The sequence below is a fragment of the Bradyrhizobium sp. Arg816 genome (genome assembly GCF_029989365.1).
Taxonomy (GTDB): Bacteria; Pseudomonadota; Alphaproteobacteria; order Rhizobiales; family Xanthobacteraceae; genus Bradyrhizobium.
In genome coordinates this window covers 1-115343 of the sequence record NZ_JAPRAQ010000004.1, presented here as the reverse complement: position 1 = coordinate 115343, position 115343 = coordinate 1, and the positions used below count along the sequence as shown (strand labels likewise).

General features: G+C 62.6%; 96 protein-coding genes, 1 tRNA gene and 1 pseudogene (1 of these 98 running past the window's edge). 47 read left to right on the top strand and 51 right to left on the bottom strand.

All coding sequences use genetic code 11. The features are described 5' to 3' along the window. Nucleotides 1–32 carry the 5' end (the start) of a TM0106 family RecB-like putative nuclease gene (locus OWC48_RS12005; RefSeq protein ID WP_282520178.1) on the bottom strand. The gene continues 3370 nt to the left of window position 1, outside the view, so the window shows 32 of its 3402 coding nt (coding positions 1–32); it begins with the start codon at nucleotides 30–32; its stop codon lies off the left edge, out of view. Between the two features lie 385 nt (nucleotides 33–417). Here OWC48_RS12005 and OWC48_RS12000 point away from each other — a divergent pair, with 385 nt between their 5' ends. Further along, nucleotides 418–609: a hypothetical protein gene (locus tag OWC48_RS12000; protein WP_282520177.1), complete on the top strand. Its 192-nt coding sequence runs from the start codon at nucleotides 418–420 to the stop codon at nucleotides 607–609. Nucleotides 610–1334: 725 nt separating this feature from the next. Further along, nucleotides 1335–1631 (top strand): hypothetical protein, encoded by a 297-nt coding sequence (locus OWC48_RS11995; protein ID WP_282520176.1) that lies wholly within the window; start codon nucleotides 1335–1337, stop codon nucleotides 1629–1631. Nucleotides 1632–1811: 180 nt separating this feature from the next. On the opposite strand, the gene OWC48_RS11990 is transcribed toward OWC48_RS11995, so the two are convergent. Together OWC48_RS11990 and OWC48_RS11985 are read right to left on the bottom strand one after the other, a co-directional pair. Next, a complete protein-coding gene (locus OWC48_RS11990; protein ID WP_282520175.1) occupies nucleotides 1812–3308 on the bottom strand; it encodes a hypothetical protein in 1497 nt (498 codons plus the stop codon). Then, the gene (locus OWC48_RS11985; RefSeq protein WP_282520174.1) at nucleotides 3305–8248 is read right to left on the bottom strand and encodes an AAA domain-containing protein; all 4944 of its coding nucleotides are present in this window, start codon (nucleotides 8246–8248) and stop codon (nucleotides 3305–3307) included. Before OWC48_RS11985 ends, OWC48_RS11990 begins: the two co-directional genes overlap by 4 nt. A gap of 942 nt (nucleotides 8249–9190) precedes the next feature. Between OWC48_RS11985 and OWC48_RS11980 the strand changes: the two genes are divergently transcribed. Beyond that, complete coding sequence (locus OWC48_RS11980; RefSeq protein WP_282520173.1) at nucleotides 9191–9778, top strand: hypothetical protein; 588 nt, start codon at nucleotides 9191–9193, stop codon at nucleotides 9776–9778. Nucleotides 9779–10030: 252 nt separating this feature from the next. On the opposite strand, the gene OWC48_RS11975 is transcribed toward OWC48_RS11980, so the two are convergent. Together OWC48_RS11975 and OWC48_RS11970 are read right to left on the bottom strand one after the other, a co-directional pair. Then, nucleotides 10031–10402 carry a hypothetical protein gene (locus tag OWC48_RS11975; RefSeq protein ID WP_282520172.1) on the bottom strand — a complete coding sequence of 124 codons (372 nt, stop codon included), beginning with the start codon at nucleotides 10400–10402 and terminating at the stop codon, nucleotides 10031–10033. A gap of 521 nt (nucleotides 10403–10923) precedes the next feature. Beyond that, nucleotides 10924–12261, bottom strand: coding sequence for a sensor histidine kinase (locus OWC48_RS11970; protein ID WP_282520171.1), 1338 nt, complete (start codon nucleotides 12259–12261; stop codon nucleotides 10924–10926). Between the two features lie 330 nt (nucleotides 12262–12591). Between OWC48_RS11970 and OWC48_RS11965 the strand changes: the two genes are divergently transcribed. Then, nucleotides 12592–13596 (top strand): helix-turn-helix domain-containing protein, encoded by a 1005-nt coding sequence (locus OWC48_RS11965; protein WP_282520170.1) that lies wholly within the window; start codon nucleotides 12592–12594, stop codon nucleotides 13594–13596. 346 nt (nucleotides 13597–13942) lie between these two features. Beyond that, complete coding sequence (locus OWC48_RS11960; protein ID WP_282520169.1) at nucleotides 13943–14350, top strand: globin domain-containing protein; 408 nt, start codon at nucleotides 13943–13945, stop codon at nucleotides 14348–14350. Between the two features lie 129 nt (nucleotides 14351–14479). Here OWC48_RS11960 and OWC48_RS11955 read toward each other — a convergent pair whose 3' ends face one another. Further along, nucleotides 14480–14689 carry a hypothetical protein gene (locus OWC48_RS11955; protein WP_282520168.1) on the bottom strand — a complete coding sequence of 70 codons (210 nt, stop codon included), beginning with the start codon at nucleotides 14687–14689 and terminating at the stop codon, nucleotides 14480–14482. Between the two features lie 345 nt (nucleotides 14690–15034). Between OWC48_RS11955 and OWC48_RS11950 the strand changes: the two genes are divergently transcribed. Both OWC48_RS11950 and OWC48_RS11945 read left to right on the top strand, forming a co-directional pair. Then, on the top strand, nucleotides 15035–16012 hold the full coding sequence (locus tag OWC48_RS11950) for a VOC family protein (RefSeq protein WP_282520167.1): 978 nt from the start codon (nucleotides 15035–15037) through the stop codon (nucleotides 16010–16012). Next, a complete protein-coding gene (locus OWC48_RS11945) occupies nucleotides 15982–16305 on the top strand; it encodes a transposase (protein WP_282520166.1) in 324 nt (107 codons plus the stop codon). Before OWC48_RS11950 ends, OWC48_RS11945 begins: the two co-directional genes overlap by 31 nt. Nucleotides 16306–16412: 107 nt before the next feature. Here the strand turns inward: OWC48_RS11945 and OWC48_RS11940 are convergent, their stop codons facing one another. Together OWC48_RS11940 and OWC48_RS11935 are read right to left on the bottom strand one after the other, a co-directional pair. Further along, nucleotides 16413–16679: a hypothetical protein gene (locus tag OWC48_RS11940; RefSeq protein WP_282520165.1), complete on the bottom strand. Its 267-nt coding sequence runs from the start codon at nucleotides 16677–16679 to the stop codon at nucleotides 16413–16415. 850 nt (nucleotides 16680–17529) lie between these two features. Next, a complete protein-coding gene (locus OWC48_RS11935; RefSeq protein ID WP_282520164.1) occupies nucleotides 17530–18483 on the bottom strand; it encodes a hypothetical protein in 954 nt (317 codons plus the stop codon). 292 nt (nucleotides 18484–18775) lie between these two features. Here OWC48_RS11935 and OWC48_RS11930 point away from each other — a divergent pair, with 292 nt between their 5' ends. From OWC48_RS11930 to OWC48_RS11920, 3 genes are read left to right on the top strand one after another with little or no spacing between them, the layout of a single operon-like run. Further along, complete coding sequence (locus OWC48_RS11930) at nucleotides 18776–19219, top strand: DUF2924 domain-containing protein (RefSeq protein WP_282520163.1); 444 nt, start codon at nucleotides 18776–18778, stop codon at nucleotides 19217–19219. Further along, nucleotides 19171–20595 (top strand): recombinase family protein, encoded by a 1425-nt coding sequence (locus OWC48_RS11925; protein WP_282520162.1) that lies wholly within the window; start codon nucleotides 19171–19173, stop codon nucleotides 20593–20595. Before OWC48_RS11930 ends, OWC48_RS11925 begins: the two co-directional genes overlap by 49 nt. Beyond that, nucleotides 20592–21044, top strand: coding sequence for a hypothetical protein (locus OWC48_RS11920; RefSeq protein ID WP_282520161.1), 453 nt, complete (start codon nucleotides 20592–20594; stop codon nucleotides 21042–21044). Before OWC48_RS11925 ends, OWC48_RS11920 begins: the two co-directional genes overlap by 4 nt. A 154-nt stretch (nucleotides 21045–21198) precedes the next feature. Here the strand turns inward: OWC48_RS11920 and OWC48_RS11915 are convergent, their stop codons facing one another. From OWC48_RS11915 to OWC48_RS11890, 6 genes are all read right to left on the bottom strand, one after another. After that, nucleotides 21199–22062, bottom strand: coding sequence for a phospholipase D-like domain-containing protein (locus OWC48_RS11915; protein ID WP_282520160.1), 864 nt, complete (start codon nucleotides 22060–22062; stop codon nucleotides 21199–21201). Next, nucleotides 22043–24226 carry a hypothetical protein gene (locus tag OWC48_RS11910; protein ID WP_282520159.1) on the bottom strand — a complete coding sequence of 728 codons (2184 nt, stop codon included), beginning with the start codon at nucleotides 24224–24226 and terminating at the stop codon, nucleotides 22043–22045. The genes OWC48_RS11915 and OWC48_RS11910 overlap by 20 nt, the downstream gene beginning before the upstream one ends. A gap of 63 nt (nucleotides 24227–24289) precedes the next feature. Then, the gene (locus OWC48_RS11905; RefSeq protein WP_282520158.1) at nucleotides 24290–28726 is read right to left on the bottom strand and encodes a DEAD/DEAH box helicase family protein; all 4437 of its coding nucleotides are present in this window, start codon (nucleotides 28724–28726) and stop codon (nucleotides 24290–24292) included. Further along, on the bottom strand, nucleotides 28723–31194 hold the full coding sequence (locus tag OWC48_RS11900) for a hypothetical protein (protein ID WP_282520157.1): 2472 nt from the start codon (nucleotides 31192–31194) through the stop codon (nucleotides 28723–28725). Before OWC48_RS11900 ends, OWC48_RS11905 begins: the two co-directional genes overlap by 4 nt. Nucleotides 31195–31375: 181 nt before the next feature. Beyond that, nucleotides 31376–33019: an Eco57I restriction-modification methylase domain-containing protein gene (locus tag OWC48_RS11895; protein WP_282520156.1), complete on the bottom strand. Its 1644-nt coding sequence runs from the start codon at nucleotides 33017–33019 to the stop codon at nucleotides 31376–31378. A 661-nt stretch (nucleotides 33020–33680) separates the two neighbouring features. Beyond that, nucleotides 33681–33770, bottom strand: a tRNA-Ser gene (locus tag OWC48_RS11890). Nucleotides 33771–33966: 196 nt separating this feature from the next. On the opposite strand from OWC48_RS11890, the gene OWC48_RS11885 reads away from it, so the two are divergent. Further along, entirely contained in the window at nucleotides 33967–34308 is a 342-nt protein-coding gene (locus OWC48_RS11885; protein WP_282520155.1) for a hypothetical protein, read from the top strand. Nucleotides 34309–34487: 179 nt separating this feature from the next. Here OWC48_RS11885 and OWC48_RS11880 read toward each other — a convergent pair whose 3' ends face one another. The 3 genes from OWC48_RS11880 to OWC48_RS11870 all read right to left on the bottom strand — a co-directional run bounded on the left by OWC48_RS11880 (nucleotide 34488) and on the right by OWC48_RS11870 (nucleotide 38501). Continuing rightward, a complete protein-coding gene (locus OWC48_RS11880) occupies nucleotides 34488–35951 on the bottom strand; it encodes a trehalose-6-phosphate synthase (protein WP_282520154.1) in 1464 nt (487 codons plus the stop codon). Between the two features lie 237 nt (nucleotides 35952–36188). Next, a complete protein-coding gene (gene otsB, locus OWC48_RS11875) occupies nucleotides 36189–37010 on the bottom strand; it encodes a trehalose-phosphatase (RefSeq protein ID WP_282520153.1) in 822 nt (273 codons plus the stop codon). A gap of 3 nt (nucleotides 37011–37013) precedes the next feature. Next, the gene (locus OWC48_RS11870) at nucleotides 37014–38501 is read right to left on the bottom strand and encodes an MFS transporter (RefSeq protein WP_282520152.1); all 1488 of its coding nucleotides are present in this window, start codon (nucleotides 38499–38501) and stop codon (nucleotides 37014–37016) included. Between the two features lie 182 nt (nucleotides 38502–38683). Here OWC48_RS11870 and OWC48_RS11865 point away from each other — a divergent pair, with 182 nt between their 5' ends. Further along, nucleotides 38684–39055 carry a DUF3175 domain-containing protein gene (locus OWC48_RS11865; protein ID WP_282520151.1) on the top strand — a complete coding sequence of 124 codons (372 nt, stop codon included), beginning with the start codon at nucleotides 38684–38686 and terminating at the stop codon, nucleotides 39053–39055. Between the two features lie 18 nt (nucleotides 39056–39073). On the opposite strand, the gene OWC48_RS11860 is transcribed toward OWC48_RS11865, so the two are convergent. Together OWC48_RS11860 and OWC48_RS11855 are read right to left on the bottom strand one after the other, a co-directional pair. After that, nucleotides 39074–41107, bottom strand: coding sequence for a methyl-accepting chemotaxis protein (locus OWC48_RS11860; protein ID WP_282520150.1), 2034 nt, complete (start codon nucleotides 41105–41107; stop codon nucleotides 39074–39076). 298 nt (nucleotides 41108–41405) lie between these two features. Then, nucleotides 41406–43445 carry a methyl-accepting chemotaxis protein gene (locus tag OWC48_RS11855; protein ID WP_282520149.1) on the bottom strand — a complete coding sequence of 680 codons (2040 nt, stop codon included), beginning with the start codon at nucleotides 43443–43445 and terminating at the stop codon, nucleotides 41406–41408. Between the two features lie 351 nt (nucleotides 43446–43796). Between OWC48_RS11855 and OWC48_RS11850 the strand changes: the two genes are divergently transcribed. From OWC48_RS11850 to OWC48_RS11835, 4 genes are all read left to right on the top strand, one after another. Next, nucleotides 43797–44282: a (2Fe-2S)-binding protein gene (locus OWC48_RS11850; protein WP_247314747.1), complete on the top strand. Its 486-nt coding sequence runs from the start codon at nucleotides 43797–43799 to the stop codon at nucleotides 44280–44282. Nucleotides 44283–44366: 84 nt separating this feature from the next. Then, nucleotides 44367–46709, top strand: coding sequence for a xanthine dehydrogenase family protein molybdopterin-binding subunit (locus tag OWC48_RS11845; protein ID WP_282520148.1), 2343 nt, complete (start codon nucleotides 44367–44369; stop codon nucleotides 46707–46709). 13 nt (nucleotides 46710–46722) lie between these two features. Further along, nucleotides 46723–47523 (top strand): xanthine dehydrogenase family protein subunit M, encoded by an 801-nt coding sequence (locus OWC48_RS11840; RefSeq protein WP_282520147.1) that lies wholly within the window; start codon nucleotides 46723–46725, stop codon nucleotides 47521–47523. 231 nt (nucleotides 47524–47754) lie between these two features. Next, nucleotides 47755–48873, top strand: coding sequence for a CaiB/BaiF CoA-transferase family protein (locus tag OWC48_RS11835; RefSeq protein WP_282520146.1), 1119 nt, complete (start codon nucleotides 47755–47757; stop codon nucleotides 48871–48873). A gap of 171 nt (nucleotides 48874–49044) precedes the next feature. Here OWC48_RS11835 and hppD read toward each other — a convergent pair whose 3' ends face one another. After that, nucleotides 49045–50163: a 4-hydroxyphenylpyruvate dioxygenase gene (gene hppD / locus OWC48_RS11830; protein WP_282520145.1), complete on the bottom strand. Its 1119-nt coding sequence runs from the start codon at nucleotides 50161–50163 to the stop codon at nucleotides 49045–49047. A gap of 119 nt (nucleotides 50164–50282) precedes the next feature. Here hppD and OWC48_RS11825 point away from each other — a divergent pair, with 119 nt between their 5' ends. Together OWC48_RS11825 and OWC48_RS11820 are read left to right on the top strand one after the other, a co-directional pair. Beyond that, nucleotides 50283–50762 carry an Lrp/AsnC family transcriptional regulator gene (locus OWC48_RS11825; RefSeq protein ID WP_282520144.1) on the top strand — a complete coding sequence of 160 codons (480 nt, stop codon included), beginning with the start codon at nucleotides 50283–50285 and terminating at the stop codon, nucleotides 50760–50762. 73 nt (nucleotides 50763–50835) lie between these two features. Continuing rightward, nucleotides 50836–51147 (top strand): DUF1272 domain-containing protein, encoded by a 312-nt coding sequence (locus OWC48_RS11820; RefSeq protein ID WP_282520143.1) that lies wholly within the window; start codon nucleotides 50836–50838, stop codon nucleotides 51145–51147. A 114-nt stretch (nucleotides 51148–51261) separates the two neighbouring features. Here the strand turns inward: OWC48_RS11820 and fahA are convergent, their stop codons facing one another. The 5 genes from fahA to OWC48_RS11795 all read right to left on the bottom strand — a co-directional run bounded on the left by fahA (nucleotide 51262) and on the right by OWC48_RS11795 (nucleotide 56938). Continuing rightward, nucleotides 51262–52530 carry a fumarylacetoacetase gene (gene fahA / locus OWC48_RS11815; RefSeq protein WP_282520142.1) on the bottom strand — a complete coding sequence of 423 codons (1269 nt, stop codon included), beginning with the start codon at nucleotides 52528–52530 and terminating at the stop codon, nucleotides 51262–51264. Nucleotides 52531–52747: 217 nt separating this feature from the next. Next, nucleotides 52748–54094, bottom strand: a complete 1347-nt coding sequence (hmgA, locus tag OWC48_RS11810) for a homogentisate 1,2-dioxygenase (RefSeq protein WP_282520141.1) — start codon at nucleotides 54092–54094, stop codon at nucleotides 52748–52750. A 2-nt stretch (nucleotides 54095–54096) separates the two neighbouring features. After that, nucleotides 54097–55053 carry an MBL fold metallo-hydrolase gene (locus OWC48_RS11805; RefSeq protein WP_282520140.1) on the bottom strand — a complete coding sequence of 319 codons (957 nt, stop codon included), beginning with the start codon at nucleotides 55051–55053 and terminating at the stop codon, nucleotides 54097–54099. Between the two features lie 23 nt (nucleotides 55054–55076). After that, nucleotides 55077–55313, bottom strand: a complete 237-nt coding sequence (locus OWC48_RS11800; RefSeq protein WP_282520139.1) for a DUF2783 domain-containing protein — start codon at nucleotides 55311–55313, stop codon at nucleotides 55077–55079. A gap of 8 nt (nucleotides 55314–55321) precedes the next feature. After that, a complete protein-coding gene (locus tag OWC48_RS11795) occupies nucleotides 55322–56938 on the bottom strand; it encodes an FAD-dependent oxidoreductase (RefSeq protein WP_282520138.1) in 1617 nt (538 codons plus the stop codon). A 110-nt stretch (nucleotides 56939–57048) separates the two neighbouring features. Here OWC48_RS11795 and OWC48_RS11790 point away from each other — a divergent pair, with 110 nt between their 5' ends. Beyond that, nucleotides 57049–57591 carry a MarR family winged helix-turn-helix transcriptional regulator gene (locus OWC48_RS11790; RefSeq protein ID WP_282520137.1) on the top strand — a complete coding sequence of 181 codons (543 nt, stop codon included), beginning with the start codon at nucleotides 57049–57051 and terminating at the stop codon, nucleotides 57589–57591. Between the two features lie 144 nt (nucleotides 57592–57735). On the opposite strand, the gene OWC48_RS11785 is transcribed toward OWC48_RS11790, so the two are convergent. Further along, nucleotides 57736–58542: an N-acyl homoserine lactonase family protein gene (locus OWC48_RS11785; protein ID WP_282520136.1), complete on the bottom strand. Its 807-nt coding sequence runs from the start codon at nucleotides 58540–58542 to the stop codon at nucleotides 57736–57738. A 367-nt stretch (nucleotides 58543–58909) separates the two neighbouring features. Between OWC48_RS11785 and OWC48_RS11780 the strand changes: the two genes are divergently transcribed. The 5 genes from OWC48_RS11780 (at nucleotide 58910) to OWC48_RS11760 (ending at nucleotide 65798) form a co-directional block, all read left to right on the top strand. Further along, on the top strand, nucleotides 58910–60442 hold the full coding sequence (locus OWC48_RS11780; protein WP_282520135.1) for a caspase family protein: 1533 nt from the start codon (nucleotides 58910–58912) through the stop codon (nucleotides 60440–60442). A gap of 146 nt (nucleotides 60443–60588) precedes the next feature. After that, complete coding sequence (locus tag OWC48_RS11775) at nucleotides 60589–61260, top strand: OmpA family protein (protein ID WP_208084008.1); 672 nt, start codon at nucleotides 60589–60591, stop codon at nucleotides 61258–61260. Nucleotides 61261–61437: 177 nt separating this feature from the next. Further along, nucleotides 61438–62367, top strand: coding sequence for an efflux RND transporter periplasmic adaptor subunit (locus tag OWC48_RS11770; RefSeq protein WP_282520134.1), 930 nt, complete (start codon nucleotides 61438–61440; stop codon nucleotides 62365–62367). Continuing rightward, nucleotides 62367–65501: an efflux RND transporter permease subunit gene (locus OWC48_RS11765; protein WP_282520133.1), complete on the top strand. Its 3135-nt coding sequence runs from the start codon at nucleotides 62367–62369 to the stop codon at nucleotides 65499–65501. Before OWC48_RS11770 ends, OWC48_RS11765 begins: the two co-directional genes overlap by 1 nt. Nucleotides 65502–65564: 63 nt before the next feature. After that, nucleotides 65565–65798, top strand: a complete 234-nt coding sequence (locus OWC48_RS11760) for a DUF4926 domain-containing protein (protein WP_282520132.1) — start codon at nucleotides 65565–65567, stop codon at nucleotides 65796–65798. 8 nt (nucleotides 65799–65806) lie between these two features. Here OWC48_RS11760 and OWC48_RS11755 read toward each other — a convergent pair whose 3' ends face one another. Beyond that, a complete protein-coding gene (locus OWC48_RS11755; RefSeq protein ID WP_282520131.1) occupies nucleotides 65807–66481 on the bottom strand; it encodes a Crp/Fnr family transcriptional regulator in 675 nt (224 codons plus the stop codon). Between the two features lie 247 nt (nucleotides 66482–66728). Here OWC48_RS11755 and OWC48_RS11750 point away from each other — a divergent pair, with 247 nt between their 5' ends. The 3 genes from OWC48_RS11750 (at nucleotide 66729) to OWC48_RS11740 (ending at nucleotide 72558) form a co-directional block, all read left to right on the top strand. Further along, nucleotides 66729–68783: an AsmA family protein gene (locus OWC48_RS11750; protein WP_282520130.1), complete on the top strand. Its 2055-nt coding sequence runs from the start codon at nucleotides 66729–66731 to the stop codon at nucleotides 68781–68783. Between the two features lie 247 nt (nucleotides 68784–69030). Then, nucleotides 69031–71478, top strand: coding sequence for an adenylate/guanylate cyclase domain-containing protein (locus tag OWC48_RS11745; protein WP_282520129.1), 2448 nt, complete (start codon nucleotides 69031–69033; stop codon nucleotides 71476–71478). Nucleotides 71479–71691: 213 nt separating this feature from the next. After that, nucleotides 71692–72558, top strand: coding sequence for a hypothetical protein (locus OWC48_RS11740; RefSeq protein WP_308776715.1), 867 nt, complete (start codon nucleotides 71692–71694; stop codon nucleotides 72556–72558). Here OWC48_RS11740 and OWC48_RS11735 read toward each other — a convergent pair whose 3' ends face one another. Together OWC48_RS11735 and OWC48_RS11730 are read right to left on the bottom strand one after the other, a co-directional pair. After that, on the bottom strand, nucleotides 72559–73830 hold the full coding sequence (locus OWC48_RS11735; protein ID WP_282520516.1) for a Spy/CpxP family protein refolding chaperone: 1272 nt from the start codon (nucleotides 73828–73830) through the stop codon (nucleotides 72559–72561). Between the two features lie 141 nt (nucleotides 73831–73971). After that, nucleotides 73972–74997, bottom strand: a complete 1026-nt coding sequence (locus OWC48_RS11730) for a LysM peptidoglycan-binding domain-containing protein (RefSeq protein ID WP_282520127.1) — start codon at nucleotides 74995–74997, stop codon at nucleotides 73972–73974. A 186-nt stretch (nucleotides 74998–75183) separates the two neighbouring features. Here OWC48_RS11730 and OWC48_RS11725 point away from each other — a divergent pair, with 186 nt between their 5' ends. From OWC48_RS11725 to OWC48_RS11715, 3 genes are all read left to right on the top strand, one after another. Then, complete coding sequence (locus OWC48_RS11725) at nucleotides 75184–75879, top strand: hypothetical protein (protein ID WP_282520126.1); 696 nt, start codon at nucleotides 75184–75186, stop codon at nucleotides 75877–75879. A 158-nt stretch (nucleotides 75880–76037) separates the two neighbouring features. Next, entirely contained in the window at nucleotides 76038–78701 is a 2664-nt protein-coding gene (locus tag OWC48_RS11720) for an EAL domain-containing protein (protein WP_282520125.1), read from the top strand. A gap of 284 nt (nucleotides 78702–78985) precedes the next feature. Next, entirely contained in the window at nucleotides 78986–79384 is a 399-nt protein-coding gene (locus tag OWC48_RS11715; protein ID WP_282520124.1) for a hypothetical protein, read from the top strand. 991 nt (nucleotides 79385–80375) lie between these two features. On the opposite strand, the gene OWC48_RS11710 is transcribed toward OWC48_RS11715, so the two are convergent. Together OWC48_RS11710 and OWC48_RS11705 are read right to left on the bottom strand one after the other, a co-directional pair. Beyond that, nucleotides 80376–80504 carry a hypothetical protein gene (locus OWC48_RS11710; protein WP_282520123.1) on the bottom strand — a complete coding sequence of 43 codons (129 nt, stop codon included), beginning with the start codon at nucleotides 80502–80504 and terminating at the stop codon, nucleotides 80376–80378. 746 nt (nucleotides 80505–81250) lie between these two features. After that, a complete protein-coding gene (locus OWC48_RS11705) occupies nucleotides 81251–81682 on the bottom strand; it encodes a hypothetical protein (protein WP_282520122.1) in 432 nt (143 codons plus the stop codon). Nucleotides 81683–81732: 50 nt separating this feature from the next. Between OWC48_RS11705 and OWC48_RS11700 the strand changes: the two genes are divergently transcribed. After that, entirely contained in the window at nucleotides 81733–82002 is a 270-nt protein-coding gene (locus OWC48_RS11700; protein WP_282520121.1) for a hypothetical protein, read from the top strand. 139 nt (nucleotides 82003–82141) lie between these two features. Then, entirely contained in the window at nucleotides 82142–83176 is a 1035-nt protein-coding gene (locus OWC48_RS11695) for a transglutaminase family protein (protein WP_282520120.1), read from the top strand. A 141-nt stretch (nucleotides 83177–83317) separates the two neighbouring features. Here OWC48_RS11695 and OWC48_RS11690 read toward each other — a convergent pair whose 3' ends face one another. Continuing rightward, the gene (locus tag OWC48_RS11690; protein WP_282520119.1) at nucleotides 83318–83833 is read right to left on the bottom strand and encodes a Spy/CpxP family protein refolding chaperone; all 516 of its coding nucleotides are present in this window, start codon (nucleotides 83831–83833) and stop codon (nucleotides 83318–83320) included. Between the two features lie 104 nt (nucleotides 83834–83937). On the opposite strand from OWC48_RS11690, the gene OWC48_RS11685 reads away from it, so the two are divergent. After that, nucleotides 83938–84081 carry a hypothetical protein gene (locus tag OWC48_RS11685; protein WP_282520118.1) on the top strand — a complete coding sequence of 48 codons (144 nt, stop codon included), beginning with the start codon at nucleotides 83938–83940 and terminating at the stop codon, nucleotides 84079–84081. Nucleotides 84082–84121: 40 nt separating this feature from the next. On the opposite strand, the gene OWC48_RS11680 is transcribed toward OWC48_RS11685, so the two are convergent. Then, nucleotides 84122–84466, bottom strand: a complete 345-nt coding sequence (locus OWC48_RS11680; protein ID WP_282520117.1) for a hypothetical protein — start codon at nucleotides 84464–84466, stop codon at nucleotides 84122–84124. Between the two features lie 348 nt (nucleotides 84467–84814). On the opposite strand from OWC48_RS11680, the gene OWC48_RS11675 reads away from it, so the two are divergent. From OWC48_RS11675 to OWC48_RS11665, 3 genes are all read left to right on the top strand, one after another. After that, a complete protein-coding gene (locus tag OWC48_RS11675) occupies nucleotides 84815–85081 on the top strand; it encodes a hypothetical protein (RefSeq protein ID WP_282520116.1) in 267 nt (88 codons plus the stop codon). Then, nucleotides 85074–85370, top strand: coding sequence for a hypothetical protein (locus tag OWC48_RS11670; protein WP_282520115.1), 297 nt, complete (start codon nucleotides 85074–85076; stop codon nucleotides 85368–85370). The genes OWC48_RS11675 and OWC48_RS11670 overlap by 8 nt, the downstream gene beginning before the upstream one ends. 118 nt (nucleotides 85371–85488) lie before the next feature. Continuing rightward, nucleotides 85489–85767, top strand: a complete 279-nt coding sequence (locus OWC48_RS11665; RefSeq protein WP_282520114.1) for a DUF1488 domain-containing protein — start codon at nucleotides 85489–85491, stop codon at nucleotides 85765–85767. Here OWC48_RS11665 and rpsU read toward each other — a convergent pair. The 3 genes from rpsU to OWC48_RS11650 all read right to left on the bottom strand — a co-directional run bounded on the left by rpsU (nucleotide 85757) and on the right by OWC48_RS11650 (nucleotide 86787). Then, nucleotides 85757–86038, bottom strand: coding sequence for a 30S ribosomal protein S21 (rpsU, locus tag OWC48_RS11660; RefSeq protein ID WP_282520113.1), 282 nt, complete (start codon nucleotides 86036–86038; stop codon nucleotides 85757–85759). The genes OWC48_RS11665 and rpsU overlap by 11 nt on opposite strands. 352 nt (nucleotides 86039–86390) lie before the next feature. After that, entirely contained in the window at nucleotides 86391–86513 is a 123-nt protein-coding gene (locus OWC48_RS11655; RefSeq protein ID WP_282520112.1) for a hypothetical protein, read from the bottom strand. An 88-nt stretch (nucleotides 86514–86601) separates the two neighbouring features. Then, nucleotides 86602–86787, bottom strand: coding sequence for a hypothetical protein (locus OWC48_RS11650; RefSeq protein ID WP_282520529.1), 186 nt, complete (start codon nucleotides 86785–86787; stop codon nucleotides 86602–86604). Between the two features lie 130 nt (nucleotides 86788–86917). Between OWC48_RS11650 and OWC48_RS11645 the strand changes: the two genes are divergently transcribed. The 3 genes from OWC48_RS11645 (at nucleotide 86918) to OWC48_RS11635 (ending at nucleotide 89378) form a co-directional block, all read left to right on the top strand. Further along, nucleotides 86918–87055: a hypothetical protein gene (locus OWC48_RS11645; protein ID WP_175627410.1), complete on the top strand. Its 138-nt coding sequence runs from the start codon at nucleotides 86918–86920 to the stop codon at nucleotides 87053–87055. 124 nt (nucleotides 87056–87179) lie between these two features. Continuing rightward, on the top strand, nucleotides 87180–88310 hold the full coding sequence (locus OWC48_RS11640) for a beta-propeller fold lactonase family protein (protein WP_282520111.1): 1131 nt from the start codon (nucleotides 87180–87182) through the stop codon (nucleotides 88308–88310). A 180-nt stretch (nucleotides 88311–88490) separates the two neighbouring features. Next, nucleotides 88491–89378 carry an efflux RND transporter periplasmic adaptor subunit gene (locus OWC48_RS11635; RefSeq protein WP_282520110.1) on the top strand — a complete coding sequence of 296 codons (888 nt, stop codon included), beginning with the start codon at nucleotides 88491–88493 and terminating at the stop codon, nucleotides 89376–89378. Nucleotides 89379–89612: 234 nt separating this feature from the next. Here OWC48_RS11635 and OWC48_RS11630 read toward each other — a convergent pair whose 3' ends face one another. After that, nucleotides 89613–90464, bottom strand: a complete 852-nt coding sequence (locus OWC48_RS11630) for a caspase family protein (protein WP_282520109.1) — start codon at nucleotides 90462–90464, stop codon at nucleotides 89613–89615. A 421-nt stretch (nucleotides 90465–90885) separates the two neighbouring features. On the opposite strand from OWC48_RS11630, the gene OWC48_RS11625 reads away from it, so the two are divergent. From OWC48_RS11625 to OWC48_RS11615, 3 genes are all read left to right on the top strand, one after another. Then, nucleotides 90886–92613, top strand: a complete 1728-nt coding sequence (locus tag OWC48_RS11625) for a hypothetical protein (RefSeq protein ID WP_282520108.1) — start codon at nucleotides 90886–90888, stop codon at nucleotides 92611–92613. Nucleotides 92614–92909: 296 nt separating this feature from the next. Next, nucleotides 92910–93635, top strand: coding sequence for a thermonuclease family protein (locus OWC48_RS11620; RefSeq protein WP_282520107.1), 726 nt, complete (start codon nucleotides 92910–92912; stop codon nucleotides 93633–93635). A gap of 164 nt (nucleotides 93636–93799) precedes the next feature. Beyond that, complete coding sequence (locus tag OWC48_RS11615; RefSeq protein ID WP_282520106.1) at nucleotides 93800–94987, top strand: alanine--glyoxylate aminotransferase family protein; 1188 nt, start codon at nucleotides 93800–93802, stop codon at nucleotides 94985–94987. Nucleotides 94988–95229: 242 nt separating this feature from the next. Here OWC48_RS11615 and OWC48_RS11610 read toward each other — a convergent pair whose 3' ends face one another. Both OWC48_RS11610 and OWC48_RS11605 read right to left on the bottom strand, forming a co-directional pair. After that, complete coding sequence (locus OWC48_RS11610) at nucleotides 95230–96330, bottom strand: hypothetical protein (protein ID WP_282520105.1); 1101 nt, start codon at nucleotides 96328–96330, stop codon at nucleotides 95230–95232. After that, nucleotides 96330–97766 (bottom strand): MBOAT family protein, encoded by a 1437-nt coding sequence (locus tag OWC48_RS11605; RefSeq protein WP_282520104.1) that lies wholly within the window; start codon nucleotides 97764–97766, stop codon nucleotides 96330–96332. The genes OWC48_RS11610 and OWC48_RS11605 overlap by 1 nt, the downstream gene beginning before the upstream one ends. A gap of 152 nt (nucleotides 97767–97918) precedes the next feature. Between OWC48_RS11605 and OWC48_RS11600 the strand changes: the two genes are divergently transcribed. Beyond that, nucleotides 97919–100018 carry a S9 family peptidase gene (locus OWC48_RS11600; RefSeq protein WP_282520103.1) on the top strand — a complete coding sequence of 700 codons (2100 nt, stop codon included), beginning with the start codon at nucleotides 97919–97921 and terminating at the stop codon, nucleotides 100016–100018. A gap of 284 nt (nucleotides 100019–100302) precedes the next feature. Here OWC48_RS11600 and OWC48_RS11595 read toward each other — a convergent pair whose 3' ends face one another. The 6 genes from OWC48_RS11595 to OWC48_RS11570 form a co-directional block, all read right to left on the bottom strand. Further along, nucleotides 100303–101394 carry an SMP-30/gluconolactonase/LRE family protein gene (locus OWC48_RS11595; RefSeq protein ID WP_282520102.1) on the bottom strand — a complete coding sequence of 364 codons (1092 nt, stop codon included), beginning with the start codon at nucleotides 101392–101394 and terminating at the stop codon, nucleotides 100303–100305. Nucleotides 101395–101469: 75 nt separating this feature from the next. Next, nucleotides 101470–102189, bottom strand: a complete 720-nt coding sequence (locus OWC48_RS11590) for a ribonuclease activity regulator RraA (RefSeq protein WP_282520101.1) — start codon at nucleotides 102187–102189, stop codon at nucleotides 101470–101472. A 10-nt stretch (nucleotides 102190–102199) separates the two neighbouring features. Further along, nucleotides 102200–103939, bottom strand: a complete 1740-nt coding sequence (gene araD, locus OWC48_RS11585) for an L-arabinonate dehydratase (protein ID WP_282520100.1) — start codon at nucleotides 103937–103939, stop codon at nucleotides 102200–102202. Beyond that, the gene (locus OWC48_RS11580; protein WP_282520099.1) at nucleotides 103936–104799 is read right to left on the bottom strand and encodes an ABC transporter permease; all 864 of its coding nucleotides are present in this window, start codon (nucleotides 104797–104799) and stop codon (nucleotides 103936–103938) included. Before OWC48_RS11580 ends, araD begins: the two co-directional genes overlap by 4 nt. 11 nt (nucleotides 104800–104810) lie before the next feature. Then, a complete protein-coding gene (locus OWC48_RS11575) occupies nucleotides 104811–105572 on the bottom strand; it encodes an ABC transporter ATP-binding protein (protein WP_282520098.1) in 762 nt (253 codons plus the stop codon). Next, complete coding sequence (locus OWC48_RS11570) at nucleotides 105572–106591, bottom strand: ABC transporter substrate-binding protein (RefSeq protein WP_282520097.1); 1020 nt, start codon at nucleotides 106589–106591, stop codon at nucleotides 105572–105574. The genes OWC48_RS11575 and OWC48_RS11570 overlap by 1 nt, the downstream gene beginning before the upstream one ends. Before the next feature lie 95 nt (nucleotides 106592–106686). On the opposite strand from OWC48_RS11570, the gene OWC48_RS11565 reads away from it, so the two are divergent. The 3 genes from OWC48_RS11565 (at nucleotide 106687) to OWC48_RS11555 (ending at nucleotide 111602) form a co-directional block, all read left to right on the top strand. Beyond that, complete coding sequence (locus OWC48_RS11565; protein WP_282520096.1) at nucleotides 106687–107412, top strand: GntR family transcriptional regulator; 726 nt, start codon at nucleotides 106687–106689, stop codon at nucleotides 107410–107412. A 205-nt stretch (nucleotides 107413–107617) separates the two neighbouring features. Continuing rightward, on the top strand, nucleotides 107618–108034 hold the full coding sequence (locus tag OWC48_RS11560; RefSeq protein ID WP_282520095.1) for a response regulator: 417 nt from the start codon (nucleotides 107618–107620) through the stop codon (nucleotides 108032–108034). 67 nt (nucleotides 108035–108101) lie between these two features. Continuing rightward, the gene (locus OWC48_RS11555) at nucleotides 108102–111602 is read left to right on the top strand and encodes a PAS domain S-box protein (protein WP_282520094.1); all 3501 of its coding nucleotides are present in this window, start codon (nucleotides 108102–108104) and stop codon (nucleotides 111600–111602) included. Nucleotides 111603–111718: 116 nt separating this feature from the next. Here OWC48_RS11555 and OWC48_RS11550 read toward each other — a convergent pair whose 3' ends face one another. Beyond that, nucleotides 111719–112354, bottom strand: a complete 636-nt coding sequence (locus tag OWC48_RS11550; RefSeq protein ID WP_028160526.1) for a response regulator transcription factor — start codon at nucleotides 112352–112354, stop codon at nucleotides 111719–111721. Nucleotides 112355–112503: 149 nt separating this feature from the next. On the opposite strand from OWC48_RS11550, the gene OWC48_RS11545 reads away from it, so the two are divergent. Then, the gene (locus OWC48_RS11545; RefSeq protein ID WP_282520093.1) at nucleotides 112504–112794 is read left to right on the top strand and encodes a hypothetical protein; all 291 of its coding nucleotides are present in this window, start codon (nucleotides 112504–112506) and stop codon (nucleotides 112792–112794) included. A gap of 54 nt (nucleotides 112795–112848) precedes the next feature. Here OWC48_RS11545 and OWC48_RS11540 read toward each other — a convergent pair whose 3' ends face one another. The 5 genes and pseudogenes from OWC48_RS11540 to OWC48_RS11520 all read right to left on the bottom strand — a co-directional run. Continuing rightward, nucleotides 112849–113352: a response regulator gene (locus OWC48_RS11540; RefSeq protein ID WP_282520092.1), complete on the bottom strand. Its 504-nt coding sequence runs from the start codon at nucleotides 113350–113352 to the stop codon at nucleotides 112849–112851. A 156-nt stretch (nucleotides 113353–113508) separates the two neighbouring features. Continuing rightward, nucleotides 113509–113826 carry a hypothetical protein gene (locus tag OWC48_RS11535; RefSeq protein ID WP_014490546.1) on the bottom strand — a complete coding sequence of 106 codons (318 nt, stop codon included), beginning with the start codon at nucleotides 113824–113826 and terminating at the stop codon, nucleotides 113509–113511. Between the two features lie 2 nt (nucleotides 113827–113828). Then, entirely contained in the window at nucleotides 113829–114710 is an 882-nt protein-coding gene (locus OWC48_RS11530; RefSeq protein ID WP_282520091.1) for a protein-glutamate O-methyltransferase CheR, read from the bottom strand. A gap of 59 nt (nucleotides 114711–114769) precedes the next feature. Then, complete coding sequence (locus OWC48_RS11525) at nucleotides 114770–115156, bottom strand: response regulator (RefSeq protein WP_018321619.1); 387 nt, start codon at nucleotides 115154–115156, stop codon at nucleotides 114770–114772. Nucleotides 115157–115188: 32 nt separating this feature from the next. Further along, nucleotides 115189–115343, bottom strand: a pseudogene (locus tag OWC48_RS11520) (chemotaxis protein CheW); the annotation flags it as partial.

Below are 115343 nucleotides of genomic sequence, written 5' to 3'. Positions count from 1 at the left end.
CTGAAGACGATCGCCGCATCGTTCTTGTGCATTCATCCCCCCGAGACTGCTGCCGGGCCCTAGGGACACGGCTTCGGCAACAACGATACCGGCCTTCAGACGCGCGCGAAAGGGCGGGGCTGGACACGCAAAGCGCGAATCGACAACGTCCAGACCCCGTCAAAGGCAGCAGCGCCGGCGAGGGTGTCGGCAGGGACAGCCGTGCGTTCGCGTATCGAGGGACCGACGTTGCCCAACGTTAGCAATGAGCTTCGTTGCAGGCCGCGGTGTAGCCAAACGGGCACATGATCGTAGCTCGTTACCGCCTCGCGCCTTTCACCGATCTTGACCGGACTGTTTGGGCTGCCATTATTTGAGGTGGGGTTAACCCCTTCATTTTTGAAGGTAATTGCGACCACGCCCGTCGGGAGATGGACGATGACCGAAGAAAGAATTGCGCGTCTACGGACCCATAGCAACAACATCGACCGGTATCGGCGCCTGCTCAAAACGAAGTTGAGTGAGATTGAACGGCAATACCTTAATAAGCGGCTTTCCGAACAACAAGCTGCAATGGAAATACATTTGAGCGCGGTTGAACTGCCATCGATTATGGTCGGCCCGAAATGACCACCTTACCTCGAATGCGATCTTACGCTAGCCACACCACGATCTGCGCCGCGGGCAACTCGTCCCGCTACACACATACGGCTCGGCAAGCCCCTCTCTAATCATGATCTGAGCCACGTCGCGCCCGGTAACCGTTAGCACTCCGCAAAGGCGCCCGTAATTGCAGAGCTTCGTGCCCTCCTGACCCGGTTTGCATGCGCAAGCGACGCGGCTTAGGCGCGCGTCGCCCGTTGCGATGAGAGCTTGCAGCCGATTGGTAGCGGCATCCGCTCGTTTCCGCTCGTCGTCGCAACGTGCCAGATCGCCCTTTTCTGGGGTGTTAAAGCCGACAAGACGATAGGTCCTACCTTCAATCCTAACGGTGTCGCCGTCGACCACCTTGATTGCTTGAGATGCTCCGCCGTAGGGCGGTGTCGCGTGAGGTGTACCTTCCAAGGCCAAGAAAGCTGAGACGGCAACAAACGCGAAAACGCTCGCGGCTAGTGCGCCTAACATTATGGGCCAGCCTGGGAATGCGCGGCGGCTTCGAAATGGGATCACGGTCATTGTTGCTATGCTGCCGCATCGGGCGGGGCGTCTGCGAAGAACTCTAGCCGACGCTTCTCCGATAGCTAGATGCGAAAAGCGCCTCTGCTTGAGTACCTCTAAATGGCACGCGCCCGACCTACCGTTTTTGCACGACGAGCGGCATGATGGCGGCACTATACGTCGTGGGGTAACGACAATTGACTGTTGACCGCCTCGTCGGGCTATCCCCGATCATCCGCAAAATCGGCATCGTCGGGACCGCGTTCCTCCTGCTCGGGCCAATCGCCGCCTCCACGGTTCTTGGAGCAGGAGCACGTGTCTCTGAAGGCTTCGAACAGTTCGAGAAATCAGCGAACGAACGCGTCGCGCAAGCCTTCGAAGACACTAAGGACCTCGCATCCACCCCTGATGAGCTGAAGACTGCGCTGGCCTCGTTGAGCAAGAGCGTTCAGAGCCGGCAGAAGCCGCCGGTTCAGGCCGAAGGCAATGAATGACTGAGTTCAGAAGGCTGCTACCGTTCGCACACCATATGTTATGGGAGAATTCGGCCGCTGGCCGACCATAACATCTGTGGCAACCATGCGACAATGGCGTCAAAGCCCGTGACGACCCAAGTATCCGATATAGAACTAACACAGTGCCGGGAGATCGCCCAGATCTAGCATTCGATGCACTCAGCTTTCCGAGGCCTCCTCCGCTTGCTCCGGCGGCGAAGGCGCGATCAAGTTTCGCACCAACTTGTCTCCCAACTTGAAAGAAGCGGCGTTCGCGTCAAGTAATGCTCCCGCTCTAACCAGGACGCGGGGATCGAAGCTGGCGAAACCGAGCGGCACAGGGAAGCCTGATGGCGCGCCGATCGGCGCGTGGACCGTCACGGCAACAAAGGCACCCGGGGCTAGTAACATCTCGAAGCTCCCGGGAAATACCTTAGCATCTGCCCCATGCTCTCGCGTGAATGCTTCACGAACCCACCGTTCCGAGCGGGTGGCGGTCAACGCGATGGTTTCGACATTTTGGCGAACAGCGAGGTCCGCGTTCGTGCGGATAACCCTCTCCCGAAATTGCTCTAACGCTTCGGCCATAACTGAGGTACTGCCCCAAAGCGGCACCTGAGGAACCACCCAGTAAACTGCCGATGCAGCATGGCGCGTGTTGCGTAGGCCGTAGCTTGCAACGTCGAATAAGCGGCGCGCGTTTTCCAAAGTGAAAAGACTGCCGACGAGCGGGACGGTTTGGCGGTCGGTTCGGACATCGCCATGGCTTGTGAATGCATGCCGGTAAAAGCGCTGCACGTTCAATCCGTCACGACGAGTCCATTCCTTGAGATATTCTGGCGCAAGTTGAAGCAGAAGCTGATAGCTCTCGCTATCGTCCTCCCGTCTCCCGACGGACAAGCGCTCAATCATCTCTGCAACTGCACGCCCCACAGCTTCTCGATCGGAGAGCTCGTAGTCGGACTTCCACTCGGAGAGGTCGATATCAGGCAGAGTCGGCTTCAAGCCGGTAGAAACGAGACGGACACGGACGAGCGTCGAGAAACGCTCTTCGGCGGCGACGCTGTCGATCGAATACAGCGTACGCCGTGCAGTCGAAGTCGGGTCAATTTTCTGCGCGAGTTCGCGGTAAAAGCGGCGGAAAGAGGATGGCACCCGCTCGGTCGCCGCACTCACTTGCACGATATCAGCAACAGGGATCTCTGGAAGGTTGCGTTCGAAATAACTCAGAAATCTACCGTCGGCAGGAGCAAGAGATATCAGATCGAAACCGACACGCGCCGTCTTACGCTCGACCTCATAAATGAGCGGCTCCTCAATGCCGGTATGAAACAGCGAAAGCCCTGTTGATGTGAGACTAATGCGACCGTCATTGCGGAGCACATAGTTGGCATCTTCGACCTCGTGCAGCACATACGCCATTTCGCGACGGCTGTAGCCGAAAAAGGACTGAGCCGCTTCCTCGGTGCAAGTTCCCATAGCTCGCAAAAAGCGAAGAAGGAACTCAGCGGTCACCGAGACCTTTCCGACATCAGCGACCTTGTGCTCCACGATGAAACGACGACAAGGGAGCGAAAGGTCGATTGTGGCCAGATGCAACGGGCCATCTTCGGCATCGTCAACCAGCCCCTCGCGGACTGGCGGGATTGCTAACTTACGACGCGGTTTGTCCGTCATTGGACTGCCTCTAAGGATTTGTCGCCAGCAACATCTAGAGAAGCCGCCTCAAGCCCGCCTTCCATCAAAGCCAAGGCATCGACGTTACTTGCGTGACCCGTCTCGATGTTGTGCGAAAATGCCCTCGCAATCCGGTCCATCGGGCCATCGTCTTGCCACCTAGTTCGACTGCCCACGAGGACCAGGCGATCCATCGCACGACTGATTGCAACGTTGATCCGATTAGGCTTTGCGAGGAACCCCGGGCGAATTGTCTTCACGCCGCTTCGCGACGGCCCGTCCCAATTATTGCGGGTGAGTGATACCACAACGATCGGATTTTCCTTGCCCTGATAGCTGTCGATCGTGTCCACCTTGAGGGAGGCACGCAGTGAAGGAGGGATGGGAGCAAGCGCAACTTTGCGTCGAACAAGATCCCTCTGCGCCGAATACGCACAGATGATGCCGATGGCATGTGCATGGGATTTCTGAAGCTCAAGCCATTCGAGGAATGGCTGACACTCGCCCCACCGCTTCAAAAGAGCCACGATTATGTCGGCCTCTACCGTGTTTGTGAGGCTTCTGCGATGATTGGGATCGGCCTGCTTGGCCCGCTCGCCGAAAGACGATGTGTCGAACCAGGTGACGGCGGCGTTCAGGTCTGGAGGGAGAGAGTTTGGATCAATAATTGGTGTCGGCCGCGCATGCTCGAGCCGGCCATCATAAAATGACCTAGATACGATCTCTCCAATTGGAGGAAGCATACGATACTGGCGGCGGAGAGTGTGTCCAGCGCCGGCGCCGTAGGGTGTCTCGAACACACGTTCGAAATCACTGCGAGCGACCTCTGCCACGCCCACCCCTAGTCGCTTGGCGACGTCCTCTACCACCGACTCTGGATGTTGCGGCTCAAGTTGCTTATGGTCGCCCACCAATACGACCCACGCGCCAGCTTGGATCGGCACCGCGAGCTCGCTGGCGGTACACCGAGCGGCTTCGTCAACAATGACTAAATCAAAGGGCGTTGAAATCAAGCCCAACGCCGAACGACCAAGGCCGACGCACGTCCCGGCGACGATCTGGCGCGTACCTGCAAGGAAAGTTTCGAAGCTACGCTGCTCGGTCGAGACCGCACCCACAAAATCAAGCGCCAGTGCAGCAGCAGCCTGGAATCTGGAGACGCGATCAGCGCTTGGACGTATTTCCTGCGGTACAGAATTGAGGCACGCACCAACGATCTCTGTGATGATTTCCTCGTTAGGAGTCTGCGCGGTTAGAACGTCACCAATGCCCAATGGTACGATCTGCTGACCGATAGTTTCGCGCAGCGCTACGACGCGCGCCGCAGCCTCTTCCTCGTCCCGAAGAGCCGCGATACGGGTTACCACTGGCCGCACTGCGAGTTCTATGTGCGTCAGCGCCTCGGCCAAGTCCTCCGTGATACCCAGCCCGCGAGCTGCGATGGCGAGGCGCTCACGCATTTCGGCCCGGAACCTATCTTTCTGAAACTGCTCGACGCGTTCAACGTGGAACGGAAGCAATCGATCGGAAACTACGCCTTCGCTGCCTACCCGCAGGATGCTGGGCACTTCGCCGGCGCGCGCGAAAAGCTTAAGTACAGCCTCAGCGGCATTGTTAACGGCTTCGTGCGCTTGACTCGCGAGGAGTACGTTACGGACCATTCCTGAGGTAAGGGCCGCATGGACAAGCGCGGCGATAAAAACAGTCTTGCCAGTTCCCGGCGGCCCCTGGACAAGAGCCAACGGCCGCGTTGCGAGAACTGCGGATAGCGTCTCCGCCTGCTGGTCATTGAGCCCATATTGCTCCTTTAACTTTTCGACGTCCCGACGATCAGGCAGCATCTGTGGCCTCGACGCGCTGCGGGGATCGAAAATTCCAATAAGATTTTTAGTGCGTGACGTTCGGCCTACAATCCGCTTGACCGCCGCTTGGCGTCTATCGAGGCTTGTTTCCTCCATGCGACTGCGGAAACGGAGCTCGTCGCCTTCATTTACAAGCGGTGCAGCCCCCTTCTGATCAATCCGCATGCTCTCTAAATACAGAGTGCTCGGTTTAGACCGCTGCAGATCAAGTTGACCCACGGGTCGCCAGTTTCCCTTTTTATCCTGACGCTCAACCAAGACTCGGTCACGCCGATTGTAGTCAAAAGAACCACTCAGCAAATCGAACTGGACCTTGTGACGATTACTGGACCTGTCGAAAACACTGTCCTCAGCGACTTGCCCAAAGGTCACGAGTTCTCGCTCGGCGTCTACCAGAAACTCCCAAAGCCTCGCCACGTCGACCTGCCCGGTTGGTCGCTGCTCTGCTGCGACTGCTTCGATTAGATCGTCATCCGGGGGCTCGCCGGGAACGGCATCGCGCTGCTCCGCGAGCGGTTGGCTCGCCTCGGTAGCTTCCGCGTCGGCTGTCTTAGCCTGTGCAGGCGCCAAAGCCGATACGACATCTTCGCGCTCGAGCAAGAATTCTAAGTCAGTCAATACGGTGGTTGGGCCATCTTCGACAACGATGGCAGCCTCGAGTGCGCCGAATTCAAACCGTTGGTTGAACTTAATCCTTGACTGCTCGAGCCCCCGCCGACCAAGCCGAAAGGGCTTTCCCTTCGCATCGATTTTGATCTCGAGCTCTTCGCACGCCCCACGGATAACGAGATCACGTCCCCATTGCGAAGGGCGCAGAAAATACCGGCCTTCGTCTGGAAGCAATGGCCCAGAATCTACATGCGGGCTGACCAGCCGGATCTCATTTATGGCAGGGTGGCCAGCTTCTTCGACAGCTATCGCGTCGATCAGCGGAAGCAAGGTGGCATTCCGCGGCTCATCAGTCCGCACCTTGCTAATCGCCTCGCGGACACGAGTTGAAGTCCTAGAGCCGCTTCCCTCCAATAGCTCTTCTGCAATAACTGTGACGGCAAAACAATCCCTCTCATAACGACCGCCGCCTTCAGGTGCATAGCGCGCGGTTACGATGTCGCCGTCGTTCGCAGATGTAAAATCGAGAAGGTCAACGATTATGGGAGCGTTAGGCGCTGTTAGATCGAAGAGGATGTTGGACGGTTTTAGGTCGCCATGCGCTACGCGGAGCGTATGCAACTGCTCCAACCGGCGGGCAAGCGCCTCGATCAGCTCCAAACGTGCATGCTCACTAAATTCGTCCGACTTTTCTGCTAGAACATGCGCGAGATCGGGCAGATCGATCCACTCCTGAACCATGACGATCGCATCGCCGAGCCACATCGCGCCAACGACCTTTGCGCAACCTTCAAATTCGGCAGCGGCGAGCTCAGCGAGCTGATCCAGGAAGTCGAGGATGCGCGGCCCTTCCTTACTTTGGTCCCCCCAAGACGCGCGCTTCCAGACTTTCACCAATAGATCGCGGCCATCTTTACTTGTCCGCCACAAGGCACGTGTCTCGTCGTCGCGTAGGATACTGGCCGGGGGATAAGCTTGGAACAACGCCATCTGGCTCTTAATGACACCTCGGTGCCGTTCGAGGCCCTGGAGCACCTCGCCAGGGGTGGGCCGGACGGAGACAGCCGTATTAAATGCGGTTAGCGCTTCGCCTGCATCCTTAAATCGGTGCGTCGGATCAAGCGCTAGTGCAGACTCAAACCAACTGTGCAATTCGAGATATTCGCATTTTTTATCGGCCGAGGCGTCCCATTCGGGAAATCCACTCGGTGACGTCGGACTGGTGTCTAGAAGAATGCGATGCACGACAGAAGCAGCGAGAAATACATCCCGTCTCTTTGGCGTCGTTTCGACACCGAAAAGGTCCTCGGGCAGCTTGCCAGTTGACAGGAATTGAAAACGTGACTCTCCAAGAGAACGAACATCTCGGTAGCTCGCTGCCATAAGGTGAGAAAGCCGCACCGTCGAAGGTCGTTGCGCCCACACGCTGTGTTGCCCCACATCAAGGTGTGCGGCTTCAGCAAGGTGAAGCGTATCCAGAGCCGCAAGCAATTGTCGGGCCAATTCGATGCGATCAATTCGGCCAAGGTCTGGTAGCTCGGTATTTGCGAAATCCGTAAAGCGGTGAAGGCGACGTCGGCGGTCGTAAACCTCCCAATATCTCACGCCAAAGTTCGGATCTCGGGTCTTTCCGTCGATGACGACGCTATCGCATCGCTCGCAACGATCTTGCAGATAGGCAATGACCTCTTGCTCGCGGCCAGCAATCTCGCTGCGCCCTTTTTCAGTTTGAAAACGTGTCTCGGCCTTTGAAAAATCCCAGAGTCTCAGAATGCCAAGTGTGGGTGATTGCCGCTCGTCGCTGGCTTCGAATTCTGCAAAGATTCCGCCGGGATGCTCGAACACCGCTGCTGCCGAAGTAGCGTAGAAGCCTCCGTAGGTACGACGCCCGGGTACAAAAACGCCTTTGCTAACATTGAAGAACTTGGAAAGCTGATCCTTCCATTCCACTGAGGTTAGTGCGCCGGCCGGAGGGGCCTTGCCAAAAATCTCTATCCGCTTGGGAACTGACTTGAGCGCCGAGGTAAATGCCGCAACGGGCATTACAGCTTGACGCTCTGTTTCCGAAATTCCGCTAAGGTCCGTGACCTTCGTCAACACCACTAGACCTTGCACTTTAGGCACGATTACCTTGGCGCCTTTTGCATGTCGCTTAAGATGAGCATCGAGCTGGATAAAAATGCTGCGCGCGTTCGCTGAGATTTTCGCCACCGGAGACGGACCATAGTCCTTCCCGACGTTGAACCAATGCCCCTCGCGGCTTTCGATAGGGCCGAACCAATCTTTGAGATCGATTACAAGGATACGATCGTCTGCAACAATTATAGCGTCTATCTCGCGGCTGGACCCTGGCGCAGTTGCCAAATCAAGGTTCGTGTAGGCAAACCAATGGGTGGGAAGCGAGGCAAGGGTTTCGATACCCTTGACTTCGCGCTCGTGTAGACCATTCCCGCAGTTTATGATTTTCAAGCCGTCCCCCTGATAAAAAGTGCCCGCGACAATATGAATCGGTTACCAGGGGCAACAAGTACTAGCAGCCGCCAAGTATCGCGTGCAGACGAAGGTTTGAACGTGACCAAGCAAAAGCAGACACTACCGCTCAACGTTCGTGCGCCCGCGACCGCAAGAGCCTAGGCCTCGTATAACCGCCGTCCGATAACCGAGACATCTCGCCGTCTTTTTCCACACGGTCCCAGTCAGAAAGAAGCCCGCTTTTGGCCTTTCATCTAATGGTTACAGCCTTCTAGCAATTATACTTTAGAGGGTATATTTGAATTGAGCGACCCACTCCATTGAAGGCGCGTTGCTCCTGCGCACAGCCCATCCTTATCCCGGCACATAAAGCGTCAGGTGCTTTTAGGCCGATGCTCGAATCGCGCTTTTGACAAATCGGCGCGATGGAGTTGAGGAGCGCATGCCGCTGAGCAAGCCGCGCGGCAGATCGGCTTAGGTGCGAGTTCGCCGGCGGGCCAAATAGCACTCCGGCCGATGGGCCCGCTCCCCCGAGCGCCGGACCATCATTCGGGTATGAGTTGTTATGGAAGAAGTCAGCCGGCGGCCGATGTCCGCTTTGGCATGTTCAACTGACCTACAAACATCTAAGTCGGACGTCAGCGTTGGGCCAAGAGGCGACATTAAAGATTCTGCTTGGACACCGCAGGGACGCATTCGGGCATGCCAATCCATCCAGGCAGCCGGACCAGAGGCGGATGTGAAGGCGCTCCATGCCGCCGATCAGATCTGGCTAGAAGGCTTCACGGCCGCCGACGGCGATGCGATGGCGAAGTTGTACGAGCGATAGATTGGTGAGTCACATAGAGAAAGGAAAGATCCCTGCCATACCTGGGAGGATACGCCCACTTTGTTTCGGTGTACAGTTCGTGCGGTTGCCCACTTTGCAGGAGGTAAACCATGAACAGGTTCTATGCTCTCGCGTCGGTTGGGTTCTGCGTAGTTTCGGCAGCGCTCATCACGTCGGCATCGGCTCTTCCAACGGAGGAAGTCCCGAAGACCGAACCAGAGTACATCGCCAAGGTGAAGACCGCCGCCCCGCAGTCGGTCGCGAATAACGCGACGATCACCATGACGCAGCCGGATGGGTCTTCGAAGACCGTCCAAACCGGATCGAACGGTTTTACGTGCTTTATCGGAAATGACGGAACGCCCGAATGCGATGATCAGAACGCCATGGAATGGCGCAAAGCTCTACAGGCCAAACAGGAGCCGCCGAATAAGATCGGCCTGATTTTCATGCTGGCCGGGGACACCGGCACGAGCAATCATGATCATGCCGAACGGCACACGCACAAGCATTGGGTCCAGACCGGGCCGCACGTGATGATTGTCGGGGGCGCAGCACGTGAGATGCTCAGTCCCTATCCGCGCGATCTGGACGTCAAGGACGCGAGCCAGCCTTACGTCATGTTCCCCGGCAAACCCAATGAGCACCTGATGATCCCGGTGCACTCGCAAGAGCTAACCACGGGCAGCGCGCGGTGACGAGCGTGGACGCCGCCGTGCCTTCGAGACCAGCAGCGGCGCGGCGGCGAACGTCAGCTTGAAGCTCCAATGGCGTAAAGTCGAGTTGATCGGCTGCACGGCGACGCACGTTGCCATGTCGGAGTCGGGTCAATATCGGCTGTGCTGCCAGTCTTAGGGTGCGTCCGGTCTAGCCCAAAGAGCAGACGCAGTGGCGATGACGCCGGAGAGCGGCTTGGGGCCACGGGCGGAAGTGACATTGCTGATTTTGAATCACATCATCGGACCCGGAATGAAGCAGCGAATATCGGTCACGCGTGCTGGCATGCCATCGATATATTCATACACGGGCCACGCAATGGTCCGTCCGATGAGGTTGGGTCCGACAATCACCGCTTCCGGTGGCACGTCCCACCATTCTCCGTACAAGCGGACGCGGTATCCGCCGCCCTTGCTCTCCCAGTCAGGGCCAGCGACTGGTATTCCGTCCGCGTTTGAGCAGCATGCCCCCTTGTCACTTTTGAGGCTGTCGAACCATTGATTGAGTTGGGGGCGGTTAGGATCGTGCGCGTGCGCTGCCAAGTGCGAGACCAGTACCAGGATCAATGTCGCCGAGTTAACGGTCATCAACGGTATTTTCGTCATGGCAATTTCTCTAAGAAAACAAGAAATTAGCGCCGCGAATCCTCAAAATGCGTTAGTTCAAACTGCGCGGCCTTTCTGATACGAACCGCATGGTGTCGGACCAACTCCAGACAATTGGACGACTTCTAAAAATCCTGCTCGTTGCTACGTCTGCGATGCGAACCCTAAGGTTCAAAGGCTGCCGATGTCACGTGGGGGTGACGAGCGGCGGTCATCGCAACCATCGTACAACGTCCGGTCTCTCGTGAGTCAGCCGACATCGCGGAGGCTGCTGTGTTGTTCGGCTTAGGGTCAAACGCTGCCCTCGGCAGGCAGCATGACTATGGTCGGGTCAACTCTTGGGAGCGGACATCGCAGCACAGTGGGCGGAGGTCAGCCACGGGCCACAAGCCGAAGTCGCCCCCGAACCGGTCACGGGGCGATGGGCGCGTGCTTGAAATCGCAAACTCCAAGCGACATATCAAGATTCGTAACGTCGGAAGCCATCTGCTCCGCTGTTGGCCCGCTGCAAGATGTTCAATTCACGCTGCCTGATTTGACTGTGCAGGCAACGTGAATTGAAAAGTCGCCCCCTGAGGTTGGGCGGCAGTGGCCCACAGTCGGCCCCCATGCGCTTCAATGATGGTGCGGCAGATCGATAGACCCATCCCCAAGCCGCCGGGCTTTGTCGTGTAGAAGGCGTCGAAGATGCGATCGAGATCCGGTGAACTTAAACCAGGACCCGAATCCCGCACTACGACGAGCACGCCACCCGGCTCTCCCTTACCAGTGGTGATCACCAATTCTCGCGCCCCGTCGCTGACCGAGCTCAACGCTTCGACGGCGTTGATGATCAGATTCATAATCACTTGTTGCAACTGGACCCGATCTCCTTGAATGAGCGGCAAGTCGTCCACGAGATGCGACTGCACCGAAATGCCATTCTTCACGACTTCGCCACGGGTCAGGGCGATGACCTCGAGGATTGCTCGGTTGATGTCCACGTCTTCTTTCCGGAGAGGTGCTTTTTTCAAAAGCGCGCGCATCCGGCCGATGACCTCGCTGGCGCGATTGCCGTTTGCAAAGATCCGGTTGAGAGCCTGCCGAGCTTTCTCTAGATCTGCCGGTTCTTTGCTCAGCCAGTGCAACGCCGCAGAGGCATTGTTGAGCGTCGCCCCGATCGGCTGGTTGACTTCATGGGCAATCGAAGCCGAGAGCTGCCCGATTGATGCGACTCGATTCGCATGCACGAGCTCCATCTGCACCTCATTGTAACGCCGCTCGCTTTCGCGAATTTCCACCTCCGCCCGCTTGCGCTCGGTTAAGTCCACCACGAAGGCCATGCCCTGGTCGTGTCGCCCGCCGAACGTCGCTGCCCCGACCAGCACCGGCACGCGCCCGCCGCTTTTCAGAAAGTACTCCTTCTCATAAGGTTGCGCGAATCCGGTCGCCTCTAGCGCCGCCACACGTCGGTCGTCGGCATCGCGCCATTCAGTGGGCGTCAGATCCCGCCAGCGCAGTCGACCGGAGACAAAATCGTCGCGATCGTATCCGACGATGCGTAGAAAAGCTTCGTTGGCATCGATGATCCGGCTGTCAAGATCCCAGACGAAGATGCCGATGATGTTGGCATCCACCAGCCGCCGTATCCTCGCCTCCCGTTCTTGGAGATCGCCGTCTGCGACTTCGTGGAGAAGAACGCTATCTTTCGTCCGCATCACGTAGTGTAGGATAGACTCCGGCAGACCTGCAGCGGTTACACTTGGTTGTCGCTGACCGACGGTCACCGTATCATCGCTGGTCGTGACTTCCGCCTCAACCCGATACTCATCATTCCGCGGATTGATCAGTGACGGTCTCCTGATGCGGGCATCGGTCATCACGATCTCTCTGCAAGAAAATTTGCAACCTCTGCCTTACTTCGATCTCAATGACTGTAGGGCCGCACATCACCGCCGTCGTCCCAGTGAGCGCCGCACGATGTCTCATTCTCCGCCGATCGGACTTCGGTTGCTGTTTAGTGGGCCATCTGGGTCTTCCTCGAACAGGAGAGTGCGGCGGCCATCTCGGCCGCCGAAACCGAGAAGCGATGGGACCACACCGCGTCGGATGACCCCTCCGACAGTGGGAGTCTCGCACCCTCGCTTTACCCATGCGATCTGTTTAAGATTGGGAACCTTGGACGTTCGGTCGGTTCCATAGGGCTCGTCATGCAAGTCTCTTTTTCCACGGAACATATAGAGCCGCGCGACCGCGTGAGGTGCTGGTGCGACTATTTCGCGAAGCAGGCCCATAGCATCACGCCGGGCGAGGTCCCGAATCCCGCCGCCTTTCGCGCGGAAGCGAGCGGATCGACTGCCGGCGAATTTGCGCTGCTAGATATCAAATCGGAACTCGAGAGGGTCCAACGCACAGCGGCCGATGTTGCCAAGGACAAGTCCGAAGCGTTCTTCGTCCGCAGATTTCGCGTGCCGGTGATCTGGAGGGCCGCCCCACGCAGCACGCCGGTCGACCTTATTCATGAAGCCGGCGATTTCTGCATAAGCTCAACCGAATGGCAATTCGACGCGGAATCGAAAGGCCCTGCCTCGTACGACATGCTGATCATCCCGCGGGCCGCGCTCTCGCCGATTATAACCGGGGGCCGACTGGAGTGTCCCTTTCGGCTGCCCGGCGCGTCGCCGCTCGGCTTGCTGCTAGGCGCAGCTATCGATGCGGCGAAGGTGCAAGCGCCGCTGCTTCCCGAGGCACTTAGTGAAGCCGTGCTGCGCAATCTCTGCGGCCTCGTGGCACTGACCTGTAATGCCTCCGACGAGGGCACCTATCGCGGGCGGGATTCGCCGCACTCGGCGCGGCTCGCGGCAGCCAAGCGCTATATCGATCTGCATCTCGCCGATCCCACCCTGACGCCCGCCAGCGCCGCCGTCGCACTCGGCATGTCGGCGCGCCAGTTGTACCGACTGTTCGAGGCGAACAATGTTAGTTTCGCCCGATACGTTTCGCGCCAGCGACTGCTCCGGTGCCGCGAGGCGATCGCCGGGGCGACGGGAACTGGCCGGTCGGTGGTCGACATCGCTTTTGGCTGGGGGTTCAACAGTATGGCAACATTTTATCGCGCGTTCGCAAGCGAGTTTGGTAGCCCGCCCACTATGCTACGCGCGGTCTCGCAAGAACGAGCGAGCGGCCTGCGCACGACAGGGCAAGAAACATCGTGAACGCTGCGCAGCAGGAACATCACGCCCCCTATCCACAAGGCGCGGACGGTCTACTACGATGAACTCGCCGGTGAAATGAGGGCGGCGGCCGGCGTTCTGACTACGATCTCCCGCTTGGCGCTTGGTGAGACGTTTCATGGCGCTAGATGAGACGACATCGCAGCCGCTTCTATGTGAATGATGCTCCGGCCCATGGAATTGGTGGGCCGAGGAGATAAGGCGTTCTGTCAGGTCACGTGACGCTTGTACGCTGTGGGATGGTCCGCCATGCCTAGTGTAGCGTTGCGTTTAGACGAGTGAGGGGCGCCGCAGGGGAGAAAAAACGCCGCAGGGGAGAAAAAACATCGTGAATACAGCGCAACGGGAACTTGTCCAGAGCACCTTCGCCGGGCTGGCAGTGATGCCGGAGGTCGCCGGGGCGTTGTTCTACGAGCGGCTACTCGCCAAGAATCCGAGTTTCCGGCCGCTGTTCAACAAAAACATGCGCATTCAGGCCCTCAAGCTGATGAGCATGCTCGCTATGGTCGTGTACAATTTGCCCGAGCCGGATCAGGTTTCGACTGCGTTGCGTGATCTCGCCGTCCGTCATGTCGAGTATGGCGTCAAGCTCGCCGACTACGACGCGGTGCGGGAAGCGCTGCTCTGGACCCTCGAACAGGCGCTTGGAGAAGATTTCACGCCCGCCGCCCGTGAGGCATGGACGGTCTGCTACAATGAACTCGCCGGTGAAATGAAGGCGGCGGCCTACGTCTGATTACGGCCTCCCTGTCCCTATTGTAAACGCAATCCGATGGCGGTTGGTCGGGCGATGCTGCTGCTCGATGTTGGATTTGTGCAAACTGATCTTGGGACGATGATCACATTGTGGTGCTGCGGCAGCGGATCAACGCGCTGCGGCGGGCGAATCCCAAGAGACTTCCATTTGGGTCGTGCTTGATCCGGTCTTGACCTGATCGCCATCCTGAAATTCGACCATCAGGCGATAGCGGACATGGATATCGTAAAAGTTCAGCCGAAAGAAGCCGACTCCAAGGATCGGTGCAGGAATATTCCAAGCGCAACCCAGACAACCCTTCATTTGGATGCCGCTCAAGCGTGACTGTTGAACCGGATTAAGGTTGCACGCCGCAATCGAACCATTAACGTCGAACGCGAATAACGGGCGTGACTTCCGGTATGGGTCAAGATGGGAAGAACTTAGGGTGAGCAAATCTAGTCCGCTATGCCCGAATAAGCGGACCTCCATCAGACGGGGCGTCACTCGCTGATGGGCCATCAGCCGACTTGGCAGCGTGAATTTATGATGTCCGCCATTCCGGCTGTCGCTATCACAGCGGAATGTCGCTGTCGGTTGACGAGTAAACGCCTCAATACTCCCGTTGCAATGGCGCTCGCTGCCTCTTACCCTTGTCGAGAAAACAACCAGGGAGGATAGACCATGGAAATCCAGGCCTTTGGTTATCTCGGCGTCGGCGCGTCGAACCTCGATGATTGGGCCGCGTTCGCCACATCAAAAGTTGGCATGCAGACCGTGGACCGCGCCAGCTCGGTGCGTGCCTTCCGTATGGACGACCGCAAACAGCGCCTGTTCATCGACCGGGCCATTGAGCCGGGCGCTCAGGTCTTCGGCTGGGAAGTCACCAATGCCGCGGCTCTCGACTCGCTCGCTGCTCGCCTCGAAGCCGCTGGCGTCGCCGTGAAGCGCGAGCCCACAGCGCTGGCGGACCAGCGCTGTGTGATGGAGCTGATCTCCTTTGCCGATCCCGCCGGCAACCGTTTGGAGGCCTTCCACGGCGCCCAGGTAGCTGACACGGTCTTTCTGCCTGGCCGCGACGTCTCCGGCTTCCGCACCGGCCCACACGGCATGGGCCACACCCTTCTGACATTCCCCGACATCGATGCCGCCCTGGCCTTCTACAAGGACCTGCTGGGGTTTCGCATCAGCGACTTCATGGTTGCCCCGCTGAGGGCCTACTTCATGCATGTCAACGCACGCCACCACAGTGTGGCTCTCGTGGCCGCGCCAGTGCGCAGCATGCATCACCTGCTCGTCGAATACTATCAGCTCGACGATGTCGGCCAGGGTTACGATTTGCTGCAGAGCACGCCGGAGCAAATCGTCGCCACACTCGGCCGCCACCCAAACGATCTCATGACGTCGTATTACATGCGCACCCCGTCGGATATCTACGTGGAATGCGGCTGGGGCGGCAGGGAGGTCGACGATGTAATGCCGCCCGTGGAAATGACCAATCTCGGCAGCTTCTGGGGCCACAAGGGCCTGTTCGAGGACATCGGCGCGCCCACCCCACCCGCCGAGACTCGCCGCGCCCCTGTCCAGGTGATGGAAGGCAACTACGAACGCATGGCCGGCACCTGTCCCTGGTGGGACGCGATACGCGGCAAAACGCGCTAACGCCGTGTCTGGCGCTGAGAGCATTCGAGGCGCTGATCGCCGACAAGGCGTTCGACAGCAACGCCATCATCGCCGAACTCGACACGCTCGGCGCCAGGATCGTCATCTCCCAGCATCCGCGCCGCGCAAGACCTCTCGCCATCGACCAAGAAATGTACAAATGGCGTCATTTGATCGAAAATTTCTTCGGCAAGCTCAAGGAGTTCAAACGCATCGCGCTACGCGCTGACAAAACCGACCAGAGCTTCGCCGCAATGATCCATCTCGCCGCAGCCGTGATAAACTCACGATGAATCCAACAGTCTCTAGACCGAGAATCCTCGTTGGGCAGAAAAAGTCCCTATCCTGAAAGTCGATTCCGGGCATCGAAGTCCGTCAGAGGAATTCCACTGCCCTACTCTCACGGCTGATCGCCCTCAGCTTTTGTCAGCTCAATCAGAAACCTTGTACGCGCAGACGGCCGTGCTCCCACCCAAGCCAGCCGCAGCATTTGAAGCTCGGCTGCCTCACCGGAAGAAGCTTGCATCCCATCCCGGATACGCTGCCTAACCTCTGGATCTGCCATCCGCTCCTTGGTGCGTTTGCTTATCTCGAAGCGGCGCGATCGCATCAGCTCCGCCATACGAGCTTTGCTTTCAGGCGAACGCTTCCAGCCACGCTTCGTCATGTTTAGACCTTTCCCAAACGTCCAGATTCTCGACTGTTGATCACAAAGAGGCTGGCTTTTGGTTATGCATTTCCGTGAGTTTGCGTATGGACCACCCACACCGGTCCCGGAGAGAATCCACCCAAACTTTTGATACCGGCCCCCTGTCAACCTCACCGTCAACCAGCGTCAACCGTGTCACCTAACTTTTCAGTGCCTTTGGCTGCCGGTGCAACACTTCGCGCACAGATGGCTTTCTGTATTTATTTCCGAGATTCGCCGCCTTAATTAAGGCCTTAACTTAAGGCTCCTTAAACACAGCGTGACTAGAGAACCCGGGCGCGAAGCTCGCCCGCATTTGCGCCGATTGAGGGGAGGACCCGCCAATCTGAAATGATCCGACCTGGCAACGTCGCGATCGCGTTGGCGACAGCAGTTCGTATTCATGCTTGCTCACAGATTTGCGCTCCTTTGGCTAATCGGACCCCGCTCATTTCCCCGCGTAGAACATCACGATCTGATTCTCATTTGTTGCTTGGTGGTGGAGGTTGGAGCGGAGGACATAGGCGAGAAATCCCGAGGCTTGCGCATCGAGACACTTCCTATGCCCTCGGCGATCTTGCTCGGCGGAGCCAGGCCGTCGCGTTCGGACCCCGCGCATGCGATGGCGCCACGCAGGTCGCGTCTACTTACGGCGATATCCATCTCGCCGGCAGCCGCCCTCACGCTTAAGGCCGGGCTTACCTAGGCTGCATCCCACGGTAGGCAGATCATGAGCGCCGCCGCCGTTAACCGACCAGCGAACATGAATGCTCAGGAGCACTTTGCTGCCATACCGATCGAATGCGCCGACGTCAGGCTTTGTACCGCGTCAAGACGGTGGGGGTATCTTGCCCGGACTGATGATTTGTTGGTTCAACGCGATAGCGGCGTCCAACAATGCCTGCTTGGCGATCTCTAGTTCCCGTTCCAGCTCAACAATCGGCGCTCCAACCTCTTGCGTGAATGCCTTCGCCCGTAAATCCTCCAATTCAGTCTCGATCTGCCCGTATCGGCGAAGGCAACGATCGTGGTGCCGAAGCGGCTTCGCTAGCTTTTTCGTCCAATGCAGAAGGGTCGAATTCTCCTCAATCTGGTCGGTCGCGTATGAGTACACTGCGTTGACGAAGGCCACGAAGGGTCCGTTCTCACTGCCAGTAGCTGTGTCTGGCCGGCAGTTTTCGAAGGCGATCCAGCACCAGCTCACCAAGTAGGCCGCAGCTGGACCAAACCACTGCTTGACTACATTCGTGTTGCCGCCTCTGTCGACAACGGGTTCGCTTACGTTCCAACTTGCAAGGCTTCTTGATCTAAGAGAAACATAGCTATCCAACTTCAGGAGCGTTTCGACAAACGGTCCATTGGTTGCTGGCGCGTCCTCCGTTTCAGGGGTGGGAAGCTTGCTTGCCGCAGCTGCCTGGTACAGCCTTTCGAGGTAAGGTCGATCAATTTCGTCGGGTTCAATGAGGTGGATTCGTGAGTAGTCGTCCAGCTCAATCAGCGCGATCGCCAAATTCCGAGCGGCGTCCGAAACCCGCTGGAAACTTTGCTGCATAGCCTTTTGACGCGGCGCGCTTTCAATGAGGAGCTTGCGCGCGTTGAACTTGGCCGCGATATCGATGATGAATTTTTCGACGCATTCTTCGCATGGGCACAAATAGAGCAGATCATCTCGATGCTCCGCTCGAAATGGACCAAGCTCCTTTTTTGCACTTTCCAAAGCATCACGGTCGCCCTTGGGAGCGCTAGATCCGGAGAGTTTGATCGTTGACCATCGTTCCCGCACCTGGATGTCCTAAGTTGGCCAAGGGAAAAGAACCCCCTCGGAAAGGTTAGGGTTTGGTGCGTGACAGCCCTGTCGCGGTTGCTCACGCTCCGCCCATGTCTGCCATCTTACCCTCCGATTCGCCCCGCCCCCCCGCAGATCTTGGGGATATCGCCGCCCTCTTGGCAGTTGGCCTCCAGCGTCTTTTGGAGCGGAAGTCCAGTCGATTTTCCCGCTGCAAGGAAGAAAATCCGCTCGACTGTGGAGCGGTCGTCGGGGGTCATGTCCGGCAGGACCGCAAGGATGTGACCCCGTGAAAACAAGCGTTTTAGCCCAGTTAGCGGCCCTGAAAGGTGCCCCTGCCCCAGCCCTGAAAGCACGCTGGCGCGAGCTCTTTGACACTGAGCCGCCCGCCTACAACCGCCGCTTTCTTGAGAGCCGGCTGGCCTACCGCATCCAGGAATTGGCCTATGGCGGCTTGAGCCGTGAAACCACGGAACGGCTCAAAGCCATCGCCAAGCAATATGCCGACCAGAAGCCGGCGGACCGCAAGGCTCGACCGCTTCTGCGGCCTGTCGCCGGGACGAAGCTGATCCGCGAGTGGGAGGGCGTGGAGCACTGCGTCACCGTTCGCTACGACGATTTCGAGTATTTCGGCCGCCCCTACAAGTCCCTGTCCTCGGTCGCCCGCCAGATCACGGGCACCAAATGGAATGGCTGGGTCTTCTTTGGCTTAAAGAACTCGCTGAGCAAATGACCTCCCGCAAATCGGCAAAGCGTCCGACCAGCCCATTCGTCAACTCCTTTGAGCGAACAGGTTTGGACCGCTCCTCAGTCCGCAAAGTCCGTTGTGCGGTCTATACCCGCAAGTCGAGCGAGGAAGGCCTCGACATGGACTTCAACTCGCTCGACGCCCAGAGAGAATCTTGTGAGGCTTACATCGTGAGCCAGCGAGCGGAGGGTTGGACTCCAGTTTCCGATCGCTACGACGATGGCGGGTTTTCGGGAGGCACACTCGAACGACCGGCACTGAAGCGGCTTTTGGCAGCTGTCAAAGCAGGCAGGATCGACGTCATCGTGGTCTACAAGATTGACCGGCTTTCGCGGTCGATGCTCGACTTCCTCAATCTTGTCGAATTGTTCGAAGGCCAGGGGGTGACCTTCGTTTCCGTCACCCAATCCTTCAACACCAAGGATGCCATGGGCCGCATGGCGCTGAACATCCTGGTGACGTTCGCCCAGTTCGAGCGCGAGCTGATCGGCGAGCGGATCCGCGACAAGGTCGCGGCCTCTCGCAAGCGCGGCAAATGGATGGGCGGCTGGACGCCGCTCGGCTATGAAGTCCGCGACCGAAAATTGCTGATTCACGAAGCCGATGCCGAAAGGGTCAGAGCTATTTTTCGGCGGTTCGTGCAGCTCAAATCCGCAACTCGGCTGGCTCGCGAACTCGTCGCAGCCAACGAACGCAACCGGTACGGACACCTCCTGGACAAGGGAGTACTGTATAGGATCCTTCATAACCGGGTCTATCTTGGCGAGGCGGTTCACAAAGGCACCTCATACCCCGGCGAGCACGAAGCGATTATCGATCGCAAACTCTGGGATCAAGTCCACACTATTTTGAAGGTGAGCCCGCGCAAGCGCGCCGGCAATGCCCGTGCGCAGACCCCCGCACTGCTAAAAGGCCTCCTCTTCGGGCCCGACGGCGCCGCGATGTCGCCAACCCACACCCGAAAGTCTGGCCGCCTTTATCGCTACTACATCAGCCAGACCGCGATGAAGCAAGGCAGATCGGACTGTCCCGTCAAGTTAGTGCCCGCCGCCGAATTAGAGCGGATCATCATCGATCAGGTTCGTTTGCTCCTGCAAACCCCAGAAGTGATCGTTCAGACCTGGCGCGCTTTACGAAAACATTCCGCTGAGATCAGCGAGGCCGAGGTTCGGAGCGCACTGCTCGGCTTTGACGAGCTCTGGGACGAGCTGTTTCCGGCAGAACAGGCGCGCATCGTCGAGCTGCTGGTCGAACGCGTCGATATCCAGGCCGAGAGGTTGGACATCACCTTGAAGATCCACGGACTGACCTCGCTCTCCTCAGAATTGCAGCCGCAACCTTTCCAGCAGGCAGCCGAATGAACCGACCGACCACCCTCACCCTCGGCCCGATTGGCCGGCCGAAGCTCAGTCGGGACGCCCGAACAATGACCGTGAGTATTCCGATCTCATTCCGCCGGCAGGGTGGTCGCAAACGCGTGGTTACCCCCGCCAATGCGGAGGCCTGGTCACCTCCTAAGCCCCAGGTCGACAACACACTGATCAAGGCCATCGTGCGGGCTCACCGCTGGCGCAACATGCTTGAATCAAACCTGTTTAGCTCGGTGCGGGAGCTCGCCAAGGCCGAGAAGATCAACGAGTCCTATTTGTGCCGGGTGCTTCGGCTCACCCTGCTCTCGCCGGCCATCACCGAAGCCATCCTGAACGGAATGCAGCCAGACGGACTTGAGCTGGCGCAGCTGTTGAAATCCATCCCAGCCGAGTGGGCCCAGCAGCAAGCTCTGTTCAGCTCATCCGCTCGGAAAGCTTGAACAGCGCTAAAAACCCCTTCCGCAACGGAAGGGGTTTATGCGCGCGGGTTCGCAAATCGAGTGTTATGGAACATCGAGTGCCGACCGAAAGGCATTTGTGCCAAAGCTCAGGAGCGCTTAAAGGGCTCCGACACTGAGATCTCCACCGGTTGCGCTAGTAGTTGACAACCGGAACTCCTACCGCTCGAACTGCAAGCAGCACGGACCGCATCCGTTTGGCTGTTTCGCCTCGGACGAACACGCCACACTCAAATGACCGTTCAAGCGCCGAACCCATAAAATTGCTAGAACCGACGTAGAACTCAGAATCATCGGCCAACACGACTTTCGCGTGAAACGTTTCGCGACCGGACGGCAGAGAAGAAGGCAACGCATACTCGACCACTGATACATTTAGGCGCCGGAAGTCGGCCGCCCGTGGCCTAAAGGCGTCCCCACAGTGCGCTTCTGCTAAGGGCCTTGAGATAAGCACACGGCGCACTTCCGGCCGGCAGAGCGAGAATAGCTCCACCAACAAGTCGGCCCCTTGTGCGTCCAAAAACGGAGAAAGGATCACCAGTTCCTGCTTGGCGCCGCGCGCCAAGTTGAAAAAGGCATCGGTCGTCTGAAAAACGATTGGCGGAAGAGCCTGCGCGCCGTCGATGGCCCGGCGAAGCGCACTTTTTAGTCCAGGCTCTGTCAGTACCAACCGGACCACATCTTGATCTCTATGGACTCGAAGATAGGCGGCGACGCCCTTAAAGCGCTCAGCTAGTGCGAAAAGCACCGAAGAATCAGAGACGAGCCTGGTGGCAAAGCTCGAACGCGCCGCAAGGCCATTCTCGATCAGCGATCGACGAACAATGGCGACATGCTCAGCAGAGACGCCTCCCAGCCGAGACGCTAGATCGCGATCCGAGCGGCCGATCGCCTCCGCGCTGTCGGCAAAATGCCCGATGATCCGCGCGGCCTGCGTCGCGAGCGGATACAGCTCGCCGACAAGCGTATCGAAACGACGATCACTGAGCAGCTCTGGCATTTTCAAGCGCGACCTGGAGGTAACCCTTGATGCGTTCCTCACCCACGATGAAGTCGGGTCGGCCGCGACCAATAAGGGTTGAGCGGCTGAGATATTTATTCGCCGTCAGGCAGATGACTTCCGGGATCATGATGCAGTCCGGACAGGCTCCGCCCTTCGTCATACAGAGATTTCCGAGATTACAGCCCAAAGAGGTCGGGAAATTTCGGAGATAGGAAAGAAACGCCTCGTGATGGTTGCGCCACAGCGCAGAAAGGTCACCCAGATCGAGGGTCATCCCGTTACGATAGACAACAAATCCCAAATCGGCCGGGAACAAATACTCTCCGATCGATCCCAAATCGAGCCCCGAAAACTGCTGAATACCCTGCATGATGTAGTGCGCGTAGGAGTGTAGGAGCGCGTAAGTCATTTTATAAATCGTGGGGTCCGACTTGCGGTCATGCTCTTCAAGATATCCGGACATAATCTGCGCCGAACTCAGCAGCGCGGCGGCAAAGTTGTCAGGATAATCGGTAAGCAAGCTGGCATCGGTGCATCCAAGTTCAGGCTGCGAGAGCCACGAGCGTACAAGGACTTCATCGAGCTGGAAGTAAAACGCTTCGTTCGATTGCTCGAGGACATACACTGGGTGGCGCGATTCTTGAGCGGTCTGCACCTTGGGAAATAGGTTCAGACGAACCGGCATCATCCGACCGTGCTTCAGTATCTTAGGTGTATTCTCTACCCGAGAGTATCCAAAACTGAACTTGCACAAATCGAACTTGCTGATCAGGCCCGCGCGCCGAACGCCCAAAAAGCGCATGGCTTCGTCGGCGTTCTCAACCATCGTGGCGCGTTGGGGTGAATTCGGCGGCACGAGCCACTCATCTGGGTTCGTGAAATCGACGTAACTCGCCCTGCCCGCAACGATCTCACCGCGAAGCTTCGTTTTGGCTAGAGCCGAATGCTCAACGAGAAGCCTGAATGGATCGTATTTTCCTGTCCATTCGTGCCGCGCTCGGAGTTTCAGGATAATATCAAGCGGCAACGCGGCATTGCGCTGGAGCCACCCCGCTTGTTGCCAGTTCGCAAGCCGCTCAGCCCTCATTTTGAGCATAAGGTCCGCCACCACTTGGTTCTTGCTGTCGGTGGCGAGCTTTAAGCCTTGCAATATCTCGTCAAACTCTTTTTCTTCCGCCTTACGTTCTTTCGATAACAGCTGAGCCGCGACCTCGGCATCGCTCAGCGGCGGCCCTTCCAATCCCACAAGCCGTTCGATCACGCCGGCAAGAAGTCGAGCCTGTCCGGGCTCCAAAGCTTCAATGCCTGACCCTTCAGGAAACGTAATGAACGTATCAGACTTCACAAAATACGCGGACGACGCGGCGTAGTTGATCTTCTCCATCGAGGCTTCGCCGACGATGTTCCCACCGGGCCCGATGTTTGATGCGATGCGACCGAGCGTCTCATCGCACTTCTCGACCCAGGGGTCCGGGTTCTTCGTCCCGCAATTCGCGCATGAGAAGGACCAATTCGAAAGCGCCACCTGGTCCTTGTTGAGAACAAACTGGCGGCTGCCGCACTTCCCACAAATCGCATAGCGCTTGATTGGGCGCCGGGTGGCTTGGTCGTAAACCGTCATATTGGGACTGGCCGGCTTCCAAGAGCCGGACCAGTGGGCGAATATGACGTCAAGCTGACCCCAAGAACAGTTCGATGGATCGTTGGGACGCTTTGGATGTGCGCAGGCCTCGCTGAGTTCGGAAAGGCGCTGTCCCATCTGCTTTGGATTTGCGGTCGCTTCGATCAGGCCACACTCGCTGCAGATGAGCGTTGTAGGTCGCGGTAGATAGCCCATCCGATCCGGCTTCAAATACACAAAAGCCGTAGGCCTGAAGCTATATTGGGTTCGCGACGTGTCCAAAAGCGAAACGTCGACACAAAATTCCGGCAGAGGCGCTGGCACGTTGGCTTCGTTCTGCCGACATGCCATCGCTTTGTCGAACCAAGCGCGCGCCGCTTCGTCGATCCGCATTTCGATCTGGACCTTTGTGGTCTGTTCCGGTCGAGCTGGCGTCGCATTCGGCGAAGGCATGGCCTGACAAGCGCCAGCAGCTCCTTCAAAGGTGAAATGTTGCCCCGGCGCGTAGCTCATCGCGATCTGCGCTTGGGATCGGCTCATGGAAGGGCCCTTAGCATCCGCTTCCCCGCGGGCGCTATCGGCGGGTTGTCTAGCCATGCTTCCTCATTCCCCGGTCTCCCCGGCCGTCCAGCTGTTATTTCCACGCATAAGCGCCGACATGACACGACCGAGGTCGGCCCTCCGAATGCTGTCCGATCCGGTTCCAAGGCCTCCTTCGATCGATCCCGCTTCATTAACGTCGCGCAAGCTCGTCATCGGACGATTTAGCGGCGCTCCCGGCTGCTTGAAGAAGCTATCGAGGTTTTCTGTTCTCCAATTGGATTGCTCCATTGCAGTCGTCGCGTCGTGAAACAGCTGATTAATACGCTTCCTGTAAAAATCCTTGTTGAGCGGCGAAGTGTCGTGTTCGAGCCCAATTCCATCCACGACAAACTGGCAGAGTTCATCGAGTAGATTGATATGATCCGTCCGCGATCTTTCGCCGATTTCGCCAACGTTGTCCGGCTCCGCCAGCGCAGCTCTTTGCGCATTAGTGCGAGTGCGACTCATTTCTCTGACGTAATCGACGCCGCAAATTTTCAGCTGCAGGAATGAGGCAAGCGTTCGCGTAATCGCGTTCTCTGCCCAACGCTCAACGGGCGCTGCGTCAATCATCCGTTCCAAGAAACGATGAAAGATATCGTGGATTTCAACGATGTACCGGTCGCGACGCTGCTGCGGTGTTGGGATGAGGATGCTCGTACCAACATGCGTTCGCCCTACGCGTGACGACGCCTGAATATATTCAGCGATGTCGGACGGCTGTCCTGCGAAAAACATCATGTTGAATTCGTCCACGTCCACACCGTGGGAAATTGCGGACGTTGCGATCACGCCTCGGAGCGAATCCCGCAAGGCTTCTGGCCTGAAAGGCGAACCAACCTTCGGCTTCTGGCCTGCCTCCGCGACAATCGCGTTGATCAAGCCAGCATCGATCGCTCCAGTGATGAGGGCCGTGCGGACACCCGGAATGTCGTCAATGCCAGCAAGCTTATGGTCACGCCGAATAACATCCTGCAACGCGGCCTTCACATTGTCGCCGCCTTTTTTGTTCGTGACGTAAAGAAGGGCAATGCGGTCTAAATCGACCGCGTACGCAATCTCGGAATGGTCCACATTTCGGTCGAGCAGCGTCGCGCGGTGACCATCCCTAAAGATGTCGGATGGTAGCCCGTCGGCGAACGCCTCGCGGAGGGCCCAGCGCCGAAAATCATCGCCTTCAACCAATCCTTTGAGAACTTGCGTAATCGTAAGATGAAATGCCGAGAGGATCGCGACGGTTGCAGCGGTATGCGTCCGCCCGTTAGTCATGAGCGACACATATCGACGGCGCGTCGGCGTTCGATGCTCCGCGTTGTCGCTGGCATCCCGCACGGGATCGCCGCTGTCCGGATCGCGGAGCCGAGCATAAAAGCTTTCGTACAGATCTGGGCCCGGTTGAGGAAATAGAACGACCTGACGTTGATAAATCTGATCGATCTGCCGCGCAGGGTCCGAAACCGTGGCCGATGCCGCGATAATCCTTGGTGGGCGCGCTACGCCGCCCTCCTTAACAACCTGGTCTCCCAGCAGTGGCGACAGGGTTCGAAGGGCGTGGAGGAACGTCGTTTCAAACAATCCTGAAAACGTCCCAAGCGATTCATCGAGCAAATGGGCTTCGTCTTGAATTTCGAGTATGGGATAGGGATCAAAGAAGAGCTTCTTCCCGTCGTTGTAAAACGGAAACACGCCTTGGCATCCGGCCGCGTCGGGCCCACGCTGAAATTGGTCTCGGAGCCAAGGGGAGACCAATCTCCCGGAATCGCGATGTTGCCACGCAGCAAAACCAAACATGCCAAGCACGCGAATAAGCGTCCGAGCGCTCTGCCCTATAAGCGCGAGCTTATCGACCGTCCCAAGGAGAACGGCGGGCGCGTAGGCATAAATGTCGGAATCCATGATATGGATCGGAAGCGGATGCGGTGCATCGACGGCACGATGGCGCAAGTTCCAAGCGCACTCCCGATTGAAGCAACAATGGGCAAGCCGTTCTTCCGGAGCCGGCCCCTCGCGAAATCGCCGTAAGCCGATCGTTGATGTTTTCTTGCCATCTGGCCCGGCGAGCTTACCCGAACAATAGGGGCAGCTCGCCAAGCGCACCCACTTCTTCAAGTAAATGCTGTAATCGCCGCGCCGCCGGGACAATTCGTCCCAGTCGTTGGCAAGCGTCGGGATTTCTGAGAAGCCGCGGACGCTTCGGTTATTCGGCGTATTTCCGCCACCGACCCAAAAGCCAATATCGAAGTCGGCGCCTCTGAGCTCCAAGCCTTGACGCTGCCATGACCATCTCACCTTGTGAGCAGCCGCCAACACCTGGGAAAGGCGTTGGGCCTGCTGGCTGGTTAGTAAGCGCAGCGGATACCGCACGAGCGCTGTGACGCCATGGTGCTTGCCGCGAAGCCGGTCAAAAGCCAGACAGAACACGAGCAGACCAAAAAAGCTCTCCGACTTCCCGCCGCCAGTTGAGAAGTAGAGGAGCGAGGCCTCCCGATCATCCTTCGCTGTGAGAGTCGGGCTGTCCTTCCAACATTCGATCCGAGAAACGATTGCCGGGATTTGCGCCAGAATGAACGCGATTTGGAACAACCGCCATCCTTCGACGCTCTTGTTCTTTTCCTTCCAGAACTCACCAAACGCCTGATTCATAAACCGCCACGCGGTTAGTGGAATCACCTCGGGATCAGTTGCGGCTTTTCCGGCCGCTTGCGCCGCGACCGCTTTCTCAAGTATTCTGACGCCACGCGCGATGGCCGCGCGCTCTCCAGCCCAACCGCGCAGATCGATCGATTCAAATTGCGATTTCTCACGCGCGTAGTCTCTCGCGTCGGCCACAGGGTCGAGCGAGCGGCCATATGGCTCGGCTTCTTCGACTTCCTTCAGCCAGTCGTCGAAAGCCGCCAGCAGACCCTTTACGATAGCGAGCCCACCGTCCCTCGATCCCAGTGCGTCAAAATTCGGCGGTGTTGGCAGATCGAATTGCCTGATTAGGGGCTGGTAGTAAACCGGCAGTGATGTGGTTTCCAGAACCGTCGGGTCCGTCAGTCCCCTGCGTCGAACGCCGCAATTAATTCCGAGGGCGTCATGAGCGAGATAGCGATTGTATCGGTACGACGGCGCGATGCGGTCGAGTCTTATAGGCCGATGTACACCTGGATCGAATCCGACCGACATCTCGACTTGGTAAAGCGTGGAATCGGTCTCACGCGCCAACGCCAGTTTTGCATCCAAAAGATCCGATTCATTTGCGAGGATGATCCGAACCGTTCGCTCATCGGGACGGAGTGGATCTTCTAGATTCTCGTATTCGAGTACGGGAATAATCGCAGGCCGCGCCAAGCGCCGGTTTGTCCGCAATCCTTCAAGAGCTTGATCCCACCCAACCACATCCGCCGGTGTTATGGTTCGCGACTGGGTTCCTCGTCCCCCTGGAAAGCCCCAGAGCAGTCCACCCGTGTTCGGGTCTGCGTCTGCTTGCCACGCGTCGATGACGGTCTCCACACGCCGCAGCATCTCAGCGTTGAAATCTGCGAGATCGCGGTCGATATCTGAGGCGCTTCGCGAAAGGTCGATCCGGAAGCTTCCCAGATCAACCGGCACGCGAAGCCATTTTTGAGGTATTTGCTCGCGCTCGATTAGAGCATCAGGCGGCGCATTCACGTCGCCGGGCGCAACGGCGAATTCGAACGCCTTCAAGGTGTCCCCGTCGCCGCCCCCCGTCGTCTGGACGGTCTTATCATCCGCATCAAGAGCTGTATCCGATAGGCCGTCGGCGGGCTGTTCGCCCGCATCCGCTGTTGTGCCCGGCTCGTCATCAACCGCCGGATCATCGGACGTCGGCTCTTCGTCACCTTCCGCAAGCATGGAGACGAGTACGTCTCGTCGCGTTGGCGACTGCAGAATTGCCCCGGTGATCCCAAGCTCTAACAGCGCGCTCGCTTCGGCTTCCTCGGTCACACGATTTTTGATCTCAAGCCACTTGGGACTCTTTCGACCTTCCTCGCCCAGGACGGCACGATCTTCGTCTTCCGCCCGCTTCAGCGCTTCACGGCGATGTCGAAGGATCACAGAGCGCGCGTTCTTGGACAGCCTAAACACAACTTTCGCGGCCGATAAATCCGCCGCCGATGGCAGCATGCGAAGGTAGATGCAGGCTTTTAACCCAACTGTGATCGCCGCATGCGTCCGATCTGCAATTTGGAATGTAAGACCTACCGTTCCAACGTGGACTGGCGAGGTGACATCGTCTTTTTCTGCATAAGTTAGAGCAACCGACGATGGTTGCCTTCGCGGGAGAAGATGTTGTGTGTGAATAACGCGCGAAGGCTTTTCCCGGTAAATGATCCGCCCGGTAGGGCCTGCACCTCTAAGCCGATCATAGGTCTGATAGAGGATGGCTGAAGCTACCGCCTCTTTCGTCGTATGGCCGACATTGTTGCTATCCGGAAAGAGAAGCTGGGTCATTGCGACGTCACCTGTAAGGAATGTTCGTTCGTATTCGCCGCATCAACTTTGTCGAAATTCTTCTCGAGAACCGGAAACACACTTCCCATGGCGGCGCGCCGAACATCCTGCAACTTAGAAAAAGACGACAACGGTCCTTGAATTACGCTGTCGGCATCAAGCAGGAGGCGATCGAACAGACTGCGGCTCGCATGGCCGTCGCGGCGAAGGTCCGTACGCACAATTCGGACGGCGTCGGTTAGCGGACGCGCAAGAACGCCGGCCCCCATCAGACGCAAGAACGCTTCAATGTGAAGTGGATTGATCGCGGCATGCGGTGTATCGACCTCTGAGCGCTCGGCCGCGCGTAGCCAATATTCCACCGCTGGCTTACTGATCGGAGGAAGGCCGGGATTCTGGTCGAAGAGCATGTCCCGAACACGGGCGGTTAAGCCTTTGGCTCCGAATTGAGCCGTCAGCGTCTCTATCCCTTTCTTCACCGTGGCCTTGTATTGATCGACCAAGGCCTGCTCGAGGGTACGACCCTTGTCGTCTTTCTCCCGCAGCGCAGCCTCTAACTCTTCACGTATCAAATCCGGCATCACGAACACCGCATCGCCGATATCAAGCGAGCGTGCTTCTTTTGGCGCCAATCGATGCGAAGCGGGATCGAGCACATAGAACTGCGATCCTGGACCGGCCGCAATCTTCCCGTAACCATCCAAAACGAGATAACCGTGCCCAACGAACGGGAGCGAGATCCGTGGGCGGTCCGAATCGAGGCCATGAGCAACCGACAAACCGCCATACTCTTTTGCGACCCAGGGAAGAGCCGCGCGCAGCAAGCTCGCTCGCTCCGCATATTTTTCGTATTCGTCGGCCGACGCAGCATCAAGAACGCGACTTAACGTCATGGCATCGTGCCCCGCAACGACAAGCCTGAACTGCGCCGGGCAAAAATCGTCTCCTATGTAACTCCGCGCGCCAATATCGGTTGAGGCTGCCCAGACGACCACTGTCGGCTTTCTACGCTGTACCTCGGCGGAATAGTGATTTGGCGTCGTGACCCGCAACTCCGGAACGCCGGCGATAAAGGAGCCAGGCGCCGTAAGAAATTCCAGAAGCTGGTCGTTGGCTTGTTGGGCATCTTCCGGATGGCGCAGTACAGCAACTACATCGTTGTCTGGATCAATCTCGGTCAGGATGCGCTTCATGTAGCGCATCAAAGGCGTTTCAGCGCGAAGGGCTTCAGCCAGACCTAAGCCTTCAGCCAAATCCGATTGGATGGCATCGCGCCACGGGCCGGCATGCCCATCGGCCACGCCCGCCATCGCTTTATTAAAATGAGGCTCAAACGAGTGCCGCTCACGCTTCACGCGGTGATAGACGTCATGAACATCGGTGTAAGGAGCAAGGATCGCATCCGCGCCCGACGCCGTAAGCGCCATCCCCTTCAACGCGATAGCGCCCTGCTCGAGCATCGATGCAAGAGGATTCCCCTCGTCGAGTTGCTTTGCATGATGCCAAAGCCGTGTCGCGATAATACATTCACTCGATCCGATCGTCTCCACGATGGGCCGCGTCGCACGTTCGCGCACACCTGGCGCTTCAAAACCACGACCACGCGTCGCCCAAATAAGCCGGTGGCCCTCACTTCGCGGCCCGAGCTCCCCACCGCCACGATAGGTTCGTAAAGACCGACGGATAAAAGAGTAGCGCAAAGGGCAATCCGCTAGGATCAGCATCTTCCTTGGTGGCTGCCTCAGCGTTTCAGACAGTTCAGAAACGAACAACCGTATCAATGCACTAGCGTCGCGTCCTCGAAGCGCGTGCTTGGTCATATCGATCACAGCGAGATCGATAGATCCCGGCAACGCACGCAAAACACGCCTGCGATCTACGTCCGGAAAATGCGATGGCAACAGAAATGCGAAGGCCGGGCTGCGCACTGCCGAACCCAAGAGACTGAGGTGCGTCCGGACGGAATCGAGACGCCCGGCGGGATACAAGCGCTTGAACCCCTTAAGCGTCTTCTCATCGAAGTCTCTCCAGTACGTGCCATCGTTAAGCGCGACAGTGTGCGCCACGATCGAGACCAGAGGAACCGACTCAATTTTGGACTGTCGATCACCGAGAAACATATAAAAGTGCGCGTCAGGACTGATCGCACCCAACACTCGTTCGCCGACCACGCCACTGCGGAAAAGACCTCTTTCGCGCAGTTTCGCTGTCCGAGCGCCGATGTCGGCAACGGCCTGCAACGCAGGCCGCCCCATATTCAAAAACACAGTCCGAATGGGCTTGTCACTGCGTCCCCGGCCGACTTCGCGCAGCATCCACGGAAGGACTGCACGAGGCGGGATATGCGGCCAAAGCAATGCAGCATGGACGCGCTGCTCGCTTGTCGTCACGTCATCAAGCAAATCCACAAAGCGGGTCAGGTCTTCGTTTGGTTCGACGGTCGCCACGGTCAGGTCGCGATCTTTCACCTCCCCATCCACCGAAGGTGGCTGAACCGGGCCTTCGGGCTCGGCGAGAGCCGGCTGATCCGCAGGTCCTTTCGTGGTCCGCGTTCTGAGGCGCTCAACGAGCCGCCTTGTACGTTCGCGCTTTGATACTACCGCCTCCGCTAACCGCTCATTCCAAGTAGGCAGCGCCATTCGAAGCTCCCTACCGTCGAGGCCGATTTGAGCAAAAAGCGTTCCAATCGCGAGCTACGTGGTTTTCAAGCAGGCTCGCTTCGCATTCGTACAGTCCGGCGATCAAATTCAGGAGCGCGCGTCCGTCCTTTTCCTTGCGCGCAAGCTTGAATTGTTTCTTCCAGTCAGAGGTCAGCTCGGTCCACCTCGGTATATGGACGGCCGCGATCTGATTTTTTTGAAATCGGTGAAATCCAGCCTTCGCCCCGGTAGACAAGCTGGCGACGAACAGGCCGAGGACTCCCGCGGAAAGAAACGTCAACAGATCAGCCAATGGCCACTGGTCGCTCTTGATCTGATAGACGCCGCTACCCGCGCAATAGCCAGCGGTATCAATACCGATCACGGGTTCCGCCGATACGTCGACAACCAGTAATTTTGGGAAGGCGTACCAATCTGGGTGAAGAACGTCGATCGTGCGCCACCAAATTTTCGATTGGCTGGCTTTCGCCCGCGACTGGAGGCTTTTCTTGTTTTTCCGCAGGTACGCCGCCATCCGTGGAAACTTCGAAAGCTTCACGACTTTCGCGTCTTTGTCGAACACGTTCACAACCTGTGTACCTGCCCAACGCACTTTGCCGTTATGGATCGAACTTGCATTCACGAATGGCAGCAAACGAGACCGCTCGATACCGAGGTCTTCCGCATCACCCAGGAACACACTGTTGCAACCGGTCGCGGAGCCCACGCGGATGGTGCAGCCTGCATCTTCCAACTTCGGGAAACGTCGGCGGGCCGCCTCGACCGCTCTCTGCGCCGCGGAATCGCGCGTGAGAAGAAGAGGCAAAGCGGAGGGCGAGAAAGTCCTGATGATCACATTGCCCGATCTTTCGATCTTATCGGAGCCGATTACAGACGAGATCTTCGTCGGACCCGCAGCATCTTTTTGAAACACGAAGAAATGCGGATACGCATCGGCCGAGGTCTCGAAACTATCGACATCGCTGAAGTCGATGATCGTCTTTAACTGCCCCTGCGACGTAAACGATTCTCGGACGGCATTGCCGTAGACGTTTCGGGTCCAAGTTCCGGGGCACAGAAAAGCGAGTTGACCGTGCGGAGCGAGCAGCCCGAGCGCATGCTCGATGAATGCAACGTAGAGATCGGCCCTTTGCTTAAACGATTTGAACCGCGTCTTGTAAACGTCGCGGAGCGCGACCGGGATCGCGTCCCAGCGAATGTAGGGGGGGTTGGAAACAACGTGCGTAAATCGCTTTCGCGGCCGCGTCTCGAGAAAGTCCTCGTTCTTGACCCATGCTTGCGCAATCGCCTTCGCGCTCGCGCGGGGGACGCCCAGCTCCTCAAGGTTTGCAACGCACCGAGTGCGAAGGATCGTGGCAACCTCGCGATCCACCTCGTAAGCGCAGATAACAGTCTTCAGGAGATCGAACGTTTTCCTCTGCGCGCGGCACGCTTCAACCAACCGCGGCAGCAAAGGCAAGAAAAACGCACCTTGGCCGGCTGCTGGATCAAGCAATCGCAGCGTGAGGATATTCTCGGGAAAAGCCACGTGGCTCAGACATACTTCCGCAACTTTGTCGCGCGTAAAGAACTGGCATAGGTCAGCTTGCCACGGCCTTTCAGCCTCAAGCTGAGCCTCAAGCTTCCCCTCCATCCACACGCCCCCCGAGCCTTCCTGCCGAAGCAGTTGGCTAAGATTTATTTCTCGCGGAAGTTGCCTCCGCAAGCAACTGAAATCTGGCCCAGCAAGCCATCTTCGGTATTCACTGCGTTCATCACGCGGCAATCCCGGGCACAGCTTCCATTCTTTGTGCCGTCAGGCGGCAGAACGGGCCCGGACAGAGTGCCATGGTTGGGCGGCAGTCACGATCGCACAGGTCTCCGCCCAATTTTCGGAATCCGGCCGGAGATTTCCTGCTGTTCCGCCCCGCCGATTATGAAACCCGGAACCTGGAGACTAAGGCCCATGCGCGAGAAGCCCATATTTCGGTGCCGGCGAGATTCAGGTTGTAAAACGTCGTCAACTGGAGACTGCGTGGTTGGGGAAGCAGGTATCGAACTCACACATCCCTGATTTTCGCGGTCGGTTGAGCGAGAGAGATTCAAACCGCGACCAAAATAAGCCCTTTGTTTTCCAGGACATCCCGTACCGGACCGATTTTGCTTGTTCTAAGATTCGGAGAAAATTCGGTTCTCCAGACCTATCCGGCACTAGGTTGGATGGGTGAGCGGACTTCTCCCTCGGCAAAAAAGCAGGAAAACGGCCGCATTTCTGGCCTCTCTCCAGATCGAAGTACGAGATCATTTTGGTGGGATGGCGGAGAGAGTGGGATTCGAACCCACGGTACGGTTTCCCGCACACACGCTTTCCAAGCGTGCGCCTTAAGCCACTCGGCCATCTCTCCGGAGCGCCCTCTCTTGAAGGGGCGCCGGTGATTTTGCAAGAGATCGCGGGGAAATCGGGTGAAATTTCCGTAAGATATTGTATTCAAAAGAGAATATCTGACTTCGATTGCCGCCTCGGAACCCCTTGCTGACTGAACCTGAGGTAGGTTTGGCGCGACGATTCACAACAGACCGCCAAACACGACCGGGGACGCCATGACCATCCGCAAGACCATCGCCGCCTTTGGCCTGATTTCGGCTCTTGGCTCCGCCTTCGCCGGGCCGGCCTTAGCGCAGGTCTGTACCCGCCAGGGCGTCGACGTGAGCTGCGACGACGGGCGACGCGGGATGCTGTCGGGCGATGCCATCATCTGGCCGGACGGGACGCGCTCGAGCTCGACACCGCATCAGAGCGTGATCATCGGCAACAAGAGCTCGGTGCATGTCGGACCCGGCGTGTTCGTCGGCCAGGGCAAGGGCATGGTGCCGCTGGACGATCCCAACGCGCCGAACAAGCGGCAATGCGCGATTTTGGATGGCGTGTCGTATTGTTATTGAGGGCGCTCGTTTTTCACCTCGCCCCGCTTGCGGGGAGAGGTCGGATCGTCCCCGGCGATGCGAAGCATCGTCCGGCGCGATCCGGGTGAGGGGGTACAGGTTCGTCGACAATCGCGTGCGTGGAGAGAGCCCCTCACCCCGACCCTCTCCCCGTAAGAACGGGGCGAGGGAGAAGAGAATTAAATCAGCCGCACACCTGATATCGCCGACTTCAGCCAGCGCAGTGCCTGTGGCGACTGGGTCTCGAGCGGTGTGACGACGACCTTCTCGGTCCGGCACTTCTCCAGCTCGGCGACGAAGTCGGCGGACCATTGCTGGATGGTGTGGCCGCGCAGCTTCTTCATCATCGCGTCCCAGCGCATCTTGCGCTCGGCGAGCGGCATTGCGGCCGCGACCGCGATCGCGCGCGCCATGCCGTCGATGTCGTGCGGATTGACCAGCAGCGCCGTTTCGAGCTCGTTGGCGGCGCCGGCGAACTTCGACAGTACCAGCACGCCGGGATCGGCCGGGTTCTGCGCAGCGACATATTCCTTGGCGACGAGGTTCATGCCGTCATGCAGCGGCGTCACCACGCCGATCTGCGCGGTGCGGTAGAGACCGGCGAGCACGGCCTGGCTGAAGCCCTTGTTGAGGTAGCGTATCGGCGTCCAGTCGACCTCGCCGTGGCGGCCGTTGACGTCGGTGACGAGACGCGCGACCTCGTTCTGGAGATTGCCATAGGCCTCGATCGCGCCGCGCGAGGGGTTGGCGATCTGGAGCAGCGAGATGCTGCGCGCGAACTGCGGATGCTCGGTCCAGAGCCGGTCGAACGCGCTGATGCGATTGACGAGACCCTTGGAATAGTCGAGCCGGTCGACGCCTATCGCGAGCCGCTCGCCGTTGAGACTGCGGCGCAGCCGCGACACGTCGGGATGCGAGGCCGACTTCGCAGCGTAAGCCGCGAACTTCTCCGCATCGATGCCGATCGGAAAGACTTCGCAACGCGTACGGCCATGCTGCGAGATCGCAACGCCGTCTTCGACGGCGAGGCCGAGCTCGCCCGCAACATAGCCGAGAAAATTCTGGCAATCCTCATTGGTCTGGAAGCCGAGCAGATCGTAGGCCAGCATCGCCGTGATCAGCTCGCGATGGTTGGGCACGCCCTGCATCACCGCGACGACCGGCCACGGCGTGTGCAGGAAGAAGCCGATCGGATCATCGACACCGAGATCGCGCAGCTCCGCGCCGAGCGCGAGGAAATGATAATCCTGCACCCAGAAAGCCGTCTTCGCTTTCCGGAAGCGCATCAAGGCGCGCGCCATGAAGGCGTTGACCTCGCGATAGCTGACATAGTCGTCGCGCGAGACGCGGATCAGATCGCTGCGCGAATGTAGCGCCGGCCACAGGGCCGAATTGGCAAAACCTTCGTAATAGCCGCCGTAATGCGCCGCCGGCAGATCCAGCGTCGCAATCGCGCCCGAGCCCAGCGCTTCGATCTCGGCGAACGGTTCCTTCTGATGGCCGTCACGCACGCGGCCTGACGAACCCACCCAGATAGCACCCGAATGTTCCACCACGGGAAGCAATGCCGCAGCCAAGCCACCCGTCATGGGTTCGTTGGGTTTGCCGCGCGCAACTCGATTTGAAACGACGACTAAGTTCACAGGTCGTCCCCTCCTGTTCATTCCACCCCGTTTAACTGCCGTTCATCAATATGGTTCCTGATCATCATTTGTACGAATTGAAACCAAAATCAGGCGCGTGCGTTGGAACCAGTTTTCCTCGAGGGAACCCGGCGGTTTCACTCAACAAAGGCGATTTTCGCGGCTGTGTTGCCCAGCGTGAATTGCGCGCGCACGCGAACGACGCGAGCGACAATGTGGCCCCGAGGTGTCGGTGCCTTATTCCAACCTTGTATCGTCGAGCAGACGCGCGAGGAACGCACGGACATCCTTCGGCTCATCGAAATGGCCGTTGACGCCGATGGCGCGGCGGCCAACGGAGAAGGAGAGGCCGTTCATGTCGGGCATGATCGCGAACACGGTCTCATCGGTAACGTCGTCGCCGATGAAGATCGGACGGCGCCCTTTGAAAGGCTCATGCTTCATCAATTCGCGCACGCCGGTCGCCTTGGTGAAGCCGGAATGCTTGATCTCGCAAACGAACTTGCCGGGCAGCACCTCGATCGGCGCATTAGGGAGATCGGCGCGGATCAGCGAGACGGATTCGTAGATCGCCTTCTCCGCATGTGGCGCGAGGCGATAATGCAGCGCCAGCGAATAGCCCTTGTCCTCGAGCAGAATGCCGGGGCTGAGTTTTGCAATCGCAGCCAGGCGCCGCTTCAGCTCCTTGTCCATCGGCGGCGCATGCACATCGTCCGCTTCATTGTCCACCGACAGGCGCATTTCCGCGCCGTGACCGGCGACCGCGCGAAACACGTCGGGTGCGAAGATCAGGTCGATGTCGTTGAGCGAGCGGCCGCTGACCATCGCCAACGCGCCGGAGGTGCGCTCCGTCAGCCGGATCAGCGTTTCCGAAAGGCCCGGCGGCACCCAGACCTCGCGCGGCGTCGGCATCAGGTCGAGCAGCGTGCCGTCGATGTCGAGCAGGATCGCAGTCTCGCCCAGATGCGGCACGAGTGCATGCGGCACCGGCACCGCGTCGGGCGCTTCATCGTCGAGCATGACGGGCTTCTGATCCAATTCAGCGAGTTCCGATTTCATAGTCTACTCCATAAAGGCAAGTGGCCGCGCGATTTCTTCGAGCGATTTTCGTTCCGCGGCGACGGCGTAGCGCCACGCCACGAACGCAGCCGCGATCATCAGGAAGGCCCCCAGCAAATAGCCCGCGAACACGCTGGTGCGTGAACCCGTGTCGATCAGCGCGCCGAACAGCGCGGGCCCGATCACGCCGCCGATGCCGGTGCCGACCGCGTAGAACACCGCAATCGCCAGCGCGCGCACTTCCAGAGGGAACGTCTCGCTGACGGTCAGGTAAGCCGCGCTCGCGGCGGGCGAGGCAAAGAAGAAGATCACCATCCAGGCAATGGTCTGCCCCTGCGCGCTCAGCGCGCCGATCGAGAACAGATAGCCCGAGAGCGCCAGCAGCACGCCCGATACGCCGTAGGTGAACGTGATCATGACGCGGCGGCCGAGCGTATCGAACAGGCGGCCGAGCAGCAGCGGCCCGAGGAAGTTGCCCGCGGCGAACGGCAGGAGATACCAGCCGACATGTTCGGCGCTGATACTGTAGAAGTCGGTCAACACCAGCGCGAAGGTGAAGAAGATCGCATTGTAGAAGAACGCCTGCGCGACCATCAGCACGAGGCCAACCATCGAGCGCTGGCGATAGACGGAGAACAACGTGTGCACGACCTCCCTGATCGGCGTGTGGTCGCGCATCTTCAGTCGGATTTTCGCGAAGCGGCCGTCGCTCGCATCCTGGTCATGCCCGATGACGGAGCGCTCGATCTCGTCCACGATGGCGTGGGCCTGGTCGGGCCGGCCGTGGACCATCAGCCAGCGCGGGCTCTCCGGAATCCACATCCGCATCAGCAGCACGACAAGGCCAAGGGTCGCGCCGATGAGATAGGCGAGGCGCCAGCCGAGATCAGGACCGATCAATGCGGGATCGAGCAGCACGATGGCCGCCACCGCGCCCATCGCCGCGCCGATCCAGAAACTGCCGTTGATGACGAGATCGGTCCAGCCGCGATAACGCGCCGGCACCAGTTCCTGGATCGTCGAGTTGATCGCAGTGTATTCGCCGCCGATGCCGGCGCCGGTGAGAAAGCGAAACAGCGCGTAGCTCGCGACATTCCACGACAAGGCGGTCGCGGCGGTTGCGGAGAGATAAAGCGCCAGTGTGATGAAGAACAGCTTCTTGCGGCCGATGCGATCGGTGAGCCAGCCGAAGCCGAGCGCGCCGAGCACCGCACCGGCAAGATAGGCGGAATTGGCGATACCGAGATCGAGATTGGAGAATTGCAGCGACGGACTCTGCTTCAGCGCGCCGGAGAGCGCGCCGGCCAGCGTCACCTCGAGCCCGTCGAGGATCCAGGTGATTCCGAGCGCCAGCACGACGCGGGTGTGAAAGCCGCTCCACGGCAGCGCGTCGAGCCGCGCGGGAATGCTGGTCTCGACGATGCGGTCGGCCGCGGCCGCCGCAGAGACAGCAGGTCCGTAATTCAGCGCTGGGCTTTGCTGCAATTCCATCGCGTTGCTGGGTCTAACCAATGGAAGCGGCCCCGGCTCACATGGTGTGGACTGGGGCGATCCGATCATCGGGGTGCGGCATTCCGCCTGCCACCTGCGACAACGCCTGCGGCAATGGCAGGTTCCCGCAGGAACGGCCCTTGGGGTCGTCCGTTTCCGATGGAGCCGCAGGGAGTTGGCGCATGGCTCACGTCAGAAAGACGACACATTCTCGAAAGACGGGCGTGCAGAAGACCAGTACGAGGCGCAGCACGACCGCGCGCAAGAGCACGAGGCGCGCCTCGCCAAAGCGCTGGTCGCAGCGCGTGACGAAGGAGAGCGATGCACTCGACCTCAAGCGGGGCGTGTTCAAACTGACCAGCGCAAAGAAGATCGCGATCTCGCTGAAGCGCTCGGCCGAGCACAGCACGCGCCGCAAGTCAGGCGCCTACCGCTCGGCGCTCTCGATGCTGACCTTCTACATCAACCGCGCCGGCAGGACCCTGCCCAAGACACAACGCGCGCGGCTGGAGCGCGCGAAGGTCGAGTTGAGGCGGGCGTTCGGGAGGGAGTGAGACTCGTCGGTCTGAGCCCTACGCCGCCCGGATATTGCCCATGAAGCGATCGAGCTCGGCGCGGAGGCGGGTGCTTTCCGACGACAGCGTCTTGGCCGAGTTCAGCACCTCTTCCGAGGCCGAGCCGGTTTCGGCGGCGCCGCGGTTGACCTGGCCGATGTCGGTGGCCGCGGTCTGGGTGCCCTGTGCAACGGTCTGGACGCTGCGCGCGATTTCCTGAGTCGCGGCGCCCTGCTGCTCGACGGCGCTCGCAATCGACGTCGAGATCGACGAGATCTGGCCGATGGTCGCGCCGATCTCCTTGATCGCCGCGACCGATTCGGCCGTCGCGCCCTGCATCCCGGTAATGTGGGAGGAGATTTCGTCGGTCGCCTTCGCCGTCTGACTCGCCAGCGACTTCACTTCACTGGCGACCACTGCGAAGCCGCGGCCGGCCTCACCCGCGCGTGCCGCCTCGATGGTGGCGTTGAGCGCAAGAAGATTGGTCTGCTCGGCGATCGCCGTGATCAGCTTGACGACTTCGCCGATCTGCTGGGCAGCGTGCGAGAGCTTGCCGATGCGGCTGTCGGTTTCCTTCGCCTGCACCACAGCAGCTTCCGCGATGCGGCTGGAATCGCGCACCTGGCGGCCGATCTCCTCGACCGAGGCCGAGAGCTCTTCGGTGGCGGTTGCAACCGACTGCATGTTGCTGGAGGCCTGCTCGGAGACACCGGCGACCTGGCTTGAGAGGCTCTGCGTGGTCTCGGCGGTGCGCGTCAGGGTGGAGGCCGCCGATTCCAGCTGCACGGCCGAGGCCGAGACGTTGGAGACGATGGCGCCGACGGCGCTCTCGAAATCGTCGGCAAAGCGAATCAGCTCGGAGCGGCGGCTGGCGGCCTGCTCGCGGTTCTGGGCTTCGCTCGCGGCGGCGTCGCGCTCGGCTTTCGCGACAGCCTGAACCTTGAATTCCTCGACTGCACCGGCCATCTCGCCGATCTCGTCCTTGCGCCCCAGACCCGGCAACACGACGTCGAAATTGCCGGACGCAAGCTCGCGCATCGCCTTGCACATCGCGATCATCGGACGCGAGATGCCGTTGCCGAGCATCAGGGCCAGCACGGCGCCAATGGCGAGGCCGCCGAGCGCCATCATCAGCATCAGCCGTTCGGTCTCGGTGATGGTGGAGTTGGCGCTCGCTTCGATGCGCTGCTGATCCGAGGTCAGATCGGACCGCAGCTCAGCCGAGAGCTTGAGAATGCCCGTCGCCGTCTTGGTCATCTCACCGTTCAACTTGACGATGATCTTCACGTTCTCGGTCAGCTTCGAGAAAGAGGTGCGGTACTGCTTCAGCAGATTGCCGATTTCGGTGACGCGGTCGGTGATCTTCTGGTCGTTGGCATAGATCGAGACCAGCAGCGTCTCCAGGAATTTGATGCGGGCGATCACGCCGTCGGCGGTCTTCGGCTCCGGCTTGGCGACGAAGGCGCTGACCGAGGTGGAGACCGCGAGATATTGCGAGGTGACGTCCTTGGCGGTGGTCTGAACCGAGTTCAGGCCTGCCAGCGCGGCCGTATCCGCGAGATCGTCGAACTTGAAGCGGATCTTGTTGCCGACGCTGTTGAGCTCGTCGGCGGCGATCTTGTTGTTCTCGCGCGTCAGCGTGATGATCTCACCGAATACCTTCGTAAATCGCTGGAATTCGGTCTCGAGCTTGCCGACCTGCTCGCGGCGCGCCGCGCCGGTGGTCGCGGCCATCGACTTGGCGATCGCGCCCTTCAGATTCTCTTCGGCCCCCTTGGCCGCGGTCTCGTCATCGGCCGCACCCGTCAGCGTATAGGCCCGCGCCAGTCCCTGATAGCTGATCAGGTCGCGATCGACGGTCCGCGCGAGGTCTGCTTCCGACACGCTGGCCCGGTAGGATGCCACGGCGGCCTGGATCCGCTCGAAGCCAAAATAGGCGAAGGCCATGCTGACGGCGAGGATGGCCAGCACCGCCACGAAGCCGAGGATGATTTTTGCGCGAAAACGCAAGGTGAGCAGCTTCGATGTGTTCGGCGTCGACTTGACGGGCATTCCCCACCCCATTCCATTCGCGGAAAACCAGGCACAGCCCGGAAGCAGCCCGCTTCCTGACTCGTGAGCACGGTAAGGGGCAAAGGATAAGCCGCGGTAAATTTATGGCGTCGCAACTTGCGGTTAGGTGACGCGGCCGAGCCTGTCGTCCCCGCGAAACGCCGGGACCCATCGCCACAGGAAGATGGTTGGCGAAGCCAGCTCGCTCCATGACCCCTCCCTGGGGTTATGGAGCCCCGCTTTCGCGGGGACGACAGCCGAGGGTGACGCGACAGCGAGGGCTTCCGGCCTGGCGACCTTACGCTGCCCGAATATTCCCCATGAACCGGTCGAGCTCGGCGCGCAGGCGGGTGCTTTCGCTGGACAGGGTTTGGGCCGAATTCAGGACCTCCTCCGAGGCCGAGCCGGTTTCGGCGGCGCCACGGTTGACCTGGCCGATGTCGGTGGCGGCGGTCTGGGTGCCCTGCGCGACGGTCTGGACGCTGCGCGCGATTTCCTGCGTCGCTGCGCCCTGCTCTTCCACGGCGCTTGCGATCGAGGTCGAGATCGACGAGATCTTGCCGATGGTGGCGCCGATCTCCTTGATCGCGGCGACCGACTCGGCCGTCGCACCCTGCATGCCCGCGATGTGCGAGGAAATCTCGTCGGTGGCCTTCGCGGTCTGGCTGGCCAGCGATTTCACTTCGCTGGCGACCACGGCGAAGCCGCGGCCGGCGTCGCCGGCGCGCGCCGCCTCGATGGTGGCGTTGAGCGCCAGAAGGTTGGTCTGCTCGGCGATCGCGGTGATCAGCTTGACCACTTCGCCGATCTGCTGGGCGGCGTGCGACAGCTTGCCGATCCGGCCGTCGGTCTCCTTGGCCTGGACCACGGCAGCTTCGGCGATGCGGCTGGAATCGCGGACCTGGCGGCCGATCTCCTCGACGGAGGCCGAAAGCTCTTCGGTGGCGGTTGCGACCGACTGCATGTTGCTCGAGGCCTGCTCGGACACGCCGGCGACCTGGCTCGACAGGGTCTGTGTGGTTTCAGCGGTTCGGGTCAGCGTGGAGGCCGCCGCTTCGAGCTGCACGGCGGAGGCCGACACGTTCGACACGATGGCACCGACCGCGCTTTCAAAGTCATCGGCGAAGCGAATCAGCTCGGAACGGCGTGCGGTGGCCAGTTCCTTGTTCTGGGCTTCGCTGGCGGCGGCGTCGCGCTCGGCCTTGGCCACGGCCTGAACCTTGAATTCCTCGACCGCGCCGGCCATCTCACCGATCTCGTCCTTGCGGCCGAGACCCGGCAGCACGACGTCGAAATTGCCCGATGCGAGCTCGCGCATCGCCTTGCACATCGCAATCATCGGACGCGAGATGCCGGTGCCGAGCAGGAAGGCGAGGATCGCACCGAGCACCGTGCCGCCGACGGCCAGCATCAGCACCAATTGCTCGGTCCGCCCGATGGTCGCTTCCGACTCCGAATCCAGCCGCTGCTGTTCGGCGACGAGGTCCGCCTTCATGGCGGTGGCGCCTTGCAGGATCGCGCCGGCCGAACCGCTCATCTCGGTGACGAGCTCATCCACCATCTTGGCATTCGCGATCAGCTTCTCCAGCGCTTCGCGATAGGCCACGAGGATGGTCTTGGCGTCCTTCAGGCCGGCGACGATCTTGTCGTCCATGGAATAGACCGCGCCGAGCGAATTCTCGACGAATTTCAGCCGCGCCAGCGCGCTGGTCGCGACCGCCTGGTCGGAGGTCAGCACGAAATTGGTGGCTGCGGCGCTCGCGGTCTGGAACTGGGCGTTGACCTGCTTGGTGCCGAACTCGATCGACTGCGCCTCGGAATCGGAGGCATTGTTGCCGATATCGTCGAGCTTGTATTTCAGGAGATTGGCTTGGCGCGTCAGCTGGTTCTGCACCAGCAGCGCGCTATCGCGCTTGGCCTGGAGGACCTTTGCGAAGGTTGCGGAGAAGTTGGAGAATTCCTTGGCGAGCTTGTTGAGGGCCTCCTGCCGCGCCAGCTTCTGGGCACTCTTGACCGCCTGATCGATGGCGTTCTTCAGGCCGGTCTCGGCGTCCAGCGCCGCCTTGGCGTCGTCCTCCTTGCCGGTGACGACGAAATATCTGACGGCCGAGCGGTAGGCGAGCAGCTCGCGGTCGATGTTGCGGGCGAGATCGGCCTCGGTGACGCTGCTGCGGTAGGACCCGACCCCGGACGAGACCCGCTCGAAGCCGAAATAAGAGAAAGCCATGCTGCCGGCGGAGATCACCAGCACTGCGGCGAAGCCGAGGATGATCTTGGCGCGGAACCGGAGGGTCGGAAATATTGTACGCTTCGACGGCGACGCGATACGCCCGGACATTCCAACCCCCATTTTCTATTCAGCCGTGATCCGGAGGCGCCCCGCCCCCGGACCCGGATGCGCAAAACTAGGGCACAATGGATAAAGGGCGGTAAATTCGGCAGGCTGGTGCAATCCGAGGCTTTGTCGGCCAAAAGCCGACCGGATGGGATGACCGCTGGCATCCCACATGGGCCGACCATTTTGCGGCGGTCGACCCGCTTGGCCCGCCCAAGTCATTCCAAGTCATTGCCCGCTCGTCAGGATCGATGACTTTTCCATGACCGGCGTGACCAAAATCCTAGTTGCAAAGTCCGGGGGCGGCGGTCTCTAATTAGAAACAATCAAAATCAATCCGGGGAGGTATGTTCCGTGTCTACAGTCAAACTGACGGTGAACGGCAAGGCCGTTGCCGTCGACGTCGAGGACCGCACGCTGCTGGTCCAGCTCCTGCGCGATCACCTCAACCTCACCGGGACCCATGTCGGCTGCGATACCAGCCAGTGCGGCGCTTGCGTCGTACACGTGGACGGCCGGGCGGTGAAATCCTGCACCATGCTGGCGGGCCAGGCCGACGGCGCCAGCGTCACCACCATCGAAGGCATCGCCAAGGGCGACGAGCTGCACCCGATGCAGGCCGCCTTCCGCGACAATCACGGCCTGCAATGCGGCTATTGCACGCCGGGCATGATCATGTCGGCGATCGACATCGTGCACCGCCATGGTGGTGAGCTCGACGAGCCCACGGTCCGCCACGAGCTCGAAGGCAATATCTGCCGCTGCACCGGCTACCACAACATCGTCAAGGCCGTGCTGGATGCAGCCGGGCGCATGAAGGTCTCGCAGGCGGCCGAGTAAAGCGGCGCGCCTCGAATAAAGAACCACCGCTGCTGCTTTCGAGGGAAAGCGCAGTCAAGACAATTCCGGTCGGGAGGACCAGACATGGGTGTTGAAGGCATTGGCGCGCGCGTCGTGCGCAAGGAAGACAAGCGTTTCATTACCGGCAAGGGCCGTTACGTCGACGACATCAAATTGCAGGGCATGACCCATGCCCATTTCATCAGAAGCCCGCATGCGCACGCCAAGGTGAAGAAGATCGATTCGTCCGCCGCGCTGAAGATGCCGGGCGTGGTCGCAGTGCTCACCGGACAAGAGATCGTCGACGACAAGGTCGGCAATCTCATCTGCGGCTGGGCCATCACCTCCAAGGACGGCAGCCCGATGAAGATGGGCGCATGGCCCGCCATGGCGCCGGAAACCGTGCGCTTCGTCGGCCAGGCCGTCGCAGTCGTGATCGCCGACAGCAAGAACCTGGCCCGCGACGCCGCCGAAGCCGTGGTCGTGGATTATGAAGAGCTGCCCGCGGTCGCCGATATCCACGCCGCGATCAAGGGCGGCGCGCCTCAGCTTCATCCCGAAGCCCCCGGCAACCAGGTCTATGACTGGGTGATCGGCGACGAGGGCGCGACGGATGCCGCCTTCGCCAAGGCCGCCAATGTGGTCAAGCTCGACGTCACCAACAACCGCCTCGCCCCGAATGCGATGGAGCCGCGCGCGGCGATCGCGGACTACGACGCGGCGGAAGAGCACTTCACTTTATATACGACCTCGCAGAACCCGCACGTCGCCCGCCTGGTGCTGTCGGCGTTCTACAACATCGCCCCCGAGCACAAGCTGCGCGTGATCGCCCCCGACGTCGGCGGCGGCTTCGGCTCAAAAATCTTCATCTATCCCGAGGAGATGGTGGCGCTGTGGGCCTCGAAGAAGGTCGGCCGCCCGGTAAAATGGACCGGCGACCGCACCGAGGCCTTCCTCACCGATGCGCATGGGCGCGACCACGTCACCCATGCCGAGATGGCGTTCGATGCCAACAACAAGATCACCGGGTTGAAGGTGAAGACCTACGCCAATTTCGGCGCCTACATGTCGCTGTTCTCCTCGTCGGTGCCGACCTATCTCTACGCGACGCTGCTGTCGGGCCAGTACAATATCCCGGCGATCCATGCCGAGGTGGTCGGGGTCTACACCAACACCACGCCGGTCGACGCCTATCGCGGCGCGGGCCGCCCCGAGGCGAGCTATTTGATCGAACGGCTGATGGAGACGGCCGCGCGGCAATTGAAGGTCGATCCGGCTCAGCTGCGCCGGACCAACTTCATCACCCAGTTCCCGCACCAGACGCCTGTCATCATGGCCTACGACACCGGTGACTTTAACGCCTCGCTCGACGCGGCGATGAAGGCGATCGACTATGCCGGCTTCGCAGCCCGCAAGGCCAAGGCGAAGGCGGACGGCAAGCTGCGCGGCATCGGCGTGTCCTGCTACATCGAGGCCTGCGGCATCGCGCCGTCGAAGGCCGTCGGCAGCCTCGGCGCCGGCGTCGGCTTATGGGAATCCGCCGAAGTGCGGGTCAACCCGGTCGGCACCATCGAGATCCTGACGGGCTCGCACAGCCACGGCCAGGGTCATGAGACGACGTTCTGCCAGCTCGTCGCGGAGCGCTTGGGCGTTCCCATCAGCCAGGTCTCGATCGTCCATGGCGACACCGACAAGGTGCAGTTCGGCATGGGCACCTACGGCTCGCGCTCCGCGGCCGTCGGTCTCACCGCGATCCTGAAGGCCATGGAGAAGATGGAATCCAAGGCCAAGAAGATCGCAGCGCATGCGCTCGAAGCGTCCGAGGGCGACATCGTCATCGAGAACGGCGAGTTCAAGGTGGCCGGTACCGACAAGGCGATCGCCTTCCCGATGGTCGCGCTCGCGGCCTACACCGCGCACAATCTGCCTGACGGGATGGAGCCGGGCCTGAAGGAAAGCGCCTTCTACGACCCCTCCAACTTCACCTTCCCGGCCGGCGCCTATATCTGCGAGCTCGAGGTCGATCCCGGCACCGGCAAGACCTCCTTCGTCAACTTCGTCGCGGCCGACGATTTCGGCCGGCTGATCAACCCGATGATCGTCGAGGGACAGGTCCATGGCGGCCTTGCCCAGGGCATCGGGCAGGCGCTGCTGGAGCACGCCATCTACGATGCCAACGGTCAGCCCGTCACGGCCTCGTTCATGGACTACTCCATGCCGCGCGCCGACGACCTGCCCTCGTTCAACCTCTCCCACACCACGACGCTGTGCCCGGGCAATCCCCTGGGCATCAAGGGCTGCGGTGAGGCCGGCGCGATCGGCGCCTCTGCGGCCGTGATCAACGCGATCACGGATGCGATCGGCAAGAACAATTTGGAAATGCCCGCAACCCCGGACCGGGTGTGGCGCACGATCCACGCGGCCTGAGAGGAGCAACAAGATGTACCAGACCACTTATCATCGCCCCTCCTCGGTCGACGAGGCCGTCGCCCTGTTCGGCAAGAGCAGCGAGGCGAAATTCCTCGCCGGCGGCCAGACCTTGCTGCCGGTCATGAAGCAGCGCCTCGCCGCACCGTCAGACGTGATCGACCTCGGCAAGATCAAGGAGCTGCAGGGCGTCGAGCTCTCGGGCGACGTGCTGACCATCAAGGCCGGCACGACCTATTTCGACATCATGCAGAATGCCGATGTGAAGAAGGCGATCCCCGCGATCGCCTATCTCACCTCGGTGCTCGGCGATCCCGCCGTGCGTTATCGCGGCACGATCGGCGGCTCGATCGCCAACAACGATCCCGCCGCGGATTATCCGGCCGCGCTGCTCGCGCTCGGCGCCACCGTCAAGACCAACAAGCGGTCGATCTCGGCCGAGGACTTCTTCCAGGGCCTGTTCACGACGGCGCTGGAAGACGGCGAGATCATCACCGCGGTGTCGTTCCCGGTGCCGGCGAAGGCGGGCTACGAAAAAATGCGGCACCCGGCCTCACGCTTCGCGCTGACCGCCGTGTTCGTCGCGCAGACGAAGTCGGGCGAGATCCGTGTTGCCGCCACCGGCGCCTCGCAGAGCGGCGTGATGCGGGTGGGAGCGATCGAAGCCGCGCTGAAGGCGAACTGGTCGCCGTCGGCGCTCGACAATGTCAGCATTCCGGCGAGCGGATTGCTGGCCGATATCCACGGCACGGCGGAATACCGCGCCAACCTCGTCAAGGTGATGGCGCAGCGCGCGGTGGCCGCCGCAGGCTGATCGAGTCGATAAAGCGCGACAGCGCGTCGCGCCTTAGCGCCTCAACACAAATCTTCCGCGGCGCGCAGCAATGCGCGCCGCTTTTATTATGCGCCCATGCATGAAAAGCGCTTGCCTCGTCCGGTGTAAGGCAGGAAAAGTTAATCAGCCAATTAACTCGTCCCGCAGAGGAACGTCCCTGGCGCTTGCCGACTATCGGCAATCCGCCTCGCGACCCGAGGAAACAACAACGTGCTCGATAAACCAGCCCAGGAAAAATCAGAAGGCTCCTCCGTCCGCGCCTCCGGCCCGCTTTCGGGCTTCCGCATCGTCGAATTCGCCGGCATCGGACCCGGCCCATTCGCCTGCATGATGCTGGCTGACATGGGCGCCGACGTCGTCACGCTCGACCGGGTCGGCGCGAAGAAGAGCATGAAGTCGGTCGCGGGTCGCGGCCGCAAGGTGATCGAGCTCGACCTCAAGGACAAGGCGGCGATCGCAGAGGTGCTCGACCTGCTTGGCAGCGCCGACGCGCTGGTCGAGGGCTTTCGTCCCGGCGTGATGGAGCGGCTCGGCCTCGGCCCGGACGTCGTGCTCGCGCGCAATCCCAAACTCGTCTACGGCCGCATGACCGGCTGGGGCCAGGAAGGCCCGCTGGCCAACGCCGCCGGCCACGACATCAATTACATCTCGATCACCGGCGCGCTCGCCGCGATCGGCACCAAGGAAGCCCCGGTGCCGCCGCTCAATTTGGTCGGCGATTTCGGCGGCGGCGCGCTCTATCTCGTCGTCGGCGTGCTCGCGGCACTTTTGGAAGCGCAGAGATCCGACAAGGGCCAGGTCGTCGATGCCGCGATGTGCGACGGCGCGGCATCGCTGATGTCGTTCTTCTTCGACATGACCACAATCGGCCGCTGGACCGAAGGCCGCGACCAGAACTTCCTCGACGGCGGCGCGCATTTCTATGGCGTGTACGAATGCGCCTGCGGCCATTTCGTCTCGATCGGCTCGATCGAGCCGCAGTTCTACGCGCTGCTCCGCGAGCACGCTGGCCTGACCGATGCCGATTTCGACGCGCAGATGGATCGCAAGGCCTGGCCCGCGCTGAAGCAGAAATTGCAGGCCGTGTTCAGGAGCAAGACCCGCGAGGACTGGTGCAGGATCATGGAGGGCACCGACATCTGCTTCGCGCCGGTGCTGACGATGTCGGAAGCGACCGAGCATCCGCACATGGTCGCCCGCAACGTGTTCATCGAGCGCCACGGCGTGAAGCAGCCCGGGCCCGCGCCGAGATTCTCGCGTACGCCATCTGCGGTGCGGGAGCCCGAGGGTGCGGAGATCGGGGCGGTGACGGCTGCGTGGAAGCGATAAGATCCAGCCCCGGCAAAGATCTCGTAGGGTGGGCAAAGGCGCAAAGCGCCGTGCCCACCATCTTTCCGTGAGAGACAAAGAAGTCGTGGGCACGCTCCCGCCTTCGCTCTTCGAGCTACGGCGGACAAGTCGCTTTGCCCACCCTACGGCAGTGTGCGTGAGGCTAAAACCTTACGCCGCGCTATCCACCTTCAACACCCCGCGCCGGATCTGATCCTCCTCGATCGACTCGAACAGGGCCTTGAAGTTGCCCTCGCCAAAACCATCGTCGCCCTTGCGCTGGATGAACTCGAAGAAGATCGGGCCGATCGCGTTGGCGGAGAAGATCTGCAGCAGCACCTTGGTCTGGCCGCCATCGACCACGCCCTCGCCATCGATCAGGATGCCGTTGGTCTGGAGCCGCGCGACGTCCTCGCCGTGCTTGGGCAGGCGCGCGTCGATCCGCTCGAAATAGGTCTCGGGCGGCGACGGCATGAAGGGCAGGCCGGCTTCGCGCAGGCCTTCGATGGTGGCGTGGATATCGCGGCAACCGCAGGCGATGTGCTGGATGCCCTCGCCGCGATAGATATTCAGATATTCCTCGATCTGGCCGGAATCGCCGGCGTCCTCGTTGATCGGAATCCGGATCTTCCCGTCGGGGCTGGTCAGCGCCCGCGAGAACAGGCCGGAGGCGCGGCCCTCGATGTCGAAGAAGCGGATCTGGCGGAAGTTGAACAGCTTTTGGTAGAAGCCCGTCCACACATCCATGCGGCCGCGATGGACGTTGTGGGTGAGATGATCGAGATAGAACAGGCCGCCGCCGACGGGCTTGGGATCGCGTGCGCCCAGCCACTCGAACTCGGCATCATAAGCCGAGCCCTTGGCGCCGTACCGATCGACGAAATAGAGCAGGCTGCCGCCGATGCCCCTAATCGCGGGCACATCGAGCGTCTTCTGCTCCGATGACACATCGGAAGGCTCAGCGCCTAGCGCGATCGCACGGTCATAGGCCGCCTTCGCATCGACCACGCGAAACGCCATCGACGGCGCGCAGGGACCATGCGCGGCGACGAAGTCGAAGCCGTGGGTGCCGGGCTCCTCGTTGACGAGATAGTTGATGTCGCCCTGACGATAGACCGTGATCTTCTTGCTCTTGTGGCGAGCGACGGGCGCATAGCCCATCAGCTTGAACAGCGCGTGCAGCTCTTCCGGATTGGGATGCGCATATTCGACGAACTCGAACCCGTCGGTACCCATCGGATTGTCGGCGGTGATGGTGGCCGGCGGTGCATCGTGCGGAAACGGACCCATGGTGCTCTCCAATTGCTGCTGCCATGAACTATCCTTCATCGGCCGCGCAATGAGCGTGCAAACGGGATGTATTTTGGCTATGATATGCACGATCCGTGCATGAAATGGACGAATGACGCATGATCTCCGTAGACGCCTTCGACCTCAAGATCCTCGGCGCGCTCCAGGACGACGGCCGCCTCACCAACCAGGAACTCGCCGATCTCGCGGGGCTCTCGGCCTCGCAATGCTCGCGGCGGCGGATGCGGCTGGAGGAGGAGAAGGTGATCTCGGGCTATCACGCCGACCTCTCCAGCGAGGCGTTGGGCTTCGGTGTGATCGCCTTTATCCAGGTGGGGCTCGCGACACACTCGCCGGACAATTCGAAACGCTTCCGCTCCTTGGTCAACCGCATCGACGAGATCCAGGAAGCCTATTCGCTGACGGGCGACGCCGATTACGTGCTCAAAGCCGTGCTGCGCGATCTCAAGGGGCTCTCCAACCTCGTCAACGACGTGCTGATGCCGCACCAGAGCGTGGCGCATGTGCGCTCCTCGATCGTGCTCGACAGGCTCAAGGAGAGCTCGCGGCTGCCGCTGAAGGATTTGAAGGCTGGCTGAAATCGAGGGAACTACGCCATTCGCGCTTCACGCGCCGTCTGCGATGATCAAGCCAATCTGCGGAGATTCAGCCATGGCCCTCCAGCTTCGACCGAACTGCGAATATTGCGACCGCGACCTGCCGCCTGATGCAACGGACGCGCGGATCTGCTCCTATGAATGCACGTTCTGTGCGGATTGCGTCGAGACGAGACTCTCCAACGTCTGCCCGAACTGCGGCGGCGGTTTTGCGCCGCGCCCGATCAGGCCGACGCAGGAATGGCGGACGGGGGTGTGCGTCGCCAAGCACGTGCCATCCGACAAGCGGGTGCATTTGAAGTACAGCCAGGAGGACGTCGCCGCGCATTGCGCGCGGGTGCGCGATGTGCCGCCGGAGAAGCGGTAGGTCTCGTAGGGTGGGCAAAGCGAAGCGTGCCCACCATGCTGCAATCGCGGAGAGGGATCGTGGGCACGGCGCTGACGCGCCTTTGCCCACCCTACGAGACCGAGTATGCGGCAATCACCCCGCCGCCAAAATCGTCCCTTCAACCTCACCAAAACCAACCCGATACCCGTCGCCCTGGCACCAGCCGCGCATCACGAGGCTGTCGCCGTCTTCCAAAAACGAGCGCTTGATGCCGCCGGGCAATTCCACCGGCTCGGTCCCGTTCCAGCTGATCTCCAGCAGGCTGCCGCGCTGGTTCTTGTCCGGGCCGGAGATCGTGCCGGACCCAAGGAGATCGCCGACATTCATGGCACAACCGCTGGAAGCGTGGTGCATGAGCTGCTGCACCGAGGACCAGTACATGTATTTGAAATTGGTGCGGCTGATGCCGGCGGGCGCATTGGCGCTGGCGGCGCGCAAGGAGACGTCGAGCTCGAGATCATAGTTCTGCGGCTTCGCCTGCTTGAGATAATCCAGCGGCACCGGCTCCTGCTGCGGCCCCTTCAGGCGGAACGGCTCCAGCGCCTCGCGCGTCACCACCCACGGGCTGATCGAAGTCGCGAACGCTTTTGCCAGGAACGGGCCGAGCGGCACATATTCCCATTGCTGGATATCGCGCGCGCTCCAGTCGTTGAGCAGCACGAAGCCGAAGATCATCTCCTCGGCCTGTTGCTCGGTCAGCATGCCGCCCATGGCTGAGGACTGGCCGACAACGACCCCCATCTCCAGCTCGAAATCCAGCCGCTTGCACGGCCCGAAGCTCGGCAGCTCGACATTCGGCGGCTTCAGTTGCCCGCGCGGACGCTTCACCTTCGTGCCTGACACTACCACGGTCGAAGCGCGGCCGTTATAGGCGATCGGCATGTGCAGCCAGTTCGGCTGCAACGCATTGTCCTTGCCGCGGAACATCACGCCGACATTGGTGGCGTGCTCCTTCGAGGAATAGAAGTCGGTGTAGCCGGAAACCGCGAACGGCAGATGCAGCTTTGCGCGCGACATCGGGACCAGGGCAAGCTTGCGCAATTCTTCATTGTCGCGCAGTTCCGGATTATCGTGCCGCAAGAGTTCACTGATACGTGCGCGAGTCGCTGACCATACCTTTGGCCCTAAATGCATGAACGCATTCAGGCAACCCGCCGCAAACACGCCAGGCTGACCGACATCCAGGCGACCGTCCTGCTCGAGCTCCCAGAGATCAAGGATGTAATCACCAATGGCGACGCCGACGCGTGGCGCCAGCCCATTCGCAGAGAACACGCCATAGGGCAGGTTCTGGATCGGGAAGTCGGAGGCGGGATCGACGTCGATGAAGGAGCGGAGGTTGGGGTCGTTGGGGTGGGGCATGTTTCCTGCCATACGAATTCTGGTGCTGAACTTCTGTCACCCTCCCCTGGAGGGGGAGGGTCGGCTCATATTGAGCGCAGCGAAATATGAGACGGGGTGGGGTGATCTCTCAACACGGGCGGTGTTCCCTGCGGAGAGACTGTCACCCCACCCCGCTACGCATTCCGCTTCGCTGCATGCGTAGCGACCCTCCCCCTCCAGGGGAGGGTAAGAGGCCTCACGGCTTGTTCGGATCGAACCGCTTCTCGAGTCCCGTCCAGCAGTCCGCGTAATTATCCTGCAGCGTGGACGACTTCGCGGCATGCGCCGTCACGCGCTGCGGGTAGCGGGTCTCGAACATGAAGGCCATGGTGCCGGTCAGCTTCACCGGCTTCAGCTCGCCGTTGCTGGCGTGCTCGAAGGCGTCGCGGTCGGGGCCGTGCGGCAGCATGCAATTGTGGAGCGAGATGCCGCCCGGGACAAAACCCTGCGGCTTGGCATCGTAGACGCCGTAGATCAGGCCCATGAACTCGCTCATGATGTTCATGTGATACCAGGGCGGGCGGAAGGTGTTGTCGGCCACCATCCAGCGCTCGGGGAAGATCACGAAGTCGATGTTCGCGGTGCCCGCCGTCTCCGACGGCGAGGTCAGCACCGTGAAGATCGAGGGATCGGGATGGTCGAAGCCGATGGCGCCGACGGGAGAGAAGGTGCGCAGATCGTATTTGTAGGGCGCGTAATTGCCGTGCCAGGCCACGACGTCGATCGGCGAATGCGGCAGCGTGGTCTTGAACAGCGCGCCGCCCCATTTCACGTAGAGCTCGGTCGGCGTGTCCTTGTCCTCGTAGTGCGCGACAGGGGTGAGGAAATCGCGCGCATTGGCGAGGCAATTGGCGCCGATCGGCCCGCGCTCGGGCAGCGTGAAGGCGCCGCCGTAGTTTTCGCAGAGATAGCCGCGCGCCGGCCCGTTCGGAATCTCAACGCGGAATTTGACGCCGCGCGGGATCACCACGATCTCGCCGGGCTCGGCGTCGATGCGGCCGAACTCGGTGACGACGCGCAAGACGCCCTGCTGCAGCACGAACACCAGCTCGCCGTCGGCATTGTAGAAATGCTGGTCCACCATCGATTTGGTGATGAGGTAGACATGCGCGGCCATGCCGGCCTGCGTGTTGACGTCGCCGGCGGTCGTCATGGTCTGCACGCCCTGAAGGAAGGTCATGTCCTCCTTCGGGATCGGCGCCGGGTCCCAGCGAAGTTGCGCGATCGGCAAATCGTATTCATGGCACGGCGCCGAGCGCCACAGGCCGGCATCGGCCTTCTCGAAGCGGCCGGAATGCTTCACCGAGGGACGGATGCGATAGAGCCAGGAGCGCTCATTGGTGCCGCGCGGCGCGGTGAATGGCGAGCCGGAAAGCTGCTCGGCGTAGAGCCCGTAGGCGCAGCGCTGCGGCGAGTTGCGTCCGATCGGCAGCGCGCCCGGCAGCGCCTCGGTCTCAAAACTATTGCCGAAGCCGGACATGTAGCCCGGCGTCACCTGCGCCGAGCTCCGGACGATCTGATCAGGCGAGGTGTTGACGTTCATGACTATCCTCCTCCTTGCAGGGCGGCCCACATTTCCTGGTCGCGCTTGTCGGTCCAGATCACGGGGTCGTCGATTCCCGACGCCTCGTCATAGGCGCGCGACACGTTGAACGGCAGGCAGTGCTCGTAGATGGCGAAGCTGTGGAATTTCGGATCCATGACTTCGCGCGTCGCCGCCATCGATTCCTTCAGCGTGCGCCCCTTCGCGACCGAGATTTCGGCAGCGCCATAGAGCGACGTGACGAAGTCGCGCGTCATCGCGATGGCTTCGCGCACCGTGCCTGTGCCCTTCAGCGCATCGCCGCGGCCCGGCGCGATCGCCTTGGGATTGAAGTTGCGGATCTCGTTCAGCGTCAGCGGCCATTCGCGCAAATGCGCATCACCGCAATAGCAGGCCGAGTGATATTCGATGAGGTCGCCGGAGAACATGACTTCGGCATCCGGCACCCAGGCGACGATGTCGCCGGAGGTGTGGCCGGCGCCGAGCTGCATCAGGCGCACTTCGCGCTTGCCGAGATAGATCGACATCTCGCCTTCGAAGGTCAGCGTCGGCCAGGTCAGGCCGGGAATGCTCGCAGCATCCTGGAACAATCGGGGAAAGCGCCCATATTCGGAATCCCAATCCTGCTGGCCGCGTTCCTCGATGAGGCGATAGGTCTCCTGCGAGGCCACGATGCCCTGCGCCTTGTAGGCGGAGGCGCCCAGCACGCGGACGGCGTGATAGTGCGACAGCACGACATATTTGATCGGCTTGTCGGTGACCGTCTTGACGCGCTCGATCACCTTGTTGGCCATCGCCGGCGTCGACTGCGCGTCGAACACCAGGCAGCCGTCGTCACCGACGATGATCGCGGTGTTTGGATCGCCCTCGGCGGTGAAGGCATAGAGATCGGCGCCGATCTCGGAGAAGGTGATCTTCTTCTCGGAGAGATCGCCGGTGGATGCGAAGTTCTTCGCCATCAATTCATCCTCAGGTCTTTGGGTTATTGTTGTTGCTGTTGCTGCTGCTGTTGCTGCTGCTGGCCGTCGGTCATGCGCCGCTTCGCGAGCACGATCGCTTCCCGCAACACGTCGATGTCGCCGATATGGTTGGCGAGAATCAGGACCAGTGCCGCGTCGAAATCGGCGCTCTGCTCGTCGGTGAAGCCGCGGTGCGCCTCGACGATGGCGCGAAACGCATCGTCGGGCCGCGCGAAGTTGGAGCTGGTTGAAAGCGGCATGCGAATCCTCAATTCAAGCCTTGGGCCCGCGACAACGCGGCCGCGATCGCCGCACGCGTCGGATGGCGGAAGCGGGCCGCAACATAGCCGTCGGGCCTGAGCAGATAGGCTGTGTCAGGCTCGGCGCCATAGCGCTTTGCGACAAGGCCCGAGGGATCGGCAAGCCCGCCCTCGCTACCGATGCGGATATCCTTGACGCCATCGGGCGCATCGATCGCCGCGCCATTGCTGAACGACAGCAAGGTGAAGTCCGTTCCACCCCGGCGAAATGCATCGGTCAGATAGGCCTGCTCGCCAACGGGCGCGTCGAGCATGGAACAGCCGGGCAACGGTCCGCCGCGCCACGCCTCCGCATCGGGCGATGACAGCGGCGAGTCGTAGCTGCACGGCACCGAGAGCCGGCCGCCATTGACCATCCGCTTGCCGAACTCGGTTTCCTTGGCCAGCGACAGCACCGCCTTGCGCAGCCGCGCCTCCTGATGCGAGTTCGGCGCCATGAAATCGGTCGAGCGGGTGGATTCGCGGATGTTCTCGTCGGCAGCGAGACTCCGCTCGACATGGTAGCTCTCGAGCAGGCTCGCGGGCGAGGTGCCGCGCAGCACGCGATCGAGCTTCCAGGACAGATTTTCCGCATCCTCGAGCCCGGAATTGGCGCCGCGCGCGCCGAAGGGCGAGACCTGATGCGCGGAATCGCCCGCAAAAATCACCCGGCCGTGGAGGAAGCGATCCATCCGCCGGCACTGGAATTTGTAGAGCGAGATCCATTCGAACTCGAACTTGTCGTGGCCGAGCATGCGCGCGATCCGCGGCCGCACGTTCTCCGGCTTCTTCTCGACGACGGGATCGGCATAGCGATTGAGCTGGAGATCGATGCGCCAGACATCGTCGGGTTGCCGGTGCAGCAGTGCAGAGCGCCCGGCATGAAACGGCGGATCGAACCAGAACCAGCGCTCGGTCGGAAATTCCGCGGTCATCTTGACGTCGGCAATCAAAAACTGGTCCTCGAACACCTGTCCCGCGAACTCGGCGCCGACCATCTGCCGCAGCGACGAGCGCGCGCCGTCGCAGGCGACGACATATTGCGCGTGCAGGCGATAGGCGCCCTCCGGCGTCTCGATCGTCAGCGCGACGGAATCGTTGCGCTGTTCAAGCGCCGTCACCTTGTTGCGCCAGCGCAGGTCGATCTCAGGCAGATCGCTGATGCGATCGACCAGATAGGCCTCGGCGTAATATTGCTGGAGGTTGATGAAGGCCGGCCGCTTATGACCGTCTTCCGGCAGCAGGTTGAACTGGTAGAGCTGCGACTCGCCGTGAAAGATTCGGCCGACGCTCCACACCACGCCCTTCTCGACCATGCGGTCGCCGACGCCGAGCCGGTCCCAATATTCGAGCGACCGCTTGGAGAAGCAGATCGCGCGCGAGCCTTCGCCGATCCGGTCGGCATCATCCAGAAGGACGACGCGCTGGCCGCGCTGGGCAAGGTCGATCGCGAGCGACAGCCCCACCGGCCCCGCGCCGACGACCACCACGGGATGCTCGGCCGCGCTGTGGCCGGGAGGATCCTGGTCGGGGTGGCGGCGATAGCCGAACTGGGTTTTGGCCTGCTGCGTATTGGCCTGCGCCATGCGCTAACCTCGGCTCTGGTCAAGAGAGGACTGATCTGCTAGATAGTCTCACGTGCAACTATTTTGGACCGGAGCCGGCCGGCCGTCAACTGGAATTCGGAGCGCTCTCCTTGGCGAGGACATCCAGCGACATCGCGCTGAAGGCACGTGAGGCCGACGAGGCTTCATTGCGGCCAAAGTCACGGCTCGATTTGTTCAAGTTCGTGCCATTCCGCCTCAACCGGCTTGCGGCGGAGGTGAGTTCCGCGCTTGCGGTCGAATATCAGGAGCGTCACGGCCTCGACATTCCGGCCTGGCGCGTGATCGCAACCCTCGGCTTCCGCAACGATGCCTGTAGCGCGCAATACATCGCGCAATGCACCCGCACGCACAAATCCACCATCAGCCGCGCCGTGACCACGCTGCTGCACCAGGAGCTGATCGAGCGGGTCGAGAACGAAGCCGACCGCCGCGAATTCCGCCTGCAACTGACGAAGAAGGGTCGCGCGCTGTACGAAGAGCTGTTCCCACAATTGCTGCGGCGGGAAGACGAGATCCTCGCCTGCCTCTCCGCGCAGGAGCGCAAGCAGCTCTCGGCCCTGCTCGGCAAGATCGAACAGAGCCTCGACCTGATCCAGACCAGCGAAGAGGCCGACGCGAAAGAGGCGTATTAGGGGACCTTCGCGTAGCGCCAGACCCTCATCCTGAGGAGCGCGGAACGCGCGTCTCGAAGGATGAAGGCCGGGGTGCAACAGCCGGGCCTGCATGGTTCGAGACGGCGCTTGCGCGCCTCCTCACCATGAGGGCCTGGCACTGCGTTACTTCGCAAACGACCGCGACGGCGGCAGATGCAGCGCCCAGGCATCGACCTTGTCGCTGGCACGCGGATAGATCTCCGTCACGATTGGATCATGGCCGGGAATGAATCTGTCGGGATGACCGGCGAGGCGTTCGATCGTCTCCCAGCCCTGCGCCATGTCGCCGATATTGTAGACGATGGGGAACGGGCTCTTGCGCTGCAGATTGGCGTAGTAATGCGCGGCATCGGACGCCAGCACCACCGGCCCGCGCGCGGTCTCGACCTTGACCACCTGCAAGCCGTCGGAATGGCCGCCGACACGGTGCACGGTGACGCCGGGCGCGATCTCGCCATCGCCGGAATAGAAATTGACGCGCTCGCCATAGACATGACGCACCATCTGCGTGACGTGCTCGACCGAGAACGGATGTCGCAGCAGTCCGTTGCACATGCAGCGCCCCGTCGCGTAAGCCATCTCGCGCTCCTGGAGATGGAAGCGCGCGTTCGGGAAGCGATCGAGATTACCGGCGTGGTCGTAATGCAGATGCGTCACGATAATGTCGCGAACGCTCGACGCCGCGACGCCAAAGCGCTCCAGCGCATCGACCGGATTGAGCGTCAGCTTGCGCGCCCGCGCACTCGCTTCCTCGGCATTGAAGCCGGTATCCACCAGGATGTCGCGGCCGCCGCCGCGGATCAGCCAGACGAAATAGTCGAGATCCTGCGCCGCGCTGTCATGCGGGTCGGGCGCCAGGAAATTCATGTTGGGGGTGCGGGGCGACATCGTCGCATAACGCAGGGCGTAGATTTCGTAGGCGTTTCCCATGGTTTTCTTTTCTGAGTTGGACCTTCGGGGACGATCAAGTGCACCAAGCCATCGTCCGCCGCAAAGGTCAAACACCGGCGGGCTGCGACAGCGTCCAGCCTGCTATGTGAGACCCCTCACGTCTTCTTTGTCGCGGCCGCTCCAACATCCTGCCGCAGAGTCGAACCAGATGGCACCGAGCACAACCGTGACAACCCGTTCATTCCCGTCCCAGCGCGCCCATGCATCGCGGTCAATTGTCGCGATAATGCCGAATCTCCAAGCGGTTGACGCCCCCCTTCCGCGGTTTGATAATGCACATTGCGTAAGTTAAGGTCGCCGCGGCGCAAGCTGGTAACGGCGCCTTTTTGGCTGGACCGCGCTGATTATGAAAATTCGCTTCCTTTTTCTTCTGCCCTTGCTCGTTTCGCTCGTCCCGGTTGCGCCATCCCTGGCCGCCGGCGACCGTTATGCGTTGGTCATCGGCAACGCCAAATATCCGGACGCGGACGCCCCGCTGAAGGAACCGCTCAACGACGCGCGCGACGTCGCCGACGAGCTCAAGCGCGACGGCTTTTCCGTTGAAATCGGCGAGAACCTGACCGGCGACGGCATGCGCCGCGCCTTCGACAAGCTCTATGGCAAGATCAAGCCGGGCTCGGTGGCGCTGATCTTCTTCAGCGGTTTCGGCATCCAGTCGGCGCGCCAGAGCTACATGCTGCCGATCGACGCGCAGATCTGGACCGAATCCGACGTCCGCCGCGACGGTTTCAGCCTGGAGACCGTGCTCGGCGAGCTCAATACCCGCGGCGCGGGCGTCAAGATCGCGCTGGTCGACGCCTCCAGGCGCAATCCCTTCGAGCGCCGGTTCCGCAGCTTCTCGGCCGGCCTGACGCCGGTCATCGCGCCGAATGGTACGCTGGTGATGTACTCGGCGGCACTGGCCTCCGTTGTCTCGGACGCGGGCGGCGAGCACAGCCTGTTCGTCCAGGAGCTCCTGAAGGAGATCCGCGTCCCCGACCTGATGGCCGAGGAGACGCTGAACCGCACCAAGATGGGCGTCACCCGCGCCTCGCGCGGCGAACAGGTGCCGTGGATCTCCTCTTCGCTCGCCGAGGATTTTTCGTTCATTCCGGGCGCCGGCGGATCGCGTCCGTCGATGACGGCACCGCCGCCATCGCCGCCGCCGGTCGTCGCCAACAACCCGCCGCCGGCTCCGCCCGCACCGCCTCCGCCGCCGAAGCCGGCGGACACGGCAGCGGCACCTGCTCCAGCACCTGCTCCTGCTCCTCCTGCTCCGGCACCGGCGCCCTCACCGAAACCGCAGGTCGAGGCCGCCTTGCCGCCGGCGCCACCGCCGGTGAAACCGGCCGAGACCACCCCCGCACCGAGCATGGATAGCGGACCGAGCGCGGCCGCGCTGGCGGAGGATCCGACCATCAAGGGCCTGACGGCCAAGATCGCCGCCAATCCTGATGACGTGAATGCGCTGTACCGGCGCGGTCAGGTCTATGCCAGCAAGGGCGCCTACAATTTGGCCATCAAGGATTTCGACGAGACGCTTCGGATCAACGCGAAGGACGTCGAGGCGCTGAACAACCGCTGCTGGACCCGCACTGTGGTCGGCGACCTCCAGGGCGCGCTGAAGGATTGCAACGAGGCGCTGCGGCTGCGGCCGAATTTCGTCGATGCGCTGGACAGCCGGGGACTCGTCAATCTGAAATCGGGAGCGGTCAAGAACGCCATCGCCGATTTCGACGCGGCCCTGAAGATCAACCCGCGCCTGACCTCCTCGCTCTTTGGCCGCGGGATTGCCAAGCAGCGCAACGGCTCGGCGCAGGAAGGCGCGCTCGACATCGCCAATGCCAAGGCGATGGACCCGAACATTGTTCAGGAGTTCGCAAGCTACGGAGTACGCTAGTATTTTTTTGAGTTGAGGCGGAAGAGGCCTCGAACCCTCGGCGGCTCAGGGAAGACTAACGGACGGATGCCGCAGGCTGCCTTTCCCGGGGGGGCCATTGCAGGAATTTGGAACCGCGCGGGTCAGCTGCGCAGGAGGGACTGGCAATGAGATTGGCTGCAAAGGGATTTACCGCGATCCTGTCCATCATCACGGTCGGCGCCGCTCTGTCGCTGACGACCCCGCTCGCATTCGCGGGCGACGACGGCAACAGCAAGAACGTCACCGAGGACGAGATCGTACGCGCGCTGGCGCCGCCGCCGAAGAAGCCGTTGACCCGCGGCCTCTCGATCGCCCCGCAGGCCGATCCTGCACCCAGTGCGGCGGAAACCAAGCTGATCCAGTCCGTGCGCGGCCGCTCGACGCGCTCGCTTTCGTCGACCGAGCGTGAAGAAATCGCCTCGGTGGCCAAGGACAAGCCGAACATCGATCTTGAGATCACGTTCGACTACAACTCCGCCAATATCAGCGCGAAGTCGCTTGCCTCGGTACAGGCGCTCGGTCGCGCGCTGACCAGCCCCGACCTGAAGGGCTCGACCTTCGTGGTCGCCGGCCACACCGACGCCGCCGGCGGCGAGGGCTATAATCAGGACCTGTCGGAGCGCCGCGCGGATTCGATCAAGCGCTACCTCGTCGACAAGTACGGCATCGCCGCGACCGATCTCGTCACCGTCGGCTACGGCAAGAGCAAGCTGAAGGACCCGGCCCAGCCGATGGCGGAGGTCAATCGTCGCGTGCAGGTCGTCAACATGGAAAACAAGACCACCGCATCGAAGTGAGAGCACGACGTAATCCTTTGAAGTGCCAAATCCTTTGAAGTGCCAAGTCGTGATGTGGTGTAAAGTCTTGCTTCAAATGCGCGTCCCGCAGCCTTGCGGGACGCCGCTTTATTTCAGGGAAACGCTCTCAGCAGGCCCCGTGCGGATGGCCGTGAGCCAGGCCAGGACAATCCGGCGATGAACGCCTCCGAATATCTCAAGCCTGCCGGAACCGTGCTGTTCGTCGTTGCGCTCGGCGTCGGCTATTATCTGTTCGAGCATCGGCATCGCCCCGAGGCGAAGGACACGCCGAGCGAGGCGCTCGTCATCGTGACGAAGGCGACCAACGCCTGCTTCTCCGACCTCGTGCGGGTGACCGGCTTCTTCGTGCCGCGCCGCGAGGCCGTGGTCGTCGCCGACCAGGAAGGCTCCAGGGTCACCGACCTCTTCGTCACCGAAGGCGCCATGGTCACCGACAATCAGGAGCTGGCGCGCCTGACGGCGCCGCCGCAGATCCCCGGCCAGCCGCAAAGACCCGGCCCGCAAGGCCCGATCTCGCTGAAGGCGCCTGCGCCAGGCCTCGTCACCGAAGTACGCACCATCGTCGGCGCGCCCGCTTCGCCGCAGGCCGGCCCGATGTTCCGCATCGCCGTCAACAACGAGATCGAGCTCGACGCCCAGGTCCCGGCGGTGCACATGCCCAAGCTCAACCCCGGCGCGACGGTGCGCATCAGCCGCGACGACGCGCCCGATTTGATCGGGCGGGTCCGACTGGTCGCGCCCGAAATCGACCGCACCACGCAGCTCGGCCGCGTCCGCATCAGCGTCACCAACAATCCATCGCTCAAGGTCGGCGTGTTTGCCCGCGCCTCGATCGACGCCAAGCGAAGCTGCGGCGTCTCGATCCCCAAGACCGCGATCGACCATCTCACCGTGCAGGTCGTCAAAGGCAACATTGTCGAGACGCGCAAGGTGCGGGTCGGGCTGTCGTCCGACAGCGCAACGGAAATCCTGGAAGGCCTCGAGGTCGGCGAAATCGTCGTAGCCGACGCCGGCTCTTCGCTCCATGACGGCGACCAGATCAAGACCATGTTCGCCGATGAACTCGATCGCACGCGGGTACGCTGATGGCTCTCAATATCTCGGCATGGTCGATCCGTCATCCGCTACCGTCGGTCGTCTTTTCGATCATCCTCCTGATCCTCGGCTGGGTGTCCTTCACCAAGCTCGCGGTGACGCGGCTGCCTTCGGCCGACATTCCCGTGATCTCGGTCGTGGTGTCGCAGTTCGGCGCAGCACCCGCTGAGCTCGAATCCCAAGTCACCAAGACGGTTGAAGATGCCGTCTCCGGCGTCGAGGGGGTCAGGCACATCACCTCCTCCATCACCGACGGCGTGTCAGTGACCACCATCCAGTTCGCGCTGGAGACCAACACCGACCGCGCGCTCAACGACGTCAAGGACGCGGTGACGCGCGTGCGCTCCAACCTGCCGCAGAACGTCACCGAGCCGCTGATCCAGCGCGTCGACGTCATCGGCCTGCCGATCGTCACCTATGCCGCGATCTCGCCCGGCAAGACGCCCGAGCAGCTCTCCTATTTCGTCGACGACGTGGTCAAGCGCGCGCTGCAGGGCGTGCGCGGCGTCGCCCAGGTCGAGCGCATCGGCGGTGTCGAGCGCGAGATTCTGGTCTCGCTCGATCCCGACCGTTTGCAGGCGATGGGCCTGACCGCGGTCAATGTCAGCCAGAGCCTGCGCGGCACCAATGTCGACGTTGCCGGCGGTCGCGCCGAGATCGGCAAGAACGACCAGGCGATCCGCACGCTCGCGGGCGCCAAGACGCTGGGCGATCTTGCCGGCACCATGATCCCGCTGTTCGGCGGCGGCGAGGTCCGGATCGACGATCTCGGCACCGTCACCGACACCATCGCGGACCGCCGCACCTTCGCCCGCTTCAACGGCGAGCCCGTGGTCGCGCTCGGGATCAAGCGCTCCAAGGGTGCCAGCGACGTGAAGGTGGCCGAGGCCGTGCAGAAGCGCATCGACGCGCTCAAGGCCGCCTATCCCGACGTCGATCTGAAGGTGATCGACACCTCGGTCGAATATACCAACGGCAATTACCACGCGGCGATCTCGACCCTGTTCGAAGGCGCCATCCTTGCCGTCATCATCGTGCTCCTGTTCCTGCGCGACCTGCGTGCCACCGTCATCGCCGCGATCTCGCTGCCATTGTCGATCTTCCCGGCGTTCTGGGCGATGGACCTGCTCGGCTTCTCGCTGAACCTCGTCAGCTTCCTCGCCATCACGCTGTCGACAGGTATTCTCGTCGACGACGCCATCGTCGAGATCGAGAACATCGTCCGGCACATGAACATGGGCAAGTCGCCCTATCGTGCCGCACTCGAAGCCGCAGACGAGATCGGCCTTGCGGTCATCGCGATCTCGCTGACGATCATCGCGATCTTCGCACCCGCGAGCTTCATGTCGGGCATCGCGGGACAGTTCTTCAAGCAGTTCGGCATCACCGTCTCGGTGCAGGTGTTCTTCTCGCTGCTCGCGGCGCGCTTCGTCACGCCGGTGCTCGCCGCCTACTTCCTCAAACATGGCAATCACGAGGAGCCGCCGCCCGGCCGTGTGCTGCGGTCCTATCACAGGATCGTGGCCTGGTCGGTGAAGCACTATTTCATCACGGTGCTGGTCGGCTTCGGCGTCTTCGCCGCCTCGATCTGGAGCATCACGCTGCTGCCGCAGGGCTTCCTGCCGGCGCAGGACAGCGCGCGCTCGCTGCTTGCTCTCGAGCTGCCGCCGGGCACCCAGCTCGCCTACACCGAAAAGGTCACCGAGGACATCGTCGCCCGCCTGCGCAAGCGGCCGGAGGTGAAGAGCATCTTCGTCGATGGCGGGCGGGTCCCGCCGGGGACCCAGGAAGTCCGGCGCGCCTCCTTGATCATCAACTACACGCCCAAGGACAGCCGCGACATCACCCAGCGCGAGCTGGAGTTCTCGATCAGCCAGGAGCTGGAGAACGTTCCCGACATCCGCTTCTGGTTCCTCGACGAGAACGGCCTGCGCGCCATCTCGCTGGTCGTGACCGGTGTCGACGCCAACATTGTCAACAACGTCGCCAGCGAGCTCGCGACGCAGATGAAGCGGATTCCGACCATCTCTAACGTGATCTCGGAAACCACGCTCGAGCGGCCCGAGCTGCGCATCGAACCGCGCGCAGATCTCGCCGCGCGCCTCGGCGTCTCCACGGAAAGCCTGTCGCAGACCATCCGCGTCGCCACCATCGGCGACGTCGGGCCTGCGCTCGCCAAGTTCGACGTCGGCGACCGCCTGGTGCCGATCCGCGTTCAGCTCGAGGACGCCGCGCGCGGCAATCTGAGGACGCTCGAACAGCTGCGCGTGCCGCTCGGCGAGCGCGGCGAGAAGGGCGGCGTGCCGCTTTCGGTCATCGCCGACGTCAAGCTCGACCAGGGTCCGACCAGCATCAACCGCTACGATCGTGAGCGGCAGGCAACCGTCGCCGCCGACCTCGTCGGCTCCGCCGCGCTCGGCGACGCGACCAAGAAGATCTACGACCTGCCGGTGATGAAGAGCCGACCGAAGGGCGTGAAGGTCTCGCCCTCCGGCGACGCCGAGAGCCTGAACGAACTCTCCGACGGCTTCGCCACCGCCATCACCGCGGGCCTGATGATGGTCTACGCCGTGCTGGTGCTGCTGTTCGGCACCTTCCTGCAGCCGATCACCATCCTGTTCTCGCTGCCGCTCTCGATCGGCGGCGCGATCGCCGCCCTGCTCGTCACCGGCAAGCAGCTCACCACGCCGGTATGGATCGGCATCCTGATGCTGATGGGCATCGTCACCAAGAACGCGATCATGCTGGTGGAGTTCGCCATCGAATCCATTCGCGCCGGCAAGCCGCGCGAGGAGGCCATGATCGATGCCGGCATGAAACGCGCCCGCCCGATCGTGATGACCACGATCGCGATGGCCGCCGGCATGATGCCGAGCGCGCTCGCGGTCGGCGCCGGCGGCGAGTTCCGCTCGCCGATGGCGCTCGCGGTGATCGGCGGCCTGATCTTCTCGACCATCCTGTCGCTGGTATTCGTGCCCGCGATGTTCATGGTGATGGACGATCTCGGCGCCCTGATCTGGCGATTTGCCAAGCGGCTGGTCGTGCACAGCGAGGATGCCGAGACCGCCGATCATCACGGCGCGGCGCCGGATAAAAAGGGCATGGTACACCCAGCGGCGGAGTAGAATTAGCTGGATCATACGAGCCGGCGACGACCGGCCGACATTCGTCACGTGTTGGGTGCTATGATGAGCGGAGCGAACAAAGAAGATCCGGCACCGGCGACACTGGATGTCGTCGCATTGCTGGCGAACCTTCCGGAGCACCGGTTGGCGCGAGGAAACGTCGGCACGATCGTCGAAGAGCTTGACGACAGCACGGTGCTCGTCGAATTCAGTGACGATGATGGGCGACCATATGCCGTCGCCCCGTGCCGACGATCAGAGCTGCTGACTTTGCACTATGTGCCGGAAGCAGCCTAGCTACCTCCCTACTCGTTCCGCGCGATCGCCGTCAGCTTGGTCATGTTCCGCAGCAGGATGCGACCGCGCTGGAGATCGAGGATCGCCTCCTTGCGCCAGGCCTGAAGCTGACGGTTGACGCTCTCGCGGGCCGCGCCGACGAAGATGCCGAGCTGCTCCTGCGAGATGTGGACCTCCGATCCGAAATCGGCGGCGAGCGCGCAGAGCCGCCGTGCGAGGCGAACCGGCAGCGGTTGCAGCATGGATTCTTCCATGCGCTCGCTCTGCCAGCGGATGCGCTGGCACAGCAGCGCGATGATCTTGATCGCGACCTTCGGCTCGCGTTCGAGGAAGCTGAGAAAATCTTCGCGCCGCAGCACGAACAGTTCACTGGCTTCGCCTGCGGTCGCATCCGCAGTGCGGCTCTGGCCGTCCAGCACCGCGACCTCGCCGAACAGGTCGCCCGGCCCCATGAAGTTCAGGGTCAGACGGCTGCCGTCGGAGGCGCCGGTCTCGATACGGACCTGGCCCCGGCGCACGCCGAACAGCGCGTCCCCCGCATCGCCCTTCTGGAACAGCAGCTCGCCATTCCCCAGATGCTGGGTGTGGCAGAGATTCGACAGCCGCTGGAGCTCGTCTGCGCCGAGATCGGCGAACATCGCGTTCATCTTCAGGATGACCGCAAATTCGGCCTGCTTGCTCATTTCAATGTCCTTGTGAATTCCCTTAGCCAGTTTCCCTGGCAAATCGCTTGGAACCATCAAATCAGGATCGCGTAAAACCGCGCCGGGGAAGTGTGTCATAAGTCACATAACTTTGCAGCACCCCCTGACTATTTTTACGTGCTTGGAGCCGCTTCCCGTCCGGGGATAAACTCAGGCGCAAAGGACGGATGCATAGGACGGTCATCTGCGGGATTCGCCGCCGATTGTCCGCCGTTGGAAAGTCGACATGAGAGCAGTGAAATTCGCCGGCGCGGCGATAGCCGCCGTCATCATCGTGATCGGGCTTCTCCTCGTGATCGGGATTCCCTCGGGATTCCTGACCACGACGATTGCCTCGCGGGTCGAGAGCGCGACCGGTTACCGCCTGTCCATCGACGGCACCACGAAGATCAGCCTGTGGCCGACGCTGAACGTCACGCTCAACGATCTCACGCTTCAGGACCCGAAGGATCGCAGCGGCATCACGCGCCTGACGGTCGACAGCGTGCAGGCCGACATGTCGCTCGCGAGCGTATGGTCGGGCAGCCCGAAGATCAGCGAACTCGTCGTCACCCATCCCGTGCTCTACCAGCCGCTGCTGCGTGAGCGACTGCCGAATGCCGGTACCGCGTCGAAGCCGCTGGCGCTCGACACCGGTGGCGCGACCATCGATCGCGTCAAGGTCGTCGACGGTGAAGTCGCATTCGCGCGCGTGCGCGACCGTGTCGAGGGCCGCATCAGCGCCATCAACGCCGACGCCGTCGTTGGCCGCGACCGCAAGGTCGACATCGCCGGCACCGCGCGCGTTGGCGATCACCCGACCAAGTTCGACATCAAGGCGTCGACGCCGGCGCCGCCGGCCGACCGGCCGACCATTCCGGTGGATTTCGCCATCGACATGCCTGATGTGCTGAAGTCCCAGCTCACCGGCCATGCCGAGATGCGGCTGAGTGGCGATGTCGTGATGATCAACGGCGTGAACGGCAGGCTCGGCGACGGCGCCTTCAACGGCTGGGCCTCGGTCGACATTGCGAGCAAGCCCCTGGTCAAGGTCGATCTCGACTTCCAGCGGCTCGCGATTCCGGTGGCGAAATCGCCGGAGGGCACGTCGGGACAGCCCTGGAGCAATGCACCGATCGACGTGTCGGGGCTCAATTATGTCGACGCACAAATCAGGATCTCCGCGAACGAGGCCGTGATCGGCGATGCGCACCTCGCGCCGCTGGCGCTCGATGCGAAGCTCGCCGGCGGCGTGCTGAAGGCCGGCACCGCCAATCTCGGCGCTTATGACGGCCAGGTCTCGGGCGAGGTGATCCTGGATGCCACAAGCGGTGCGCCGAGCTTTGCCATGCATTCCGATCTCGTCGGCGTGAGTGCACTGCCGCTGCTCCAGGGCCTTGCCGAGTTCGATCGGATCGACGGCAAGCTGCAGGCCAAGCTCGCGCTGCGCAGCGCCGGCACCAGCCAGCGCGCGCTGATGGCGAACATGCAGGGCACGGCCTTCGTCAATTTCCAGGACGGCGCCATCCGCGGCATCAATATCGCGCAGATGATCCGTTCGCTGACATCGGGCACGCTGTCCGGCTGGCAGGACAGTGAGGCCCAGAGCACGGATCTGTCGCAACTCTCGGCGTCGTTCCGCATCGACAAGGGCCAGGCGGTGACGACCGATCTCAATCTGATCGGACCGCTGGTGCGCGTGACCGGCGCCGGCACCATCGCCCTCGACACCAAGATGATGGGTTTTCGCGTCGAGCCGAAGCTCGTGATGACCACCGAAGGCCAGGGCCGCACATCGGAGCCGGTCGGCTTCGGCATCCCCGTGATGATCCAGGGCAGCTGGTCGCAGCCGCGGATCTACCCAGACATGGCCGGCATGCTGGACAATCCGGACGCCGCCTATGCCAAGCTGCGCGAGATGGGCAAGGGCCTGTTCGGCCCTGACGGCGCCGGGCTCGGCAATCTCCTGGGCAGCCTCGGATTGGGCGGCGCCACTGCGCCGGGCGGCGGCAACGCGACCGGCAATGCCAATCCGCAAACCCAGCAGCCGGGACAGAGCAACCCGCTCGGCGGTCCGCTGGGCGAGGCGATCGGCAATTTGATCCAGCAGGGGCTTTCCAGCGGCGCGGGGACCAGCACTGGCACCGGCCGCAGCCGCGGCCTGCCGGCAACACCGTCCACCCCCGCTCCGCAGGCCTCTCCCGCGCCCCCGGCCCAGGCTCCGGTTCAAGACGACCCGCCCCTGGCGCAGCAGGACAGCCAGCCGATGAACGACGTGCTGCGACAGCTCTTTAATCGATGATTGGCCGACCAACGCACTGGACTCCACGCCAATCCTTACATCGGCCTCTCCGTCCGCCGCTTCCTCCAAAGGGATGAGGCCGCGACAATTCACGACCCTTCCAGCCCAGCCCGGCGTCGACCGCGGGTAACCACGCTGGCCGGTCGACCGGCCGCAGGACCGTCCCCTGACCCGAATTGTGGTAGAAGGGCGCCTGGACCGGTACGGCCCGTAGCGCCGGCGTCGATGACGGCGCGAGAGGATCTGGATGGCGGGAGCGAAAGACAAGACACGGTTTCTGCGCGAGGGCCTGTTCGCCAAATACGTCGTCTCCCTCGTCGGCCTCGTCGTGTTTGTCCTCGCCGTCAACGGCGCGATGGAGACCTGGATCTCCTATCGCGCCACCAAGACCCAGCTGACCGACGGGCTCGACGACAAGGCGCAAGGCGCCGCCCGGCGGATCGAGCAGTCGATCTCCGAGCTCGAGCGCCAGATCAGCTGGGTGACGCGGGCAAGCCAGGACACGCTCGAGAAGCGCCGCGCCGACTACGCCTCGCTGCTGCACCAGGTCTCGGTCGTCAATCAGCTGTTCCAGCTCAACGGCGAGGGACGCGAGGTGCTGCGCGTCTCGCGCCAGTCGACCACGACCGGCGGCAATGCCGACCTCTCCCGCGACATGCGCTTCACCGACACGGTTGCCCGCGGCGTCAGCTACGCGCCGGCCTGGTTCTCCGACCGGACGCCGATGATGTCGATCTCGGTGGCGCATTCCGGCTTCAATGCCGGCGTCACCGTGGCCGAGATCGACCTCAGCTTCCTCTCCGACTTCCTGTCCGACGCCCAGGTCGGCAAGGCCGCGTTCGCCTATGTGGTCGATCCGCGCGGCCGCGTGCTGGCGACGTCGTCGAAAGGACCCGATGTCGGCAAGGACCTGTCGAAACTGCCGCAGGTGGCATCCGCGATTGCGCCCGGCCGCGAGCCCGACACCTCAGGCACCGACTTCAACGGCCATGCGGTGATGAGCGCCGCCAGCACCGTGCCGAAGCTCGGCTGGAACGTGATGTTCGAGCAGCCGGCCACGCAGGCGTTGATGCCGATCCGCGACCAGCTCGTGCGCATCGCGCTCTTGATCGGCATGGGCCTGATGGTCGCGATCCTCGCCGGCACGCTGCTCGCCCGCCGCATGATCATCCCGATCACGGCGCTGCGCGACGGCGCGCACAAGCTCGGCGAAGGCGATTTCAGCCACCGCATCGACGTCCACACCTCCGACGAGCTGGAAGACCTCGCCGGCCAGTTCAACCGCATGGCCGGCCAGCTCCAGGAAACCTATTCGGACCTGGAGACCAAGGTCGAGGAGCGCACCCGCGATCTCGCGCAGTCGATCAACGAGCTCAAGGCGCTGGAAGAGGTCGGCCGTGCGGTCGCCTCCTCGCTCGATCTCAACGCCGTGCTGCCGACCATCGCGGCGCGCGCGATCGAGATCACCCATGCCGATGCGGTGCTGATCTACGGCTTCGATGCCGAGACGCGCCGCTTCAACCTGATCGAATCCAACGGCATCGACAAATCGGCCGACGGCGCGCATGTCACGATCCAGCAAGGCGCGAACATCCTGAGCGACGCCGCCGACAGCGGCGAGCCGATCGTCATTGCCGATCTCGACCGGGCCTCCGAGCAGCCGCTGCGCGACGTCGCGGTCGATGCCGGCTTCCACTCGGTGCTGGTGGTGCCGCTGGTGGACCAGCAGGGCACGCTCGGCTCGCTGGTGGTGCTGCGCCGGGCCGGCGGCGAGTTCGCCGGAAGCCTCACCGGCCTGATGCGCACCTTCGCCAACCAGGCCGTGCTGGCGATGCGCAACGCGCGGCTGTTCACCGAGGTCGATCACAAGGGCCGCGAGCTCGCCGCTGCGCATAACACCGTGCAGCAGCAGGCGGCGAAGCTCCAGGAGCAGACCGAGCAGCTTCGCAATTGGAACCGCTCCCTGGAAGAGCGCGTCGAGAAGCAGCTCGGCGAGATCAGCCGCATCAAGCGGCTCGAACGCTTTCTCGCGCCGCAGGTCGCCCAGCTCATCGCGTCGTCGGATGGTCATGACTCGCTGCTCGACAGCCATCGCCGCGAGGTCACCGTGGTGTTCTGCGATCTGCGCGGCTTCACCGCCTTCACCGAGGCGACCGAGCCGGAAGAGGCGATGAACGTGCTGCGCGAATATCACGCAGCGCTCGGCAAGCTGATCTTCAAATACGAGGGCACGCTCGACAAATATGCCGGCGACGGCGTGATGATCCTGTTCAACGCGCCGATCCAGTTCGAGGACCACACGCGGCGCGCGGTGCAGATGGCGGTGGAGATGCGCGACACGATCGGCCCGCTGACCGAGAAGTGGCGCAACCGCGGGCACACGCTCGGCTTCGGCATCGGCATCGCGCTCGGCTATGCCACGCTCGGCCAGGTCGGCTTCGAGCAACGGCTGGAATATGCCGCGATCGGCAGCGTCACCAACCTCGCCTCGCGTCTCTGCGACGAAGCCAAGGCCAACCAGATCGTGGTCAGCCGCCGCGTCTACGGCATCGTCGAGCCCTGGGTCGAAGCCCGCGCGCTCGACGACCTCGTGCTCAAGGGGTTCAACCACCCGGTGCTGGCGATGGAGATTTTGTCCTGGCGCGAGCAGGTGGAGAACGTGGTGGATGCGTCCGCCGCGCGCCGGCGAGGGTAGCCAGCAACATAATACGCGAAAACAACCCCATGCACAGTAGACGGGGACTGTCGGATCAATGACTTACGCGGGTGCCAGTGTGGTTTGACACGTCGGGCAAAACACCGACAGAATGGCATCATCTCCCACACCCCGCCCACGAACCACATCCGTCCTCCCCGCGACTAACCATCGCCTCGGCGTCGAGGCTCGATTTTGGATGGGAGACGACCTGTGGCGTTTGCCTTGCCTTCGCGCGCGTATGATTTGCAGATGCTGGACCGTCCCGCTGATCGCGCGCGCGATCAGGGTTGGGTCTATGGCCTGCCGCCGGGCATCACATCCGAACAATGGCCGCTCGATCCCGTCACCGGCTTTCCGCTGATGCACGGTTTTACGCTTCTGCTGCCGGACGATTATCGCGTGCATGGCGAGGACATCGTTGCGGTGTCGTTCTTCGCCACCGCGCCCGATCACAATGACGGCGGGGCGCCCGATGATCCCGAGATTCGCGAGGCCGTGGCGGCGCGACCAGCGCATCCCAGGCTTTCGCGCATGACCGACATTCTCGACTACGAATATGCCGCGTTGCTGCTGACCAAAGCCGAATATGCGGGCGCATTCGCGGCGCCGCCGGCACCGCTTCCGCTTGCGACAGCAGATCGGCCGCGCTGGCTCGACGTCGGCGGCGCCAGTGCCTTCTTCGAGGCCGCGGCGCCTTACGCGAGGAAGATGTTCGCCGGCTCCCCGCGCACCGATCTCAGCGAGACCCGCGCGATCGCGCTGGTGCCACGCGCGACCGATCCCAATGCCGGCAAGGGCCCGCAGGGCGAGCACACAAGGCAAAAACCGCCGACCGGTTATCAGCCCTACTATTATTATGTCGGCGGCGTGCCGAGCCGCGACAATTTCCGCCTGCACGACTGGGGCAAGGATCACGCGCACAACCATCTCGGCGGCACCATGCGGCCGTGCCAGGCGGTGCCGGAGATGAGCCCGTTCTACATCGAGTTCGAGGAATATTTCGGCGGCTACAATTTCGGCGGCGGCAATGCGCAGCTCGACTTCAGGGACATGAAGTTCGACTGGGCATGCGGCTGATCACACCCCGCGCTTCGGCCCGATCGCCTCGAAGCCGGCCTTCTGCTCGTCGCTCAAGTCTGCCTTGAAATCGTCGAGCGCGTCGGCGACGCCGTTCACCGCCTGCAGCATCGTCTCCAGCCGCGCCTTTACGGCCGTGAGGCGGGCCTGCGGCGTGGGCTCAGCCTTGGACGGGCATGCACTCAGTGTCTCCATGGTGCGGAGCGTGGTGTCCTGCAGCACCTCAAGCCGGGCGCGAGCGGTGTCGTCGAGCCTCAGCGTGGACGCGATCTCGCCGGCGGGCCATTGCTGCTGCACGAGCTGCTCGTATTGCCGCTGCGCCTGCACATCATAGCGGGGATCGTAGCCGGCCTCGCACGCGGCTGGCGCCTGCGCGTCCTTGCGCTGGCCGGCCGCAAGCGCGGCACGGCGCTCATTGGCCAGCGCGTCGAGCTTTGCCTTCCGGCCGGCATCGAGGAGATCGACGAATTTCGCGAGCGGCGGCGCGATTGCGTCCGTCGCCTTGATCATGGCCTCGAGGCGCGCGCGCATCAGGCCGAGGCGCTCCGAGGCGGCGGTCGCGGAGGCCTGCGTCGGGCAGGCCGTGCGAATGGTGCCGCGCGCAGCGACCCAGGCGGTCGCGAGCTCATCGAGCGCTGCGCGCTGCAATTCGTTCGGCTGCACCAGGGCGGCGATACGGTCGACCGGCAGGCCGCCGGTGTCGCTGGCATCGCAAACGGCCTCGACCGAAGGGACCTTTCGCGCGCGCCTGCCTTGCGGCGCCGTGTAGGCGGCGAACTCCGTGGCTGCATAGGGGGCGAAGATCGCGGCGTAGATGTCGCCATAGCCATAGAGCGAGAGGCTGGTCGTATCCCCCAGGATGATTGCGGTGGTGAGGTCGTCATGCGCGAACGGCCAGAACACCGGGCCCGCCCAGCCATAGCTGCCATCGGGGTGGCGCCACCAGCCCTGCGGGCGGCGGCCACCGTGCCAGCCCGACAGCGCAGCTTGCGCCGTCAGCGCCGCACGCAGGATGTAGGGGTTGGCCGGCTGGCCGCGCTCGGCACCGCGCGGATCCTGCGACCTCAACGCGGCGGAGCGGTAGCGGCCGCCCCTTACCGCCATGCGCGCGTGGCGCAGGCGCGACATGCCGATCACGTGGCCGACGGCAAAGCGCGCGACACCGAGCGGGCCGCCGCGGAATCCGAACTGCGCCTCGGCTTTATTCGGCAGCAGCACTGCCGCAATCATGAGAGCAGCGCCCGCCATCGCCAATCCCATGCGTCCGGACATGAAAGCGGACCTGACCACCTCGGCCTCCTCCCAGCGCCAAGCGCGCACTGGGTCGCATCACAATGACGCGCGGGGGAACCGAATGTTCCGGAGAGACGGAGGGAAAAGCGTCGCAACGCGCACCGCGTTGCCGATGCGGTCTCACTCCGCCTTCTGCGGCACCACAAAAGTCTGGCCGGGATAGATCAGGTTGGGGTTGTGGATCTTGCCGCGGTTGGCGTTGAAGATCACCGCGTAGCGGGAGCCGTCACCGTAAGCGAGCTTGCTGAGAGCCCACAGGCTGTCGCCGCGGGAGATGATCCGGTTGGCGCCTGCTTCTGCCGGTGCACCGCTGATGATTTCCGCCGGCGAGGCCGATGCAACGGTCGTGGCCGCGGGTGCCCGCGCCATGACCCTGGGCTTCGGTGCCCCGATCGATCTCGGCTGAGCCGCGGGCCTGTCATGCGCCGATGCCTGGCGCGCCGATGCCGACGGCAGGGATGCCACGACATCAGACTTGTCGTCGGGCTTCTCGGCCTGCTTCAGCTCCTGTCTCGCGACCGGCGCCGGGCGCGCGGGCGGCGGCGCGGCTTCAGCGATGATCACCGGCATGCTGCGGCCCGACTGGGTAACAGTACCGTCGGGCGCTTTCGCCCGCAGGGTCAGCTCATAGGAGCCGGCGGGAAGCTGCGACGGGGTCATCACAAACTGGCCCGAGGCATCGGCGACCACCGTGTCGAGCGGCTTGCCGTCGCGCAGCAGCTCGACCTGTGCACCCGGCGCGGCGCGACCCGCGATCACCGCCGCCTCGCCGTGATCGTCGACGCGCGCGACGTCGAACCGCGGGCCGGCATCGGTCGTGGCCGCCGGCGGCTTGGCCGGCACGAGATCGGCCAGCGCCGTGACCTGCTTCTGCGTCTCGGCCAGCGCATCCACCTTCGGCGCGGGGGCCGGGGGCGTCGATGGCGCAGGCGGCGCGCTGGCGGCGAGCTTTGGCTCGTCCAGCTTCGACTCTGGTTTGGCTTCGGCCTTGGCTTCGGGCTTTGCCTCCAGCTTGGCGCCGACGGCGGTCTCGGTCTGCGCGCCGCCCGGCAGCAGGCGGCGCAGCTCGGTGGGACCGATCACCAGCAGGGTGCCGCCCACCGCGAGCAGGCAGAATGCAATGAAGGCCTTGGAAGCGGTGATCATCAGACAATAAACCCTTGGGTCGCAAATTAACCGAGGCCGGCAAATTGCGCCGATTTGGCTGCGTCAGCAAGTCGATCATTGGGATGATGCACCTTTCGTTCCGGCACGCCCGGCGTGAACCGGCGGGGCGCCGAGGGCGTCAAATCACCGAGGCCGCATCGCGGTCATTCTTTAAGGATTTTTCCCGTGACCGCATTTTGCCGTCCCGCGCCATGGCTGGCGTTTGTCCTGACGCTCGTCGCCTCTCCGGCGCTCGCCGCATCCGGCCCGCCGCCGGACTACATCCTCACCGACAATGCCGGCCTCGCCTTCACCTCGCCCGATGGAGCCACCAAGATCGAGCAGTACATGAAGGACGGCGGCGATTGGGAGGTCAAATGGCAGGTCTGGGCTCGCCGCGGCGAGCAGATGACGGAGCTGAAGCCCGAGCAGGGCTACGGGGCCGGCTTCCGCTTCACCAGCGACTCGCAATGGCTGGTGCGGATGCAGAAGACCGGCTCGGGCGAGCAGGACCTCTATCTCTACCATGTCGAGAAGGGCGCCTTCGCGAACGCGACGAAGAAGCCGCTCAGCGATCTCGCCTGGGCCCATTTCTACGGCCGGCCGGAGACGAAGCGGTTCGCCAAGCTCGACTTCCACATCTCGGCCAATCTCATGGAGGGTACGGAAGAGGCCTATCGCTCGCTCGGCATGGACTGGCCCAACAACCGCTACCTCGTGATCTCGCTGTCGGGCGAATATGACAATCATCCCAAGAACGTCGCCATGAAGGGACTGGGCGGCTGGAAATGCCGCTATGATCTCGAGACCGGAAAGTTCGACGTGCCGGCGACGTTCGCCAAGGCCAATGCGGAAGCCTTGAGGTGGGAAATCCGTCGGTGATCCGCCGGAAGCGCGTCAGCGTAACCCCGGCCTGCGGAACTCCCGCCGATCGAGGGAAACCAACCCTCTGATTCCGTTCCGATTCATGTTTCCCTAACCCTTACTGGTAACGGGCTCTTGTCGGTTTTGCTGCATCTTGCATCCCACGGGAGGACTGGATGGGCACATCAATCCGATGGACCACGCGCATGCGCGTGTTGCTCCGCCGTTGGCAGGGCGCGCCGCTGACGTGGCTGATCGCCGGCGGCTTCGTGCTGATGGTCGCGATGGCCATCGGCACCGCGCTCACCGTCGATCGTTTCCGGCAAAATGCAATCGAGAGCGGCCGCGACAGCCTGGAAAACTCCGTGCGCATGCTCGCCCGGCATTTCGACCGCGAATTCGCCGACTTTGCGGTGCTCCAGAAGAGCGTCATCGCCGAGCTCGAAAGCCACGGCATCGCATCCGCCGATGTCTTCCGCAGCGAGATGGGTACGCTGGCCATGCACGAGGTGCTGCGCGCCAAAGCCAGCGGCTGGTCCGACGTCGCCGGCGCCAATGTGTTCGATTCCAGGGGCGTGCTGATCAACTCGTCGCGGCGTTGGCCGGTCGCCGATATTTCGGTCGCCGACCGCGACTACTTCAATCGCCTCAGGAACGATCCGGCCTCGCAGGAAGAGATCGAAGTCGTGCCCGGCCGGCTCGGCAATGGAGCTGCAATCGTCTTCGCACGGCGCGTCTCCGGTCCCCACGGCGAATTCCTCGGCATGGTGTCGCGGGGCATTTCGCCGGAGCAGCTCGAATCCTTCTTCGCCTCGGCCGGGCTCGGCGAGGAATCCTCGATCGCGATGCACCACCAGAATGGCCAGCTGCTCGCGCGCGTTCCGCATGTCGACGCGATGATCGGACAGAACTTTCGCAACGGCACGCGCGAGCAGATGGCGGTGTTCGAGCGCACCTTCGTCACGACGCAGCTCGCCAGCCCGATCGACGGCAAGGACCGCATCGTCGCCGCGCGCCTCCTGACCGGCGAGCCGCTGGTCGTGGTCGCAACCAAATCGCTGGACGCGACGCTGGCGACCTGGCGGACGCAGACAAAATTCTTCGTCGCCGTCGCCGTGCTGTCGATCGGCCTGCTCGTGCTCACTCTGTACCTGATCTTCCGCCAGATGACGCGCAGGCTCGCCGCGGAGAAGCAGCAGCTCGACACCGCGATGAACACCATGACGCAAGGCCTGTTGATGTTCGACCGGGACGAGCGGCTGATCGTCTGCAACCGGCGCTACATCGAGATGTACGGACTGTCGGCCGACGTTGTGAAGCCCGGCGCCTATTTCCGCGACGTGATCCAGCATCGCCATGACACCGGATCGTTCCACGGTGACGTCGCGACCTATTGCGACGACATTCTGAGCAATGCCGGGCGAACCCAGAGCGCCGTCGTCGAGACCGCGGACGGCCGCCTGATCGAGATCAAGAACCAGCCCGGCGCCGCCGGCGGCTGGCTCGCAACGCACGACGACGTCACCGAACGCATCCGCGCCGACGAGCGCATCGCGCATATGGCGCATTACGACGCGCTGACCGACCTGCCCAACCGCGTGCTGATGCGCGGCCATCTGGAACGCCGCATCGCGGAGCTTGCCCATGGCCAGCCGTTCGCGATCCTCTACATCGACGTCGACGAGTTCAAGGGCGTCAACGATTCGCTTGGCCACGAGGTTGGCGACGAGCTGCTTCGCCAGGTCGCCAACCGCCTGCGCGCCTGCGTCAGCGGCAACGATCTCGTCGCGCGCCTGGGCGGCGACGAATTCGCCATCGTCAAGGCCGGCACCAGCGACCGGGCCGAGCTGACGGCGCTTGCCGAAAACATCCTGAAAGCGCTGCGCACGCCCGTGGACTGCAAGGGCCAGGAGATCCCGACCGATGCCAGCATCGGCATCGCGATCGCGCCGGATCACGGCGACAATCTCGACGATCTGCTCAAGCGCGCCGATCTCGCGATGTATGCCGCGAAGTCCGAGGGCCGCCGCACCTTCCGCCTCTTCGTGCCCGAATACGACGCCAAGGCGCGGCTGCGCCGCCAGCTCGAGCTCGACCTGCGCCAGGCCCTCGCCCGCGGCGAATTCGAGGTGCATTACCAGCCGCTGGTCGATCTCGCGGCCAATGTGGTGAACGGCTGCGAGGCGCTGCTGCGCTGGCGCCATCCCGAGCGCGGCATGATCTCGCCCGCCGATTTCATTCCGGTCGCGGAAGAAACCGGACTGATCGGCGAGATCGGCGAATGGGTGCTGAAGCAGGCCTGCACCGAGGCCGCGAGCTGGCCCGGCGATATCCACGTCGCGGTCAACGTCTCGCCGGTGCAGTTCCGCGCCAGGACGCTGGCGCTCAAGGTTGCAGCCGCGCTCGCGGAGTCAGGACTTGCACCCGGACGGCTCGAGCTCGAGGTCACCGAGACCGTCCTCATTCGCGACGACGAGGAGGCGCTGACGATTCTCCAGCAGCTGCGCGAGCTCGGCGTGCGCATCGCGCTCGACGATTTCGGCACCGGCTATTCGTCGCTGAGCTATCTGCACCGCTTCCCGTTCGACAAGATCAAGATCGACCGCAGCTTCATCAGCGACATCGGCCAGTCCGAGGATTCGTCCCCGATCGTGCAGGCGGTGGTGCACATGGCGGCCGCCCGCCACATGGCGACGACGGCCGAAGGCGTCGAGACCGAAGCCCAGCGCGAGGTGCTGCGCCAGCTCGGATGCAGCCAGATGCAGGGCTGGCTGTTCAGCCCGGCCGTGCCGGCGGCGAAGCTGAGGCAGCTGTTATCGGCGCAGGCGGTGGCGGCTTAGCGCGGCGATATCATTCGGGCGCGACACGATTTCGCAACAAATCCTGTCGTGCCTGAAGCGATGCGCCAACCCACCTCAGCCTCGACGTAACACCGAGCAAACACACCAGAGAGCGCGACGCATCAACCTCTCTCGGCTGCCCCTTGCGCACGATTGCGTGCACAAATCCTTTAAGACACAATCTAACGTTCAGTCACGAGGCAGACCAAATTGATCCTTGTCAATGTCGGCGTCAACCGACAGGCTTCTTATGCAAAGGGGGACGACAGCATAGGAGCAAAACGATGAAGCAGACAGCTTTCAGAACTTTTGCAATTGCAACGTCGACTATCGCCTTTGCAGCACTGTTCACCGTTGACTGGTCTGAGCAACGCGGGATCTCGCTGTCAGTTGAGAGTGCCCAGGCGAGGCGGCTCTATGTCAGCCCGTATCCCTATAGTCACTACGTACCCGATCAAACCGGTCTGCCCTGGTACGCGGTGCGAACCTACTACGCTGGCGGCCCCTGGTGTGGGGCCGGCGGCGGGACCGGGTACGGGTACGGCACGACGGTTGGAGTCTTTGGGCGTGCTTCCTATACCTGCTACGACGGTTGGGATAGCTATGCGAAGCTCAACGGCATTGGTTGCACGCCCGGCACATTGATCAAGGGCGGCGACGGAATCATGTACGTCTGCCAGTAAGCACGCGGACTGCAACGAGAGGCGGCGCGATCGCCGCCTCTTTCAATTTGAAGGCGCTGTCCGTTCTCGCTTCACGGGCTCGGCTGGTTCGATCCGCACCATCGAAGAAAACTCGTCGGTAGCGTCAGAGCCTCTGCCTCATCCGAGGCTCGCAAGCCCCCTCGTCCAACTTTGATCTAGCGCAATGCCGCCCCGGCGGTGAGGCAGCATCTTTTCAGCATGGGGCAAGCCAGTCATGGAGCAAGTTCATGAGCCAGATGCTTCTAACAAAACTTGCAATTGCGGGCTCAACTGTCGCATGCGCGGCACTGTTCTCGTTTAGCTGGTCTGAACAACGCGGCGTCTCCTTGTCGGTGGAGAGTGCCCAAGCACGGGTTGGTCGACCGCTAACCCCAATGAGCGTTGCAGGTGTTGCTCGCCGACAAAACCGGCGGGCTGCGTACGGGTATGGTGCCGGCGTGGTCGGCGCCGGCGTCGCCGGCGCGGCCGCCGTAGGCACGGCTGCTGCAGTGGCGGCCACATCCCCCAACTGGGGATGGGGAGGCAGCCCTTACGATACAGGTGTCGACAACTATGGAGTTACGGGCGTGAGTCCCGACAGAGGTGGGCCTTCCTACGGTGGTGGAGCCTTGGGAGCTAATGCCTACTATCCTGCGTCCACAGCCAGCGACAGCAGTGGCTGGTACATAACGCCCGCCGGCATGGCCTGCACATCGGGGACTTTGGTCACAGGCGCCAACGGCTTGCCGTTCCGCTGTCCGTAAAACACAGACGAACGCCGGTGAAGCGGACAAGGACTTCGGCCCGTCAGGGTATCAGCGACGTTATGGCATCCTGATCTAAAGGGTCGCGCTAACAAGTGATTGTGCGCAAAGCAACGGAATTGGTTGCACGCCCGGCATACTGATCAAGGGCGGCGACGGAACCATGTAGGTCGGTCCGCAAGGAAACACGCAGCGACCAGGAGGCGGTCCAAACGGCCGCCTCCAGATCAAACTCTTCCTGGTCCTGCATGTGGATTGATGTTGCCTTCGAAAGGCACCAGCCTTGCTTTGCGTGATTTCAAAAGGAGAGTGACGATGATCAGGTTATTTGCTGTTGCAGGTTTTGCGTTAGCCATCGCGTCATCGACGCAGGCAATGCCACGCGCGCCGATTCATTCGGACGATCTCATCACGCAAGTCGCTGCCGGCTGCGGGCCAGGTAGGACAATGGTTGGCGGCGCGTGCGTAGCCAGAACCACAATCCGCCAGACCCGCCGGGACGTCCGCAGGTGCGTACGATGGAATGCAGGCGTTTGCGCGCTGTACCAGTGAACCACCATCGCGCTGGCATCTGATCGGCCTCCCGCAGTTCCAACGCGCGAAAAACTAGTTCGTCGCGTCGGCAGGAGTTAACACTGGCGAAGCTACGCAGGCGTCACCCGTTACCGCAGCTTCCCTTTCGGACAATGGCGCGAGCAGCAATTTCAAGCTCCTAATGAGTGACCGACCTCTCGCGTAAGTGTGCACCCGCAGGTCGGTTCGGTGGGCTCCAGAGCAGTACAGGTCGATCATGCTTGTCCGGGGATGGCGACAATTGTGTTCCCTGCGGGGCGAGCGCCCGCGCATCAATGTGCGCGCGTGGCTCACGGCGGGCTGCAAACCTCGTTCGTCAAATGAGTATTCTTCTGATCCGCTGACATCCCCAATCGTCATGGGTTGGATGATGAGCAATTTGCATCCGCCTGAGGACGATTGGCACGGCGTCACGGCTGTTTCGCTCCTCAAACCTGCGAGCAGCCTTGATGGAGAGACGAGGCTGTAAGCCCGTCATGCCTGGACTCTGCGGGCTTAGAGTTTGACAGGCCCTGAGGCCATGCGAGCGCTAGGCGATGAGATGCTTGCCCACGAAGTTCATGAGCAACATGACGATTATCAGTACACCCATCACCACCACCGCGACGTTGGCGACGCGCCGCAAAGGTCCGCCAAGGGGGTTCAACTCGATCAAGAAGCGCAATAGCCAAATCACGAGACCAACGACAACGATGTTGATGACCAGATAGATCAGACCTTCGAGCATGGCAGGCCTTCTCAAATCTCGGGCGGCATGCGCCGTTTCACCGCCTTCTGTCGAGGACGCACCTGCCTCGGAGAAGGCTTCGCTGCGTCGTGCTCCGCGGCTCAGCATAGCTCCGAGAGCACGAAGGCTCGGGATTATATCGTGCGCTATGCAGCTTTTGCCAAACTTCCGAATGGCAACCTCGTCCAAGATAGCTTCGCGCCGTTGATGTGGATCAAGCGACGCGTTCGCCATGGGGGAAGTCTCGGCAGGCAAGGCACACACTGACCACGAGGAGGCTCATGATGAAGCGGACTGGTGGAATGCGGGTCGCATTCGTAGCAATCGGGCTGGCATGCGGATTTGGCGCGATCAATTGGTCGGAGAGCGACGGCCTGTCGCTTATACAGGGCGCAGAAGCGAGGGTCGGACGACCGGCGACGCCGGTGAGCGTCGCAGGCGTTGCGCGCAGACAGACGCGACGGGCAGTCGTAGGGGGAGCTGCGGTCGGTGCGGCGGCCGCCGGTACAGCCTGTGTGCGCGTGCTGGTGAATGGCGCCTACGTGTGTCGCTGAGACACTTCCGGACCTCGAGTTCGATGTCGTGGTCCCGAGCAGCTTCACTCAGGCCTCGCAGCTCGTTCTGATCGCAGAGCCAACCGGCGCTCCACGGGCGCTTATTTGCCTGGATAGGCAACGACGCTGACGCATTCGCATGCGCAGCGAACACGAAAGCTGCTTTCGTCTCTTCAACCGCGCGAATCGAGCAGATGCCGCGCGGTATCGGAATGACGACATCGACCTGATGGCGCGCTCGCCCAGGAGTCATTCGATCAAGCTCGGAGGTGCGATGGGCATTCTCTTCGAGATCAAGCACACCACCACCTACAGCTATGCCAAGCCGGTGACGTTTGGCATGCATCGCGCAATGTTTTTGCCGAGACCCGGAACGGGGGGCCGTTTGCTGAGCTGGTCCGCAAGCACCAATCTTGGCTCTCGAATCCGCTGGATTAGCGACAGCCTTTCCAACAGCGTAGCCGAGATCGAGATCGAGGAGCCCGGCAGGGAGCTGACCTTTACGTTTCAGTTTCGGGGCATTCATTTCGGGGCCAAGGACGTGGGGCAGTTCGTGCTGGAGCGACGAGCCGAGCGAGCCCCTGTGCAGTACACGCCGGATGAGTGGAACGACCTCGCCGGCTTCATGCGCCCGCACACAGAGGACCTTGATCTCGCCCTCGCGGAGTGGGCCAGGAGCTTTGTCGTCAACGGCAAAACGATCGGCGCTCTCCAGCAGATGCTCGACGCCTTCCGCGACGAATTCACCTACCAGGCGCGGGAGGCGGAGGGGACCCTCCCACCCGCGCAAACTTTGCACTCAAGGTCCGGAACGTGCAGGGACTATGCGTGGCTCATGATCGAGGCGTTGCGCCGGCTTGGCTTCGCGGCCCGCTTTGTCAGCGGTTACATTTATGATGCGGCGCTCGATGGGGGCGAGATCGGGATGACCGGTTCGGGCGCCACCCACGCGTGGCTGCAGGTGTTCCTGCCCGGCGCCGGCTGGATGAACTACGATCCGACCAATCACATCAACGCCGGATTCGATCTCATCCCCGTCGCGCTCGCGCGGCACCCCGCTCAGGCCGTGCCCCTTTCGGGATCATGGTTCGGAAGCTCCGAGGACAGCCTCGGCATGTCAGTGCGCGTCGAGGTCCACAAACTGGGAGACGTCGCCGATCAATCCGAGGGTTAGTTCGAACGAACGCGGCCCCCCGACAGTCGCGCATATGGCCCGGGGATGTCGACCTTGGCAAAGGGGACATCCCCAGGCTTAAAGTTAATTAGCCGCGCAGGTCCAGACCGTCGCGCGGCGGGTATGGATCGACATCCTGCTTCAGTCCTCGTCCTCGGCCTGCGCACGACGTCGTTCCACGACATCGCTCATGTCATGAAGCACAAGGACCGCGAGGGCCCCCATGCGCTGCCTCTGTTCGGGACTGAGGGTCTTGTAGAGTGGCTGCCACGCCTCGGCGAGTTTATCCAGATCGGCGGATCGTTGAGCCAATGCCTCCGAGCGTCGTTGCAAGAAGGCGATGGGGTCACGATTACGCATGGTTTCGACGGCATTTTGGTCGGCCCGTCTACCCACTGTTTCCGAGATCTTTGCAACACGGGCCTTCCGATCTTCCGCCCTGGCACGAATGGCGCTCTCGACAGGCGGCCAGAGTTTTTCCTGGTCAGGTGTCAGCTGCAACGCGGCCTTGGTCAGATCGATCCGCATGTCCATCAATGTACTCCGGTCCACTGTGTTCAGCCGTTCCGGCGTCGCAGGGGACGGAGATTGCGCGTTGGCAATCGATGGTGCGGCAAGAAGGAGCGCAGCTGTTCCGATCACTACTATTTTCATCATCGGTGAACTCCTAGGTAAGCGGCCCCCAGGCACCACGCTAACAATGGTCGGCAACGCGACGTCGCATTGATTAAAATCAAGGGATTTGGGGAAAGAAAAGAATCGTGGCGCGCAAGCCGAGCGCGACCTGCGGCGAGATCAAGATCGACCGCAGCTTCTGCAGCCAGATGCAGGGCTGGCTGTTCAGCCCGGCCGTGCCTGCGGCCAAGTTGCGGCAGCTGCTGTCGGCGCAGGCGGCGGCGGCTTAGCGCGCGCACTTTTTCTCTGCGCCCTTGTGTCGGCGCCTCGCTACTTCTTCTTCGCCGGTCCGAAATCCGGTTGCCAGGCGGCTTCCTTGCGGCTCGGGGCCGCGGCGATCACCTTGGATTTTTCCTTCTTCGGCTTCTTGGTTTCGCGATTACTGCGTTGCTGGCCCTTTGCCATGTCGCTCTCCATTGGTGGTTTGAGCTCGTCGAGCTCATCCGATTGCAGCAGCCGTCCACGAGGGGTGCAGACCTTGACGTCCATGTAGCCTTCGCGCAGCAATTTTCGCGCGAGGCGCCGCGCGACCATCGCATTGCCGCGACCGAGATTGGAACTGCCGTATTCGTTGGTTCCACTGATCAGATACGGCACAATTGTTGCCCTAGCCATTGAGGATGCCGCCCGCGCAGACGAGAAGCAGAAGAAACAGCGGAACGATGACCGGCGGCACGATCCGATCCGCGATGCGAACTCGCGCCATCGAACGCTCCTGCGAAGCCTTCGGCGGGAGCACACGTGACCCTCAGTCACCGGTCGAAGTCGTTGAGACGTGCGGTGACGACCCTACGCCCGCACCGAGCCGATAGCGAGGGTTAAAATACCGCGCAAATGACGGCTGCGCCGTAACATCGTCGCTTGCCGGCGCGGCGACGATAGTGCTGGCTATTGCCGTGGCATGCGCGCATGGTCGTGACAGCCGGCACCGGTTGGGGCTTCACTTGCGAAAGGCAGGCGTGCATGACCATCCGCTCGCGGCGAGAAACCGTCACCTTCAGGCATCCGTTCCGCATCCGCGGCGTCGAGCGCATCTTGCCGGCCGGCGCCTATGACGTCGTCACTGACGAGGAGACGATCGAGGGCCTGACCTTCGCGGCCTATCGCCGCGTTGCCACGATGATCACCGTGCCTGCCGAAGGCCCCCGCGGCGCCATGGAGATGCTGTCGATCGGCTCGGTTGATCTTGCGAACGCGCAGGCCGCAGACGCGAGCGCGACCAATGACTGACCGCACCGTCGATCTCGACAAGCACCGCGGCATGGCCGCGCAGAAGGCGACCGACCTGCGCCGCGCGCTGGCCGAGGTCGAGGCCAATGTCAGGGAGCTGCGCGAGCGCGAGGCCGATCTCGAGAACCGCATGATGACGGTGCCCGCGACGTCCTGGCCGGAGGCGGCGGTGAAAGCGCGCCATCTGCTCAACCTCTATGCTGCGAGCCTGCCCGCCGAGGACACACGACACCGCGCGCTGGTGGCAGCGCTGTTTGACGATTTCGTCCGGCTGTCGGGGGATGAGTGAGGCAAACGACGGCCGCCTGCGGTCTCGACACGCGCCATGCTGCGGCCGACCGGGGATCGGGCGGCGATCATTTGAGGGGGCGATCGTGCCAAGAAGCAATCAGGTGACGGAGTAAACCATGACATTGACCAGCGGCCGCTTCATCAGCCACGAATACGATCGGATGATCGTCAGGTTCTCGATGCATGACGGCGCCAGGGAGATTCCTTGCGCAATCTCGACATCGGCGATGGACTACCTCGAGCCCAGCCCGCAGGTCAGGCCCGAGCAACGTGAAGCCCAGTTCACTCGCCTGCGCGATCGCATCGAAGCACGTGCGGCGAGCAAATATCGCGCGACGGAGTTCGAAGGCACGCCGCCCGGCATCGTGCTGCGAGGCATCGACTTCAGGCTATAGGGACCCGAGCCTTGACCTCCGGCAGGGGCGGCTTGCGCTCAAAAGGCTTCTTCTTCGGCGGCGCGGGCAGCAATCCTTCCCGGATTGCCTGCTTTCGCGCGAGCTTGCGGGCGCGCCGAACCGCGTCGGATTTCTCGCGAGTCTTTTTCTCCGAAGGCTTTTCGTAGGAACGCCGCTGCTTCATTTCCCGGAAGACGCCTTCGCGTTGCATCTTCTTCTTGAGAACACGGAGTGCCTGTTCGATATTGTTGTCTCTGACGAGTACCTGCATCGATCCTCCTCGCTTGGGGCTGCAAATGCGACACGCCCTGCATGCAGCCAATTGCGCAGGAGCTTCATTGCGATTTTGAGGATAGCGCTGCGACTTTGGTCGCCAGCTTCGGACAAGTCGATGCGCTTGTCACAGCGATGCAACTTCCTGCTGTCACGTGACCACTCTCGCGCGGCCCTGTCAATCGATAAAGCCTTGCCTGCAAAGCCTTGGCCACACGTCGACCGGATCGCGTGAAGCCTCGCGATCGAAGCGCCGCAGCTGCCGATGTGCCGGCAAGCCCTTGAGATCAAGCCTTTGAGATCAAGCCCTGGAGATCAAGCCCTGAAGATCGGGCCTCAGGCGCGGGCGCTCACTTCGACTGCTTTGCCGCCCGGATCTCGGCGAACTCGGCGTCGGGATGGGTGACGATGGTGGTGAACATGATGCCGCTGATGATGAGCGACCAAGCGGTGTTCCAATAGATCCAAAACACGTGCCAGCCTCCGGTTCGACCTCGTCCGCTTGCGGGATCAGCATAACGGCAAGGCGAGGCTGATGTTCCCGGCGCGCGAAATACGGCGCTATTTTTGTTTGGTCGCCGGCAGCGTGCGATCGGTTTGGCCGGTGTGGCGCTTTGCCACGACGTCCTCATCGCGCGGACCCTCGCGCGGGCGCGGCGGCGGCTTGGGCTGGCCTTTCTGGCCGCCATGCTTGCCGCCCATGTCGGGCTTGCCTTCGAGGTCGTTTTCACGGGGCATATGGGTCAATGCACTTCCGCGGCATTGGTTCGCAATGCCGATGCGATGTTGTGCCTGTGAACGAGTTCATAGGATCGTCGCCGTTTGCAGTGCACGATCATGCCCGGGCCCCGGGGGCTTCAAACGACGGATGGACCTGATGCGGAAGCGATTGGTCGCCTGGACCATTTTGACCTGCGCGCTGCTCGCGGTGGCCGTGTGGGGCCTGCTCGGGGCACCCAACACTGCGTCCGGCCCGCATCTGCCCTCCCGCAGCCAGACGGCCGCAGTGCGGTAGCCACCCGCGCGACCGATACAATTTCGGCATCGATCGATCCCAACTGGAATTTGGTACCGCGGCACGGCACCCGCTATCCTGCACGGCAAAACGACAAGGCCGTAACGCTGCAAGGAGGAGCCCCATGTCGAGACCGACACGCCGCATCGCGCCACGCGCTGCGACCGCCATCACAATCGCCTTCCTCACCCTCGTTCCTGGAGTCCGCCCCGGCATGGCCGAGACCTTCGCCTATGTCGGCAACGCCGACAGCAACGACATCAGCGTGTTCAAGCTGGCCGAGAGCGGCGAGATGACACCGGTGCAGACCGCCGCCTTCACCGGCGTCGACAAGCCCGGCTCCTCGACACCGCTCGCGATCACGCCCGACCACCGCGTGCTGATTGCCGGCGTGCGCTCGCAGCCATTCCTCGCGGTGAGCTTCGCGATCGATCCCAAGACGGGCCAGCTCAGCCATATCGGCAACGGACCGCTCGCCGACAGCATGGCGAACATCGCGGCCGACCGCGGCGGCAAATTCCTGTTCAGCGCCTCCTATGGCGGCAACAAGGTCGCGCTGAATCCACTCAGCCCGAACGGCGTCGTGGCCGAGCCGAAGCAGGTGATTCCGACCGGGCTGAATGCGCACGCCTTCCTGCCCTCGCCCGACAACCGCTTCGTGTTCGCGACCAATCTCGGTTCGGATCAGGTGCTGACCTTCGCGTTCGATGCGGTGGCGGGCACGCTGACGCCGAGCGATCCGCCGGTGACCAAGGTGCCGGAGAAATCGGGACCGCGACACTTCGTGTTCCACCCCAACGGCAAATTCGTCTATCTCGTCCATGAACTGAACGGCGACGTCGCGGCGTTCAGCTATGAGGCCAATAGCGGCGCCTGGGACGAGATCCAGCGCACCACCGCGCTGCCGGAAGGCTTTTCCGGCAAGGAGCCTGATAAAAAGCCCTGGGCCGCCGACATCCACATCACCCCGGACGGCCGCTTCCTCTACGCCTCCGAGCGCACCACCAACACGCTCGCCGGCTACAAGGTCGACGCAACAAGCGGCAAGCTGACCACGATCGGCAGCGTGCCGACGGAGAAGCAGCCGCGCGGCTTCCACATCGATCCGTCGGGGCGTTACCTCGCCGCGGTCGGCGAGCTCTCCGACAGCATGACGGTCTATGCGATCGACCAGAGCAGCGGCGCGCTCGCCAAGCTGAAATCCTATCCCACCGGCAAGAAGCCGAACTGGGTGGAGTTTTTGAGTTTGCCGTGAACTCACCCTCCCCTGGAGGGGGAGGGTAAGGGGCGGCGAACCTCTTGGCTCGCGCCACGACTAATTCAACAGGCGGCATCGCGCCGCCTGCGCTGCGGCATTCTCATCCGGCCGGCCCATGGTCCGCTGCGGTTGCTTCTGCTAACGATGAGGCCGTCAAGGCCCCAACCGGAATGACCGATGCGTCCATTGCCTGCGCGTTCCTTTTCCCAAAAACTCGTTGCTCTCGCCGGACTGGTTCTGCTGTCCGCCCAGCCCGCGCGCGCCGCCGATGACGACGCGCCCAAGGGGCCCGCGGTCACGGTGCTGAAGGTCGCAAAATCCTGCTTCTCCGACATCGTCGAGGCCACCGGCACGATCATCGCGCGCGAGGAGACCTCCGTGCGGCCGGAACGTCCCGGCCTGAAGGTCACGGACGTGCTGGCGGAAGCCGGCGACACCACCACGGCCGGCCAGGTGCTGGCACGGCTGGCACTGCCCGAAGGTGGCACGCTTCAGGTCACCGCCCCCGTGGCGGGCGTGATCGCGACGTCGACCGCGCAGATCGGCAACCTCGCCTCGGCCAAGGGCGAGGCGCTGTTCACGATCGTGGCGCGCAGCGAATATGATCTCGTCGGCCTGGTCGCGACCACCGATATTCGCAAGCTCGCGGTCGGCCAGCAGGCGAGCGTGCGCATTGCCGGCGCGGGCGATCTCGACGGCAAGGTGCGCCGCATCGGACCGACCGTCGAGCCGAACATCCAGCAGGGCATGGTCTATATCGGCATCTCCTCGCAGAAGCGGTTGCTGCTGAACGCGAGCGGGCGCGCGCTGATCAAGACCGGGCAGAGCTGCAACGTCGCGGTGCCCCTGACCTCGGTGCAGTACTCCACCGCCGGCACCGTGGTGCAGGTGATCCGCCGCAACCGCGTCGAGACCAAGCGGGTCGAGATCGGGCTGATGTCGGGCGGCAATATCGAGGTTCGCGACGGCCTCAACGAAGGCGATATCGTCGTCGCCCGCGCCGGCGCGATCCTGCGCGAAGGCGATCCGGTGCGCCCGGTGATGGCCACGGAAGCTGCGAAGTAGGTCTCGCCGCACTCGTCATTGCGAGGAGCGAAGCGACGAAGCAATCCAGAGTCTTTCCGCGGAAAGATTCTGGATTGCTTCGCTTCGCTCGCAATGACGAGTGTGGGGACAGTGTGCGCATACACGCGCATATCGTAGGGTGGGCAAAGCGAAGTGTGCCCACGTCTTCCATCGAAATCCTGAAGAGATGGTGGGCACGGCGCTTTGCGCCTTTGCCCGCCCTACGATTTGCGGCTAGCCGCCAGCTGCTTCGCCGAAATGGACGTCCTCGAGCAGCGAGGAGGAGATGGTCGGGACCTGGTCGCCTTCGGAGGCGCGCGAGATGGCGACGCGGGTCTTGTTGAAGACGCTTTCGGCGCTGCCCTGCGCAGTGAGATTGGTGAGGAACTCGCTCACCAGCACGCTGTGCTCGCCCTTGCCGTCGTCGACGACCTTGCCGGGCGAAGCCGAAGACAGGATCAACGCGTTGTCGGGCGCACTGATCGGTGCGAGGCCGTGGCTGTACGAGCGGAAGCGGCGCTCGTAAGGGTTACGGCGGGAGGCGTCGACGACGACGAGCTTGGCCTTGGCGCCCTGCTCCTTCATCATGTCGAGCACGCCGTCGATGGACACGCCCTGGCGGCGGACGTCGCTTTCCTTCCAGATCACGGCATCGACCGGCAGCATGTAGCTCTCGCGGCCGGCCTGCACGCCGTAGCCGCCGAAGAACAGCATGACGACGGTGTCGCGCTTGATCCGGGACTTCAGGCGATTGACGGCGCGGACCATGTCGTCCTTGGTGGCGTCTTCCACCATGTCGACGTCAAAGCCGTTCTTGCGGAGCGACGAGGACAGCGCGCGGGCGTCGTTGATCGACTGCGTCAGCGGCGCGCTGGCGTCGGGATAATGTCCATTGCCGATGACGAGGGCGAGGCGGGACGACTGGCCGATCGAGCCGGTGACCTGGTCGGTCGACACGGCCTTGGCGGCATCGATCGCGCGCATGTTGAGGGCAGCATGGGCGCCGATCACGAGCGACACCGTGCCGATGAGGGCTGCGGCGACCGCGATCGTGCGGCGGGAGATGTCGAGCTGCCTTACATTCATCTCGGTTCGTTCCTGTGCCAAAGACCAGCCAAGCGCGCGCACAATGTTTGAGTAGCGCGATGGTGGCTTCAGGTTTGAGGGATTGGCCGGGGATGTGCCCCCGAACTGCGCGCAATTTGCGGCGCCGCACCAAACAAAGCCTTAACCGGATATCTCCTCCCCGGCAATAGATCGCCCAAAATTTGAGCTAAGCGACTGAATATATTGGTTAATCATCCGAGCAGAATTTGCACGTTTTTTCGTCGCGAGCCCCTTGTAACGGCCTTAATCACGCAGCTCCCGTGCCCGATTTTTCCGTGACCGCCATCACATTTGAATTTCCCGCGAATCCGGGTAGCTTTTTCAAAGACTTGGAGGGGGTGGCGCGCAGATGGGAGCGTGCCGGCCGGCCCCTGGCCAAGACCCCGCGACCAGGTATTTCATGAGCTTTCATTATTTTGCCGGCGCCGCCTGCCGGGCGCTGACGGCGCGAAAAGACGGCCCCTCGCTTTACGACGTCTGCGATCCCGTATTGTCGGGCCCGGCCAGCGGCGATCCGCATCTGGCCAAATTCTACAAGACCGCGCTCGGCAATCCCGCATTGCGGATCCTGCTCCGTCGCGCCGGGCTGCCCGAGTTGCGCGACGAGGCGAAGCTGAGCCGGCTTCGCACGGCGCTGGCGCGGGCGCGCGACGACGCCGAGCCCGATTGGGCGGCGGTCGGCCAGCCCGTCGCCGATCTCGTCGACAGCATCGCGCTCGATCATCCAAAACCGCCGCCGGCGATATTCACCGGATTAGCGCCGCAACAAGCGCAGATCGACGGCGTGATCCGCGACTGCGCGCAGCATCTGCTCGGCTCGTACCGCAAGAACGGTTTCCTGCCGACCTATGCCGCCTTCAACCTGATCGGCGACCCCGATGTCCGCGGCCGCGAGCTGACCATGGCGCTGACGGGGCTGAACGCGCGCGGCTACAAGAACTCCTCGCTGCTGTTCAACCTCGCCCGCGTCTTCATCGCGCGCTCGCCGGCAGCGGCCGTCGTCAATCCGCCCTGGAGCGGCGTTGCCGAGCCGATGTGGGAGCCGGTACAGATCCGACACCGCTCGGCCTATTACGACGCGTTCTTCATCGAGGCGCTGCTGAGCTATGTCGAGACCGGGCTCGCCTCGCCGGCCGACAAGATTGCAACCGAGCGTGCGATCGCCGACATGGTCGATTTCTGCGTCAACATCAGCCGCGAGGAAGTCGAGGGTATCGACGGCACACGCTTCAATGTCATCACCGCGCTCGCGCCGGCGCCGCATCCGCGCTTTTCCCGTTTCTTCGCCCAGATCAAGCAGGACCTCGGCTTCGGCGTCTACGTGCCGGATTGCGACACCACGGCGTGCTCGATCTCGGCAGCGACCCAAGCCGGCTGCACCGATCCGATCATCGACCAGCCGCTGCTGGACTTCTATTCGGGCTATCAGGTGCTCGCCGGCGTCAACGAACCGCGCGTGACCGTGCCGCTCAACGACAACATCGACTACGAGGGCGGCGTCGCGACCTGGATCGACAACCTCAAAGGCGAGCGGCCCTATGGCAACGATCTCGATCCGACGCTCAATCTCGACATTCTCGAGGTGAGCTTCCGCAACCTCGCGCGCTGGAAGGTTTTGGAGACGCCGGCGCGGCTGGCCACCGTGCACCGGATCATCGGCTTCCAGAAGCGGCTCGCCGCCAGCGGTGCCTTCGCCAATCCGCGCTCGCACATCTATTATCTGCCCGAGCTCTACAGCGCCTATTTCGGCCGCTGCTATGCGGCCTTCCTGGCGCTGCCGCTGGCGGCGCAGGCGGCGATCGACCCCGACGGCGATTTCGATTTCATCCGCCATCGCGTGCTCTCCTACGTCAAGGGCGAGCTGATGGCCGCGGAGATGAACGTGTTCGACGCAGCGCTGGCGCTGATCGCGCTCGGCCATCTCGGCGCCGACCCGCGCGCCTTTGCACCGGCGCTGAACGTGATCGTCGCGAGCCTCGGCGAAGGCGGCCGCCGCGGCCCGTTCCGCGCCTATGAATGGAACAAGATGAAGACGCCGACGCGGATTCTGGTGGGTGGTCCCGAGGTGACGTCGGCCTTCGTGCTGATGGCGCTGGCGGTAGCGAAGCGGGCGATGGCGCGGGGGTGATGAGTCCTCTTACCCTCCCCTGGAGGGGGAGGGTCGATCGCGCGCAGCGCGAGCGGGGTGGGGTGACGGTCTCTCCGCGACGAACAGTGCCCGAGTGGAGAGATCACCCCCCCCGTCACGAAATCTCGCTTCGCTCGATCGCGTGCCGACCCTCCCCCTCCAGGGGAGGGTAAGCGAAGGCCCGCCACAATGACGGGAAGTTGAAAGCTCAATCGTTAGGCATATGCTGGCCGGGCGGACAAAAGCCGACCACAATTGCGCGGCTTATCGAGATTGTCCTGAACACGCGGACCGGCATGTTGCGAAAATTCCTGATTGCGCTGTCTTTGCTCGCCATCCCCTCGCTGGCCGAGGCCGCCGACATCACCGGCACGGCAAAGGTCCGCGACGGCGATTCCGTCGTGATCGGCAATACGCGGATCCGGCTCGGCGGCATCGACGCGCCGTCGTCCGACCAGCTCTGCCTCAACACCAAGGGCGAGCGCTGGACCTGCGGCATCGCGGCGCGCGACGAACTCGCCAAATACACCGAAGGAAAGAACTGGGTCTGCCACGCCCGCGCGATCGACCGGCGCGGCCGCACCGTGGCGCGCTGCGAGGTCGGCGGCGAGGACATCCAGAAATGGCTGGTGCGCAGCGGCTGGGCACTCGCCTACACCCGCGTCTCGCACGACTACGAACCCGATGAGGCCGCCGCGCGCGAGGCCAAAGCCGGCATGTGGCAGGGCGCCTTCATCGCGCCGTGGGACTGGCGCGTCCGCAACAAGAAGACCACCATCCTGGGCGCGACCAAGCCGCCCGAGGGCGCGCATGCGGTGCTGCTCGCCTCGGCCTCCGGGCCCGTCGCGCCCTCGCCGGACTGCACCATCAAGGGCAACGTCAACACCGCCGGCGAGTGCATCTATCACCAGCCGACCAGCCGCTGGTACACCCAGATCAAGATGAAGATCAGCAAGGGCACCCGCTGGTTCTGCTCGGTGGAAGAGGCTGAAGCCGCCGGCTGCCGGGAAACCAAGAGATGAGTGCATGGTCCGGAAAAGTGTGAGGCGGTTTTCCGACAAGACCATGCTCGAACAAAAACCACCCCAGACCTGCGTTTTACGCGCTTTTCTTAGTTGCCTCCAACGCGTAAAAGCCTAAGCGAGCAACCCTCCAGACTGTCATCACGACACAAGGACCAACAGCAATGACCGTTCGCGCGGGCCGGGAATTTCTGGCCATCCCCGGGCCCACCACGATGCCCGACGAGGTGCTGCAGGCGATGCATCGTCCGGCGATCGACATCTACTCCAAAGAGATGCACGAGCTGACCGATACACTTCTCGCAGACATCTCGAAGCTGTTCGCGACCAAGGGCAAGTCCTACATCTACATCGCCAACGGCCACGGCGCCTGGGAAGCCGCGCTGAGCAACGTGCTGTCGCGCGGCGACAAGGTGCTGGTGCTGGAGAGCGGGCGCTTCGCGATCGGCTGGGGCCACGCAGCAGCGCTGATGGGCGCCGAGGTCGAGGTGCTCAAGGGCGACTGGCGCCGCGCGGTGCGGCCGCACGAGGTCGAGGAGCGCCTGCGCCGCGACAAGGAGCACACCATCAAGGCCGTCGTCGTCGTCCAGGTCGATACGGCTTCCGGCGTGCAGAACGACATCGAGGCGATCGGCAAGGCGATCAAGGCCGCCGGCCATCCCGCGCTGTACATGGTCGACACCGTCGCTTCGCTCGGCTGCATGCCGTTCGAGATGGACAAATGGGGCATCGACGTCGCGATGTCCGGCTCGCAGAAGGGCCTGATGACCCCGCCCGGCCTCGGCTTCGTCGCCGCCAACGCGCGCGCGCTCGAGGTGCACAAGAAGGCCAACATGAGCACGCCGTATTGGAGCTGGAGCGAGCGCGAGGGCACCGAGCACTATCGCAAATATGCCGGCACCGCGCCGGTGCATCTGCTGTTCGCGCTACGCCAGGCGATCGACCTGCTACACGAGGAAGGACTGGAGAACGCCTTCCGCCGCCATAGCCTGCTCGGCGAAGCCGCGCGCCGCGCCGTCTCCGCCTGGTCGGAAGGCCAGGTGCTCGGCTTCAACGTCGCGGAGGCGAGCGAGCGCTCCAACACCGTGACCACGGTGACCATGAGCAACGGCCATGATCCGGCGCTGCTGCAACGCTATTGCAAGGACAAGTGCGGCGTCGTGCTCGGCACCGGCATCGGCGATCTCTCGGGACAAGCCTTCCGCATCGCCCATATGGGCCACGTCAATGCGCCGATGCTGCTCGGCACGCTGGGGGTCATCGAGATCGGGTTGAATGCGCTGAAGATCCCGCACGGCAAGGGCGGGCTGGAAGCCGCGGTCGCTTATCTCGGCGAGCAGGTGGCGGTGTAAGGCGCCGCCGTCGTCCCTGCGAACGCAGGGCTTCTTTCTTCCTTCTCCCCTTGTTGGGAGAAGGTGGCGAAGGCGGCCTTCGGCCGCCGTTCTTAGGAACGCCGAAGCGAAGCTTCGGCTATGGCGCCGGATGAGGGGTTGTCTCAGCGAACTCAATTGCGAGATGGACTCGCGGGTAGATACCCCTCACCCGTCTCGCCGCTACGCTGCGAGCCACCCTCCCACAGGGGGAGAGGGGAAGTTCAGTGCGCGACTCGATACGCTTCGACCTGCGCCTTCAGCGCATCCAGCGACGCGAGCGGCGCCTCGGGATCGACGCGATACTCCCCACGCGCCAGCCAACTCAGCACCATCGCGTCCACCACCGGCGAATGATGGATGACGTCGCTGTAGTTATCGAGATCGTGCGTCACCGCCCTGATCGCACGGAAATCGTACAGACGCACATTCGGAAGCTGCGTCAGCCGCTCGGCGATGCGCGCGGTGAGGTCGGTGATGATCTTCAGCGTTGCAGGCGAGGCATCGCGCATCGCAACGAATTGCAGGATCGAATAGGGCGGGAGGTAGATGTCGAAAGTCACGTCCGGATGACGCGTGATCAGGCCTGCGGCGTCGCGCTCGAAATGCCGGACCATGGCGTCGTAGCCATAGCCTTCGCCGAGGAAGCGGCTGCGCACGGGGCTCGTGATGTAGGCGAACGAGGCAAGCGTCTTCTTCGCATTGTAGTCACGCGCGACGTCGAAATCGCGCGGCAGCGCGTAGATGTCGTCGACGTCGGACAGCGCGAACTTGACGGGGAGAAACGGCGCCGCCCGCGCCAGCGGCTGTTGCAGCTGCGGGATCGACCGCAGCAGCGCGAACAGGGATTCCTTCGCCATCGCGGCGCTGAACAGATAGGACGCGATGCCCTTCGTCGTTTGGCGATAGAGATCGACGGAGAGAAAGGGATCGGCCTCGATATCCGCCGCATCGACAAAGATGAAATCGTCCATCGCCCACACCACGCGCCGGGCGCCGCGCCCGATCGCCTGCTCCAGCACAAAGCCCTGCTGGCGCGAATTGGACCCGGTCATTGCCAGCTTGAGCGAGTGGACGCCGAGCGCGCGATCGATGTCGCTCTGGCGGAAATGGATCGCGAGCGAGGTGCCCATGAAGGCGGTGTCGAACGATTGGCTGCGGATTAGCCCAGCATTCTGCACGCGCGTGTCGTCGGAATAGAAGGCCAGTCGCGACGGGCGAAACAGTTGCAGGGGATCGACGAGATAGGTGAGCACCGCCGCGCCCAGCACGCAGACGATGCCGGCGAGCAGAAGACGCCTCAGATGTGTGAAATTGCCCCGCATCAGAACCGGAAATAGATGAATTCGCTGTGGCTCTGGATGCCGAGAATCCCGAGAGCGAGCACCAGCGAGGCGCCGTAAAGGACCAGCGGTCGCATCCGCCCTGCCGGCAGGGCCTCGCCGACCCTGCGATTGTCGTGATCGTATCCCATGATTGCTTGCGTGTTCGGCGCCAGCCACACCAATGCGGCGTAGATCGACACCAGAACCAATGCGGCGACCTCCTCGCGGCCGAGGACGATATTCGACGGATCGGCCATTGCGTGGAGGACGCGCAGCGCCCACGCGACGCTCTCGGCGCGGAAGAAAACCCAGGCCACGACGACGGCGAGGAACGTCAGCACGGCTCCGACGATGCGGACCGGGCTCACGAGCAACGTCGGGACGTCAGGCACCAGCGCATTGAAGGCGTGATTGACGCAGAGATAGGCGCCATGCAGCGCGCCCCAGACGACAAAAGTCCAGGCCGCGCCGTGCCAGAGGCCGCCGAGCAGCATCGTGATCATCAGATTGACATAGCGCAGCACGCGGCCGCGGCGGTTGCCGCCGAGCGAGATGTAGAGATAGTCGCGCAGGAATTGCGACAAGGTCATGTGCCAGCGGCGCCAGAACTCGACGATGCTGGTGGCCTTGTAGGGTGAGTTGAAATTCACTGGCAGGAAGATGCCGAACATCAGCGATATCCCGATCGCCATGTCGGAATAGCCGGAGAAGTCGAAATAGAGCTGGAACGTGTAGGCGAGTGCACCACACCAGGCCTGATCAAAGCTCGGCGAGCGCGCCTCGAAGGCGAGCGCCACCAGGGGCTGGATGCCGTCGGCAAGGCAGGTCTTCTTGAACAGGCCGATCGCGAAGATGATGATTCCGCACAGGATCAGATGCGCGTCCGGATGCTTGGTCTCCTTCCGCTCGAATTGCGGGATCATGTCCTTGTGGTGGAGGATCGGCCCCGCGATCAGATGCGGAAAGTATGTCACGAACAGCGCGTAGTGCGGCAAGGCGTAACGCGCGACCTGGCCACGATACGCATCCACCAGGAACGCGATCTGCGTGAAGGTGTAGAAGGAGATGCCGACCGGCAGCAGGATGTGGACCGCGACATGCGTGCCGGCCAGCGCATTGATGTTCTCGGCGACGAAGCCGGCATATTTGAAGATGCCGAGCACGAGAAGGTCGCCGACTACGCCGAGCGCGAGCGCCGCCTTTCGTTGCATTGGCGCGAGCTTCGCCGCGATCAGGAGATAGCCGACGCCGTAGTTGAAGGCGATCGAGATCAGCAGCAGGGCCACGATCTGCCAGCTGCCGATGGCGTAGAAGGCGAGCGAGGCCAGCGCCAGCCAGATCACCGGCGCCAGATTGCTGCGCCGCCCTAGCCAGAAATAGCCGGCCAGCACGGCCGGCAGGAACAGCAGGATGAACGGGTAGGAATTGAAGAGCATCAGGCTGGACCGGCGGCGGGGGTATCGCCCCTTAAGCATACAAGGGGGCGATCAACAACCCGGCGACTTGGCGCAGTGGCTGGAACAGCCGTGCTGGCAATTCGTAGAAACGGGACGATATAAGGTGGAACACGCAGTTGAATGAGGACCGAGTGACCCAAGCCAAGACACCTTCCCAGCCTCCCGTCGCCCCGCGCCGGCCGCATTCCTTCACGCGGCACGGGATCACCGTGACCGACGACTATGCCTGGCTGAAGGACGAGAAATGGCAGGAGGTGCTGCGCGATCCCGCCGTGCTCGATCCCGACATCCGCAACTATCTCGATGACGAGAACGGCTACACCGAGAGCCTGCTCGGCCACACCTCGTCGCTGCAGAAGACGCTGGTGCGCGAGATGCGCGGACGGATCAAGGAGGACGATTCCAGCGTGCCCTCGCCCGACGGCCCGTTCGCCTATTTCCGCAGGTTTCGCGAGGGCGGCCAGCACGAATTGTTCGGCCGCATGCCGCGCGACGGTGGCGAGGGCCATATCGTGCTCGACGGCGATGCGCTCGCCAAAGACCACAAATATTTCAAGTTCGGCGGCAGCCGCCACTCGAACGATCACAAGCTGCAAGCCTGGAGCGCCGACACCAAGGGCTCGGAGTATTTTTCCATCCGCGTCCGCGACTGGGCCACGGGCAAAGATCTTGACGATTTGGTCGAGGAGACCGACGGCGGCATCGTCTGGGCCGCGGACTGCAAGAGCTTCTTCTATGTGAAGCTCGACGACAATCACCGGCCGATGCAGGTGTGGCGGCACAAGCTCGGCACTGGGCAGGCCGACGACACGCTCGTCTACGAGGAGCAGGATTCCGGCTGGTTCACCCATCTGCACGAGAGCACCAGCGGCCGCTTCTGCGTGATCGCGGGCGGCGATCACGAGACCTCGGAGCAACGGCTGATCGATCTCGCCCACCCCGAAGCGCCGCCGCGCCTGGTCGCGGCGCGCGAGGACGGCGTGCAATATTCGCTGGCCGACCGCGGCGACGAGCTCTTCATCCTGACCAATGCCGACGACGCCATCGATTTCAAGATCGTCACCGCGCCGCTTGGCGCACCCGAGCGCAAGAACTGGCGCGATCTGATCCCGTATCGTCCCGGCATCTACATCATCGACCTCGATCTCTATGCCGGCCATCTGGTGCGGCTTGAGCGCGCCAATGCGCTGCCGTCGATCGTGATCCGCGACCTCACGACAAAGGACGAGCACGCCATCGCCTTCGATGAGGCCGCCTACTCATTGGATACGATGGGCTCCTATGAATTCGACACGACCAATTTGCGCTTCGCCTATTCGTCGATGACGACGCCCTCGGAAGTCTACGACTACGACATGGTCAAGCGCACGCGCACCTTGCGCAAGCGCCAGGAGATCCCGTCCGGCCACGATGCGGCCGACTATGTCACCACGCGCATCATGGCCAAGGCGCATGACGGCGCCGAGGTGCCGGTCTCGATCCTCTATCGCCGCGGGCTGAAGCTCGACGGCTCGGCGCCGCTGCTGCTCTACGGCTACGGCTCCTACGGCATGGCGATGCCGGCTTCCTTCAATGCCAACCGGCTGTCGCTGGTCGATCGTGGTTTCGTCTACGCCATCGCCCATATTCGCGGCGGCGCCGACAAGGGTTGGGGCTGGTATCTCGACGGCAAGCGCGAGAAGAAGACCAACTCGTTCGACGATTTTGCCGCCAGCGCACGGGCGCTGATCGATGCGAAATACACCAGCGCAAAACGCATCGTCGGCCATGGCGGCTCGGCCGGCGGCATGCTGATGGGCGCGGTGGCAAACCGCGCCGGCGAGCTGTTCGCGGGCATCGTCGCCGAAGTGCCGTTCGTCGACGTGCTCAACACCATGCTCGACGACACGCTGCCGCTGACGCCGCCGGAATGGCCCGAATGGGGCAACCCGATCGAGAGCGAGAAGGATTTTCGCACCATCCTGTCCTACTCGCCCTACGACAATGTCGCGGCGAAGGACTATCCGGCGATCCTGGCGATGGGCGGCCTGACCGACCCGCGCGTCACCTATTGGGAGCCCGCCAAATGGATCGCGCGCCTGCGCGCGACCATGAGCGGCGGCGGCCCGGTGTTACTCCGCACCAACATGGGCGCCGGCCACGGCGGCGCATCGGGGCGGTTTGATCGTCTCGACGAAGTCGCGATCGTCTATGCGTTCGCGCTGTGGGCGGCCGGGATGGCGGAGGCGTGACCTTGTAGCCCGGATGGAGCGCAGCGAAATCCGGGATTCGTGCAGGCGGCAAGACCGTCCCGGATTACGCTACGCTCCATCCGGGCTACGGCCTCTCCCCGCGCGCGGGGAGAGGCGAAGGAATTCGGCAGCTTTGTAGGGTGGGCAAAGGTGCGTCGCGCCGTGCCCACCATCTTTCAGCAATTGCGACGAGAGCGGTAGGCACGCTTCCGCCTTCGCTCTTCGAGCTACGGCGGACAAGTCGCTTTGCCCACCCTACCGCGGCTTAGCTGGCCACCTCTGCCTCACACCGCCCCATGCGCCTCCACATACAGCGCATACACCGAGTGGCTGCTCGCCATATAAAGCCGGTTGTTCTTCGGGCCGCCGAAGCAGAGGTTGGCGCAGCGTTCGGGCAGCTTGATGAAGGCGAGCGGCTTGCCGTCCGCGTTGAACACCATGACGCCGTCGAGATCCTCCGACTTGCCCTTGAGCTGAAACACCTTGCGGCCGCCGATGTCGGTGGGCTCGGATTGCAGCGCGCCGTTGGAGCCCCAGCCGCACCAGAGATTGCCGTCGCGATCGACGCGAAAACCGTCGAGCGAGGCCTGGTCAGCCGCGTCGATCAGCTTGGTCTTGCCGCTTAAGGCACCGTCCTCGCCGACATTGTAGCTCCAGATGCTGCGGTTGGGCGTGCCCTTCCATTCGACGATGTAGAGCTTCTTCTCGTCCGGCGAGAAGGCAAGACCGTTGGGATTGACGAGGTCGGTGAGGACGGCGCTGATCTTGCCGTCCTTGGCGATGCGATAGACGTTGGTGGTGGCCTGCTCGGCCTTCTCCTTCTTGCCTTCCCACTCGCCGTTGATGCCGAACAGCGGATCGGTGAACCAGATGCTGTCGTCCGACTTCACCACGATGTCGTTCGGCGAATTCAGCCGCTTGCCCTCGAACTTGTCGGCGAGCACGGTGATCTTGCCGTCCTTCTCGGTGCGGGTGATGCGGCGGGTGACGGAGTGCTCGCAGGTGACGAGGCGGCCCTGGCGATCGCGCGCATTGCCGTTGGCGTAGTTGGCGTTGGCGCGGAAGACGCTGGTCTGGCCGGTCTTCTCGTCAAACTTCATGATCCGGTTGTTGGGAATGTCCGAGAACAGCAGATAGCCGCCTTCGGGGAAATAGGCGGGGCCTTCGGCCCAGCGCATCCCGGTCGCGACCTGCTCGACCGTCGAGGAATAGAGCCGGTATTTTCCAAAGCTCGGATCGAGGATCTGGACGGCGGGATCGGGGTAGCGCTGGTTGGGCGCGAACGGAAACGACTGGGCACTGGCGGCGCGGGCCAGAAGTGCGGAAGCCGCAGTTGCGCCAGCACCGGCCAAGAGATTGCGTCGTGTAAAATTCATTGAAGTCCTCCCCTGCTCGACAAAAGGCCGGCGCTTGATGCGGCCGGCCTGTTTCTTGATGTGATTGGTCTTGGTCTAGCGACCGTTCTTCTTCCGCCATTCCGCGAAATCGGTGAGCGTCTGCGGATCGGTGGCGGGATAGAGACCGAAGATGCCGCGACCTTTGCCGACCTCCTCAGTGACGAAATCCTCGAACGCCGTCATCTCGAAGGTTTCGTTGGCGATCTCATCGGCGAGATGCGCGGGGATCACGATGACGCCGTCGGCATCGCCGAGGATGACGTCGCCCGGAAACACCGGCGCATCGCCGCAGCCGATCGGCACGTTGATCTCGATCGCCTGGTGCAGCGTGAGATTCGTCGGCGCCGAGGGACGATGATGGTAGGCGGGAATGCCGAGCTTCGCGATCTCGGCGGAATCGCGAAAGCCGCCGTCGGTGACGACACCGGCGACGCCGCGCTTCATCAGACGCGTCACCAGGATCGCGCCGGCGGACGCCGCGCGCGCGTCCTTGCGGCTGTCCATCACCAGCACGCTGCCGGGCGGACAATCCTCGATCGCCTTGCGCTGCGGATGCGAACGGTCCTTGAAGACGTCGATGGTATTGAGGTCCTCGCGCGCCGGCATGTAGCGCAGCGTGAAGGCCTCGCCGACCATGGTCGGCTGGTCGGCGCCGAGCGGGTGCACATCCTGGATCATCTGGATGCGCAGGCCGCGCTTGAACAGCGCAGTGGCGACGGTCGCCGTGGAGACGGATTTGAGCTTGTTGCGGGTGGCTTCGCTGAGTTTGGTCATGTCATGCTCTCTAGTAAATCGACGGCTCGCCGATCGGCGCACCGAAATCGGTCTCGAGGAAGTCGAAGTCGCAGCCGTCATTGGCCTGCTTGATGTGTTTTGTGAACATCCAGCCATAGCCGCGCTCGAAGCGGCGCTCGGGCTGCTTCCAGGCGGCGCGGCGTTTATCGAGCTCGGCTTCGGGGACATCGAGATTGATGGTGCGCGCGGCGACGTCGAGCGTGATGCGGTCGCCGTTCCGCACCAGCGCCAGCGGGCCGCCGACATAAGATTCGGGCGCGACGTGCAAAATGCAGGCGCCATAGCTGGTGCCGCTCATGCGCGCATCCGAGATCCGCACCATGTCGCGCACGCCCTGCTTCACGAGCTTGGTCGGGATCGGCAGCATGCCCCATTCCGGCATGCCCGGGCCACCTTGCGGCCCTGCATTGCGCAGGATCAGGATATGGTCCTCGGTGACGTCGAGATTGGGATCGTCGACCGCCTTCTTCATGGAGGGGTAATCGTCGAACACCAGCGCAGGCCCGGTATGCTTGAGGAAGCGCGGCGCGCAGGCGGAGGGTTTTATGACGCAGCCGTCGGGCGCGAGATTGCCCTTGAGTACGGCGAGCGCGCCTTCCTTGTAGATGGGGTTTTCGACCGAACGGATCACATCGGCATTGTGCACTTCGGCGCCGTCGATGTTCTCGCCGACCGTCTGTCCGGTAACGGTGATGCAGTCGAGATGCAGGTGCGGCTTGATCTGGCCCATCAGCGCCGGCAGGCCGCCGGCATAGAAGAAGTCTTCCATCAGATAGGCGTCGCCGCTCGGACGGACGTTGGCGATCACGGGCACCTTGCGGCTCGCCTTCTCGAAGTCGTCGAGGCCGATGTCGAGGCCGGCGCGGCGGGCCTGCGCGATCAGATGGATGATCGCGTTGGTCGAGCAGCCCATCGCCATGGCCACAGCAATTGCGTTCTCGAAGGCTTTTCGGGTCTGGATCGTCTTCGGCGTCAGATCCTCCCACACCATCTCGACGATGCGGCGGCCGCATTCCGAGGCCATCCGGATGTGGTTGGCGTCGGCAGCGGGAATCGAGGAGGCGCCCGGCAGCGTCATGCCGATCGCCTCGGCAATCGCGGTCATGGTCGAGGCCGTGCCCATGGTCATGCAGGTGCCGTAGCTCCGCGCGATGCCGGCTTCGATATCGAGCCAGTCCTTGTCGGAGATTTTTCCGGCGCGCCGCTCGTCCCAATATTTCCAACCGTCCGAGCCCGAGCCGAGCGTCTTGCCCTTCCAGTTACCGCGCAGCATCGGACCTGCCGGCAGATAGATCGCCGGGATATTCATCGAGGTCGCGCCGAGCAGCAGCGCCGGCGTGGTCTTGTCGCAGCCGCCCATCAGCACCACGCCGTCGACGGGATGGCTGCGCAGCAGCTCCTCGGCATCCATCGCCAGAAGGTTGCGATAGAGCATCGTGGTCGGCTTCAGCAGCGATTCCGACAGCGACAGCGCCGGCAGCTCGATCGGCAGGCCGCCGGCCATCAGGATGCCGCGCTTGACGTCGTCGACGCGCGACTTGAAGTGCATGTGGCAGGGCTGCGCGTCCGACCAGGTGTTGAGGATCGCGATGATCGGGCGGTCCTTCCACTCCTCCGGGGCGTAGCCCATCTGCATGGTGCGGGAGCGGTGGCCGAACGAGCGGAGGTCGTCGGGCGCGAACCAGCGCGCGCTGCGGAGCTGGTCGGGCGTGATTTTCTTCTTGGTCATGATTGGGTGCCCCATTTCTGCACGGTGTTCCGCTCGATGGCGCGGAAGATCAGGTTCTCGACAAAGAGCCCGATGATAATCACCGTCAAGAGGCCTGCGAAGACCGCAGGTATGTCGAGGAGATTGCGGTTCTCGAAGATGAACCAGCCGAGTCCGCCCTGCCCCGAGGACACGCCGAACACCAGCTCGGCCGCGATCAGCGTGCGCCAGGCAAAGGCCCAGCCGATCTTCAGGCCGGTGAGGATCGAGCCGAAGGCCGCCGGAATCAGGATTTTCGCGACATAAGGCAGCCCGCGCAGGCCGTAATTGCGCCCGACCATGCGCAGCGTGTTGGACACGCTCTTGAAGCCGGAATGGGTGTTGAGCGCGACCGGCCACAGCACCGAATGGATCAGCACGAAAACAAGACTGCCGTTGCCGAGCCCGAACCAGATCAAGGCGAGCGGCAGCAGCGCGATCGCCGGCAGCGGGTTGAACATCGCCGTGACCGTTTCCAGGAAGTCGGTGCCGATCCGCGTCGAGATGGCGAGCACGGTGAAGATCGCGGCCAGCACGATGCCGGCCGAATAGCCCATGAACAGCACCTTCAGCGAGGTCCATGCGCGCATCGGAATGGTGCCGTCCTTGACCCGGTCGTACAGTGTCACGATGGTGTCGTGCAGCGTCGGAAACAGCAGGGGATTGTCGAGATAGAGGCCGTAGGCTTCCCAGACGGCTGCCAGGAACAGGATGATGACGGTCTTGCGGACAAAGCCGTCGTTCCACAACAGCTCCGGCACGCTCAGCTTGCGCTCGACCTCGCCCGCACCGCCGGTCGCGGCAACCGACGCGTCACGCAGCAATATTCTCGCTTCGCCCATAACAGGCCCCCTCAATGCGCCACAGCTTCGGCCGCGAACAGGAGATCGTGGATCTCCTTCTCCAGCCGGCCGGCGCTGCCGTCTCCATTCGCGACCTTGTCGACATCGACCACCTCGGCCTTGACCCGGCCGGGATGCGGCGACAGCAGCAGGATGCGGTTGCCGATGCGGATCGCTTCCGCGATGGAATGGGTCACGAACAGCACCGTGAATTTGGTCTCGCTCCAGAGCTGAAGCAGCTCGTCCTGGCAGGTGCGCCGCGTCAGCGCGTCGAGCGCGGCGAACGGCTCGTCCATCAGCAGGATATCAGGCTCCATCACCATGCCGCGCGCGATCGCAACGCGCTGCTTCATGCCGCCGGACAGCGTGTGCGGATAGGCATCGACGACGCGGGTGAGGCCGACCTTCTCGATATAGGCCCGTGCCCGCGCCTCGGCGTCCTTGCGCGATAGCTTTCGCGCGGTCAGCAGCGGGAACATCACATTGGCGAGCACGCTCTTCCACGGCAGGAGCTGGTCGAACTCCTGGAAGATCATCATGCGGTCGGCGCCCGGACCATGAATCTCGCGATCGTTGATGCTCATGCGGCCCTCGCTCGGGCTCATGTAGCCGCCGACGGCCTTGAGCAGGGTCGACTTGCCGCAGCCGGACGGCCCGAGCAACACGAAGCGGTCGGACTTGTCGACGGTGAAGCTGACCCTTTCGGTGGCGGTGACGACGGCGCTGGAGGTCTTGTAGCGCAGCGTCACCCCGTTGACGTCGAGCAGCGCCATCAGTTGCCTTTCAGGTCGTGCGCGACGGGGAGATAATAGTCCGTCCAGGCCTTGGGCTGCATCTTCAGCGTGCCGGTCTTGTACAGATGGGCTGCGAATTTCATCGTGCCCTGCGGCTCGAGATTCCATTCCATCATGCCGGGCTGCTTCAGGAGATCGAGCAACTCTTCCACCGAGGTCTTGTCGCCGGTGATCTCCTTGTAGATCTCGACCGCCTGTTTGGTGTCGCTGCGGATCAGATCCTGCGCTTCCTTGGTGGCATCGCGCACCGCCTGGATGATCTTCGGATTGGCATCGGCGAATTTCGTCGTGGTGAAGAACTGGGCCTGGCTCAGCGGACCGCCCATCACGTCAGGCGAGTTCAGCACGACATGCGCGCCCGGCACGTTCTTCAGCTCGAGGAAGGTGAAAGGCGGGATCGAGAAGTGGGTGTGCACCTCGTGCTTGGGATTGGACAGCGCCGCATAGGCGTCGGGATGGCCAAGCTGCACGGTGTTGGCGTCCAGTTTCGACCATTGGTCGGCACCGAAGGCCTCGGCGGCCGCGATCTGAAGCACGATCGCCTGCGTCGAAACCTTCACCGTCGGCACCGCGATCTTGTCGCTCGGACCGAAATCCTTGATCGACTTGATGTTGGCGTCGCGGCTGATCAGCGTCATCGGCTGCGCCGAGGTCGCGACGATGCCCTTCACGCCGCCGCGGGTGCGGTCCCACAGCAACAGAAGATTGCCGGTGCCGGTGTTGAGGATGTCGACGCCGCCGGCGAGCAACGCATCGGTCTGCGCGCCGCCGCCGGAAAAGGTCACCCATTTGGTGGTGACGCCGGGTACGCCGAGCGAAGCTGCATGCTTCTCGATCAGCTTCTGCTTTTCCATGATGTGGCTCGGCATGTAGAAAATGCCGGGCTGGCGCGACAGCGAGATCTCGGATTTCTGCTGCGCATGCGCCGCGGATACCGGCAGGACGGTTGCGGCGATCAGGGCGGCAGCCGCAAGCTTGCTACGAAGATGCTTGATCATTGTTGTGTGTTTCCTCCGGGTGCGCGTCGCGCTGCGTTGACCCTGCTGATGCACTAATATATTAGTGCATCAAAGGCAAGCCCGCGGGACCCGCCATGGAAGCAACCCATACCGCGCCGCGCGCGGCAAAAACCGCTTCGAGACCTGCCGCCCGGCTCGACCGCGCCCGCCAGGCCGCGCCGCAGGTGTTCGAGCGGCTGCGCAATGCGATCATCGCCCTGGAACTGCCGCCGGGCGCGCCGCTGTCACGCGCCGAGCTTGCCGGCCAGTTCGGAATCAGCTCGACACCGGTGCGCGATGCCTTGATGCGGCTCGAGGAAGAAGGGCTCGTCGACGTCTTCCCGCAGCACGCGACTGTCGTCAGCCGGATCGACATCGGCCGCGCCGAGCAGGCGCATTTCCTGCGTCAGGCACTGGAGCTGGAGATCGTCCGCCTGCTCGCCGCCGGCAGGGACGCGGCGCTCGTGGTCCGCCTGGATCACGCCATCGCGCTACAACAGCAATTTGCCAAGGCCGGCGACTTCGAGGCCTTCATGGCCACCGACAACGACTTCCACGCCCAACTCTACGCCGCCGCCGGAAAGCAAGACCTGTGGACGCTGGTGCGCAGCCGCAGCGGACATATCGACCGGCTGCGTCGGCTGCATTTGCCTTCGCCCGGCAAGGCCCAGAACATCGTCCGCCACCACAAGCTGATCACGCGCGCGATCGAGGCCGGAGACGCCGACGCCGCGCAAGAACATCTGCGCAAGCACCTGTCGGGCACGCTCAGCGAGCTCGACAAGATCCGAAGCCACCATCCCGAATATCTGACCGATTAGGCACGACACGCCCCAGGCGTTGCGTCAGAGGTCTTATGTGCACGTAAGGATGCATATGGCCGGCGTCGCCGGAATCGCGCGAGGCTGACAATGTGCCGGCCGCGAAGTGCTTGCAGGACGGGCGCAATCCGCGCAACAATTTCGCATTTGAAGCGGTGATTTGGGGTCGCCGGGGAACATCCCTGTACGATCCGGAGGTTTTGACGTGGCTAACATCCTGATTGTGGATGACGACCCGGCCGTGCAGATCACGATCCGGCTGATCCTGGAGAGAGCGGGTCATCGCGTCACGGTTGCCGGCGATGGCTACGAGGGACTTGCCCGGTTCGAGGCGAGCCAGTTCGACCTCTTGTTCCTCGACATATTCATGCCCGGCATGGACGGACTGGAGACGATGCGCCACATCCGCGTGCTGCAGCCGGCCCTTCCGATCATCGTCATTTCCGGCCGCCGCGCCGTCACCCCGGACGCCTATGCCGAACCGGACTTTCTGAAGATGGCGACCAAGCTCGGCGCGGTCGCGAGTCTGCAGAAGCCGTTCCGGCCGGACGCCCTGCTCGCCGCTGTCGACGGCTGCCTCACATCAGCGCCGCAAGCTAATGTCGGCTCCGGCAGCCGATGACGGGGTGATCCATGTTGCAGCCTAGCAGGACATTCGGGACCGTTCGCGACGCGGCGCGAAGGCCGATATGACCCTCGCGACCCGGCTGGCCATCGCAATGATCCTGCTGGTCGCGGCTGCGGTCGCCGCCGTCGGATGGCTGAGCCATTACAGCCTGGAGCAAGCCTTCCTGCCGCGCGTGCTCGACCGTATCGAGGGCCACTCGCGGCTTCTGGCCTCGCAGCTCGAAGCGTATGCGAACGGCGCCCGCGCCGACGTTGCGACGTTCCGCTCACGTGCCGCCGCGCGCGGCATGATCGATGCCCATTTCAACGACGGGGTCGATCCGGTCGACCACCTCTCGGAGAAGACCTGGCGCGACCGGTTGCTGACGCGCCTCGTGGCCGACGTCGGCGCCAACCCGGCCTACGCAAAATTCCGCATCATCGGTGCCGACGGCGTCGAATATCTGCGCGTCGACCGCTCCGGCCCGAACGGAGCGGTGCGTGCCGTTCCCGACGATGCCCTGCAGAACAAGGGCGAGCGCTCCTTCTTCCAGGCGGCGATCAAGCTGGCAGAGGACCAGGTCAGCGTCTCACCGGTCGATCTGGACGTCGACAACGGCGAGCTTCAGGTGCCCTATGTTCCGACCTTGCGCGTCGCGGCGCCCCTGTTTGGGCCCGATCACCGGCTGTTCGGCATCGTCGTCGTCAATGTCGACATGCGCCAGGTATTCGACCGTATCAGGATATCGGGCCGGCGCGGCGAACAGGTCTATGTCGTCGGCCGCAACGGCGATTATCTCGTTCATCCGGATCGCACCCGCGAATTCGGTTCGCAACTGGGGACGCCGACGCACTGGCAGGACGACTTCCCCTATTTCGCTTCAGTCACCGGATCGACGCTGGGTGCGACGCAGGTCGTGCCGGGCAGTGACGGCAAGCCGAGCGGCACCGCGATCGCGCCTGCAATCCTGGCCGAGGACCAGTGGGTCGGTGTCATCCGCGTCGTGCCCAACGCCGTCTTCATGGCGCCGGCCGTCACCATCGAGAAAACGACCATCACGATCGGCCTCATAGCGGTGCTGGTCGCCGCCCTGCTGGCCGTGCTGCTGGCGCGGTCGTTGACCCGGCCGATCGGGCAGCTCACTGCGGCGGTCGAGTGGCTCGGTCGGGACAATTCGATTAGAATTCCAACCGACGCCCCCGGCGAGACCGGCATGCTGGCGCGGGCATTTGCCCGTCTGATCGATGAAATGCGGGCGAAGACGGCGGCGCTGGAGCATGAGGTCGAGGAGCGGCGGCGCACCGAGGCCGCGCGCGACCAGCTCGCCGTCCGCGAACGCCTGTTCAGCGCGGCGGTCGAATCCTCCGACGATTCGATCGTCATGCAGACGCTCGACGGCATCATCATCGGGTGGAATGCGGCGGCCGAGCGCCTCTACGGCTATACGGCCGAGGAAGCGGTCGGACGGCCGACCTTGATCCTCCTGCCACCCGATCGCCGCGAAGAGGGCAAGGACTATCTGCGGCGGATAGCGACGGGCGAGCGGATCGAGCATTTCGAAACGGTGCGCCTGCGCAAGGACGGCAGTCCGGTCGAAATCTCGGTGAGCCTGTCACCGATCAGGGGCAATTCGGGCGAGATCATCGGCGCGTCCGGCACGGCGCGCAGACTGACCGATGCGCGACGGACCGAGCGCGCACTGCAACAGCAGATCGAGGAACGGCGGCAGCTGTTCGACGCCTCGGAAGATCTGATCATGATCATGGATTCGCGGGGCCATATCGTGCAGGTCAGCCCGAGCAGCCAGGCCGTGCTCGGCTACCCGCCGGACGAGATGATCGGCCGCAGCGGCGTCGATTTCATCCATCCCGCGCATCTCGAACAATCCCGCGGGGAAATGCGCGCGCTCCGGCGCGGCGGGCACCCCAGGCTCGCCGACACCCGCTGCATCCACAAGGACGGACGCGAGGTCTGGCTGTCCTGGCTCGGCAACTGGTCAGATCAGGCCAAGCGCTTCTTCTTCGTCGGACGCGACATGACCGAGGCACGGCGCGCGGAGGAATCCTTGCGCGAAAGCGAGCTGCTCGCGCGCAATATCGTGGAGACCGCGCTCGACGCCTTCGTCCAGACCGATGACCGCAGCACCATCCTGAACTGGAGCTCGCGGGCCGAGGAGCTGTTCGGCTGGCGGCGCGACGAGGCGCTGGGCAGGAATGCGGTCGACCTCATCGTCGCAGAGAGTGAGCGCGAGCGGGTCAAGGCCGGCCTCGCGCGCTTCCTCGAATCCCAGGACGGCCAGACCCTCAACCGCCGCCGCGAGCTCACGGTTCGTCGTCGCGACGGCAAGGAATTCAAGGCCGAGCTGAGCGTCACGGCGCTGAGACGCCGCGAAGGCATCCTGTTCAACGTGTTCTACCGCGACCTCACCGACAAGATCGCGTCCGAGGAGCGCATGCGCCACGCCGAGAAGATGGAGGCGATCGGCCAGCTCACCGGCGGCGTGGCGCACGACTTCAACAACATCCTCACCGTGATCACCGGGACGATCGAAATTTTGGCCGACGCGGTGGCGAAGGAGCCGGAGCTTGCGGCGATCACGAAGATGATCGACGAGGCCGCCGGGCGCGGCGCCGAGCTGACCCAGCACCTGCTCGCCTTCGCGCGCAAGCAGCCGCTCCAGCCGCGCGAGGTCGACATCAACTCGCTGATCATCGACACCGCAAAGCTGTTGCGCCCGACGCTGGGCGAGCAGATCCAGATCGAATCGGTGTTCGAGGACGAGAGCTGCGTCGCGATCGTCGATCCCAACCAGCTCACCACCGCGATCCTCAACCTCGCGCTCAATGCCCGTGACGCCATGCCCGGCGGCGGCAAGCTGATCGTGGAGACGGGCACCGCCTATCTCGACGAGGTCTATGCCAGCGTCAACGACGTCAGGCCCGGACACTATGTGCTGATCGCCGTGAGCGACACCGGCACGGGCATTCCTGCGCACATGCTGGCCCGGGTGTTCGATCCGTTCTTCACCTCGAAGGGACCGGGCAAGGGCACCGGGCTCGGGCTTTCGATGGTCTACGGCTTCATCAAGCAGTCCACGGGCCACATCAAGATCTACAGCGAGGAAGGTCACGGCACCACGATCAAGATGTATCTGCCGCCCGGCAAGACGCCCGCGGCCGTGGGCGAAGGCGTGACGCCGTCGACGATCGAGGGCGGACACGAGACGATCCTCGTGGTCGAGGACGACCGGCTGGTGCGCGACTACGTGCTGGCGCAGCTGCATTCGCTCGGCTACGTCACCCTGCAGGCTGCGAACGCCGCGGAGGCGCTCGCGATCGTCGCCACCGGCAAGCCGTTCGACCTGCTGTTCACCGACGTCATCATGCCCGGCAAGTTGAACGGACGACAGCTTGCCGACGAGGTGTCGAGGACGCGTCCCGACCTCAGGGTGGTCTACACCTCGGGCTATACCGAGAACGCGATCATCCATCACGGCCGGCTGGATACAGGCGTTCTGCTGCTGGCGAAGCCGTATCGCAAATCCGATCTGGCGCGGATCATCCGCAAGGCGCTGAGCGGCTGAGGATCAATCTCCTGTAGCCCGGATGGAGCGCAGCGCAATCCGGGAGAGGTGGTGCCGCAGGCGCAGATCCCGGATTTCGCTTCGCTCATCCGGGCTACGAAACGTCACCGGCAGAACTACGACGCGCGCTGGGCCGCGGTCATCACGATGCGGATCAGATCGGCGGCGTTGCGCGCCCCGAGCTTCTTCATGATGTTGGCGCGATGGTCCTCGATGGTGCGTGGGCTGATGCCGAGCGTGCGGCCGGCTTCCTTGTTGGACGCACCGGAAGCGAACTGCTCGAGCACCTCGCGTTCACGCCGCGTCAACGGCTCGCGTCCGGGGAAATGCAGCGAAGAGAATTTCGGCGATACGCTCTCTGCCTGCCTGCGTGCATAGGCTCCGATCGCCTCGTCCAGCCGGCCAACGATCTCGCTGCCGCGGAACGGCTTTTCGATGAAATCGAGCGCGCCGCTCTTGATGGCGCCCACCGCCATCGAGATGTCGCCCTGCCCGGAAATCATGAAGATCGGCGCCGGATAATCTTCGCCGTGCAGTTCCTTCAGAATGTCGAGGCCCGACTTTCCGGGAATGTGCACGTCGAGCAGGATCGCAGCCGGCGTACGGTTCCGCGCGACGGAGAGCAGGGCTGCGCCGTCCGCAAAACAGATCACCTCATAACCCGCCGCCTTCAACACCATCGACAAGGTGTCGCGAACCGCAGGGTCGTCGTCGACCACGAAGATTTCACCACGAGAGGTTTGCTCGGCCATGTGCCACATCCAGTTGGCATTACGGACTCGCGTCCGCGCCAACCGTTATGGCGTTCGGCGCGGATTCGGCCCACCCGTATTTGTACGGGACATAGACTTAACGCACAAGTAGCGGCATTGCGCCTAATTGCAGGAGACGGAGAATATCCATGCTAAATTTGGCCGATACGCCGCCGCTGGTCGCGACATCCGAGGCCGACAGACAACGATTGATCGCCGCCGACCTGCGCTTGCTGATCGCGCAGATCGAGACCAGTATGCGCCGGATCGCCGCAGCCATGGATCGAGAACACAGCAACGATCCGGAAGGTTCCGCCGACGTCTTCATACTCGACGACGTCACGCCGCGTTATGTCAGCGCGAACGCCGCTCTCAACGCCTGCCGGGCGGGCCTCGGCCACGCCCTGCAATGCCTGTCGGAATCCGGCAACCCGGCTTGAACTGCGATCAGTGCGGCGAAACGCCCGCGTCCGATCGCATGGCAGCTCCGCGCCTCAGGTGCGGTGCCGTTCCACGATCGCGTCGGTGGCGACGCCACCCCAGGTATGCATCGCCGGCAGCCCCATTGCGGTCTTGCCGAGATTGGCGAGGCTGATGCGCAGCGCCGCGAGATCGAGCGGCTTCGGCAGGCCCTGGAGCTGGATCCCGACGGAACGGGCGAAGCTGCGGGCGGCGCTGCGGCGCTTGCCGTCCATGCCGCTGATGACGATCACGTGGCCCGCGAATTTCGCCGCCGCCATCTCGCGCAGCACGTCGATGCCGTCGCCATCCTCCAGCACGAGGTCGAGCGTCACGCAGTCGAAGCGGGCGGCGCGGAGCTTCTCGATCGCCTCCGCGACGGACGGCGCCACCGTGACTTCATGGCCGGCCTGCCTGGCGGCGACCGTGATCAGGCTGCGCTGCGTGGCGTCGTCGTCGACCACCAGAAGCTGAAGCGCACGCCGCTCGGCGACGTCGGGCAGGTTTGACGGGATGGGAGAGAGGGAGCTTCTGGGCATTACCGTATCCTGAGAATTGAGACGAGCGATCGATACACGGATCGCGCTTCAACCCCGTAAAGCCGGTGCGGCGAATTCGTCCGGATGTTTCAGCAAATATGAACCAACGTCTCGGAAAACGGCGACGGGGCGCGCGGGACGAGGCCTATTTGGCGATCACGCTGCCTCGTCACGGCCGCCGGCGGCGCCGCGCTTCTTCCGGTTCTTGCCGCGCAAGAACTGGATGTCCATTTCGGCGCCGTTGACGCGCACCAGCTCGCAACGACGATAGGCGAGCCCGGTCGACGACAGCAGCAGGAAGAATTCCTTCAGGTTCAATCCCTGGATCGAGCCATCCACCGTGAGGATGGCGTCGGTGTCGGAAATCGCATTGAGCTTGCAGTCGCGCCGCCACGTGCCGTCGATCGCCATGATGCAGACATCATAGCCTCGACTGAACGTGACGCGCTCCGCGCCCTTGCCATCCTCTGCCATCCCTATCGTCCTGCCAACACCGCCATGCGCGGCGGCGCGGCGCCGGCGATCGCCGGTTTGGCTGCCGCTGCACGCGGATCGTTCGGCTTGTAGAGGCCGCGACGATCCGGGATCGGCCTGAACGTGTCGGTCAGTCCGACCACGGTTTCGGCTGCACCGAGTACCAGGAAGCCGTCTCCCTCGATCTGGCGGGCGAGGCGGTTGAAGATGTTGATCTTGGTGTCCTGGTCGAAATAGATCAGCACGTTGCGGCAGAAGATGACGTCGAAGGTGCCGAGCTGGCCAAAATCATGCAGCAGGTTGAGCTGCCGGTGCTGGATCATCGCGCGCAGCTCGGGATTGATCTGCCACGTCTCGCCGGTCTGCTTGAAATATTTCATCAGCATCTGGATCGGCAGGCCGCGCTGCACTTCGAACTGGCTGTAGATGCCGGCCTTGGCCTTCTCGAGCACCTCCTGCGACAGGTCGGTCGCGATGATCTCGACGCGCCAGCCGGTCAGGGCCGCGCCCATCTCCTTCAGGCACATCGCCAGCGAATAGGGCTCCTGCCCGGTCGAGCCGGCGGCGCACCAGATGCGCACGCTTCGTCGGCCGGCGCGCGCCTTGATGACCTCAGGCATGATGGTGTCGCGGAAATGATCGAACGGGACCTTGTCGCGGAAGAAGAAGGTCTCGTTGGTGGTCATGGCTTCGACCACGCTGGTGACGAGCGCACTCGAGCCGCCCTGCAGCTTCTGCACGAGCTCGCCGATCCCGGAGAGCCCGGCCTTGCGGGCGAGCGGCAACAACCGGCTTTCGATCAGATATTGCTTGTCTGCGGACAGGTCGAGCCCGGAATGATCCCTCAGGAACTTACGCAGATACTCATACTCGGTCGGGGTCACGGATAGCCTCTCGGAAGCTGTACTGGGGACACTCTGGCTGAAACGGTTTCGCCAGACACTCAGACCATGGCTTGTCCGACCGGGATCAAGCCGACTTCAGCGAACTTGTCGGCGATGATGTCTTTGTCGAAGGGCTTCATGATGTACTCGTTGGCGCCGCCGCTGAGCGCCTGAGCGATATGAGCCACGTTGTTCTCGGTCGTGCAGAACACCACCTTGGGCTGGTCGCCGCCGGGCAGGCGGCGCATGTGGCCCATGAACTCGAAGCCGTCCATCACGGGCATGTTCCAGTCGAGCAGCACCGCGTCGGGCAGCTGCCGCTGGCAGATCTCCAGCGCCTTCGAGCCGTCCTCGGCCTCGGTGACTTCGAATTCCAGGCCTTCCAGGATCCGGCGCGCGATCTTTCGCACGACGCTGGAATCATCGACCACCAAACATGTCTTCATTTTGGTTCTCCGGCTTCGATGTTTCGGTTAGCTCAGGCAGCCATTTGCACTTCGGTTTTAAGCTCGAGGACACGATCGACGTCGAGGACGACCATGAGCTGGCCGTCGAGGCGGTGGACGCCGCCGGCGAGCTTGGCCATGCGGGGATCGAGGTTGACGGGGTTCTCTTCCATGCCGGCCTCGGCAA

Bases quoted from the DNA above. Each gene is read 5' to 3' on its own strand.
- OWC48_RS11690 (WP_282520119.1), bottom strand. From the start codon at position 83,833: ATGATGAAAATAGTAGTGATCGGAACAGCTGCGCTCCTTCTTGCCGCA.
- OWC48_RS11680 (WP_282520117.1), bottom strand. From the start codon at position 84,466: ATGGCTAGGGCAACAATTGTGCCGTATCTGATCAGTGGAACCAACGAA.
- OWC48_RS11765 (WP_282520133.1), top strand. From the start codon at position 62,367: ATGGCTCTCAATATCTCGGCATGGTCGATCCGTCATCCGCTACCGTCG.
- OWC48_RS11555 (WP_282520094.1), top strand. From the start codon at position 108,102: ATGACCCTCGCGACCCGGCTGGCCATCGCAATGATCCTGCTGGTCGCG.
- fahA (WP_282520142.1), bottom strand. From the start codon at position 52,530: ATGCCCCACCCCAACGACCCCAACCTCCGCTCCTTCATCGACGTCGAT.
- OWC48_RS11615 (WP_282520106.1), top strand. From the start codon at position 93,800: ATGACCGTTCGCGCGGGCCGGGAATTTCTGGCCATCCCCGGGCCCACC.
- OWC48_RS11745 (WP_282520129.1), top strand. From the start codon at position 69,031: ATGGCGGGAGCGAAAGACAAGACACGGTTTCTGCGCGAGGGCCTGTTC.
- OWC48_RS11620 (WP_282520107.1), top strand. From the start codon at position 92,910: ATGTTGCGAAAATTCCTGATTGCGCTGTCTTTGCTCGCCATCCCCTCG.
- rpsU (WP_282520113.1), bottom strand. From the start codon at position 86,038: ATGCAGGTACTCGTCAGAGACAACAATATCGAACAGGCACTCCGTGTT.
- araD (WP_282520100.1), bottom strand. From the start codon at position 103,939: ATGACCAAGAAGAAAATCACGCCCGACCAGCTCCGCAGCGCGCGCTGG.
- OWC48_RS11845 (WP_282520148.1), top strand. From the start codon at position 44,367: ATGGGTGTTGAAGGCATTGGCGCGCGCGTCGTGCGCAAGGAAGACAAG.
- OWC48_RS11895 (WP_282520156.1), bottom strand. From the start codon at position 33,019: ATGGAGGGGAAGCTTGAGGCTCAGCTTGAGGCTGAAAGGCCGTGGCAA.
- OWC48_RS11925 (WP_282520162.1), top strand. From the start codon at position 19,171: ATGGAATGGCTGGGTCTTCTTTGGCTTAAAGAACTCGCTGAGCAAATG.
- OWC48_RS11775 (WP_208084008.1), top strand. From the start codon at position 60,589: ATGAGATTGGCTGCAAAGGGATTTACCGCGATCCTGTCCATCATCACG.
- OWC48_RS11635 (WP_282520110.1), top strand. From the start codon at position 88,491: ATGCGTCCATTGCCTGCGCGTTCCTTTTCCCAAAAACTCGTTGCTCTC.
- OWC48_RS11915 (WP_282520160.1), bottom strand. From the start codon at position 22,062: ATGCCAGAGCTGCTCAGTGATCGTCGTTTCGATACGCTTGTCGGCGAG.
- OWC48_RS11580 (WP_282520099.1), bottom strand. From the start codon at position 104,799: ATGGGCGAAGCGAGAATATTGCTGCGTGACGCGTCGGTTGCCGCGACC.
- OWC48_RS11535 (WP_014490546.1), bottom strand. From the start codon at position 113,826: ATGGCAGAGGATGGCAAGGGCGCGGAGCGCGTCACGTTCAGTCGAGGC.
- OWC48_RS11975 (WP_282520172.1), bottom strand. From the start codon at position 10,402: ATGACGAAAATACCGTTGATGACCGTTAACTCGGCGACATTGATCCTG.
- OWC48_RS11920 (WP_282520161.1), top strand. From the start codon at position 20,592: ATGAACCGACCGACCACCCTCACCCTCGGCCCGATTGGCCGGCCGAAG.
- OWC48_RS11860 (WP_282520150.1), bottom strand. From the start codon at position 41,107: ATGCCCGTCAAGTCGACGCCGAACACATCGAAGCTGCTCACCTTGCGT.
- otsB (WP_282520153.1), bottom strand. From the start codon at position 37,010: ATGAAATCGGAACTCGCTGAATTGGATCAGAAGCCCGTCATGCTCGAC.
- OWC48_RS11940 (WP_282520165.1), bottom strand. From the start codon at position 16,679: ATGACGAAGCGTGGCTGGAAGCGTTCGCCTGAAAGCAAAGCTCGTATG.
- OWC48_RS11950 (WP_282520167.1), top strand. From the start codon at position 15,035: ATGGAAATCCAGGCCTTTGGTTATCTCGGCGTCGGCGCGTCGAACCTC.
- OWC48_RS11640 (WP_282520111.1), top strand. From the start codon at position 87,180: ATGTCGAGACCGACACGCCGCATCGCGCCACGCGCTGCGACCGCCATC.
- OWC48_RS11610 (WP_282520105.1), bottom strand. From the start codon at position 96,330: ATGCGGGGCAATTTCACACATCTGAGGCGTCTTCTGCTCGCCGGCATC.
- OWC48_RS11595 (WP_282520102.1), bottom strand. From the start codon at position 101,394: ATGAATTTTACACGACGCAATCTCTTGGCCGGTGCTGGCGCAACTGCG.
- OWC48_RS11870 (WP_282520152.1), bottom strand. From the start codon at position 38,501: ATGGAATTGCAGCAAAGCCCAGCGCTGAATTACGGACCTGCTGTCTCT.
- OWC48_RS11670 (WP_282520115.1), top strand. From the start codon at position 85,074: ATGACTGACCGCACCGTCGATCTCGACAAGCACCGCGGCATGGCCGCG.
- OWC48_RS11525 (WP_018321619.1), bottom strand. From the start codon at position 115,156: ATGAAGACATGTTTGGTGGTCGATGATTCCAGCGTCGTGCGAAAGATC.
- OWC48_RS11735 (WP_282520516.1), bottom strand. From the start codon at position 73,830: ATGTCCGGACGCATGGGATTGGCGATGGCGGGCGCTGCTCTCATGATT.
- OWC48_RS11550 (WP_028160526.1), bottom strand. From the start codon at position 112,354: ATGGCCGAGCAAACCTCTCGTGGTGAAATCTTCGTGGTCGACGACGAC.
- OWC48_RS11795 (WP_282520138.1), bottom strand. From the start codon at position 56,938: ATGGCGCAGGCCAATACGCAGCAGGCCAAAACCCAGTTCGGCTATCGC.
- OWC48_RS11970 (WP_282520171.1), bottom strand. From the start codon at position 12,261: ATGACCGATGCCCGCATCAGGAGACCGTCACTGATCAATCCGCGGAAT.
- OWC48_RS11980 (WP_282520173.1), top strand. From the start codon at position 9,191: ATGAACAGGTTCTATGCTCTCGCGTCGGTTGGGTTCTGCGTAGTTTCG.
- OWC48_RS11990 (WP_282520175.1), bottom strand. From the start codon at position 3,308: ATGACGGACAAACCGCGTCGTAAGTTAGCAATCCCGCCAGTCCGCGAG.
- OWC48_RS11865 (WP_282520151.1), top strand. From the start codon at position 38,684: ATGGCTCACGTCAGAAAGACGACACATTCTCGAAAGACGGGCGTGCAG.
- OWC48_RS11885 (WP_282520155.1), top strand. From the start codon at position 33,967: ATGACCATCCGCAAGACCATCGCCGCCTTTGGCCTGATTTCGGCTCTT.
- OWC48_RS11750 (WP_282520130.1), top strand. From the start codon at position 66,729: ATGAGAGCAGTGAAATTCGCCGGCGCGGCGATAGCCGCCGTCATCATC.
- hppD (WP_282520145.1), bottom strand. From the start codon at position 50,163: ATGGGTCCGTTTCCGCACGATGCACCGCCGGCCACCATCACCGCCGAC.
- OWC48_RS11780 (WP_282520135.1), top strand. From the start codon at position 58,910: ATGAAAATTCGCTTCCTTTTTCTTCTGCCCTTGCTCGTTTCGCTCGTC.
- OWC48_RS11755 (WP_282520131.1), bottom strand. From the start codon at position 66,481: ATGAGCAAGCAGGCCGAATTTGCGGTCATCCTGAAGATGAACGCGATG.
- OWC48_RS11720 (WP_282520125.1), top strand. From the start codon at position 76,038: ATGGGCACATCAATCCGATGGACCACGCGCATGCGCGTGTTGCTCCGC.
- OWC48_RS11760 (WP_282520132.1), top strand. From the start codon at position 65,565: ATGAGCGGAGCGAACAAAGAAGATCCGGCACCGGCGACACTGGATGTC.
- OWC48_RS11715 (WP_282520124.1), top strand. From the start codon at position 78,986: ATGAAGCAGACAGCTTTCAGAACTTTTGCAATTGCAACGTCGACTATC.
- OWC48_RS11575 (WP_282520098.1), bottom strand. From the start codon at position 105,572: ATGGCGCTGCTCGACGTCAACGGGGTGACGCTGCGCTACAAGACCTCC.
- OWC48_RS11695 (WP_282520120.1), top strand. From the start codon at position 82,142: ATGCGCAGCGAACACGAAAGCTGCTTTCGTCTCTTCAACCGCGCGAAT.
- OWC48_RS11590 (WP_282520101.1), bottom strand. From the start codon at position 102,189: ATGACCAAACTCAGCGAAGCCACCCGCAACAAGCTCAAATCCGTCTCC.
- OWC48_RS11965 (WP_282520170.1), top strand. From the start codon at position 12,592: ATGCAAGTCTCTTTTTCCACGGAACATATAGAGCCGCGCGACCGCGTG.
- OWC48_RS11730 (WP_282520127.1), bottom strand. From the start codon at position 74,997: ATGATCACCGCTTCCAAGGCCTTCATTGCATTCTGCCTGCTCGCGGTG.
- OWC48_RS11545 (WP_282520093.1), top strand. From the start codon at position 112,504: ATGCTAAATTTGGCCGATACGCCGCCGCTGGTCGCGACATCCGAGGCC.
- OWC48_RS11710 (WP_282520123.1), bottom strand. From the start codon at position 80,504: ATGGCTAACGCAAAACCTGCAACAGCAAATAACCTGATCATCGTCACT.
- OWC48_RS11905 (WP_282520158.1), bottom strand. From the start codon at position 28,726: ATGACCCAGCTTCTCTTTCCGGATAGCAACAATGTCGGCCATACGACG.
- OWC48_RS11840 (WP_282520147.1), top strand. From the start codon at position 46,723: ATGTACCAGACCACTTATCATCGCCCCTCCTCGGTCGACGAGGCCGTC.
- OWC48_RS11540 (WP_282520092.1), bottom strand. From the start codon at position 113,352: ATGCCCAGAAGCTCCCTCTCTCCCATCCCGTCAAACCTGCCCGACGTC.
- OWC48_RS11800 (WP_282520139.1), bottom strand. From the start codon at position 55,313: ATGCCGCTTTCAACCAGCTCCAACTTCGCGCGGCCCGACGATGCGTTT.
- OWC48_RS11910 (WP_282520159.1), bottom strand. From the start codon at position 24,226: ATGAGCCGATCCCAAGCGCAGATCGCGATGAGCTACGCGCCGGGGCAA.
- OWC48_RS12000 (WP_282520177.1), top strand. From the start codon at position 418: ATGACCGAAGAAAGAATTGCGCGTCTACGGACCCATAGCAACAACATC.
- OWC48_RS11770 (WP_282520134.1), top strand. From the start codon at position 61,438: ATGAACGCCTCCGAATATCTCAAGCCTGCCGGAACCGTGCTGTTCGTC.
- OWC48_RS11700 (WP_282520121.1), top strand. From the start codon at position 81,733: ATGAAGCGGACTGGTGGAATGCGGGTCGCATTCGTAGCAATCGGGCTG.
- OWC48_RS11805 (WP_282520140.1), bottom strand. From the start codon at position 55,053: ATGGCGAAGAACTTCGCATCCACCGGCGATCTCTCCGAGAAGAAGATC.
- OWC48_RS11630 (WP_282520109.1), bottom strand. From the start codon at position 90,464: ATGAATGTAAGGCAGCTCGACATCTCCCGCCGCACGATCGCGGTCGCC.
- OWC48_RS11675 (WP_282520116.1), top strand. From the start codon at position 84,815: ATGACCATCCGCTCGCGGCGAGAAACCGTCACCTTCAGGCATCCGTTC.
- OWC48_RS11825 (WP_282520144.1), top strand. From the start codon at position 50,283: ATGATCTCCGTAGACGCCTTCGACCTCAAGATCCTCGGCGCGCTCCAG.
- OWC48_RS11705 (WP_282520122.1), bottom strand. From the start codon at position 81,682: ATGGCGAACGCGTCGCTTGATCCACATCAACGGCGCGAAGCTATCTTG.
- OWC48_RS11820 (WP_282520143.1), top strand. From the start codon at position 50,836: ATGGCCCTCCAGCTTCGACCGAACTGCGAATATTGCGACCGCGACCTG.
- OWC48_RS11665 (WP_282520114.1), top strand. From the start codon at position 85,489: ATGACATTGACCAGCGGCCGCTTCATCAGCCACGAATACGATCGGATG.
- OWC48_RS11605 (WP_282520104.1), bottom strand. From the start codon at position 97,766: ATGCTCTTCAATTCCTACCCGTTCATCCTGCTGTTCCTGCCGGCCGTG.
- hmgA (WP_282520141.1), bottom strand. From the start codon at position 54,094: ATGAACGTCAACACCTCGCCTGATCAGATCGTCCGGAGCTCGGCGCAG.
- OWC48_RS11785 (WP_282520136.1), bottom strand. From the start codon at position 58,542: ATGGGAAACGCCTACGAAATCTACGCCCTGCGTTATGCGACGATGTCG.
- OWC48_RS11625 (WP_282520108.1), top strand. From the start codon at position 90,886: ATGAGCTTTCATTATTTTGCCGGCGCCGCCTGCCGGGCGCTGACGGCG.
- OWC48_RS11570 (WP_282520097.1), bottom strand. From the start codon at position 106,591: ATGATCAAGCATCTTCGTAGCAAGCTTGCGGCTGCCGCCCTGATCGCC.
- OWC48_RS11565 (WP_282520096.1), top strand. From the start codon at position 106,687: ATGGAAGCAACCCATACCGCGCCGCGCGCGGCAAAAACCGCTTCGAGA.
- OWC48_RS11645 (WP_175627410.1), top strand. From the start codon at position 86,918: ATGCGGAAGCGATTGGTCGCCTGGACCATTTTGACCTGCGCGCTGCTC.
- OWC48_RS11855 (WP_282520149.1), bottom strand. From the start codon at position 43,445: ATGTCCGGGCGTATCGCGTCGCCGTCGAAGCGTACAATATTTCCGACC.